Source organism: Stappia sp. 28M-7, from assembly GCF_014252955.1.
Taxonomy (GTDB): Bacteria; Pseudomonadota; Alphaproteobacteria; order Rhizobiales; family Stappiaceae; genus Stappia.
Window position 1 is genome coordinate 848,837 of the sequence record NZ_JACMIA010000001.1, and the last position, 112,882, is coordinate 961,718.

Annotated in this window: 105 protein-coding genes, 1 pseudogene and 1 riboswitch (2 of these 107 cut by a window edge); of the genes and pseudogenes, 57 read left to right on the forward strand and 49 right to left on the reverse strand. The window is 68.1% G+C overall.

The window, feature by feature from the left end:
• The 3 genes in view from H7H34_RS03855 to H7H34_RS03865 are tightly spaced (at most 41 nt apart) and all read left to right on the forward strand, a layout consistent with a single transcriptional unit that may run on beyond the window.
• Window positions 1-421 carry the 3' portion of a TRAP transporter small permease gene (locus H7H34_RS03855; RefSeq protein ID WP_185924310.1) on the forward strand. 86 nt of this gene lie to the left of the window's left edge, so only the last 421 of its 507 coding nucleotides appear in the window; the start codon falls outside the window, past its left edge; it ends in the stop codon at window positions 419-421.
• Entirely contained in the window at window positions 422-1,696 is a 1,275-nt protein-coding gene (locus H7H34_RS03860) for a TRAP transporter large permease (protein WP_120268619.1), read from the forward strand.
• A gap of 41 nt (window positions 1,697-1,737) precedes the next feature.
• A complete protein-coding gene (locus H7H34_RS03865) occupies window positions 1,738-2,607 on the forward strand; it encodes an isocitrate lyase/PEP mutase family protein (protein ID WP_185924311.1) in 870 nt (289 codons plus the stop codon).
• Between the two features lie 411 nt (window positions 2,608-3,018).
• Here the strand turns inward: H7H34_RS03865 and H7H34_RS03870 are convergent, their stop codons facing one another.
• The 5 genes from H7H34_RS03870 to H7H34_RS03890 form a co-directional block, all read right to left on the reverse strand.
• Complete coding sequence (locus tag H7H34_RS03870) at window positions 3,019-4,452, reverse strand: amidase (RefSeq protein ID WP_185924312.1); 1,434 nt, start codon at window positions 4,450-4,452, stop codon at window positions 3,019-3,021.
• 170 nt (window positions 4,453-4,622) lie between these two features.
• On the reverse strand, window positions 4,623-5,312 hold the full coding sequence (locus tag H7H34_RS03875) for a Crp/Fnr family transcriptional regulator (protein ID WP_120268622.1): 690 nt from the start codon (window positions 5,310-5,312) through the stop codon (window positions 4,623-4,625).
• Between the two features lie 319 nt (window positions 5,313-5,631).
• Window positions 5,632-6,420, reverse strand: coding sequence for a ChbG/HpnK family deacetylase (locus H7H34_RS03880; RefSeq protein ID WP_185924313.1), 789 nt, complete (start codon window positions 6,418-6,420; stop codon window positions 5,632-5,634).
• A gap of 84 nt (window positions 6,421-6,504) precedes the next feature.
• Window positions 6,505-8,052: a glycosyltransferase family 39 protein gene (locus H7H34_RS03885; protein ID WP_185924314.1), complete on the reverse strand. Its 1,548-nt coding sequence runs from the start codon at window positions 8,050-8,052 to the stop codon at window positions 6,505-6,507.
• Window positions 8,053-8,091: 39 nt separating this feature from the next.
• A complete protein-coding gene (locus H7H34_RS03890; RefSeq protein WP_185926427.1) occupies window positions 8,092-9,243 on the reverse strand; it encodes a glycosyltransferase family 2 protein in 1,152 nt (383 codons plus the stop codon).
• 272 nt (window positions 9,244-9,515) lie between these two features.
• Here H7H34_RS03890 and hisS point away from each other — a divergent pair, with 272 nt between their 5' ends.
• From hisS to hisG, 3 genes are read left to right on the forward strand one after another with little or no spacing between them, the layout of a single operon-like run.
• Window positions 9,516-11,123: a histidine--tRNA ligase gene (hisS, locus tag H7H34_RS03895; RefSeq protein ID WP_185926428.1), complete on the forward strand. Its 1,608-nt coding sequence runs from the start codon at window positions 9,516-9,518 to the stop codon at window positions 11,121-11,123.
• Complete coding sequence (locus H7H34_RS03900) at window positions 11,120-12,247, forward strand: ATP phosphoribosyltransferase regulatory subunit (protein ID WP_185924315.1); 1,128 nt, start codon at window positions 11,120-11,122, stop codon at window positions 12,245-12,247. Before hisS ends, H7H34_RS03900 begins: the two co-directional genes overlap by 4 nt.
• Window positions 12,248-12,258: 11 nt before the next feature.
• A complete protein-coding gene (hisG, locus tag H7H34_RS03905) occupies window positions 12,259-13,257 on the forward strand; it encodes an ATP phosphoribosyltransferase (protein ID WP_120268626.1) in 999 nt (332 codons plus the stop codon).
• Between the two features lie 22 nt (window positions 13,258-13,279).
• Here the strand turns inward: hisG and H7H34_RS03910 are convergent, their stop codons facing one another.
• The 3 genes from H7H34_RS03910 to groES all read right to left on the reverse strand — a co-directional run bounded on the left by H7H34_RS03910 (window position 13,280) and on the right by groES (window position 15,742).
• A complete protein-coding gene (locus H7H34_RS03910; RefSeq protein WP_120268627.1) occupies window positions 13,280-13,492 on the reverse strand; it encodes a SlyX family protein in 213 nt (70 codons plus the stop codon).
• A 221-nt stretch (window positions 13,493-13,713) separates the two neighbouring features.
• The gene (gene groL, locus H7H34_RS03915; protein WP_120268628.1) at window positions 13,714-15,351 is read right to left on the reverse strand and encodes a chaperonin GroEL; all 1,638 of its coding nucleotides are present in this window, start codon (window positions 15,349-15,351) and stop codon (window positions 13,714-13,716) included.
• 103 nt (window positions 15,352-15,454) lie between these two features.
• On the reverse strand, window positions 15,455-15,742 hold the full coding sequence (groES, locus tag H7H34_RS03920; protein ID WP_067220552.1) for a co-chaperone GroES: 288 nt from the start codon (window positions 15,740-15,742) through the stop codon (window positions 15,455-15,457).
• Between the two features lie 297 nt (window positions 15,743-16,039).
• Between groES and H7H34_RS03925 the strand changes: the two genes are divergently transcribed.
• Window positions 16,040-17,668 (forward strand): TadE/TadG family type IV pilus assembly protein, encoded by a 1,629-nt coding sequence (locus H7H34_RS03925; protein WP_120268629.1) that lies wholly within the window; start codon window positions 16,040-16,042, stop codon window positions 17,666-17,668.
• A 36-nt stretch (window positions 17,669-17,704) separates the two neighbouring features.
• Here the strand turns inward: H7H34_RS03925 and H7H34_RS03930 are convergent, their stop codons facing one another.
• The gene (locus tag H7H34_RS03930; protein WP_185924316.1) at window positions 17,705-18,283 is read right to left on the reverse strand and encodes a hypothetical protein; all 579 of its coding nucleotides are present in this window, start codon (window positions 18,281-18,283) and stop codon (window positions 17,705-17,707) included.
• Between the two features lie 127 nt (window positions 18,284-18,410).
• The gene (locus H7H34_RS03935; protein WP_245164966.1) at window positions 18,411-19,874 is read right to left on the reverse strand and encodes a sigma-54 dependent transcriptional regulator; all 1,464 of its coding nucleotides are present in this window, start codon (window positions 19,872-19,874) and stop codon (window positions 18,411-18,413) included.
• A 302-nt stretch (window positions 19,875-20,176) separates the two neighbouring features.
• Between H7H34_RS03935 and H7H34_RS03940 the strand changes: the two genes are divergently transcribed.
• Genes H7H34_RS03940 through H7H34_RS03950 form a run of 3 tightly spaced genes read left to right on the forward strand, consistent with a single transcriptional unit; the run spans window position 20,177 to window position 23,170 of the window.
• Window positions 20,177-21,196 carry an efflux RND transporter periplasmic adaptor subunit gene (locus H7H34_RS03940; RefSeq protein WP_185924317.1) on the forward strand — a complete coding sequence of 340 codons (1,020 nt, stop codon included), beginning with the start codon at window positions 20,177-20,179 and terminating at the stop codon, window positions 21,194-21,196.
• 4 nt (window positions 21,197-21,200) lie between these two features.
• Window positions 21,201-22,439, forward strand: a complete 1,239-nt coding sequence (locus tag H7H34_RS03945; RefSeq protein WP_185924318.1) for an ABC transporter permease — start codon at window positions 21,201-21,203, stop codon at window positions 22,437-22,439.
• A gap of 41 nt (window positions 22,440-22,480) precedes the next feature.
• Complete coding sequence (locus H7H34_RS03950; RefSeq protein WP_185926430.1) at window positions 22,481-23,170, forward strand: ABC transporter ATP-binding protein; 690 nt, start codon at window positions 22,481-22,483, stop codon at window positions 23,168-23,170.
• A gap of 8 nt (window positions 23,171-23,178) precedes the next feature.
• On the opposite strand, the gene H7H34_RS03955 is transcribed toward H7H34_RS03950, so the two are convergent.
• Window positions 23,179-23,376, reverse strand: coding sequence for a heavy-metal-associated domain-containing protein (locus tag H7H34_RS03955; protein ID WP_120268635.1), 198 nt, complete (start codon window positions 23,374-23,376; stop codon window positions 23,179-23,181).
• Window positions 23,377-23,619: 243 nt separating this feature from the next.
• On the opposite strand from H7H34_RS03955, the gene H7H34_RS03960 reads away from it, so the two are divergent.
• On the forward strand, window positions 23,620-25,107 hold the full coding sequence (locus H7H34_RS03960) for an EAL domain-containing protein (RefSeq protein WP_185924319.1): 1,488 nt from the start codon (window positions 23,620-23,622) through the stop codon (window positions 25,105-25,107).
• Between the two features lie 108 nt (window positions 25,108-25,215).
• Here H7H34_RS03960 and H7H34_RS03965 read toward each other — a convergent pair whose 3' ends face one another.
• From H7H34_RS03965 to H7H34_RS03995, 7 genes are all read right to left on the reverse strand, one after another.
• Entirely contained in the window at window positions 25,216-26,595 is a 1,380-nt protein-coding gene (locus H7H34_RS03965) for a M16 family metallopeptidase (RefSeq protein ID WP_245164968.1), read from the reverse strand.
• On the reverse strand, window positions 26,592-28,115 hold the full coding sequence (locus H7H34_RS03970; protein ID WP_245164970.1) for a M16 family metallopeptidase: 1,524 nt from the start codon (window positions 28,113-28,115) through the stop codon (window positions 26,592-26,594). The genes H7H34_RS03965 and H7H34_RS03970 overlap by 4 nt, the downstream gene beginning before the upstream one ends.
• 225 nt (window positions 28,116-28,340) lie before the next feature.
• On the reverse strand, window positions 28,341-29,060 hold the full coding sequence (locus tag H7H34_RS03975; RefSeq protein ID WP_185924320.1) for a hypothetical protein: 720 nt from the start codon (window positions 29,058-29,060) through the stop codon (window positions 28,341-28,343).
• A 187-nt stretch (window positions 29,061-29,247) separates the two neighbouring features.
• Window positions 29,248-29,763 carry a signal peptidase II gene (lspA, locus tag H7H34_RS03980; RefSeq protein WP_185924321.1) on the reverse strand — a complete coding sequence of 172 codons (516 nt, stop codon included), beginning with the start codon at window positions 29,761-29,763 and terminating at the stop codon, window positions 29,248-29,250.
• A gap of 16 nt (window positions 29,764-29,779) precedes the next feature.
• The gene (locus H7H34_RS03985; protein ID WP_199681151.1) at window positions 29,780-30,733 is read right to left on the reverse strand and encodes a DMT family transporter; all 954 of its coding nucleotides are present in this window, start codon (window positions 30,731-30,733) and stop codon (window positions 29,780-29,782) included.
• Window positions 30,730-31,731, reverse strand: coding sequence for a bifunctional riboflavin kinase/FAD synthetase (locus H7H34_RS03990; RefSeq protein WP_185924322.1), 1,002 nt, complete (start codon window positions 31,729-31,731; stop codon window positions 30,730-30,732). The genes H7H34_RS03985 and H7H34_RS03990 overlap by 4 nt, the downstream gene beginning before the upstream one ends.
• Before the next feature lie 170 nt (window positions 31,732-31,901).
• Complete coding sequence (locus tag H7H34_RS03995; RefSeq protein WP_120268640.1) at window positions 31,902-32,357, reverse strand: MaoC family dehydratase; 456 nt, start codon at window positions 32,355-32,357, stop codon at window positions 31,902-31,904.
• A 241-nt stretch (window positions 32,358-32,598) separates the two neighbouring features.
• Here H7H34_RS03995 and H7H34_RS04000 point away from each other — a divergent pair, with 241 nt between their 5' ends.
• Together H7H34_RS04000 and H7H34_RS04005 are read left to right on the forward strand one after the other, a co-directional pair.
• The gene (locus H7H34_RS04000) at window positions 32,599-32,982 is read left to right on the forward strand and encodes a response regulator (RefSeq protein ID WP_067220588.1); all 384 of its coding nucleotides are present in this window, start codon (window positions 32,599-32,601) and stop codon (window positions 32,980-32,982) included.
• 138 nt (window positions 32,983-33,120) lie between these two features.
• Complete coding sequence (locus tag H7H34_RS04005) at window positions 33,121-33,795, forward strand: protein phosphatase CheZ (RefSeq protein ID WP_208996687.1); 675 nt, start codon at window positions 33,121-33,123, stop codon at window positions 33,793-33,795.
• 209 nt (window positions 33,796-34,004) lie between these two features.
• Here the strand turns inward: H7H34_RS04005 and H7H34_RS04010 are convergent, their stop codons facing one another.
• From H7H34_RS04010 to H7H34_RS04020, 3 genes are all read right to left on the reverse strand, one after another.
• On the reverse strand, window positions 34,005-35,129 hold the full coding sequence (locus tag H7H34_RS04010; RefSeq protein WP_185924323.1) for a peptidoglycan-binding domain-containing protein: 1,125 nt from the start codon (window positions 35,127-35,129) through the stop codon (window positions 34,005-34,007).
• A complete protein-coding gene (locus tag H7H34_RS04015) occupies window positions 35,113-36,213 on the reverse strand; it encodes a hypothetical protein (RefSeq protein WP_185924324.1) in 1,101 nt (366 codons plus the stop codon). The genes H7H34_RS04010 and H7H34_RS04015 overlap by 17 nt, the downstream gene beginning before the upstream one ends.
• A 168-nt stretch (window positions 36,214-36,381) precedes the next feature.
• Window positions 36,382-37,254 (reverse strand): TIGR01459 family HAD-type hydrolase, encoded by an 873-nt coding sequence (locus H7H34_RS04020; RefSeq protein WP_120268644.1) that lies wholly within the window; start codon window positions 37,252-37,254, stop codon window positions 36,382-36,384.
• A 294-nt stretch (window positions 37,255-37,548) separates the two neighbouring features.
• On the opposite strand from H7H34_RS04020, the gene H7H34_RS04025 reads away from it, so the two are divergent.
• The 3 genes from H7H34_RS04025 (at window position 37,549) to H7H34_RS04035 (ending at window position 41,987) form a co-directional block, all read left to right on the forward strand.
• Window positions 37,549-39,495: a methyl-accepting chemotaxis protein gene (locus tag H7H34_RS04025; RefSeq protein ID WP_185924325.1), complete on the forward strand. Its 1,947-nt coding sequence runs from the start codon at window positions 37,549-37,551 to the stop codon at window positions 39,493-39,495.
• 157 nt (window positions 39,496-39,652) lie between these two features.
• Window positions 39,653-41,545 (forward strand): DNA mismatch repair endonuclease MutL, encoded by a 1,893-nt coding sequence (gene mutL / locus H7H34_RS04030; protein WP_185924326.1) that lies wholly within the window; start codon window positions 39,653-39,655, stop codon window positions 41,543-41,545.
• A 133-nt stretch (window positions 41,546-41,678) separates the two neighbouring features.
• The gene (locus tag H7H34_RS04035) at window positions 41,679-41,987 is read left to right on the forward strand and encodes a hypothetical protein (RefSeq protein ID WP_185924327.1); all 309 of its coding nucleotides are present in this window, start codon (window positions 41,679-41,681) and stop codon (window positions 41,985-41,987) included.
• Window positions 41,988-41,993: 6 nt separating this feature from the next.
• Here the strand turns inward: H7H34_RS04035 and rsmD are convergent, their stop codons facing one another.
• Complete coding sequence (gene rsmD, locus H7H34_RS04040; RefSeq protein ID WP_185924328.1) at window positions 41,994-42,548, reverse strand: 16S rRNA (guanine(966)-N(2))-methyltransferase RsmD; 555 nt, start codon at window positions 42,546-42,548, stop codon at window positions 41,994-41,996.
• Complete coding sequence (locus tag H7H34_RS04045; RefSeq protein WP_185924329.1) at window positions 42,545-44,605, reverse strand: pseudouridine synthase; 2,061 nt, start codon at window positions 44,603-44,605, stop codon at window positions 42,545-42,547. The genes rsmD and H7H34_RS04045 overlap by 4 nt, the downstream gene beginning before the upstream one ends.
• 138 nt (window positions 44,606-44,743) lie before the next feature.
• Between H7H34_RS04045 and H7H34_RS04050 the strand changes: the two genes are divergently transcribed.
• On the forward strand, window positions 44,744-45,217 hold the full coding sequence (locus tag H7H34_RS04050) for a nucleoside deaminase (protein ID WP_209006147.1): 474 nt from the start codon (window positions 44,744-44,746) through the stop codon (window positions 45,215-45,217).
• Window positions 45,218-45,277: 60 nt separating this feature from the next.
• Window positions 45,278-45,622 (forward strand): antibiotic biosynthesis monooxygenase family protein, encoded by a 345-nt coding sequence (locus H7H34_RS04055; RefSeq protein WP_185924330.1) that lies wholly within the window; start codon window positions 45,278-45,280, stop codon window positions 45,620-45,622.
• Window positions 45,623-45,649: 27 nt separating this feature from the next.
• Here the strand turns inward: H7H34_RS04055 and H7H34_RS04060 are convergent, their stop codons facing one another.
• The 3 genes from H7H34_RS04060 to H7H34_RS04070 form a co-directional block, all read right to left on the reverse strand.
• The gene (locus tag H7H34_RS04060; protein ID WP_185924331.1) at window positions 45,650-46,504 is read right to left on the reverse strand and encodes an MBL fold metallo-hydrolase; all 855 of its coding nucleotides are present in this window, start codon (window positions 46,502-46,504) and stop codon (window positions 45,650-45,652) included.
• Window positions 46,505-46,592: 88 nt separating this feature from the next.
• A complete protein-coding gene (locus H7H34_RS04065; RefSeq protein ID WP_185924332.1) occupies window positions 46,593-47,444 on the reverse strand; it encodes a patatin-like phospholipase family protein in 852 nt (283 codons plus the stop codon).
• Window positions 47,445-47,472: 28 nt separating this feature from the next.
• Window positions 47,473-47,973 carry an MOSC domain-containing protein gene (locus H7H34_RS04070; RefSeq protein ID WP_185924333.1) on the reverse strand — a complete coding sequence of 167 codons (501 nt, stop codon included), beginning with the start codon at window positions 47,971-47,973 and terminating at the stop codon, window positions 47,473-47,475.
• A gap of 117 nt (window positions 47,974-48,090) precedes the next feature.
• Here H7H34_RS04070 and H7H34_RS04075 point away from each other — a divergent pair, with 117 nt between their 5' ends.
• Both H7H34_RS04075 and H7H34_RS04080 read left to right on the forward strand, forming a co-directional pair.
• Window positions 48,091-49,896, forward strand: a complete 1,806-nt coding sequence (locus H7H34_RS04075; protein WP_185924334.1) for a monovalent cation:proton antiporter-2 (CPA2) family protein — start codon at window positions 48,091-48,093, stop codon at window positions 49,894-49,896.
• Between the two features lie 110 nt (window positions 49,897-50,006).
• On the forward strand, window positions 50,007-50,228 hold the full coding sequence (locus H7H34_RS04080; RefSeq protein ID WP_185924335.1) for a DUF2093 domain-containing protein: 222 nt from the start codon (window positions 50,007-50,009) through the stop codon (window positions 50,226-50,228).
• On the opposite strand, the gene lpxK is transcribed toward H7H34_RS04080, so the two are convergent.
• Genes lpxK through H7H34_RS04110 form a run of 6 tightly spaced genes read right to left on the reverse strand, consistent with a single transcriptional unit; the run spans window position 50,204 to window position 55,765 of the window.
• A complete protein-coding gene (lpxK, locus tag H7H34_RS04085; RefSeq protein ID WP_185924336.1) occupies window positions 50,204-51,241 on the reverse strand; it encodes a tetraacyldisaccharide 4'-kinase in 1,038 nt (345 codons plus the stop codon). The genes H7H34_RS04080 and lpxK overlap by 25 nt on opposite strands.
• Window positions 51,238-52,593 (reverse strand): 3-deoxy-D-manno-octulosonic acid transferase, encoded by a 1,356-nt coding sequence (locus H7H34_RS04090; protein ID WP_185924337.1) that lies wholly within the window; start codon window positions 52,591-52,593, stop codon window positions 51,238-51,240. The genes lpxK and H7H34_RS04090 overlap by 4 nt, the downstream gene beginning before the upstream one ends.
• Window positions 52,590-53,279: a lysophospholipid acyltransferase family protein gene (locus H7H34_RS04095; protein ID WP_067341040.1), complete on the reverse strand. Its 690-nt coding sequence runs from the start codon at window positions 53,277-53,279 to the stop codon at window positions 52,590-52,592. The genes H7H34_RS04090 and H7H34_RS04095 overlap by 4 nt, the downstream gene beginning before the upstream one ends.
• A gap of 50 nt (window positions 53,280-53,329) precedes the next feature.
• Window positions 53,330-53,572 carry a DUF4170 domain-containing protein gene (locus tag H7H34_RS04100; protein WP_067220627.1) on the reverse strand — a complete coding sequence of 81 codons (243 nt, stop codon included), beginning with the start codon at window positions 53,570-53,572 and terminating at the stop codon, window positions 53,330-53,332.
• Between the two features lie 56 nt (window positions 53,573-53,628).
• The gene (locus H7H34_RS04105; protein WP_209006148.1) at window positions 53,629-54,435 is read right to left on the reverse strand and encodes a 3'(2'),5'-bisphosphate nucleotidase CysQ; all 807 of its coding nucleotides are present in this window, start codon (window positions 54,433-54,435) and stop codon (window positions 53,629-53,631) included.
• On the reverse strand, window positions 54,422-55,765 hold the full coding sequence (locus H7H34_RS04110) for a TldD/PmbA family protein (protein WP_185924338.1): 1,344 nt from the start codon (window positions 55,763-55,765) through the stop codon (window positions 54,422-54,424). Before H7H34_RS04110 ends, H7H34_RS04105 begins: the two co-directional genes overlap by 14 nt.
• A gap of 248 nt (window positions 55,766-56,013) precedes the next feature.
• On the opposite strand from H7H34_RS04110, the gene H7H34_RS04115 reads away from it, so the two are divergent.
• On the forward strand, window positions 56,014-56,598 hold the full coding sequence (locus H7H34_RS04115) for a DUF6101 family protein (protein WP_209006149.1): 585 nt from the start codon (window positions 56,014-56,016) through the stop codon (window positions 56,596-56,598).
• A 22-nt stretch (window positions 56,599-56,620) separates the two neighbouring features.
• On the opposite strand, the gene ubiA is transcribed toward H7H34_RS04115, so the two are convergent.
• The gene (ubiA, locus tag H7H34_RS04120; RefSeq protein WP_185924339.1) at window positions 56,621-57,565 is read right to left on the reverse strand and encodes a 4-hydroxybenzoate octaprenyltransferase; all 945 of its coding nucleotides are present in this window, start codon (window positions 57,563-57,565) and stop codon (window positions 56,621-56,623) included.
• A 150-nt stretch (window positions 57,566-57,715) separates the two neighbouring features.
• On the opposite strand from ubiA, the gene purD reads away from it, so the two are divergent.
• Window positions 57,716-59,002: a phosphoribosylamine--glycine ligase gene (gene purD, locus H7H34_RS04125; RefSeq protein WP_185924340.1), complete on the forward strand. Its 1,287-nt coding sequence runs from the start codon at window positions 57,716-57,718 to the stop codon at window positions 59,000-59,002.
• Between the two features lie 182 nt (window positions 59,003-59,184).
• Window positions 59,185-60,093, forward strand: a complete 909-nt coding sequence (locus H7H34_RS04130; protein WP_185924341.1) for an alpha/beta fold hydrolase — start codon at window positions 59,185-59,187, stop codon at window positions 60,091-60,093.
• Window positions 60,094-60,645: 552 nt separating this feature from the next.
• Here H7H34_RS04130 and tldD read toward each other — a convergent pair.
• Both tldD and H7H34_RS04140 read right to left on the reverse strand, forming a co-directional pair.
• Window positions 60,646-62,070, reverse strand: coding sequence for a metalloprotease TldD (tldD, locus tag H7H34_RS04135; RefSeq protein WP_185924342.1), 1,425 nt, complete (start codon window positions 62,068-62,070; stop codon window positions 60,646-60,648).
• A gap of 183 nt (window positions 62,071-62,253) precedes the next feature.
• Window positions 62,254-62,784 carry an invasion associated locus B family protein gene (locus tag H7H34_RS04140; RefSeq protein WP_185924343.1) on the reverse strand — a complete coding sequence of 177 codons (531 nt, stop codon included), beginning with the start codon at window positions 62,782-62,784 and terminating at the stop codon, window positions 62,254-62,256.
• A 639-nt stretch (window positions 62,785-63,423) separates the two neighbouring features.
• On the opposite strand from H7H34_RS04140, the gene coxB reads away from it, so the two are divergent.
• From coxB to H7H34_RS04185, 9 genes are all read left to right on the forward strand, one after another.
• A complete protein-coding gene (coxB, locus tag H7H34_RS04145; RefSeq protein WP_371811354.1) occupies window positions 63,424-64,347 on the forward strand; it encodes a cytochrome c oxidase subunit II in 924 nt (307 codons plus the stop codon).
• Between the two features lie 124 nt (window positions 64,348-64,471).
• On the forward strand, window positions 64,472-66,070 hold the full coding sequence (ctaD, locus tag H7H34_RS04150) for a cytochrome c oxidase subunit I (protein WP_120268666.1): 1,599 nt from the start codon (window positions 64,472-64,474) through the stop codon (window positions 66,068-66,070).
• A gap of 239 nt (window positions 66,071-66,309) precedes the next feature.
• Entirely contained in the window at window positions 66,310-67,257 is a 948-nt protein-coding gene (locus tag H7H34_RS04155) for a heme o synthase (RefSeq protein ID WP_120268667.1), read from the forward strand.
• A complete protein-coding gene (locus H7H34_RS04160; protein ID WP_158592669.1) occupies window positions 67,254-67,409 on the forward strand; it encodes a hypothetical protein in 156 nt (51 codons plus the stop codon). The genes H7H34_RS04155 and H7H34_RS04160 overlap by 4 nt, the downstream gene beginning before the upstream one ends.
• Before the next feature lie 26 nt (window positions 67,410-67,435).
• On the forward strand, window positions 67,436-68,092 hold the full coding sequence (locus tag H7H34_RS04165; protein ID WP_120268668.1) for a cytochrome c oxidase assembly protein: 657 nt from the start codon (window positions 67,436-67,438) through the stop codon (window positions 68,090-68,092).
• Window positions 68,093-68,143: 51 nt separating this feature from the next.
• Complete coding sequence (locus H7H34_RS04170; RefSeq protein WP_120268669.1) at window positions 68,144-69,004, forward strand: cytochrome c oxidase subunit 3; 861 nt, start codon at window positions 68,144-68,146, stop codon at window positions 69,002-69,004.
• Window positions 69,005-69,020: 16 nt separating this feature from the next.
• Complete coding sequence (locus H7H34_RS04175) at window positions 69,021-69,569, forward strand: L,D-transpeptidase family protein (RefSeq protein WP_185924344.1); 549 nt, start codon at window positions 69,021-69,023, stop codon at window positions 69,567-69,569.
• Between the two features lie 54 nt (window positions 69,570-69,623).
• On the forward strand, window positions 69,624-70,013 hold the full coding sequence (locus H7H34_RS04180; protein WP_120268671.1) for a DUF983 domain-containing protein: 390 nt from the start codon (window positions 69,624-69,626) through the stop codon (window positions 70,011-70,013).
• A complete protein-coding gene (locus H7H34_RS04185; protein ID WP_209006150.1) occupies window positions 70,003-70,785 on the forward strand; it encodes an SURF1 family protein in 783 nt (260 codons plus the stop codon). Before H7H34_RS04180 ends, H7H34_RS04185 begins: the two co-directional genes overlap by 11 nt.
• A 773-nt stretch (window positions 70,786-71,558) precedes the next feature.
• Here H7H34_RS04185 and H7H34_RS04190 read toward each other — a convergent pair.
• Window positions 71,559-72,041 carry a peroxiredoxin gene (locus tag H7H34_RS04190; protein ID WP_120268672.1) on the reverse strand — a complete coding sequence of 161 codons (483 nt, stop codon included), beginning with the start codon at window positions 72,039-72,041 and terminating at the stop codon, window positions 71,559-71,561.
• Between the two features lie 118 nt (window positions 72,042-72,159).
• Window positions 72,160-73,179, reverse strand: coding sequence for a protein-disulfide reductase DsbD domain-containing protein (locus H7H34_RS04195; protein ID WP_185924345.1), 1,020 nt, complete (start codon window positions 73,177-73,179; stop codon window positions 72,160-72,162).
• A 198-nt stretch (window positions 73,180-73,377) separates the two neighbouring features.
• Here H7H34_RS04195 and H7H34_RS04200 point away from each other — a divergent pair, with 198 nt between their 5' ends.
• The 7 genes and pseudogenes from H7H34_RS04200 (at window position 73,378) to H7H34_RS04230 (ending at window position 81,563) form a co-directional block, all read left to right on the forward strand.
• A complete protein-coding gene (locus H7H34_RS04200) occupies window positions 73,378-73,977 on the forward strand; it encodes a YqgE/AlgH family protein (RefSeq protein WP_120268674.1) in 600 nt (199 codons plus the stop codon).
• A gap of 229 nt (window positions 73,978-74,206) precedes the next feature.
• Window positions 74,207-75,631: pseudogene (gene thrC, locus H7H34_RS04205) on the forward strand (threonine synthase); the annotation flags it as partial.
• A gap of 152 nt (window positions 75,632-75,783) precedes the next feature.
• On the forward strand, window positions 75,784-77,028 hold the full coding sequence (locus tag H7H34_RS04210; protein ID WP_371811448.1) for a M16 family metallopeptidase: 1,245 nt from the start codon (window positions 75,784-75,786) through the stop codon (window positions 77,026-77,028).
• A gap of 19 nt (window positions 77,029-77,047) precedes the next feature.
• Window positions 77,048-77,752, forward strand: coding sequence for a GNAT family N-acetyltransferase (locus H7H34_RS04215; RefSeq protein ID WP_120268677.1), 705 nt, complete (start codon window positions 77,048-77,050; stop codon window positions 77,750-77,752).
• A 10-nt stretch (window positions 77,753-77,762) separates the two neighbouring features.
• A complete protein-coding gene (locus H7H34_RS04220) occupies window positions 77,763-80,690 on the forward strand; it encodes an EAL domain-containing protein (protein ID WP_185924348.1) in 2,928 nt (975 codons plus the stop codon).
• A 107-nt stretch (window positions 80,691-80,797) separates the two neighbouring features.
• The gene (locus H7H34_RS04225) at window positions 80,798-81,250 is read left to right on the forward strand and encodes an SRPBCC family protein (RefSeq protein ID WP_185924349.1); all 453 of its coding nucleotides are present in this window, start codon (window positions 80,798-80,800) and stop codon (window positions 81,248-81,250) included.
• Window positions 81,231-81,563: an ArsR/SmtB family transcription factor gene (locus tag H7H34_RS04230; protein ID WP_185924350.1), complete on the forward strand. Its 333-nt coding sequence runs from the start codon at window positions 81,231-81,233 to the stop codon at window positions 81,561-81,563. The genes H7H34_RS04225 and H7H34_RS04230 overlap by 20 nt, the downstream gene beginning before the upstream one ends.
• A 31-nt stretch (window positions 81,564-81,594) precedes the next feature.
• Here the strand turns inward: H7H34_RS04230 and rnhA are convergent, their stop codons facing one another.
• The 4 genes from rnhA to ispH are packed head-to-tail and all read right to left on the reverse strand — an operon-like array spanning window position 81,595 to window position 84,692.
• Complete coding sequence (rnhA, locus tag H7H34_RS04235; protein ID WP_120268680.1) at window positions 81,595-82,053, reverse strand: ribonuclease HI; 459 nt, start codon at window positions 82,051-82,053, stop codon at window positions 81,595-81,597.
• Window positions 82,050-83,015: a homoserine kinase gene (thrB, locus tag H7H34_RS04240; RefSeq protein ID WP_120268681.1), complete on the reverse strand. Its 966-nt coding sequence runs from the start codon at window positions 83,013-83,015 to the stop codon at window positions 82,050-82,052. The genes rnhA and thrB overlap by 4 nt, the downstream gene beginning before the upstream one ends.
• A 33-nt stretch (window positions 83,016-83,048) precedes the next feature.
• Window positions 83,049-83,681 (reverse strand): LysE family translocator, encoded by a 633-nt coding sequence (locus H7H34_RS04245; protein ID WP_185924351.1) that lies wholly within the window; start codon window positions 83,679-83,681, stop codon window positions 83,049-83,051.
• 27 nt (window positions 83,682-83,708) lie between these two features.
• The gene (gene ispH, locus H7H34_RS04250) at window positions 83,709-84,692 is read right to left on the reverse strand and encodes a 4-hydroxy-3-methylbut-2-enyl diphosphate reductase (protein ID WP_185924352.1); all 984 of its coding nucleotides are present in this window, start codon (window positions 84,690-84,692) and stop codon (window positions 83,709-83,711) included.
• Window positions 84,693-84,907: 215 nt separating this feature from the next.
• On the opposite strand from ispH, the gene H7H34_RS04255 reads away from it, so the two are divergent.
• The 7 genes from H7H34_RS04255 (at window position 84,908) to H7H34_RS04285 (ending at window position 91,950) form a co-directional block, all read left to right on the forward strand.
• A complete protein-coding gene (locus H7H34_RS04255) occupies window positions 84,908-85,510 on the forward strand; it encodes a hypothetical protein (protein WP_120268683.1) in 603 nt (200 codons plus the stop codon).
• 114 nt (window positions 85,511-85,624) lie between these two features.
• Window positions 85,625-85,717: riboswitch (glycine riboswitch) on the forward strand.
• A gap of 194 nt (window positions 85,718-85,911) precedes the next feature.
• On the forward strand, window positions 85,912-87,060 hold the full coding sequence (gene gcvT / locus H7H34_RS04260; RefSeq protein WP_185924353.1) for a glycine cleavage system aminomethyltransferase GcvT: 1,149 nt from the start codon (window positions 85,912-85,914) through the stop codon (window positions 87,058-87,060).
• A gap of 65 nt (window positions 87,061-87,125) precedes the next feature.
• On the forward strand, window positions 87,126-87,497 hold the full coding sequence (gcvH, locus tag H7H34_RS04265; RefSeq protein WP_067339736.1) for a glycine cleavage system protein GcvH: 372 nt from the start codon (window positions 87,126-87,128) through the stop codon (window positions 87,495-87,497).
• A gap of 3 nt (window positions 87,498-87,500) precedes the next feature.
• Window positions 87,501-87,998: an OsmC family protein gene (locus tag H7H34_RS04270; protein ID WP_185924354.1), complete on the forward strand. Its 498-nt coding sequence runs from the start codon at window positions 87,501-87,503 to the stop codon at window positions 87,996-87,998.
• A gap of 1 nt (window position 87,999) precedes the next feature.
• Complete coding sequence (gcvPA, locus tag H7H34_RS04275; protein WP_185924355.1) at window positions 88,000-89,346, forward strand: aminomethyl-transferring glycine dehydrogenase subunit GcvPA; 1,347 nt, start codon at window positions 88,000-88,002, stop codon at window positions 89,344-89,346.
• On the forward strand, window positions 89,343-90,935 hold the full coding sequence (gcvPB, locus tag H7H34_RS04280; protein ID WP_185924356.1) for an aminomethyl-transferring glycine dehydrogenase subunit GcvPB: 1,593 nt from the start codon (window positions 89,343-89,345) through the stop codon (window positions 90,933-90,935). Before gcvPA ends, gcvPB begins: the two co-directional genes overlap by 4 nt.
• 436 nt (window positions 90,936-91,371) lie before the next feature.
• Window positions 91,372-91,950 (forward strand): hemerythrin domain-containing protein, encoded by a 579-nt coding sequence (locus H7H34_RS04285; RefSeq protein WP_185924357.1) that lies wholly within the window; start codon window positions 91,372-91,374, stop codon window positions 91,948-91,950.
• Between the two features lie 106 nt (window positions 91,951-92,056).
• Here H7H34_RS04285 and H7H34_RS04290 read toward each other — a convergent pair whose 3' ends face one another.
• Complete coding sequence (locus tag H7H34_RS04290) at window positions 92,057-93,121, reverse strand: site-specific DNA-methyltransferase (protein ID WP_245165234.1); 1,065 nt, start codon at window positions 93,119-93,121, stop codon at window positions 92,057-92,059.
• Window positions 93,122-93,594: 473 nt separating this feature from the next.
• Between H7H34_RS04290 and H7H34_RS04295 the strand changes: the two genes are divergently transcribed.
• Entirely contained in the window at window positions 93,595-95,097 is a 1,503-nt protein-coding gene (locus H7H34_RS04295) for an AMP nucleosidase (RefSeq protein WP_185924359.1), read from the forward strand.
• A gap of 29 nt (window positions 95,098-95,126) precedes the next feature.
• Here H7H34_RS04295 and H7H34_RS04300 read toward each other — a convergent pair whose 3' ends face one another.
• Both H7H34_RS04300 and mutY read right to left on the reverse strand, forming a co-directional pair.
• Window positions 95,127-95,675 carry a 2OG-Fe(II) oxygenase gene (locus H7H34_RS04300; protein WP_185924360.1) on the reverse strand — a complete coding sequence of 183 codons (549 nt, stop codon included), beginning with the start codon at window positions 95,673-95,675 and terminating at the stop codon, window positions 95,127-95,129.
• 86 nt (window positions 95,676-95,761) lie between these two features.
• Window positions 95,762-96,871, reverse strand: coding sequence for an A/G-specific adenine glycosylase (gene mutY, locus H7H34_RS04305; RefSeq protein WP_185924361.1), 1,110 nt, complete (start codon window positions 96,869-96,871; stop codon window positions 95,762-95,764).
• A gap of 181 nt (window positions 96,872-97,052) precedes the next feature.
• Here mutY and H7H34_RS04310 point away from each other — a divergent pair, with 181 nt between their 5' ends.
• The 8 genes from H7H34_RS04310 (at window position 97,053) to H7H34_RS04345 (ending at window position 104,924) form a co-directional block, all read left to right on the forward strand.
• The gene (locus H7H34_RS04310) at window positions 97,053-97,625 is read left to right on the forward strand and encodes a DUF721 domain-containing protein (protein WP_209006152.1); all 573 of its coding nucleotides are present in this window, start codon (window positions 97,053-97,055) and stop codon (window positions 97,623-97,625) included.
• 178 nt (window positions 97,626-97,803) lie between these two features.
• A complete protein-coding gene (locus H7H34_RS04315; protein ID WP_120268693.1) occupies window positions 97,804-98,442 on the forward strand; it encodes a DsbA family protein in 639 nt (212 codons plus the stop codon).
• Window positions 98,443-98,555: 113 nt separating this feature from the next.
• Complete coding sequence (smc, locus tag H7H34_RS04320; RefSeq protein ID WP_185924363.1) at window positions 98,556-102,026, forward strand: chromosome segregation protein SMC; 3,471 nt, start codon at window positions 98,556-98,558, stop codon at window positions 102,024-102,026.
• A gap of 217 nt (window positions 102,027-102,243) precedes the next feature.
• Window positions 102,244-102,606, forward strand: a complete 363-nt coding sequence (locus tag H7H34_RS04325) for an AtpZ/AtpI family protein (protein WP_120268695.1) — start codon at window positions 102,244-102,246, stop codon at window positions 102,604-102,606.
• A gap of 82 nt (window positions 102,607-102,688) precedes the next feature.
• The gene (locus tag H7H34_RS04330) at window positions 102,689-103,447 is read left to right on the forward strand and encodes a F0F1 ATP synthase subunit A (RefSeq protein WP_120268696.1); all 759 of its coding nucleotides are present in this window, start codon (window positions 102,689-102,691) and stop codon (window positions 103,445-103,447) included.
• Between the two features lie 78 nt (window positions 103,448-103,525).
• Window positions 103,526-103,753: a F0F1 ATP synthase subunit C gene (locus H7H34_RS04335; protein ID WP_067220716.1), complete on the forward strand. Its 228-nt coding sequence runs from the start codon at window positions 103,526-103,528 to the stop codon at window positions 103,751-103,753.
• A gap of 114 nt (window positions 103,754-103,867) precedes the next feature.
• Complete coding sequence (locus tag H7H34_RS04340) at window positions 103,868-104,434, forward strand: F0F1 ATP synthase subunit B (protein ID WP_120268697.1); 567 nt, start codon at window positions 103,868-103,870, stop codon at window positions 104,432-104,434.
• A gap of 10 nt (window positions 104,435-104,444) precedes the next feature.
• The gene (locus H7H34_RS04345; protein ID WP_185924364.1) at window positions 104,445-104,924 is read left to right on the forward strand and encodes a F0F1 ATP synthase subunit B; all 480 of its coding nucleotides are present in this window, start codon (window positions 104,445-104,447) and stop codon (window positions 104,922-104,924) included.
• A 687-nt stretch (window positions 104,925-105,611) separates the two neighbouring features.
• Here the strand turns inward: H7H34_RS04345 and H7H34_RS04350 are convergent.
• The 5 genes from H7H34_RS04350 to moaB all read right to left on the reverse strand — a co-directional run bounded on the left by H7H34_RS04350 (window position 105,612) and on the right by moaB (window position 109,860).
• Window positions 105,612-106,274, reverse strand: coding sequence for a ribonuclease HII (locus H7H34_RS04350; RefSeq protein ID WP_185924365.1), 663 nt, complete (start codon window positions 106,272-106,274; stop codon window positions 105,612-105,614).
• A gap of 78 nt (window positions 106,275-106,352) precedes the next feature.
• Complete coding sequence (locus tag H7H34_RS04355; protein WP_371811449.1) at window positions 106,353-107,522, reverse strand: PA0069 family radical SAM protein; 1,170 nt, start codon at window positions 107,520-107,522, stop codon at window positions 106,353-106,355.
• A gap of 129 nt (window positions 107,523-107,651) precedes the next feature.
• On the reverse strand, window positions 107,652-107,885 hold the full coding sequence (locus H7H34_RS04360; RefSeq protein WP_185924367.1) for an EF-hand domain-containing protein: 234 nt from the start codon (window positions 107,883-107,885) through the stop codon (window positions 107,652-107,654).
• A 330-nt stretch (window positions 107,886-108,215) separates the two neighbouring features.
• Window positions 108,216-109,184, reverse strand: coding sequence for an MBL fold metallo-hydrolase (locus H7H34_RS04365; RefSeq protein WP_185924368.1), 969 nt, complete (start codon window positions 109,182-109,184; stop codon window positions 108,216-108,218).
• A 118-nt stretch (window positions 109,185-109,302) separates the two neighbouring features.
• A complete protein-coding gene (gene moaB, locus H7H34_RS04370; RefSeq protein ID WP_185924369.1) occupies window positions 109,303-109,860 on the reverse strand; it encodes a molybdenum cofactor biosynthesis protein B in 558 nt (185 codons plus the stop codon).
• Between the two features lie 132 nt (window positions 109,861-109,992).
• Between moaB and H7H34_RS04375 the strand changes: the two genes are divergently transcribed.
• Entirely contained in the window at window positions 109,993-110,673 is a 681-nt protein-coding gene (locus H7H34_RS04375; RefSeq protein ID WP_185924370.1) for a ceramidase domain-containing protein, read from the forward strand.
• A gap of 61 nt (window positions 110,674-110,734) precedes the next feature.
• Window positions 110,735-112,882 carry the 5' portion of an NADP-dependent malic enzyme gene (locus H7H34_RS04380; protein WP_185924371.1) on the forward strand. Its footprint extends 156 nt past the window's final position, so 2,148 of the gene's 2,304 nt are visible here — the first part of the coding sequence; its start codon is at window positions 110,735-110,737; its stop codon lies beyond the right edge, outside the window.

The following is a 112,882-nucleotide window of genomic DNA, read 5'->3' on the forward strand; positions in this document are numbered from 1 at the left end:
CGAGGTGGTGATGCGTTATGTCTTCATCGCCCCGACCATATGGGCCGAGGAACTGGCGCGCATGCTGCTCGTCTGGGCTACCTTCGGCGGTGCGGCGATCCTGCTGCACCGGCGTCAGCACATCACCATCACCCTCTTGACCGATCACCTTTCGCCCCGCCTGCGGCAGGTGCAGGAAGTGTTCGTCCTGCTCTTCATTGCAGGTCTTGCCGCGCTCATCGTCTATGATGGTGCCGGCATTGCCTACGATTCCTTCCATCGCGGCCGCACCACCGGCTCCATGCTCGACCTGCCGGCCTGGTGGTCGCAGGCCTCGCTTCCGGTCTGCTTCGCGCTGCTTGGTCTTCAGGCGCTGGCGGAGGCGCTGCGCGTCGCCATCGGCGGGGCCGACAATCTTCCCCGCGGTTCGGTGGAGCACTAGATGACCACCATCATCATTCTTCTGGCGCTGTTCGCCCTGCTGCTGGTCGGCGTGCCGGTGGCCTTCACCATGGCCGGCCTCGGCTTCGGTCTGCTCTATTTCGGCGGTTTCTCGCCGCTGATGGTGCCGCAGGGGCTGCTGTCTGCGGCTGACAGCTTCGTGCTGATCGCCGTGCCGCTGTTCCTCCTGATGTCCAACGTGCTGCTGAAGGGCGGCGTCGGGCGGGATCTCTTCGCTGCCGTGCAGGCCTGGGTCGGCCATTGGCCGGGCGGTCTTGCCATCGCCACCATCCTGTCCTGCGGCATCTTCGCGGCGATCTCCGGTTCCTCCGTCGCCACGGCCGCAACCATCGGCACCGTGGCGATCCCGGAGATGACCTCGCGCGGCTATCCGCGCCGCTTCGTGCTCGGCCTGTTGGCCGCCGGCGGCACGCTCGGCATTCTCATTCCGCCCTCGATCCCGATGATCGTCTACGGCGTCATCACCGAGGAATCGATCATCGCCCTGTTCCTGGCCGGCGTCGGCCCGGGCCTGCTGCTGATGGTGCTGTTCATCGCCTGGTCGGTGCTCTATGCGAGCTTCGCCGCCGACTACCAGCCGAGCCCACGCGCCACCTGGGACGAGCGCCGACGCACCGCCATCCGCGCCTTCCCGACCGTGCTGCTCGCCGCCTTCGTCATTTCCGGCATTTACATGGGCATCTTCACGCCCACCGAGGCGGCGGCCATCGGCTTTCTCGGCTCGCTGATCGTCGTCGGGCCGGTGCTGCGTACCCTCGACTGGCCGAAGTTCCGCGACGCGGTCGCCGAGGCCATGACCACGACGGTGGCGATCCTGCTGATCGTCGCCGGTGCCAAGGTCTTCGGCAAGGCGATCACCCTCTACCGCATTCCCCAGGACATCTCGCTGTTCCTGTCCGAACATATCGCGACCGCCGGCATGTTCGTGCTGGTCGTCGCCCTCGTCCTGCTGGTGATGGGCCTGTTCCTGGAATCGCTGTCGATGATCCTGATCATGGTGCCGGTGCTGTCCGGCGCGCTGATGGCGCTCGGCATCGACCCGATCTGGTTCGGCGTGTTCTTCGTCATCATGATCGAATGCGCCCTGATCACCCCGCCTGTCGGTCTCAATCTCTATGTGATACAGGCAGTCGGAAAGGCGAGCATGGGCGAGGTCGCAACCGGCGTCCTGCCGTTCCTCGTGATCATGCTGGCCAGCGCCGCCATCATCTTCTGGTGGCCCGCCGTCGCGCTCTACATCCCCTTCCGGCTGTAGGCGCGCGCCGGGCGCCCGGTTTCCAGCGAAAAGGCAAGTCCATGTCCTCTCCCGCCGCGCGTCTTCGCGCCCATCTCGTCGCGACCCCGCTCACGGTCATGCCCTGCTGCTTCGACGGCCTGTCGGCCAAGCTGATCGGCGATGCCGGCTTTCCGGTCACCTTCATGTCGGGCTTTGCCGTCTCGGCCGCTCGCATCGGCGCGCCCGACACCGGCCTCATCTCCTATGGCGAGATGGTCGACACCGGCCGCAATGTCTGCGCGGCGACCGGCGCGCTGGTCATCGGCGACGGCGACACCGGCTACGGCAATGCCCTCAACGTCAAGCGCACCGTGCGCGGCTACGCCCAGGCCGGCTTTGCCGCGATCATGATCGAGGACCAGGTGGCGCCCAAGCGCTGCGGCCACACCCGCGGCAAGCTGGTCGTCGACCGCACGGAAGCCGTCAACCGTATCAAGGCGGCGGTCGATGCCCGCGAGGAGGGCGCCGACATTCTCATCCTCGCCCGCACCGATGCCCGCCACGGCCACGGGCTCGACGAGGCGCTGGAGCGTGCGGCCGCCTTCCGCGATGCCGGTGCCGACCTGCTCTTCGTCGAGGCGCCGCAGTCCGTCGAGGAGATGGAGCGGATCTGCCGCGAGGTGCCCGGCGTCCACATGGCCAATCTCGTCGAGGGCGGCGCCACGCCGCTCCTGTCGCATGCCGAGCTGCAGCGCATCGGCTACCGGCTCGCCGCCTATCCCCTGACGCTGCTCTCGGCCGTGACGCGCGCCATGCAGGAGGCGCTGCAGGTGATCAAGGCCGGCCAGCATCCCGATGCGGCGCTGCTCGACTTCCCCTCCCTGCGCAAGGCCGTCGGCTTCGACGCCTATTACGAGGAAGAGGCGAACTACGCCGACCGTCGCGATTGAGAGTATTGCATGCGGGGCGGCAGGCGGGGATAAGCCCGTTTGCCGTCCGCGCCGCGCTGCGGGGATAAGTCGAGGCTGAAGGCCGGAGTGTGCGCCGTGCGCCGATTTCGGGAAAATTGAGACGCGGGAGGGGCCTGCGTCGCATAATTTCTCGAAATTTTGCAAAATCCGTCTCGAAAATTCTCGAAATTGATTTCTTTTTATAATCAGTAGCTTGTTCTGAATCGTACAGCGAAGTCGGTCCGCTGTGATCCGCTTTCCGGCGGCCCGCGTAAATTTGCCGAGATCCGAAGTGCGACGGCTTTCCCGATCCGCCGCTCGACCCACGCTTACGGGTCTCAGCCGGAATGCCTACCCGATCGGCTACCCGGCCAGGAGGCCGCTCTCCCCCGGAGCGGCCTCCTTTTTCGTTTAAAGCACCGGTTTGCGCGACAGCCAGTCGGTCGCCTGCTCATAGGCTTTCGCGGCCTGCAGGACGCCAAGATCGTCGCGCGGCCGGCCGATGATCTGGATGCCGGCCGGCAGGCCTTCTGCCGAAAATCCGGCCGGGACCGCCACCACCGGCAGGCCCAGAAGGCTTGCCGGAACAACGACTTCCATCCAGCGATGGTAGGTGTCCATCGCCCGTCCGCCGACCTCCTTGGGCCAGTCCAGCGTGACGTCGAACGGAAACACCTGCGCCGTCGGCAGGATCAGCACGTCGACTTTTTCGAACAGCCGCAGCACCGCCCGGTAGAAGGCGCTGCGCACCACGCTCGCCTCTTCCAGCCGTGCCGGCGTCAGCACGCGGCCGCGCTCAATTTCCCAGATTGCCGCCGGTTTCAGCTTGTCGCGGGTCGCCGCAGCTTCGTAGAGACCGCCGAGCTTTCCGGCAACCCGCCAGCTCCGCAGATCCGCCCAGGCCTGGAACACCCGCTCCGCATCGAAGCCCGGCGCCGGCTCCTCGACCCGGCAGCCGAGACCGGCGAAGACGTCGACCGCCGCCCGGCACAGCTCCAGCATCTCCGGCTCGAACGGCAGATGGCCGCCCAGATCGCCGAGCCAGCCGACCCGGAGACCGGCAATGTCGGAGCGGATCGGCGGCACGAATTCGGTCCCGTCGCCCGGCAGCGACTGCGGCGCGCGCGCATCGTATCCGGCCTGTACCGACAGCAGCAGCGCCAGATCGTCGACGCTGCGCGCCATCGGCCCTTCCGTCGCCATCCCGTCGAAGAAGCTTTCCGGGCCGGGGCCCGACGGCACCCGGCCATAGCTCGGCCGCATGCCCAGCACGTTGCAGAAACCGGCCGGATTGCGCAGCGATCCCATCATGTCGCTGCCGTCGGCGACGGTCAGCATGCGCGCGGCCAAGGCCGCCGCGGCACCGCCGCTGGAGCCGCCGGCGCTGCGCGTCGTGTCGTAGGGGTTACGCGTCGGCCCGAACAGCGGGTTGTAGGTATGCGACCCGAGGCCGAATTCCGGCACGTTGGTCTTGCCGATGAACAGGCCTCCGGCAGCCCGGATGCGCGCCACCTGGATGCCGTCTTCCTCCGGCACCTGGCGGGCGAAGACCGGCGAGCCCATGGTCGTCGGGATGCCGGCGGTCATGGCGAGGTCCTTGATCGCCTGCGGAATTCCGTGCAGCGGCCCGCGCGAGCGTCCCTCGGCCAGCTCGACGTCCGCCGCATTGGCCTCGGCCAGCAGCGCATCGCCGTCGCGCAGCGAGACGATGGCGTTGATCTGCGGATTGACGGCGGCGATGCGGGCGAGCGTCGCCTCCATCACTTCGCGGGCCGACACCTCGCGGGCGTGGATCTTGCGGGAAAGCTCGACGGCGGAAAGCTCGAGAAGCTCTTGTGACGGCATCGGCGGGACCCTTCGGGCTGGAAAGGCCGGCTGTGCGGACGCGGTGGCCGACAGCGGCAAACGGGCGGGTGGCGAGGCGGGAGGCAACAGCCTCCCGAGCGCCAGGGACTTGAAATGTCACATGTTCCGCAGCGAATGCCAAGGGCGGCGAACTGGAAAGAGACGCCCTCCTACAGCGCCGAGGCGCGGCGCAGCCATTCCGGGTTTTCCAGGCAGTAGTAGCCGGAAATGCGGCTGATCGTGCCTGCACGCTTCCAGTCGTTGAGGACGCGGCTGACATTCTCGCGCGCCGCACCCGCCATGTTGGCGATGTCGGCCTGCGACAGCTTGTAGTGGATCAGGATGCGATCCTTGTCGACCGGCTTGCCGAAGGTGTCGGCCAGCTGCAGCAACGTCTGGGCAACGCGGCCGGGCAGGGGCAGGAAGGAGCGCGCGGCCAGCACGTCGTTGGCCTGGCGCAGCCGCTGGCCGACGATCGACAGCATGTGGCGGTAGAGCGCCGGGTTCTCGTCGGCGAAGCGCTCGAAGGCGTGCTTCTCGATGAAGGCGAGGCGGGTCGGCTTCAGCGCCGTGACGGTGGCCGAACGCGCCCGCCCGTCCAGCAGCGCGAGTTCGCCGACGATGGCGCCGGGGCCGAGCACGGCCAGCAGCTGCTCGTCGCCCTCGACGCTGACGATGGAGACCTTCAGCGAGCCCTCGAGGATCGCGTAGCAGCCGTTGCCCGGATCTCCTGCCTCGAACAGGATGGCGCCGGGCTTCACCGACATCGGCCGGGCCAGTGCGGCAAGGCCGGCGGCAAGGCTGCAGTCCAGCCCTTCCATGGAAAAGCTGTTCTCGAGGAAGTTCCTCAGTTCAACCATCTATCCTGCCTCGATTCTTCGTCCCCTGGGACGCGCATTCTCGGGGCCGGCGCATGAATGCCGCATGAATTGGAGGAATGCGCCGACGCGACTGCCCCGTCGCGCCGGGCCGAACTGGCCCCGTCCGGCCATATTACGGCGGTTTCGCCTGCAGCAAAGCGGATTGTGTGACTGTCGTCACTGTAACAGGGCGCAGTCCACCCTATATCAGACATAACAGGCGCTGCTCTCCTGACCTCGCAGTGCCCCTCCCGAAAAACCGGTCCCCCATCCCCGCGGGGGGCCGGTTTTCGCGTTTTCGGGCCTCGCGCACCGTGGCTCAGTACAGGAAGATGTCCTTCTCCATCAGCAGCAGCGGAAACGTATCGCCCTTGAAAAAGGCGAACTGGGCGCTGCGCGTGTCGAGGCGCGCACGCGGCTCCACCCGCCGCAGCCGGTCGTCGACTTCGCCCGGTCGGCAGAAGACGACGGTGCGGTCGGCGAGCCCGTTGAGCCCGCGCCGCAGGTGCTGGACATGGGGAGCCTCGTCGATGGCATCGGGAAAGTCGGGCCCGCGCTCCAGCACCTTGAGCCCCGCGTCCCGCACCGTGCGGGTGAAGCGCGCGGCGGCACGCGGGGTGAGCTGCGGCATCACGATGCGCGGCGGCCAGCGGCGCACGGTCACCTGCTTCAACACGACCCGCGCGACGGCGGGCACGGCAAGCAGCTCGTCGGCCACATGCAGGAAGTCGGCCGGGCGCTGGTAGAACTCCTCGAAACAGGTGATCTGCGCTTCCACCTCCTCGGCCAGCATCTCGTCGGGAAGCAGGCGCAGCGCGCCCCGCAGGCGCCACCAGCGCGCCTTTGGAAAGCCGTTGCCGAACTGGCTGCGCGCCCGCACGGAGAGCGGCGCGAAGGGGCGGGTCAGCGTCAGCGTCAACCCGACCAGGGTGCGATGGCGGACATTGTCGACCGTATCGCGCAGCGGCAGGTACTCGCGCGACCACAGGTCGGAGACGACGAGACATCCCACGGCAGAGAGCGCGCCGGCCGAGATCAGCTCGCGCAAGGCCCGGTCGACACCGAAGGCCAGGCCGTAATCTGCTGACGTGAGGAGGATCCGTTTCATGGTGAAATTCTATGCAAGGACCGGCGCGCCGACGCCAGTCCCAATTTTATTCTGCCGATTATATGCGGCCCGACCGTGTGCCGATCACGGCAGCGGGTAGACGGGATCCAAAGGCCCGCCCGCGAGCGGTTCGGCGACCCGGTAGACGATCAGGTTCTCGATGGGCGTGCCGCGCGAGCTGCGGGTGAGCACGGCGACGCGCTCCACCTCGGCAAAGCGGGCCGAGAGGCGCTCAAGGCCGGGATCCCGCCGTTCCTCGGCAACGAACAGCGCCGGCTGTGCCAACGTGCCGGCGTCCGGATCGGGCCGCATCGCGTAACGGATGCGCTGGTCGACCTGTTCCACCGGCATTTCCTTGTCGAGCTGCCAGGAGAGCTGGGCATTGAGGCTGTAGGCGTTGGTGGCGATCCATGCCGCGCCCTGTTCGCTCGCAAGGGTCTTCAGCGCCGACCCGATCTCGTTCCAGCCGCGGGTCTGGTGCGTCGGGTCCTTGCGCGCGAAGGCGCCGGTCAACGGTGCCACCGCATGGACATAGACGACCAGCGACACGGCAAGCCCGAGCACCACGGCAACAGCGGAGAAGCGCTGCCAGAACCTTGTGCCCGGCCGCGGCGGCGGGTTTGCCGCGACCAGCGCGGCGGCAAGGGCGATGGCCGGAAACAGCGGCGCGGGCCAGTTGCCCTGCACGCGCGAATGCAGCGAATGCGCCAGCAGATAGACCAGGAAAGGCAGGCTGGTCCACAGCAGCAGGCCGCCGGCCGCCTCGCCCCGCAGGGCGGCGCGGACGATGCGCACGACGCCGATGCCGGCAAGCACGGCGACGAGCGGATTGGCAAGGCCGATGAGCGCGCCCAGGAATTCCGGCAGGTAGCGCGAGCTCCAGCCCTCCGGTACGGCACGGCCGAACTGCTTGGTGAAGGAGGCCCATTCATGCGCCGCGTTCCAGCCGACCACCGGTGCTACCAGGAGGGCGGCGAGCAGCCCGCCGGCCCAGAGTTGCCAGGCGCCCCACCAGCGGCGCGCCTGCGGCACGAAGACGAGATAGAGCACGATGCCGGCGCCGAGAAACAGCACCGAATACTTGGCGTTGAGGCCCAGCCCGGCGAAGACGCCTACCGCCAGCCACCACCAGGGGTTCTCGCTCGCCGTCAGCTCCGCCAGCGCCCAGATGGCAAGGCCCCAGAACAGCACGGACGGTGCATCGGGCGTTGCCAGCAGGCTGCCGACGCCGATCAGCGGGCTGGCGTTGAGGAACAGGACCGCAAGGCCGGCAACGCGCGCGCCATAGAGCAGCTGCCCGGTGCGCCACAGCGCGGCCGAGCCGATGGCGGCCGACAGGACCGACATGAAACGCAGGCCGAGCGCGGTGTCGCCGAACAGCGATTGTCCGAGGAAGGCGAACCAGGCGACCATCGGCGGATGGTCGTAATAGCCGGTGGCGGGAAAAAGACCCCAGAGCCTGTAATAGGCCTCGTCTTCGGCAAGGCCGGCATCGGCGGCGACCAGCAGTCGCAGCACGGTGAGGCCCGCCACGAGAAGGGCGAGGGGCAGGGGGCGCAGCCACAGGGGCAGCGTGTCCGTTGCCGTGCCGCCCGGCTTTTGCGCCGCTTTGTTGGGGGCCAGTCCCGCCATCTCGTTGTCCTTGTCGCGCCGCGAAGGCCTGCTAAGGCCTCAGGCCTTGCGCCAGGTCAGCACCGAGCTTGCGGCATAGTTCCACACCGCGCCCATGACCGCGCCGGCCAGGCCCGCAAGCCCGATCAGGATGCGTCCTGCGTCTTCCTGATAGACCAGCGAGGCGACGCCGACATTGGCGACGACGCCGACGCTGCACACCACGTAGAAGGTGAAGAGGCCGCGCAGGGCCGCAAAGCCCCGCAGCCGGCGGTCGCGATAGGTCAGGCGGTTGTTGAGCCAGAAGTTCGTGGTCATGGCGACGAAGGTCGCCGCCGTCTGCGCCACCGGGAAGGACAGGCCGCCCAGCTCCATCATGGCGAACAGCGCCGCCATGTGGACCAGGACGCCGGACGCGCCGACCAGCATGAACATCAGGAAGCGGATCGAGACCAGGTCTCCGACGAGCTTGGACAAGATGAGCCCCAGGAAGTCGAGCGCCACCAGCGTGTCGAGCTTGCTCTCGCCATGCAGGCGCTCGCGAAAGACGAAGGGAAGCTCGACGATGCGCAAGGAGCCGCGCGCGGTGGCGACGATGTCGAGCAGGATCTTGAATCCCTGCGACGAAAGGCCGGGCGCCAGTCGCTCGACCTCGGACCGGCGGATCATGAAGAAGCCGCTCATCGGGTCGGACAAGGTCACCTTCAGCAGCACCCGCGCCAGCCGGTTGGCAAGGCCCGAGCCGGAGGCGCGCACGCCCGAAAGGCCGGTGCCCACGTCGCCGCCTTCCACATGGCGGCTGGCCACCGCAAGGTCGGCCGCACCGTTGGACAGGGCCGCCTGCATCTTCGGCAGCAAGGTCTCGTCGTGCTGCAGGTCGGCATCCATCACCGCCACATAGTCGGCGGAGGAGGCCAGCATGCCCTCGACGCAGGCGCCCGACAGGCCGCGCCGCCCGACACGGCGGATGACGCGCACCCGCGGGTCGCGCGCGGCGATGGCGCGGGCGACGTCTGCGGTGCCGTCCGGCGAATTGTCATCGACGACGATCGCCTCCCAGGCGATGCCGGCAAGCGCGGCGTCGAGCCGGTCGATCAGGACGGGCAGGTTGTCGCGTTCGTTGTAGGTCGGCAGCACGACCGAAAGCCGTGCTGCGGCTAGCGGCGCCGTAGCGTCGGCCTCGCCCGTGTGCTGAATGCCGTCGCCCGGCATGGGAACTCCGAACATCAAGGGGATCCGGTCTGTCTTGACCGCCCGCGACCCGATGGCCTGCAAGGCGGAACCGCGCGGGACCATAGTCGGAACGCCCCCGATTGCAAGCGCCGATCCGCCGCAGCGTCCCGCGCGCCCCGGCGGCACCTCTCCCCGGCGTCCTTGCCCGCGCGGGCCGTTTCGTCTAGGAAACCGGCAACTGCAAGAACGCGCGCGTCTTTTGAGCCATGAGCAAAAAAGGATGCGCGCCCGCGATGGATTCCGATACGCCGATGGCCAAGAACAAACCGTCCAAGCTGAAGGCCCGCCTGCCGCGGGGCTTCGTCGACCGCTCGGCCGCCGACATCCGCGCCACAGAGGCGATGCTGGCGAAGATCCGCGAGGTCTACGAGCGCTACGGCTTCGATCCGGTCGAGACGCCGGCCTTCGAATATACCGATTGCCTCGGCAAGTTCCTGCCCGACACCGACCGGCCGAATGCCGGTGTCTTTTCGGTGCAGGACGACGACGAGCAGTGGATGAGCCTGCGCTACGATCTCACCGCGCCGCTCGCCCGCCATGTGGCGGAGAACATCAACGAGATCCAGCTTCCGTTCCGCAGCTACCGCGCCGGCTGGGTGTTCCGCAACGAGAAGCCGGGACCGGGCCGCTTCCGCCAGTTCATGCAGTTCGATGCCGACAGCGTCGGCGCGCCGGGCGTCCAGGCGGATGCCGAGATGTGCATGATGATGGCCGACACGATGGAGGCCCTCGGCATTCCGCGCGGCTCCTATGTCATCCGCGTCAACAACCGCAAGGTGCTCGACGGCGTGATGGAGGCTATCGGCCTCGGCGGCGAGGAGAATGCCGAGCGCCGGCTGACCGTGCTGCGCGCCATCGACAAGCTCGACAAGTTCGGCATCGAGGGCGTGCGCCTGCTGCTGGGCGAGGGCCGCAAGGACGAGAGCGGCGACTTCACCAAGGGCGCCGGGCTAAGCAACGAGCAGATCGACCGACTGTTGCCCGTAATCATGGGCTTCAGGGTTGCTGTGCCCAAGGCGGAGGGGTCCGAACTCCCCTTTGATGACATGATCCTGAACGAGGACACGGGCAACTTCTCTGACAATGTCGCTACTTGCGAAAGGCTGGTCGCCGAGGCGACCAACGACATTGAACGGGAAGGAGCAGAGGAACTGCTCGCAATCAGCCGGCTTGTCTCGGCGGCTGGCTATGGCACCAAACGCATTTTGGTTGATACCTCCGTCGTTCGCGGTCTCGAATACTATACCGGCCCGGTCTACGAGGCCGAGCTGCTGTTCGACGTCACCAACGAGAAGGGCGAGGTCGTGCAGTTCGGCTCCGTCGGCGGCGGCGGGCGCTATGACGGGCTCATCAAACGCTTCACCGGTCGCGACGTGCCGGCGACCGGCTTTTCCATCGGCGTCTCGCGCCTGATGACGGCGCTGAAGAACCTCAAGAAGCTTCAGGCCGACGAGGTCGTGGCTCCCGTGCTGGTCACGGTGATGGACGGCGATACGGCAAGCCTTGCCCGCTACCAGAAGATGACGCAGGACCTGCGCGCCGCCGGCATCCGCGCCGAGATGTACCAGGGCAACTGGAAGAAGTTCGGCAACCAGCTGAAATATGCCGACCGCCGCGGCTGCCCGCTTGCGATCATCCAGGGCGGCGACGAGCGCGCCGAAGGCACTGTCCAGATCAAGGACCTGATCGAGGGCGCCCGCCTTGCTGGCGAGATCGAGGACAATGTGACCTGGCGCGAAAGCCGCCCGGCGCAGGTCAGCATCCCCGAGGCCGACATCGTCGCCACCGTGCGGCGGATGCTGGCCGAGCAGGCCGAGGACCGCGCCCGGCAGAATGGCGACGCGGGGGCGGCCCAGTGAGCCCCGCCAAGAGCCCCACCGGGCCGCAGGCCGCGCGCTACGCGGCCCTGACCGCCCTGTTCGAGACCGCCGGCTTTCCCGCTGTTGAGCCGGCGATCCTGCAGCCGACCAGTCTGTTTCTCGACCTGATCGGCGAAGACATCCGCGGCCGCATGTACCTGACCTCGGATGCGGCCGGCGAGGAGCTGTGCCTGCGTCCGGACTACACGATCCCGGTCTGCCGTGCCCATCTCGACGGCCCCGGCGCGACCACCCCGGCGCGCTACTCCTATTGCGGCCCGGTGTTCCGCCAGCGCCGTGAGGGCGCGGGCGAGTTCATGCAGGCCGGCGTCGAGTGCTTCGGCCGGCCGGACGAGGCCGAGGCCGATGCGCATGTGCTGGCGCTGGCGCTGGAGAGCCTTGTAACGCTCGGCGTCAATGATGCGACGATCCAGATCGGCGACGAGGCGCTGTTCCGCGCTGTGCTCGACGGGCTGGGCCTTGCGCCCGTGTGGCATCGCCGTCTCGGTGAGCTGTTCGGCGAGCGCGACCGGCTGGACGCGGCCATCGCCGCCATGACGGGCGGCGTGCCGGATGGCGCCATGCCGGCGCCCGCCCTGATGCGCGCGCTCGATGGTGTCGATCCTGCGACGGCGCAGGAGGCCGTTGCCGAGCTGCTGCGGCTTTCAGGCCTGCGCCCGGTCGCCGGCCGCAGTGCCGCCGACATTGCCGGCCGGCTGCTGGAACAGGCGGCGCTCGCCACTCATGACAGCGGCACCGACCGGGCAGCCGAGCTGCTCTCCGCGTTCCTGTCGATCCGCGGGCGTCCGCGCGAGGCGGTGACGGCGCTGGAAGGCTTCGCAGCCCGCTCGGGGCTGGATCTGGCCCCGGCACTTGCCGGCTTCACGGCCCGGCTGGATGCGCTCGAGACGGCCGGCGTCGATGTGGCGAACCTCGAGTTCTCCGCCGATTTCGGCCGTCGGCTCGACTACTACACGGGCTTCGTCTTCGAGATCCATTCGGCCTCGCGCAAGGACGCTGGCCAGATCGTCGGCGGCGGCCGCTACGACCGCCTGCTCGCCCTGCTCGGCGCCGAGACCCACATCCCGGCGACCGGCTTTTCCATCTGGCTCGACCGGATCTGAGGCGCATTGTCATGACCCATTCGCCGGAAACCGCTGCCCAGCCGCTGATCATCGCGGTGCCCTCCAAGGGACGGCTGCAGGACAACACCCACGACTTCTTTGCTCGCGCCGGCCTGCCGGTCGGCCGTCCGGGCGGGGCGCGCAACTATCGCGGCCGGCTCGGCCGCTTTGCCGCCTCCGAGGTCGAGATCGCCTTCCTGTCGGCCTCCGAGATCGCCCGCGAGCTCAGCACCGGGCAGGCGCATCTGGGCGTCACCGGCCTCGATCTCGTGCACGAGACGATCTCGCAGCCCGAGGAGCTGGTGCATGTGGTGACGCCGCTCGGCTTCGGCTTCGCCGATGTGGTCGTGGCTGCGCCCGATGCCTGGATCGACGTGTCGACCATGGCCGATCTTGTCGATGTCGCCTCGCATTTCCGCGCGCGCAATGGCGGGCGGCTGCGCGTTGCCACCAAGTATGTGGCGCTGACACGGGCCTTCTTCGCGCAGCACGGCCTGTCCGATTACCGGATCGTGGAAAGCGCGGGCGCGACCGAGGGCGCACCGGCCGCCGGCACGGCGGAGCTGGTCGTCGACATCACCACCACCGGCTCGACGCTTGCCGCCAACAATCTCAAGGTGCTGGACGACGGCGTCATCCTGAAGAGCCAGGCGCATCTCGTCGCCTCGCTGAAGGCCGAGTGGACGCCGGCGCAGCTCGCCGCCGCGCGGGTCATCCTCGACCGGATCGCGGCCGAGGAGCGGGCCCGGTCGCATCGCGAGATCCGCGCGCTGGTGCAGGCGCCGGAACTGACCGCCCGCACGGCGGCCGAGCAGTTCGGCGCGGTCGCGCCCTTCGGCACGCAGGTCGGCCAGCCCCTGCTGCTGCACTGCCCGGCGGATCGCGCCGCCGACTGCGCGACGTTGCTGCGCGACCACGGCGCGCCGCATGTCAGCGTCACGACGCTCGACTACGTGTTCGGCACCCACAATCCGCTCTACGACCCTCTGGCGGCCCGCGTCGGCGCGTGAGCCGGCGCGGCCCGCCCGCGGCTCAGTAGTGCGGCGGCTTGGTCACCGGCACATTGCCGGCGGCCGCGTCCTCCAGCTCCTCGACATGCTCGACCACGGCCGTCAGGCGGCGGTTCAACGCGTCGATCTGGTCGGCCTGGCGGGTCACCACCTCGTTCAGCTCCTCGACGGTGCGCGTCTGGAAGGCGAGCTGCTCTTCCAGCCGCTCGATACGGGCTAGCGTTTCGCGGTCCATTGCACTCTTCCTCAGATCTTCTGCGGGTTTTGGGGGCCGGCCTTTGCGAGCGGCTCTCCGGCCCCGCCATACTCCTTGCGCGCGCGCCTGTCCATGCGCAGGGGAGGGGCGAGACAACGCCGCCAACCCGCTCCGTCGCGCGGCCCAGGGCGACACTACCTTCAAACGCAAATGGGCGGCCCGAGGGCCGCCCATCCGTATCTTTTCGGGGACAGGACTTCTTAGAAGTCCATGCCGCCCATGCCGCCACCCGGCATGGCCGGAGCCGGAGCGTCCTTCTTCGGAAGCTCGGCGACCATCGCCTCGGTGGTGATCAGCAGGCCGGCGATCGAAGCCGCGTCCTGGAGGGCCGTGCGCACGACCTTGGTCGGGTCGATGATGCCGGTCTCCACCATGTTGACGTACTTCTCCGTCTGGGCGTTGAAGCCGAACGTCTCGTCGTTGTTCTCCAGGATCTTGCCGACCACGATCGAACCTTCGACGCCAGCGTTCGTGGCGATCTGGCGGATCGGAGCCTCAAGAGCGCGCAGGACGATCTTGATGCCGGCCATGATGTCCGGATTGTCGGAGGTCAGCGCCTCGACGGCCTTCTTGGCACGCAGCAGGGCAACACCGCCACCCGGGACGATGCCTTCCTCGACGGCCGCGCGGGTCGCGTTGAGGGCGTCGTCGACGCGGTCCTTCTTTTCCTTCACCTCGACCTCGGTCGCACCGCCGACGCGGATCACGGCGACGCCGCCGGCGAGCTTGGCAAGACGCTCCTGCAGCTTCTCGCGGTCGTAGTCGGAGGTGGTCTCCTCGATCTGCGCCTTGATCTGCGCAACGCGGCCCTCGATGTCGGCCTTGTCGCCAGCGCCGTCGACGATGGTGGTGTTCTCCTTGGTGATGGAGACCTTCTCGGCGGTGCCGAGCATGTCGAGCGTGACGTTCTCGAGCTTGATGCCGAGATCCTCGGAGATCACCGTGCCGCCGGTCAGGACGGCGATGTCCTCGAGCATGGCCTTGCGGCGGTCACCGAAGCCCGGAGCCTTGACGGCGGCGATCTTCAGGCCACCACGCAGCTTGTTGACCACGAGCGTGGCGAGAGCCTCGCCCTCGACGTCCTCGGCGATGATCAGCAGCGGACGGCTGGACTGGACGACGGCCTCGAGGATCGGCAGCATGGCCTGCAGGTTCGAGAGCTTCTTCTCGTGCAGCAGGATGTACGGCTTCTCCAGCTCGGCGACCATCTTCTCGGCGTTGGTCACGAAGTAGGGCGACAGGTAGCCGCGGTCGAACTGCATGCCCTCGACGACCTCGAGCTCGGTCTCGAGCGACTTGGCTTCCTCGACGGTGATCACGCCCTCGTTGCCGACGCGCTGCATCGCGCTGGCGATGTCCTCACCGATCTGGGTGTCGCCGTTGGCCGAGATCGTGCCGACCTGCGCCACTTCGGCGGAGGTGGAGATCTTCTTGGAGCGGGCCTCGAGGTCCTTGACGGCGGTCTGGGCAGCCAGGTCGACGCCGCGCTTCAGGTCCATCGGGTTCATGCCGGCGGCAACGGCCTTGACGCCCTCACGGACGATGGCCTGGGCCAGGACGGTCGCGGTGGTCGTGCCGTCGCCGGCGATGTCGTTGGTCTTCGACGCGACTTCGCGGACCATCTGCGCGCCCATGTTCTCGAACTTGTCCTCAAGCTCGATTTCCTTGGCGACGGAGACGCCGTCCTTGGTGATGCGCGGGGCGCCGAAGGCCTTGTCGATGACAACGTTGCGGCCCTTCGGGCCGAGCGTCACCTTGACGGCGTTGGCGAGGATGTCCACGCCGCGCAGCATGCGGTCGCGGGCGTCGGAAGAGAACTTGACGTCTTTGGCAGCCATTTTCAGGTCTCCATGTGGTTTGGGTCATCGCGGTATCGCGCCTGCGGCCTGAAGAGGCCTGCGGCTGGCGACCGCGAAAAGGACAGGAAAAGCGCGGTGCGGCTTAGCCGACCACGCCCATGATGTCGCTTTCCTTCATGATCAGAAGGTCTTCGCCGTCGATCTTGACTTCGGTGCCCGACCACTTGCCGAACAGCACGCGATCGCCAGCCTTGACGTCCAGGGCGATCAGATCGCCATTGTCCTTGCGGCCACCTGGGCCGACGGCGACGACTTCGCCTTCCTGCGGCTTTTCCTTGGCGGTGTCCGGGATGATGATGCCACCGGCGGTCTTCGCTTCGGAGTCGACGCGGCGAACGACGACGCGATCATGCAGAGGACGGAACTTCATGTCGTGCTCTTTCCTTTTGGGGCCAGCGTGGTACTTGTCGCGCCTGCGCCCCTCCGTCGGGGTCGCCCGGTCGCCGACCACGTTGGCACTCTGTGAATGAGAGTGCTAACAGCGAGCTTGATGTAGGCGCCTCTCCCCCACCTGTCAATGGTCTGCCAAAGCGCTTTTTTCACGTGGCGGCGGTCGCCCTGAGGAATGGTGGGGCGGGTCTGGCCGGCCCGGTAGAAAGTTAAGGTTTCTGCTGCGTTAACGATCTTCGAAAAGATTTTGGCAATGGCTCGCCGCTAGGGTGCGACCATGATCAAGATCCATCAGCTTGCACGACGTTTCGTATCCGACCGCCGCGGCAGCATCGTGGTGCCACTCGCCGTGTGTACCGGCGTGTGCCTGATGGTGACGGGCGCTGCGATCGACTACACGCGCGCCTACAACGTCAAGGTGGACCTGCAGGCGGCGGTCGATGCGACCGCGCTGGCGGCCAACTACGGCAGCCAGGGCCTGTCCGAGGCCAAGGTGAAGACCAATGCCGAGGAGTATTTCAGGGCGATCTACCCTGGCGACATCGACGATGTCGAGCTGAAGGTCTCGGTGGTCAAGGGGACGGTGACGGTGACCGCCGGAAAGCCGGTCAAGACCATGCTCGGCAGCCTGATGAACAAGCCGCGGATCGACGTGCTCGTCATGTCGCAGACGGTGGTCGGCAAGGCGACCTTCGACGTGGTGATGGTGCTCGACAATTCCGGCTCGATGGCCGGCAGCCGCATGTCGACCCTGAAGAAGGCCGCGAAGGATCTCACCGAGACGCTGTTCAAGATCAACGAGGACGGCGACAAGAAGGACCGGGTGCAGATCGGCCTCGTGCCGTTCACCTCCTTCGTCAATGTCGGCGCCGACAAGGCGACGGCCTCCTGGATGGATCAGGAAGGCGCCTCGCCGATCCACTGGAAGAATTTCGAGACCCGCTCGAACGGCACGCCGGATCCGGCGGAGTTCGACAGCAAGCTTTTGACCAACGGCAAGCCGAGCCGTTTCACCCTGTTCAAGCAGCTGAAGCACACGGACTGGATGGGATGCGTCGAGGCGCGGCCGATGCCGTACGATGTCGACGACACGCCGCCGTCGAGCTCCAATCCGGCAACGCTCTTCGTGCCGCAATTCGCCCCTGACGAGCCGTCGAACGCCAACAAGAAGTGGGGCGACAGCTACTACAACAACTATCTGGACGATGACCGCGGCGCCTGCACGCAGACGGCGAAAAAGGCTTACGGCTCTTCGGGAATGGATCGCTGGGAATATGCCCAGAAGCGCCTGTGCAAGTACAAGGACCAGCCGCGGGCGCTCGGCAACACGACCGTCAACGGGCCGAACTACTGGTGCAAGACCCAGCCGATCACCGACCTGACCAACGACAAGTCGCAGGTGCTGCGCGACATCCAGACGATGAAGGCAGACGGCCACACCAACATTCACCAGGGTGCGGTCTGGGGGTGGCGGGTCCTGTCGCCCTCCGAGCCGTTCACCAAGGGGCGCGAGCCGAAGAAGGACGAGGAAGAAGAGCACGTGCGGGTGATGATCGTCATGACCGATGGCGAGAACACCTACCAGGGGCAGAACTCGTTCAACAAGACGCGCATCAACGCCTATGGCTACGGTACCGAGGAGCGCCTGGGCCGTGGCGTCGACAGTTACTGGGCAATCCAGGACAAGATGGACGACCGGCTGCTGCAGACCTGCGCCAACGCCAAGAAGGGCGGCGTGCAGGTCTACACGGTGGCCTTCCAGATCTCGAGCAGCAGCACCATCAACATGATGAAGAACTGCGCGACGACGCCGGCCATGGCGTTCGACGCGAAGTCCAACAGCGCACTGGTGGAGGCGTTCGAGCGGATCGCCGAGGAGATCACCAAGCTGCGGCTGCAGATGTAGGGCCAGGCCCTTTCAGCAACCATCAGCCGGCGAGTGTCACTCCGTCGCGCGGATGGTGAAGGGAAGCTCGCCCGAGGCCGTCTTGCCGCTCACCGTGTCGGTGAGCTTGGTCACCAGCCGATACTCGCCGGGCCTCAGGCCCTCGAAGGCGAAGCTGAGCGTTGCGTGGAATTCGCGCAGGCGATTGCGGCTGTCGGCGCGCAGGTCTGCAAAGCCCGTCTGCTCGGCCAGCACCTGGCCGGACGTGTTCAGCAGCTCGAACCCGGCAGTCAGCCGGACCCCGTACCCTTCCGCCGTCTGTTCGTAGCCGAAGCCGACCGGCTCGGCATAGACGGTGAGCGTGTCGCCGGCGGCAAACACCGCGTCCGCTCGCGGCGTGTAGCGTCCGTAGCCGCTCGCAGGGCCGTCTGTGAAGGTGAGGGCGGCGAAGGTCAGCGGTGCCTGCTGCCAGGCGGCATCCAGCGCCTCATAGGCGCTGGCGAGACCTTGCGGGAGCGAAGGGGAGGCCTGCTGGGCAAGGCTGGCTGCGGGAAGCAGCGCAAGACCTGCGGCGAGCGACACAGCCCTTGCAAGGGAAGCAGGCCGCGCCGCGCCCGCCCGCTTGCCCATTGTCATTGCTTCCCCGACATCCCTGCCGAAGCGACCCGACTTGCCCCTGATCATCCAAGCCCCGCCCTTTTGAAGCCCCGCAATGCGTATTTTGCGGCGCACCGTATAGAACGGGGCGCGGAAAACAACAAGATTATCCGGCAAAACCGGTGAACAGGGCGGTGTCGCCGCCCTCGATCCGGTCGCTCCAGGACTGGCGCTTGCGGTAGATTGTCGAGGGGCTGATTTCCAGCGCCGCCGCCGCCTTGGCGATGTTGCCGTCGAACGCGTCGAGCGCGTCCTCGATGATCCGCTTTTCCTGCGCCCACAAGGGCTCGATCTCGCCGCCGCGGCGACGGGCGGCGAAGGGAGCGGCGGCACCGCGCACCTGCTCGTGACGATGGGACAGGCCGCCCTCACCAAGCAGGAAGGCCGGCAGCATCTGTGCCGTCAGCGCGTCTCCCTCGTGCAGGACCACGGCCTGGCGGACCGCGTTCTCCAGCTGGCGCACATTGCCCGGCCAGTCATAGGTCAGCAGCTTTTCGCCTGCGCAAGGGGCGACGCCGGAAAAGGCACGGCCTTCCTCGCGCGCATAGCGCGCCAGAAAGGCCTGGGCCAGCGGCAGGATGTCCTCGCGGCGGTCGCGCAGGGCCGGCAGGCGGATCGGCAGCACATGCAGGCGGTAGAACAGATCCTCGCGGAAACGCCCGGCGGCGATCTCCGCATGCGGATCGCGGTTGGTGGCGCACAGGATCCGCACGTCGACCGGCCGCGGGCGGGTGTCGCCGATACGCTGCACCGTGCCGGTCTGCACGAAGCGCAGCAGCTTCGATTGCAGGGCGAGGTCCATCTCGCCGATCTCGTCGAGGAACAGCGTGCCTCCGTCGGCAGCCTCAGCTGCGCCCGGCCGGCTTTCCGAAGCGCCGGTGAAGGCGCCGCGCACATGGCCGAAGATCTCGCTCTCCATCAACTCGCCCGGAATGGCGGCGCAGTTGATGGCGATGAAGGGGGCCCCGGTACGGGGGGAGCGGGCGTGGATCGCGGCAGCCGCCAATTCCTTGCCGCTGCCGGATTCGCCGGTGATGAAAACCGGTGCCGAGGATGGCGCGATGCGGCGGATCTGGTCGTAGACCTCGCGCATGCGGGCCGAACCGCCGACAAAGCCCTCGAAACGGAAGGGCTCGCGCGTTGCGGTGAGGTCGCGGGGCTCGGCGGGATTTTGCGCGGACTGCCGGCGCAGGCTTTCGCCGCGCGGGGAACGGGTGTTCTGGATCAGGAAGCGGTCGATGCGCTCGGCAACCGCAACAGGGTCGATCGGCAGGCTGATCACGTCATGGGCGCCCGCCTCCATCGCCGCGAGGCTGCGGCTCAGGGATTCCCTGGGGCTGATGGCCATCAGCATAGCCTGCGGCTGCGCAGCTGCCAGCCGGGACAGGTGCCCATCCTGGCCGAGGGTCTCCAGGTCGACGATCATCACGTCGGGGCGCACCTGGGTGCTCGCGGCGTAAAACGGCTCGAAACTGTGATAGGCGACCGGCGTCGCGCAGGGATGATCCATCGCTTGAGCGATCGAACCGGCTAGCTCGCGGGTCGTTCCGTCTCCGTCGAGAACGGCCAACCGAATTTTCCCCGCAGCGCCATGCATGGACTCCATGCTTTGGCGACCCCCTTCTTGCTTCCGCCCGACTGGCGGCATCGATTTGATTTGCCGTCAGATTCTGATCGGACATGGTAAACAAAATGTTTCCGATCAGGGCCCGTGAAACAGCTGGTGCGCCCACCCGCCCGGTATCCACAGTCGGAAAGGCGTTCTTGGGCTGTCTGACCCACGAATTTCTGCGGATAGGTTGTGCCCGGTGCGGATGCTAGGGTCGCCCCGAAGCGGTCGCCGACCGCACGAGGCCGGCAAGGGCGAGCCGCATGAAACGTATTGTGATCCTGCTTGTTGTCCTGGCGGCCGGCGCGGCCGCCTGGGGCGCCTTTATGTGGTGGCGCGACAGGCCCGTGCCGGTCGCCGTGGTGACGCCGCATACGGGCCGTGCGGCCGACGTGGTCTATGCCACGGGCGTTGTCGAGCCGGTTCGCTGGGCCAAGGTCACCAGCGTTCTGCGCGAGCGCATCGTCGAGTTGTGCAGCTGCGAGGGCGAGACCGTGGAGGCGGGGCAGGTGATCGGCCGGCTGGATTCCACCGCCGCCCGCGCGACGCTTGCCGAGTTGGAGGCCCGTGCCCGTCTGTCGGAACAGGAGCTGGAGCGCGCCGCCGGGCTGCTGGAGCGGCGCGTTGTCTCGCAGCAGGCCTTCGAGAAGGCCGAGAACGATCATTCCCGCAATGTCGCCCTGGTTGCCGCGCAGGCCGCAAGGCTCGGCGACTATGAGCTGCGCGCGCCCATGGACGGCCAGGTGCTGCGCCGCGACGGCGAGGTCGGCGAGGTCGCAGAACCGGGAGCGGTTCTCTTCTGGGTCGGCCAGGAGCGCCCGTTGCAGATCGTTGCCGACGTCAACGAGGAGGACATTCCGCTGGTGCGCCGCGGCCAGAAGGCGGTGGTGCGCGCCGATGCGTTTCCCGACAGCAGTTTCGAGGCGGAGGTCGAGCGGATCACGCCCAAGGGCGATCCGGTGCTGAAGACCTACCGGGTCTATCTGGCCTTCCCGCAGGCGACCCCGCTGATGATCGGCATGACCAGCGACGTCAACATCGTCGTGCGCGAGGTCGAGAACGCCATGCTGATCCCGCTGGCCGCCCTCGACGGGGAGCGGGTGCTGGTGCTGGAGGACGACGGCCGTCTGGCAGAGCGCCGGATCTCCGTCGGCATTCGCGGCATCGAGGACGTGCAGGTGCTGGAGGGACTGGACGCCGGCGAGCGCGTCGTCTCGCCCTGGGCGGAAGGGCTCGCCGCCGGCATGGCGGCAACACCGGCAGCCGCTGCAAGCGGAGATTGAGGCCGTGCCGCTCATCCTCTCCATCGCCCTGACCCATGTGAGGGGGCGCCTGCGCCAGAGCGTCGTCTCGGTGCTCGGCGTGATGCTGGGCGTCGGCTTTTCCATCGCCATGGCGGCCCTGATGCAGGGCTCGCAGGAAGACTTCATCGCCACGCTCGTCGACGCCATGCCGCATGTGGAGGTCAGCGACGAGACCCGCGATCCTGCCCCGCCGCCGGCCGCCCGCTTCTATGGCGCGGTGAACGTGATCGGCGCGCGGCCCGACGACGACACCCGGGGGCTGCGCAATCCGGCGCGGCTGCGGGCGATGCTCGACAGCTGGCTGCCGGGCCGGATGACGATGACGCTGGCCGGCCAGGCGGTGCTGCGCTACGGCGGGCGCGACGTCGCGGTGTCGCTGACGGGGGTAGAGCCGACCAGCTATCTGAAGGTCTCGACCATCGGCGAGGACATGCGTGGGGGCTCCTTCGAGGAGCTTGCCGCCAATCTCAACGGCATCGTCGTGGGCGACGGGGTGGCCGAAAAGCTCAGTGCCGGGCTCGGCGACACGATTGCCGCCTCCACCTCTTCCGGCGGGGTGCGGCGGCTAAAGATCGTCGGCCTCTACCACACCGGCGTCACCCAGGCGGACGATGCCACCGCCTATGCGATGCTGAAGACCGCGCAGGTGCTCTTCGCCCGGCCCGAGGTCGTCAACCGCATCGCGATAAAGCTGGACGACGTCAACGCGGCGCGCGCCGTCGCCGCCCGCATCGAGCGCATGACCGGCTACCGTGCTACCTCCTGGCAGGAGGCGAACGAGAGCCTGATGGAGGTGCTCGTGGTGCGCAACGTCATCATGTACACGGTGGTCGGGGCGATCCTGCTGGTCGCCGGCTTCGGTATCTTCACGATCGTCTCGACCATCGTCCACGAAAAGGCCCGCGACATCGCCATCCTGAAGTCGCTCGGCTTCGGACAGGGCGACATCCGCCGCATCTTCCTGATCGAGGGGCTGGTGATCGGCGCTGCCGGCTCGCTGCTCGGCTCCGTGCTCGGCTATCTGATCACGCTGGGGCTGGATTCGGTCGCGTTCGAGGTGCGGACGAATGTCGAGATGACCTCGCTGCCGCTGACCTACAGCCCGCTGCACTATCTGATCGCAAGCGGGTTCGCGCTGCTTTCGGCCGGCATCGCCGGCTACCTGCCGGCGCGGCGCGCGGCAAAGCTCAATCCGGTCGAGATCATCCGGGGGGCATCATGAGCGCGGGGGAGGTAAGGCGCGACCCGGCGGCGGGCGCTGCTATGGTGCCCGCGAGCGCCCCGCTCATCGAGGCGCGCAAGTTGACGCGGGTGCTTCCAGGGGCGGTGCCGGTGACGCTGGTCCGCGACATCGACCTGACGATCGGGGAGGGCGAGTTCGTGGCGATCACCGGCCCGTCTGGGTCCGGCAAGTCGTCGCTTCTCTACCTCCTGGGGCTGCTCGATTTCCCGACGACGGGCGAGGTCCTGATCGGGGGCGAGCCGACGCATCTTCTTTCGGAGCGCCGGCGCGCGGCGATCCGCCTGTCGACGCTGGGCTTCGTGTTCCAGTTCCACTTTCTGCTGCCGGAATTCACCGTCACCGACAACGTGATGATCCCCATGCGCAAGCTTGGCCGGCTTCCCGCGCGCCAGATGCGCGAGCGGGCACGCGGCCTGCTGGCCGATCTCGGTCTCGGCGATCACCTGGACAAGCGCCCGGACCAGCTGTCGGGTGGCCAGCGGCAAAGGGTGGCGGTGGCGCGGGCGCTCGCCAACGAGCCGCCCGCGATCCTGGCCGACGAACCGACCGGCAGCCTCGACAGCCGGTCGTCTGAACAGGTGTTCGAGATCCTGCGCGGCCTTGTCGACGATCACCGCAAGACGGTGATCGCCGTGACCCATGATCTCGACATGGCGGCGCGCATGGATCGCCGCCTGCATCTGGTCGACGGTATGCTCGCCGATCCGTAGCGGCGATGTCAGCCGGCGACGACGTCGTAGCCGGCTGCCTCGATCGTCTCCACGACCTTCTCGCGCGGCAACTGCGTCTCGATGCGCGCGGTGCCGCTGGCAAGGTCGATCTCGGCGCTGGACGCAGGGTCTGCGGCCGTCAGCGCCTTCTTCACCGAGGAGACGCAGCCGTTGCAGGTCATGCCGTCGATCTTCACTTCGATCATGGTCGTTCTCTTTCCTGGTTGCCGCCGATGGCGGGCGTGAGTGCCATTCGCAGAGAGAATGCGGCTTCCAGCAAGGGGAAGGTCAAGAGGCGGTTTGCCGGCGGAAGTGGCGGCAGTCACGGCGCTTTCCCGCCTCCATTGGGGGCTTGGGGGCTGGAGACTCGGAAGAATCGTCGTATTCAATAGCTATTCGAGGTAGGTTTGATTCGGCTTCGGCGGAAGCATGGACTTGGCCGGACGAGCATGGCACGCGCGACAAGCATCTTCATTTTCCTCTGCATGGGGGTGATCGCGGCATCTGTTGCTGCGATCATGATGTTCCAGTTCGCCCGCCCCGTGGGCGAGGCGATGACGCTCGGCCTGACTCTGCTGTGCACCATGATCGTCGTGCATCTGGTCTTCGCCCGCCAGCGCGACCGCGGCGACATCGCCGAGAAGGTCGCCGCGCTCGAGGAGCGCGTGCTCGAGGTCGACGAGGACGTCAGCAATATCGAGGGCCGGCTGTCCGGCATGGAGACCAACCTGCCGCGCCGCACCCGCGAGGAGATCGACCCGCTCTTCGCCGAGGTGGAGGTGCTGGGCAGTCTCATCAAGCAGATGGCCGAGGCCATGGCCGGCATGGAAGACCGCATCGACGAGCAGGATGCGCGCCAGATCGCGCCGCCCCCGCCGCAAGAGCGCTTCGCTGCCTATGAGGAGCCGCGCGCTCTCGGCTACAGCCAGCCTTCGGCACCCCAGCAGCCGCATCCGGCACAGCAGGGCGCAGGCTATGCTCCCCAGGCCCAGATGGCACAGGGCTATGGCCAGCAGCCTTATGGCGGCGACGCTCCGGCTGTGCGTGGTCCGGCGCCCGGCGACGGGCCGCTCGGCGGCCGCACCCAGGAGGCCGCCAATGCGTCCCGCTCCCCGGCCATGGCCCGGGCACGGGAGGACGCAAGGCCTGATCCCGAGCTGCGCCGGGTCATCCAGGACGCGCTCGACAACAACCGGGTCGATCTGTTCCTGCAGCCCATCGTGACCCTGCCGCAGCGCCAGGTCCGCGACTACGAGGCCCTGACCCGCATTCGCGACGCGCAGAACAATTATCTCGAACCGGTCGACTTCATCGCCGAGGCGACGCGTGCGCGCATGATGCCGGCCATCGACAACCTGATGCTGTTCCGCGCCATCCAGGTGCTGCGCCGGCTGTCGAGCCGGAACCGGCGCTCGGGCCTCTTCGTCAATCTGTCGATCCAGACGCTGGTGGACGAGCGCTTCTTCCCGGGCTTTCTGGATTTCCTGCGCGCCAACGAGGGCTTCTCAGGCCTGTTGACCTTCGAGTTCACCCAGAGCGACGTCAATGAGATGGGCGCGCTGGAGCTGGAGAGCCTCGCCGCCCTGCACGAGCTCGGCTATCGCTTCTCGATGGACCGGGTGCGCGACCTGAAGATGGACTTCAAGGTCCTGTCGGATCGCGGCTTCCGCTACATGAAGCTGCATGCCAGCCGCCTCATCGGCAACGAGCACATGCCGGCCAGCCATATCCATCCGGCCGATCTCGGCGATCTTCTGCGTCGCTATGCGATGGAGTTGATCGTCGATCACGTCGAGACCGAGGCGCAGGTGCTCGAGGTCCTCGACTACGACGCCCGCATCGGCCAGGGCTACCTGTTCTCGCCGCCGCGCCCCGTGCGCCCGGAAGTGCTGCAGGCGCGCCCGCCGCAGCGCAACCTTCGCCGCGCCGCCGAATAGGCTTTCTCTCTCTTCGAGGTCTCAACGAAAAGGCCCCGCCGGATGGGATCCGGCGGGGCCTTTTGGCAATTTTTCTTTGGGAAGGAGAGGGCGGAGACCTGACCGGCCTCAGCTCTTCTCCGGTCCCACGGTGACGACCAAGGGGTCGACCCCCTTGAGCAGGCGTGCGGCGACGGCGCGCACCTGCTCCAGCGTCACCGCCTCGATCATGGCGTTGCGATTGTCGATATAGTCACGGCCGAGGCCCTCGACCTGCAGGCCCAGCAACTGGTCGGCGATCTTGTCCGACGTGTCGAAGCGCAGCGCGTAGGAGCCGGTGAGATAGGCTTTGGCCTTGGCCAGTTCCTCGTCGCTCGGCCCCTTGTCGGCCATGCGCGCCATCTGCGCGCGGATCACCTCGATGGACTCGTCGGAACGGTCGGAACGCGTACCGGTGACCGCCATCCACATGCCCGAGTGCTGGTAGGGCACCAGGTAGGAGCCGACGGAATAGGCAAGGCCGCGCTTCTCGCGCACTTCCTCGAACAGCCAGGACGAGAACACGCCGCCACCAAGGATGTGGTTCATCACGAAGGCGGGAATGAAGTCCGGGTCGTCGCGCTTCAGCCCCGGCAGGCCGATGCGAATGGCGGTCTGCGGCACGTCGAGGGCCACATGCTCCATCTTGCCGGTTGCCATGGTGACGTCGGACACGGATGTGAGCGAGCCGGCTTCCGGCAGGGTGCCGAAGACGCTGTCGAGGAGCGGGGCCAGACGCTCGGCGTTGATGGCGCCGACGACGGTGATCTTCAGTCCCTTGCGGGCGAAGATATTGCCATGCAGCTGCTTAAGGTCCTGCGGCGAGAGGGCTGCGACCGTCTCCTCGGTGCCGCGCGAAGGGCGTCCGTAGGTGTGCTCGGGATAGGCGAGCTCGGTCCAGCGACGGCCGGCGATGGCATCCGGATCCTTCGCCTCGCTGCGCAGCCCGGCGATGATCTGCCGCTTCATCCGCGCAACCGGCTCCTCGTCGAAGCGCGGCGAGGTGACAGCCAGGCGCAGCAGCTCGAACGCGTCGTCGACATTCGGCGTTAGCGTGCGCATCGATCCGTAGAAATTGTCGCGCCCGGCATCGAAGCCGATATGCACGGACAGGTCCTCCAGGCGGGTCTGGAAGGCCTGTGAATCGAGGTCGCCGGCACCCTCGTCGAGGGTCGTCGAGAGCAGGTTCGCAAGGCCTTCCTGCCCTTTCGGGTCCTGCGAGGCGCCGCCTTCGAAGGCGAACTTGATGGCGACGATCGGTACCGTGTTGTCTTCCACCAGCCAGGCGTTCAGCCCGCCGGGCGTGGTGATCTCCTGAATCTCCATGGCGGCGAGCGGGCGCGGGGTGGCGGCAACGGCGGAAACGACGAGGGCGAAGGCAAGAAGCCCGCGGCCCAGGGCGGTGAGCAGGGTCATCGGTGAGGTGGTCCCGTGCGAGGAAGCGGACGTGGCGGGGCGGCGGCGGCTCATTGCTGCACCTCCTGCGCGGCTGCCGGCTCCTGCGGTGCGGCATCGGCCGGGGCGGCCACTGCCTGCTCGGGCCCGCGCAGATAGGCGGTCACGGGCAGGGAGGCGAGGTGTGCGGCAGCTGCCGCCTTGACGTCGTCCGCGGTGACCGACGAGATGGTCGACGGCCAGTTGCGGATTTCCTCGATGGTGCCGCCGGTGGTCAGGGAAGCGCCGAAGATCCGGGCCAGCGTCGACTGGCTGTCCTGGGCATAGAGCGCGGAGGACAGGAGGCTTTTCTTCGCCCGTTCCAGCTCCTCGGCGGTGATGCCCTCGCGTGCCACCTGCTTCAGCACGTCGAGCGAGGCTGCACCCAGATCCTGCAGGCCGGTGCCGTCCGCCGGCACCGCGTAGATCATGAAAGTGCTGTCGTCGAGCGCGCCGGAATTGTACCAGCTGCCCGCCGAGGAGGCGACGCCCTTGTCGATCACCAGCTCCCGGTAAAGGCGGCTGGTGCTGCCGCCGCCGAGCACTTCGGACAGGACCTGGAGCGCGGCGGCCTCGTTGCCGTCGGCGGTGTTGTAGCTGGGCACGACCCAGGCCTTGCGCATGTTCGGCTGGTTCACGCGCGGGTCGGAATAGGTGACCTCGCGCGTTCCGGGCAGCACTTGCGCCTTGGCCCGCTCGCGCGCGCCCGGCTCGGCGCGACGCGGCACCTTGCCGTAGGTCTCCGCGGCCAGCTTGCGCACTTCGTCGGCGGTCACATCGCCGGCAACGACCAGGATGGCGTTGTTCGGCGTGTAGAAACGGTCGTAGAAGGCGATGGCGTCCTGGCGGTCGAGGGCGGAAATCTCGTCCGGCCAGCCGATCACCGGCGTCCCGTAGGGATGGTTGACGAACAGCATGCTGTCCAGCGTCTCGCTGAGCATCGAGCCGGGATCGCTGTCGACGCGCTGGCGGCGCTCCTCCAGCACGACGTCGCGCTCCGGCAAAACCACCTCGTCGCTGAGCATGAGGTTCTGCATGCGGTCGGCTTCCATCTCCATCATCTCGCCGAGATGCTCGCGCGCCACGCGCTGGAAATAGGCGGTGTAGTCCTGCGAGGTGAAGGCGTTTTCCTGTCCGCCGATCGCTGCGATGCGCTGGGAGAACGTGTTGCCCGGATAGGCCTTGGTTCCCTTGAACATCAGATGCTCGAGGAAATGGGCGATGCCCGACATGCCTTCCGGCTCATCGGCTGCGCCCACCTTGTACCAGACCATGTGGGTGACCACCGGCGCGCGGCGGTCGGGAATGACCACGACTTCCAGCCCGTTGTCGAGGGTGAAGGCGCTCATGTCGCCGCCGATCCGGATGTCGGCGAAGGCGGCGGCATCGGCGGCCTGCGTGGCCTCGGCCCGGGCGCTGCCACCGGCAGGCGGGCTGACAGCGAGGACGGCGGCGATGGCAAGCGTACCCGCGCACAGCGAGACGCCGCGCAGCAGGCGACGGGCCAGCGGGGTGTCTTGCAGGATCTGGCGGGTTTGTCCTGAGAGAGGCGACAAGGTTCGATCTCCGGAAATGTTTGTCCCTGCCGATGACTTATAGGCAGGCTGACCGCAAAGGACCCGTGAACTTTTCGTAAGGTCCGCTGCAGGTGATGGCGCGTGAGATAGCGCATGTGCGTGCGGCGACAACAAGGCCGCGCCGCGACGCGCGCGCAGCAAAAACAAAAAGGCCGGAGCGGGGCTCCGGCCTTGGAAAAACGTGTCGCCGTCGCGACCGGCTGATCAGCGCAGGGTACGCGCCGACTGGCCGCTCATCAGGCGCTCCATGTCGGTGACTTTCGGCTGGTCGTCGACCTTGCCAACTTCCGGCAGCGGCGCGCCTGCGGCCGGGGTCGAATAGGCGACCGGCGGCTCGATCAGGTAGCGGCGCACCGGATTTCCGTTCTCGTCGAGAACGGCTGTCTCCTTGCGGGCGACGCCGACGCGCTGGTTCAGCTCGTTCGGCTTCATGCGCGCGTCCTCCAGCCGGTTCTCCAGCTGGATTTCCTGCTGGATATTGCGGTTCTGGCTGCCGGTGGCGAGCTCTTTGATGCCGCGCGACTGGTAGATGTCGCTGCGGCCGCGCTCGTCGATGTCGCGGGTCTCGCGATAGGCCTGCTGGATGCGCTGGAGATCGGTCTCGCCCTGCTCGGGCCAGTTGGCGACCTCCTTCTTCTCCTCCGGCTGCGGCAGCTCGGTCATCTTGGTCGGCATGGCCAGCGGCGCGCGGGGAGCGTATTCGATCTTCTGCTCGGAACGGGCATCGACGGCGCCGAGGCCCTCCATGAGCTTGCGGACCATCGCGACGTCCGGCGCCTCGTCGTTGCTCGAGCCGTCGTTGAACCCGTCGGCGCCGTGCTGGCAACCGGCGAGCACGAGCGCAGCGGCGCTGGCGAGCAGCAGGGCACGGCCGCGCCGGCCGGCATGACGAAGGGTGGTTGCGGTCCAGGGTCGACGCGACACGTCAGCTATCCTTCAAGGCTCTTGCGCGGAAAACCCGCGGCCCGGGGGCGAAAACGCCTCTCCGGCAGTTCGGACCCGGACTGTCCGGGTGGGACTGGCCGGGTCGGGCGGTCTTGCCGGTGCGGTCGTCCTTGGGACAACCTGCGTCGGCTTGGGTCCGGGCACGCCGGCGCATCAGATGCTGCGGCTACTCAGACGAGGTTTTTGCGGCATCATTAGGGCCGCCAGCGAAACTGTCATACAGCAGAGCCGCCACCCCGGCAACGATCCAGACATCGGCGAGGTTGAAGACGTACCAGGAGAAGTCGCCGACATGGAAATGGAAGAAGTCGGCAACCGCGCCATAGGCGATCCGGTCGATGCCGTTTCCGAGCGCTCCGGCGATGACCAGCGCAAAGCCCGCGGCCTGCAGCCGGCGCGTCGCCTGGGCGCCCCAGATCCAGAACAGGACGGTGATCACCACGGTCAATCCGACCAGCAGCCAGCGGCCGAAGCCTTCCTCCTGCTGCAGCAGGCCGTAGGAAATGCCGTAGTTCCACACCATAACCAGATCGAAGAACGGGGTGAGGGCGACACGGCCGCGCGCGGCAATGTCGAAGCCGAAGAGCATCCACAGCTTGAAACCCTGGTCGATCGCCATGCCGAGCGCGGCAACGGTCAGGATCAGGGCGCTGGAGGGCCCCCACAGGCGGCGTTTGATCATCTGGTTCTCGTCTCGCTCAGTCGGGCGGGCCGGTGCGGTTGATGAGGGCGGCCAGTTCCTCCTGGCTGCGGCGGTTCTCGCGATGGGCGATATAGATGCCGCTGCCGACGATCAGGGCAATGCCGATCCAGGTCGGTCCATCGGGAAAATCCCCGAAGACCAGATAGCCGAACACGGTCGCGCTGACGATCTCAAGATAATTGAACGGTGCCAGCACGGAGGCGGGAGCGGCCGCGAAGGCCTTCACGATCAGCCCGTGCGCGAAGAAGGACAGCGCGCCGACGAGGGCCAGAAGCCCCCAGCCGGGCAGGTCGGGCATCACCGCCGCGGCCGGCTCGTAACCGGCGATATTGGCGGAAACGAACAGCACGCCGAGCAGCATCACGCCGCCAAGGCCCGCAGTGAACTGCACGCACAGCATGCCGCCTTCGCCCGACAGCTTGCGGGTGATCAGCAGGTAGAGCGCGAAGAGAAGGGCGGCACACAGGGGCAGCAACGCGGTCAGACCGAAGGTTGCAAAGCCCGGGCGCATGATGATGGCGACACCGGCAAGGCCGACCAGCACGGCGGCCCAGCGGCGCGGGCCGACCTGTTCCTTGAGCACCAGCGCCGACAGGACGGTGAGGATCATCGGCTCGACGAAGAAGATGGCGATGGCGTCGGTCACCGGCATTGTCGCCACGGCGGTGAAGAAGCAGACCGTGGCCCCCGACAGGAAGAAGCCGCGCAAAAGGTGCGGCCACAGGCGGGGCGCGCGCAGCACCGACAGGCCGGGGCCGATGGCCGCGGTCAGCAGCGCGAACACCATCTGGAAGCCGAAGCGGGCCAGCGCGATCTGCAGCGGCGGCTGGGTCGTCGTCAGGTATTTGGCCGTGACGTCCATCATCGGCACGAGCAGCATGGCAACGCTCATCAGGGCGATGCCGCGCATGACCTCGGCGGCAGGCACGCTGCCCGCGCTGTCGCTCATCTGGGCGGGCCGTTCACGGCAAGGTCGATGGCGCCGAGCGGGGCAAGGCTCGCCAGCACGGCGCGCGCCTCGGCGCTGTCCTGGTCCATCTGTGCGATCAGCGCCTCGATGCTGTCGAACCGCTCTTCCGCGCGCAGCCGGGCGGCCAGCATGACCTGGAGCTTTTGCCCGTAAAGATCGCCGGAAAAGTCGAAGAGGAAGACCTCAAGCAGCGGCGCGCCATTGTCGAAGGTCGGCCGCCGGCCGAAGCTGGCGACGCCGTCGATCCATTCTCCGCCATTGGCGCGGGCCCGCACCGCATAGATGCCGTGGGCCAGCTCGGTCTCGGCCGGCAGCGCCAGGTTGGCGGTCGGGTAGCCGAGGCCGCGGCCGCGCTTCTCGCCGTGGCGCACCTCCGCCTCAACCGACCAGCGATAGCCGAGCAGCGCATTGGCCAGCACAATGTCGCCGGCGGAAAGAGCTGCGCGCACCCGGCTGGAGGAGACGGCCTCGCCCGCTTCGTCCGTTGCCGCCGTGACGATGGTGACGCCGAAACCGTCGGAGCGGCCGGCAGCACGCAGGAAGTCCGGCGTGCCGCGCCGGCCCCGGCCGAAATGGAAGTCGTATCCGGTCACCGCGTGGCGGATATGCAGCTTGTCCCGCAGGATCTCGTGGACGAAGGCTTCCGCCTCCAGTCCGGCAAAGGCGCGGGTGAAGGGCAGGCTCACCATGCCGTCGAGCCCGGTCGCTGCCATCACGCGCGCCTTCATCGGCTCCGGCGTCAGGCGAAAGACCGGCTTGTCGGGATTGAACACGGTGCGCGGATGCGGCTCGAAGGTCAGCGCGAAGGCCGGCACCGACTGGGCGCGGGCGATCTCCAGCGCCTCGCCGAGCACGGCCTGGTGACCGCGATGCACGCCGTCGAAATTGCCGATCGCCACCACGCCGTCGGCAAGGGCGGCCGGAAAGTCCGCCAGATCGCTGACGACGGGAAAGGCTTCGGAAACGAGATCTGTCATCGGCGTCGAGGGCTTGCCGGACACGCTGGATGGCGCGCGGCCTGAGGCTGAACGGGCGCGCCGCCCTCAAGGCGGCACGAAACTGCCGGCGGACCCTGCCCATTCGCCCGAAAAAGGTCAAGCGCCGCGAGCGTTCCGCAAGGTCCCGGCACGGTGGTCGGCGCGCCGGTTCAGCCGCGCGGGTCGCCCGCCTCCTGCTCGGCCCGGCTCGGCACCTTGACCACCGCCTCGCCCTCCAGGACCACCGTGTCGCCGACGGCGCAGCGGCAGTCGAGCCGGGCCCGGTTGCCCTTCTCCATCAGCTCGCTGACGGTGACCGTCACGGTCACCTCGTCGCCGATTCGCACCGGAGCGCGGAAATTCAGCGTCTGAGACAGGTAGATCGCCCCCGGCCCGGGCAGCCGTGTTCCCAGCACCGCGGAGATCAGGCTGGCGGTGTACAAGCCATGGGCGATGCGGGTGCGGAACGGCGTGCGCGCGGCGAAGTGCTCCGACAGGTGGATCGGATTTCGGTCGCCGGAAACCTCCGCGAAGCCAATGACATCGGAAGAACTGACAGTCTTCGTCAGGGTCTCGCTGAGTCCCGGTGCGAGATCTTCGTAATAGAGCGTCTGCAACGCCAGCATCGGTCCCCTCCGTCCTTGCTCCCTCGGCAGGAGGGGACGCTAGACGCTCGCGGCGGGCTCGGCAATTAAGCTTTCGTGTCAGATATGGCAGGCCGCATTAACGGAGTTTTCAGGGGAGCCGGGTAGTGTGGCAAGGCGTGGGGAGGCGGGGACACAGCCAAGTGTCTTCCTCCTGGACACTTGAAGAAGCATCAGACGCCCGCTCAAGCGGGTCGGGCAGATTGACAGTATGGAGTAGACAATGGCCCTGGATGTTCAGATGCCGGTCCTCGTGGTGGACGACTACAAGACCATGATCCGCATCATCCGCAACCTGCTCAAGCAGCTCGGCTTCGAAGATATCGATGACGCCGCCGACGGCACCGAAGCGCTGGAGAAGATGAAGCAGCGTCGTTACGGACTGGTGATCTCCGACTGGAACATGGAGCCGATGACCGGCTACGAGCTGCTGAAGCAGGTCCGCGCCGATGCCGGCCTCTGCAAGACGCCGTTCATCATGGTCACGGCCGAATCCAAGACCGAGAACGTCATCGCGGCCAAGAAGGCCGGCGTGAACAACTACATCGTCAAGCCGTTCAACGCACAGACGCTGAAGGGCAAGATCGAGGCGGTCTTCTCCGACTGATCCGGACGGTTCCGGAAAGCAAGACTCTGCAGGGAGACGGCGGCACAGCCGCCTGAGGGCAGGAGAGCTGCGTCCATGTGCCGGGCGCGGATGGATGATGCGCGGCCGGACAAGGCCGCGCCAAAAGGAAAAGAATCCATGGGCGCTATGGAAAAGAAGGATCTCGCGCAGCTCATCGCGTTCCTGGAGCAGAACCGAGACCGTCAGGGCGATGTGACGCTGAACGATGTGATCGACCTTGCCGAGGTCATGACCGGCTCGATGCGCGAGTTTCTCCACTCCGTGCAGCCGACGATCACGGCGGAGCTGACGTCGATCGCGGACGAGATCTCCCGGCTGAAAGTCGAGATCGTCAACCTGCGCCCGAACGACATGAAGAACAACCAGATCCCGGAAGCAGGCCGGGAGTTGGATGCCATCGTCGAATCGACCGAGTCCGCCACCCACACGATCATGGAGGCGGCCGAGACCATCATGGCCGCCGGCGACATGGAACCCGACGCCTACCAGGCGCTGGTCAACGACAAGATGATCGAGATTTTCGAGGCCTGCGCCTTCCAGGACATCACCGGTCAGCGCATCTCCAAGGTCGTCAACGCGTTGAATGCCATCGACAGCCGCGTGTCGGCCTTCGTCGAGCGCTTGCGCATTGCCGAGAGCGATGACGCGCCGCAGGAAGAGACCGAGGAAGAGCGCCGCCGCCGCGACCTGATCCTGCACGGCCCCCAGCATGCGGGCGAGGGCGTGTCGCAGGCCGATGTCGACAGCATGCTGTCGGATGCGCAGGACGAGATCGACCGCCTGTTCGGCTGAGGTCGGACAGGGCGAGAAGAGACACGGCAAAACGGGAGGGGAATACCCGTTCCGCGCGTCCACCAAGAGACGCGAGCCAGCCTGGCCGGCGCCCCCCGCGAGTGGCCAGAAACTGAAAGAAAGGCCGGATCGGTTGATCCGGCCTTTTTTCATGTCCGCCTTTTCACGCAACTCGGCTTTTCATGCCGGACGGCTTTCCGTGCCGCCGGTTACTGCTGCGGCTGCGTGCCGGTCTCGGCTGTTACGACCACGGCTGCCGGCGACGTGGCGGTGGGAGCTGCGGGCGCTGCCGGAGCCGCGTTCATGTAGAAGCGCTGGCCATTGATCTCGACGAACTGGTTGCCGCTTGCGTCCGTCTGGATGATCGGCTGGGCCTGCGAGGGAGCAGACGGGGCTGCCTGCTGGGCGGGCGCCGTCGCCGGCATCGCTGCCTGCTGGGTGGGCACTGCCGCAGGCTCCGGCTGTTGCATCTGGGCCGGGGCTGTTGCCGGGACCGCGCCCTGGCTGCCGGGAGCAGCGAGGGGCGGGAAACCGCCAGCCGGCTGGGTGCCGGCTCCCGAGACCGCACCGTTCACCAGCGGGAACGTTGCCGAACCGGTCGCGGCCGTGCCGGTCTGCTGTGCCGGCGCGGGGAAGGCCGCCTGCTGGCCCTGCTGCGGAAAACCGCCTTGCTGCGGGGCCGGGAAGGCAGCCTGCTGGCCCTGCTGCGGGAAACCGCCCTGTTGCGGAGCCGGGAAGGCCGCCTGCTGTTGCTGTCCCCCCTGCGGGACGGGCTGCTGCATGGGTGGAAAGCCCTGCTGCGCGGGGTAGCCGCCGACCGGCATGCCGTAGGCTGGCTGCTGCTGCTGATAGGCCGGCTGCTGCTGGTAGGCCGGCATCGTGCCCGGCTGCATGTAGGGGGCGGGCTGGGCCGGCGCCGTCGCCATGCTGTTGCCGGGATTGACGCGCGCGAACAGCACGCTGGCCTGCTCGGATGTCAGCTTGCCGTTCGGCACCGCATTGATGCTCATCTGGAACTGGGTCACCGCGGAGCGCGTCTTGCGGCCCGGCGCGCCGTCCACCGGCCCGGCATCGAAGCCCAGGCTGTTGAGCGAGGCCTGCACGTTCATCCAGTATTCGCGCTCGGCCGCGCTTCGGCGCGGGCGCTGCGGCGCCGTGCGGTAGACGCGCCGTTCGCGCGGGCGGTTCATCTGGCTGCCGATGATGGCGCCGGCGGCAAATCCGATGATGCCGGCGGCAACGCCTTCTCCGCCCGCATGGGCCGGCTCGGGCGTTGCGACGGGAATGAGGGCGAGGCTGGCCGCGGCGACGAGGAGACTAGTTTTTCTGAACATTGCTCTGCAGGGCTCCTTGCTTGAGATTGACGAGCCATTGGGCGGTCGACATGTCCTGCTCGGCTGCGAACAGGCTGATCATGCGGTCGAGTTCGGAACTGCTGAGAGCCATCGCCCCGATCATCGAAACACAGCTTTGCGGAAAGACTTCATAGTAAAACGTGCCGAAGCGGCGGCTGCTGGCCTTTTCGGTGCTGCCGATATTGGTGCCGCGAAACTCCCGAACATTGCGCAGCAGGAAGGAAAAATGGTCGAAGGTCGGAGGCATCTGGCCCGCGACGAACATGATGTAGCGGCACAGGAAATCCTGGTTGGCGCTGCGCTCGTGACCGTTCTGCCGCCGGCTGGTCAGGGTCATCGACAGTGCGTCGAGAAAGTTGAAGGGCTGGCTGTCGAGCCGCGCTTCGGGGATCTTGTAGGCGTCGTCGAGGTTGAGTTCGTAATAGGCCTGAAGCCTGGTGAAATGAGACAGCGGGAAGGTCTCGGAGCCGAGCTGCAGCCCGTTCTGGGAAAACCAGTTGAGGTCCTCCATCGAATAGCGGCTGCCGAGATTGGCGATCAGCGCCAGTGCCGGGGAGGCGACCTCCTCGGGCCGTGCGGAAAGGTCGAGGCCGCGCTGCAGGTAGAAGGAGATGACCTGCGGCGAGACGCCCTGCGCCAGCATCGTTGTCGCCAGACCGCACCAGCGTTCGGTGATGCGCGTGTTGTTATTCCAGCACCGCTCGCGCCCGTTCATGTCGACCGGTGCCAGGGCTGAGAGATAGTCGTGCAGGCGCGCCACCTGTTCGACATTGGAGAAGTCGAGCGGGCGCGTGCTCGAGGCGCGGGAGTTGTTGGCAAAGAGCGCCTTGAGGAAGAGGGCGCCCGTGTCGATATCCGCGGCGGTGACCAGCCCGTTCTGCAGGAAGAACTGCGCGTTGGTCAGGTCGTTGTTGATGACATAGGTCTGGAAGGTCTGTAGCGGCGTCGTGCCGTCCTGGGCGGCAGCCGGGCCGGAAAGGCCGAAGCCGCCGGCGGCGACCAGCACCATCCACCGGGTCGCTGCACGTTTGATGAATGGCAGACAGTCTGCAAGAAACCGCATGAAGCCCCCCAGCCTCGCGTCTCGGCAAAATTCTGTAGGGGGCCGGTAAAACCCTTCCCCACCGTCAGCATATCCCGCCGGTTGCGGCATGCAAACAGAAGATGTGCCGGAAATGGCGGTTTTTCGCGATCCGGAAAGGGCGCAGCAGAGGAAGGGCGCGGGTAGGGGCTACCAGCGCAGGTGAGGCACCGCCGCGCGCGCAGTCAGCCCTTCCTCGGCCAGCCGCCGGCGGACCAGCCCCTCGTCGGGGGCCTCGACCGGGCCGAAGTCGGCGCCGTGGATGCCGCCGGTGATGAACAGCACGTCGATCTCGTTGGCGACGGCGCCGCGGATGTCGGTCGGCAGCCCGTCGCCGATGGCGAGGATCTGCTCGCGGGCCACCTGTTCCCCGGCGATCTTCGCAACGCGCGCCATGGCCTCCTCGTAGATCGGCGCGTGCGGCTTGCCGAGAATGGTCACGGTGCCGCCGATATCCTCGTAGAGGCGGGCGATGGCACCCGCGCACCAGACCAGCCGGTTGCCGCGCTCCACCACGATATCCGGGTTGGCGCACAGGAAGGGCAGGCCCCGCGCCGCCAGGCGCTCCAGCAGGGGACGATAGTCTTCCGGCGTCTCGTTCTCGTCGTCGTGGAAGCCGGTGCACACCACCTGCTCGGCCTCGTCCTCGCCGACGAGGCGGATGTCGAGCCCCTCGAACAGGGTAAGGTCGCGGGCCGGGCCGATATGGAACGCCGGCTGCTCGCGGGTGGCGGCCAGCAGGCCGCGCGTCACGTCGCCCGAGGTCACCACATCGTCGAACACGTCGAGCGGCACGCCGAGCCCTTCCAGCTGCTTCAGAACGGAGCTTGTCGGGCGCGGTGCATTGGTGATCAGCACGGCGATCCCGCCGGCATCCCGGCGGAAGCGCGCCAGCGCCTCGCAGGCCTCGGGAAACGCCGCGACACCGTTGTGCAGCACGCCCCAAACATCGCACAGGACGGCACGGTAGGACGGCGCCAGGGCGGAAAGACCGGGAACGAGAAGCGGTGCGGGCTGGGTCATCAGTGTCTCTTTTCGGCAGGCGGAACGGGCGCGGCGCAGGGCGGCGTGCCGGCGGACCATAGGCGATCCCCGGCAAAAAGGACAAGACGCCAGCGCCGCCGGCCCGCCCTGCGTGAGAAAAGTCGCTCTGCCTTGCGTGTTGCCGCGGCGTCAAACGTTTGCGCTTAAGAGATTGTTCAGCATGTGTTGCTCAACCTCAGGTGAAGACTCGGTCACCTATGAATATTCAAATTTGTGCAAATAAAAATTCTTTCCTTCCAGCTCTCCGCCGACCGGTCGCCCAAAGGATCACGCATGAAGACGATACGAGCACGCATGATGCTGGTGACGATTGCACTGGCATTGCTTGGCGCGGTTTCCGCTTTCGCCATCTCGCAATGGGTGGCCGGAACCCTGACGGAGACGGCCTTGCAGCGCGAGGTGGCCGGCGCCAAGCGCCAGTTGCAGGCGCAGATCGAGGCGGAAAGCCGCCAGGCCCTGCTGCTGGCGAAGGTGGTGGCCGGGCAGGCATCGGTGCAGCAGCGCTTCGCCGCCGGCGACCGCGAGGGGCTGGCGGGCGAGTTCGTCCCGGCCTTCAAGGCGCTCAAGGAACAGTTCGGCATCCGGCAGTTCCAGTTCCACCTGCCGCCCGCAACGTCGTTCCTGCGGGTCCACAAGCCGGAAAAGTTCGGCGATGACCTGTCGTCCTTCCGGGCCACGGTGGTGGAGACCAACGGCGGCGTGAAGGACATTTCCGGCCTGGAGAAGGGCGTCGCCGGTATCGGCAACCGCGGCGTCGTGCCCATCGTCGTCGAGGGCCAGCACAAGGGCTCGGTCGAGTTCGGCCTCGAGTTCCACGAAATGTTCGTTGCCGACTTCACCGAAAAGACCGGCTATCCGCTTGCGGTGCTGCGGTTCGGTGCCGAGGGCGGTGATGCGCTGGAGGTGATCGGCAACCGCTTGCCGGCCGACATGGATCCGCTGTCGCTGGCCGCCCGGACCGCCAGCGGCGGCATCGTCTCGGCATCCGGCGATTTCTACGTCGATCAGGTCAATGTCGGCGACTATTCGGGCAATCCCATCGCCGTTGCGGTGATCGCGGTCGACCGTACCGCCTATGTCGGCATCGCGGACATGGCGCGCGCGGCCGGCATCGGCGTCGGCCTGCTGCTCCTGGCGATTGCCGGCGGCGCGGTCGTCTTCGCCGTGCGCTCGATCTGCAATCCGCTGCGCACCGTCAGCAGCCAGATCATGGAGCTGGCGGCGGGCGATACCGCTTTCCAGGTCGTGGGCCGCGACCGCTCGGACGAGATCGGCGACATCGCCCGTGCCATCGAGGTCTGCCGCGACAACCGCATCGAGCAGGAGCGGCTGGAGCGCGAGCAACATGGCGACCGGCAGGCGCGCGATGCGCGCCAGCGGCAGGTCGATGCGTTGATCAAGGGGTTCCAGTCGACCGCACAGGAGGTGCTGGCAGCGGTCGACCACGCAAATGCGAGCCTGGAGACGACCGCCCGCACGCTGGAAACGGTCGCCGCCTCCAGCGCCGAGCAGGCGGATGGGGCGTCCTCGGCCTCGCGCGAGGCGTCCGGCAATGTGCAGTCCGTCGCGGGGGCTGCCGAAGAGCTGTCCTCCTCGATCCGCGAGATCTCCGATCAGGTCGAGCGCACCACGACCGTCGTCACCCGCGCCACCGACAGCACCCGGGCGACCAACCAGAAGGTCGCCGGCCTTGCCGCTTCCGCCGCCAAGATCGGCGAGGTGGTCACCCTGATCCAGGCGATTGCCGAGCAGACGAACCTCCTGGCGCTCAATGCCACCATCGAGGCGGCGCGCGCCGGCGAGGCCGGAAAGGGCTTTGCGGTCGTCGCGGCGGAGGTGAAGCAGCTCGCCGACCAGACCTCGCGCGCGACCGGCGAGATTTCGGGGCAGATCGTGGCGATCCAGGCGGCGACGACCGAGACGGCCAAGGCCATCGCCGAGATCGCCACCACAATGGACGAGGTCAACGACCACACCAGCGCCATTGCCACGGCGGTGGTGCAGCAGGGGGCCGCGACGACGGAGATCAGCTCCAACATCCAGCTCGCCGCGGTGCGCACGCGCTCGGTTGTCGACAGCATCGGCGAGCTCGACACGGCGGTAGAGGAAACGAACCGATCGGCCCAGCAGGTGCTGGGGGCAACCGGCGAGGCGGCGCACCACACTGCGCGTTTCCGCCAGGAGATCGAGCGTTTCCTCAAGGACGTGGTCGCCGCCTGAGGGCGACGAACCGCGACTTGGAAGATGGTGATGAAAGGGGCGCGAGAGCGCCCCTTTCACGTTTTGGGGGAAGCCGCGCGGGCGGCTGGCCCCGCGCGTCCAAACGGGCGATGCTGGCGCCGGGCGAGGGGACGATTCGCAAGGTGAAGGTCCGGGAATGACGATCCGGCAGTTGAGCGACCACGCGATCAATCAGATCGCGGCAGGCGAAGTGATCGAACGGCCGGCCAGTGTGGTCAAGGAGCTGGTCGAGAACGCGCTGGACGCAGGCGCGGCGCGCATCGGCGTGTCGACGGCGGCCGGGGGCAAGACCCTGATCCGCGTCGATGACGACGGCTGCGGTATTCCCGGCGAGCAGCTGGCGCTGGCGGTCGAGCGCCATTGCACGTCCAAGCTCTCCGAGGACGATCTGTTCGACATCCGCAGCCTCGGCTTTCGCGGCGAGGCGCTGCCTTCCATCGGCGCCATCGCGCGCCTTGCCATGACCTCGCGCCACGTGTCCGAGGCCCATGCCTGGACCATCCGGGTCGAGGGGGGGCGCAAGGACGGGCCGGCTCCGGCCAGCCATGCGGGCGGAACCCAGGTCGAGGTGCGCGACCTCTTCTTCGCAACGCCGGCCCGGCTCAAGTTCCTGAAGTCCGACCGGGCGGAAGGGGCCGCGGTCACCGACGTGGTGCGCCGGCTGGCGCTGGCCAATCCGTCGGTGCGCTTCGAGCTGTCGGGCAGCGATCGCCAGACCACGACTTATGCGGCGGCCAGCGGCGAGCGGGCGCTGGAGGCGCGCATCGCCCAGGTAATGGGCACCGATTTCGTCGAGAACGCCCGGCCGGTGGACGCAGTGCGCGAGGGCGTGCGGCTGCATGGGCTTGCCGGCCTGCCGACCTTCCACAAGGCCAATTCGCTCTCGCAGTTCTTCTTCGTCAACGGCCGGCCGGTCCGCGACAAGCTGTTGATGTCGGCCCTGCGCGGGGCCTATGCCGACGTGCTCGCCCGCGACCGGCATCCGGTTTCCGTCCTGTTCATCGAGCTCGATCCCCGACAGGTCGACGTCAACGTCCATCCCGCCAAGGCGGATGTGCGCTTCCGCGACGCGCAGCTCGTGCGCGGGCTGATCGTCGGCGCGCTGCGCCAGGTCTTTGCCGAGGCCGGCCATCTTGCCTCCTCGCATACCGCACAGGCCGCAATGGCGTCCTTCTCGACCGGCTATGCCGCCGGCCCGTCTACCGGCTTGCGTCCCGCCTCGGGCAGTTCTTACGGCTACCAGCGGTCCGCAACATCGCCCGCCCCGGCCTCCTCCGACTGGCGCGCTTCGCCCTTCCGGCCGCTGGACGGCGCGGAGCAGGACGCGCCGCCAGCCCCCGCGAGCGGGTTTGGCGAGGCGGCGCAGGCCGGCTTCGAGACGCTGGACATGCCCTCGGCCGATGCCCGCGCTCACGCCCATGCGAGCGAAGCGACGGAGGAGCGACAGGCCCGCCCGCTCGGTGCGGCCCGGGCGCAGGTTCACGCCACCTACATCATCTCCCAGACCGAGGACGGTCTCGTCATCGTCGACCAGCACGCAGCGCATGAGCGGCTGGTCTACGAGCGGCTGAAGGCCGCGCTGGCGGAGCGCGGTGTCGCCCGGCAGGGCCTCCTGATCCCCGAGATCGTGGAACTGCCGCAGGAGGATGTGGCGCGTCTTGCCGAGCGCGCCGAGGAGCTGGAGGCCGTCGGTCTGGTGCTGGAGCCGTTCGGGCCCGGCGCGGTCGCTGTTCGCGAGACGCCGGCCATGCTCGGCCAGATCGACATTCGTGGCCTCGTTACGGACCTTGCCGACGATCTTGCCGAATGGGACAGCTCCACCCGCGTGCGCGAGCGGCTCGACCATGTCGCCGCGACCATGGCCTGCCACGGGTCGGTGCGCGCCGGCCGCCGCCTGCGGCCGGAGGAAATGGATGCCCTGCTGCGCGAGATGGAGGCAACGCCCAATTCGGGCCAGTGCAACCACGGCCGCCCGACCTGGATTTCGCTGAAGCTCTCGGACATCGAGCGCCTGTTCGGCCGCAAGTAGCCGAGCGGGCAGGGGGCGTCATACGCGCTCCGGCACGCGCCCTTGGTCATTCATCTGTCACGTCCCGCGTGTCATCTGGCTGCCGGTGGGAGTGCGCGTGCCGCGCCCCGTCTCGATGCGGAGCAGATCGCGCATGAAACTGTTCGTCTGGGCGGCGGCCGTGGTGATGATACTGCTCGGTCTTGCGACCGTGTGGACGCCGCTTCCCACGGGCGTGCCGCTCATCGCCGGCGGGCTGATCCTGATTCTCGGCAGCAGCCGCCAGGCAACGCGCTGGCTGCGCGCGCGTCGTCGCCGCCTGTTGCGGCTCGACGAGGCGTTCATCTGGCTCGAGGAAAAGGCCCCGAAGGGTCTGACAGCGGCGCTGAGGCGCACCCGCCCGCGTCGCAAGGCGCCGATTTCCAGTCAGCACCAGCCCCGATGCCCTGAAACGATGCCTTGATGGGCTTCAAGAGCGGCGGAAGATGACGAACTGGCTGTCGCCGACGGTGCGCCGGTCCAGCTCTTCCAGTCCGTCCACCGGCGCGATCTCGGTCTTGGCGTCTTCTTCCAGCACCACCAGTGCGCCCGGCACGAGCCAACCGCCGGCAAGACAGGCGGCCAGCGCCTGCTCGCCCAAGCCCTTGCGATAGGGCGGGTCGGCAAAGACGAGATCGAAGGGCGCAATGGTGCCGACCGGCCCGATGCGCGTTGCATCGCGGCGGAAGATCTTGGTCGCGCCGGTCAGGCCGAGCGCTTCGACATTGGAGCGGATCGCCGCACGTGCCGCACTTGCCTCCTCGACGAAGAGACAGTGGCGCGCGCCGCGGCTCAGCGCCTCCAGCCCCAGCGCACCGCTGCCGGCGAACAGGTCGAGGACCCGCGTGTCCTGCAGCGCCTCGCCATGGCCGTGGGTCAGCACGTTGAACAGCGTCTCGCGCAGCCGGTCGCTGGTCGGGCGCGTCGCGTCACCGCGCGGCGCCTCGATGGGAGAGCCCCGGAAGCGTCCGGCAACAATCCTCACGGACGCCAGCCTCCACCGGGACCTTTACCGCCCGGTCCCCGGCTGCCCGGACCTTTGCCGCCCGGTCCTTTGCCCGCGGGACGACCGCCACCCGGGCGGCCCGCGCCTGGACGTCCGCCACCCGGGCGATCGCCGCGCGGCCGGTCCCCGCCCGGCTTGCCGCCGAACGGCCTGTCGCCCCTCGGGCGATCCTCACGGGGACGGTCGCTTCTGGGCTTGTCGCCGAAGGGCCTGTCGCCTCGCGGACGATCCTCGCGGGGACGGTCGCTCCGCGGCTTATCGCCGAAGGGCCGATCACCACGGGGCCTGTCTTCACGAGGCCGATCCTCGCGCGGCCGATCCTCGCGCGGGCCGGAGCGGCGCTGGCGGTCATCGCCCGAGCGTGCTCCGAACGGCTTGCGTTCGGCCCTGTCCCCGAAGGACTTGCCGCCGCCAGCCTTGCCGCCAAAGGATTTGCCTCCGCCCGGCTTGCCGCGACCGGCACCGCGCGGTGCATCCTCGGACGGCGGGGCGGTGTCGACCACCAGCGAGCCGTCTTCGTCCCAGATCCGCCGACGCGCGCCGGACGACTGGCCATCGCCCTTGGGCGTGCGCGGCATCGTGTCCGGGGTGAAGCGGAAACGCGAGCGCGGCGAGACGTAGGCGGACGGCTCCGGCTCGTTGCGCGAGGGGCGTGCGGCCCGGCTGTCGTCCTTGCGGCGGGTGCGGGACGGTTTCTCGCGCGCCTCGCGGCCCTCGCGGGCGCTGAGATAGCGGTCCTCGGTCCTTGCGGCTCCCGGCTTGCCGCCGGCGGGCTTGCCGCGCTGCGGGCCGGCGGCAGGAGCGGACTTGCGCGCCGGCTGGGCGCCTTCGGCATCCGCCTCGCCGCCCGGCGTCAGGAGCGGGGCCTCGAAATCGGCATTGGCCTCGGCGGCCAGTCTCTCGCCGAGCTGGTCGCGCAGCACCCGGCCGCGGATCTCGCGCACCTCGCCCTCGGGCAGCTCGGCCAGCTGGAACGGGCCGAACGAGATGCGGATCAGCCGGTTCACGGCAAGGCCGAGGTGTTCCAGAACCTTCTTGATCTCGCGGTTCTTGCCTTCGCGCAGCGCGAGCGTCATCCAGACGTTGTCGCCCTGCTCCTTGTCGATCTGGGCCTCGATGGCACCGTAAAGCACGCCGTCGACCTCGATGCCGTCGGCCAGCTGGTCGAGCCGGTCCTGCGTGATCTCGCCATAGGCGCGCACGCGGTAGCGGCGCAGCCAGCCGGTCGCCGGCAGTTCCAGCACGCGCGACAGGCCGCCGTCGTTGGTCAGCAGAAGCAGGCCTTCGGTGTTGATGTCGAGGCGCCCGACGGTCAGCACGCGCGGCAGGGTCTTGGGCAGCCGCTCGAACACGGTCGGCCGGCCTTCCGGGTCGGAGTTGGTCGTCACCAGGCCGCGCGGCTTGTGGTAGAGCCACAGACGGGTGCGCTCGCGCTCCGGCAGCGGCTCGCCGTCCACGGTGATGCGGTCGGCCTCCGTCACGGTGACGGCGGGCGAGGTCAGGACGGTGCCGTTGACCGCGACGCGGCCGGCGACCACCCAGCTCTCGGCCGTACGGCGCGAGCACAGGCCGGCCCGCGCGATCACCTTGGCGACGCGCTCGGCATCCTCGGTCCGTGCGGCCAGGGGAGCAGCACCCGGAGGCGGCGTCTTGTCGCGCTTCGGGGCGCTCTTGCGCTCGCCGAAGCTCTTCTTGCCGGCAAAGCCCTTCTTGTCGCCGAAGCTCTTCTTTTCGCCGAAGCGCTTGCCGCCGGCATCCGGGCCGCCGCGCCGCTCGCCGAACTTGCGCTCGCCGCCGCGCTCTGCGCTCCGGTCCGCGCCCCGATCTGCGGACTTGTCGCCGAACTTGCGTTCGCCTGCGGCCTTCGGGCCGAAGCTCTTGCGTGGGCCGCGCGGCTCCGCTCCGTCCGCAGAGCGATGCGGGCCGTCATTGCCGCGCGCTGCGCGGGGCTTGCCGTTGCCGGGGCGTCCGCTGCCGGATTTCCCCGGCGCGGGGGCGCGGCGCGGAGGCCGCGAGGATCGATTGTCTTCGGTCATGGTGCCGCGTCATACCAGAGCCGCAGGGCTGCGGGAAGCGCGCTTTTTCAGGGCCTCGCCATGCGTTTTGCGCAAGGGGGCGCGGGAGGGCCGACTTGGCGATTCCAAACGCCTCGCCGGGGCTGTAGGGTCGCGGCCATGACGGGGAACGAAAGCCTTGGCCGGAGCACCGGCGGTTTCATGGATCTGGCGCTGGAAGAAGCGCGCGCGGCGGCCGGGCGCGGCGAGGTACCGGTCGGCGCCGTGCTGGTGCGCGGCGGCGAGGTTCTGGCCGCCGACGGCAACCGCACGCTGGAGCTGAGCGACCCCACCGCCCATGCAGAAATCCTGGTGATGCGCCGCGCCGCGGCGTCTCTCGGCAGCCAGCGGCTGCCCGATTGCGACCTTTACGTCACGCTCGAGCCCTGCCCGATGTGCGCGGCGGCGATTTCCTTCGCCCGCATCCGCCGGCTCTATTTCGGCGCGTCCGATCCCAAGGGCGGAGCGGTGGAAAACGGCGTGCGCTTTTATTCGCAGGCCACCTGCCACCATGCGCCGGAGGTCTATTCGGGTCTTGCCGAGCGCGATGCGGCGGATCTGCTGCGCGGCTTCTTCAAGGACCGGCGCGGCTGAGAAAGGTCCGGCGGATGGCAGGCACAAGGGGCCGATGCCGGGCGAGGGAGGGAGAGGAACATGATTGCGGTAATCTTCGAGGTCTGGCCGAAGGAAGGCCACACGGGGGCCTATCTCGATATCGCGGCGGGGCTGAAGCCGCTGCTCGCCGAGCAGGACGGCTTCATCTCCGTCGAGCGCTTCGAGAGCCTGACCGAGCCCGGCAAGCTGCTTTCGATCTCCTTCTGGCGCGATGAGGAAGCCCTGTCGAAGTGGCGGCACGAGGCGCGCCACCGCATGGCGCAGGCCGCCGGGCGAGGTACCCATTTCGCCGACTACCGGCTGCGGGTGGCCGCCGTCATCCGCGATTACGGCATGAGCGAGCGCGACGAGGCGCCGGAAGACAGTATCGCCTTGCACGGGTGAGGGGCCTGCATGGGGGCAGTGTGGCACTCACCCCTCGGGCAGCACCAGGACGGTCTGCTCGGCGGGCAGCGCGGCGCGGCTCGTCACATAGAGCGGGCTTTCCGACATTTCGACCCGGAACCCTTCGCTCGCCATGCGCACGGTGAAGCTCTCGCGCGAGCCGTAGGTATAGGCGTGCATCGGGATGACGATGCGCGGCGACACGGCGCGGATCACCTCCACCAAGCTGTCGAGCCGCAGCGTCGAGGCGTTGTCGACCGGGGCGAACACGATGTCGATCGTGCCGAGCCGCGCCAGGTCCTCCGCCGTCAGCCGGTGGTGCAGGTGGCCGAGATGGGCGATGCACAGGTCCGCCACCTCGAACACGAAGATCGAGTTGCCGAGCGGGCGGGTCTCGCCGTCCCAGCCGCGAATGTTGGTCTGCAGGTTGCGGATGCGCACGTCCTCGACGGTGAGGTCGTGGTCCATCGGCCCCCCGTTCGGGTTCCAGCCGAGCAGCACATGCTCGATCCCCGGATCCGGAGCGACGGTGAAATGGGTGGAATGGGCGCCGTTCATCGTGACGATGCGCGGCAGCCGCCCTGGCCGGTGCACGTTGTTGTAGTCGGTGGCGATGCGCACGCCCTTCGGCGTCTCGATCTCGAAGGTGGCATGGCCGATGAAGGTTATGGCGACCTGGTTCATCGCCAGTGCCGCCTGCCGCACGATGGACGGCGGTGCCTGTATCCATCCCTCGGCGAGAAGCTGGCAGGAGGCGGCGGCCGGGCCCGCGGCAAACCCCAGGACGCCGAGAGCCCCGGCAACCCGGAAGACGGCGGCGCGCGTCCTCTCCCTCCACGAACGGACGGACGGGCGGTGGGCGGAGAACGTCGTGAGGTCCATGGCGGGGCTCCGTGCTTGCGTGCCGCAAGGTAAGGATAGCGCCTCGCCGACGCGCTTCAAGGCGGAGAGAGCAGGCTGGAGGTGCCCCTCAGGCGATCTGGCGACCGGTTTCGTAGGCCTCGATGGCCGCCCCCACCCGCTGCTTGACCATCTCGCGCATCGGCTCTGCCGCTTCCAGGATGCTGGCGGTCTTCATGAAGTCGAGCACCCGGAAGCCGGAGATATCGGGTTTCACCAGCACGTCCGGCTGACGGTTCTTCAGCTTTTCCAGAACGATGGATTGCATCAGGATCTGCGTCGCGCCGAACACCGCGTCACCCGCGCCCGGCAGGTTGCGCCCCTTGCGCGGCATCGGCGAGCCGACCACGTCGCAGGCCACGACGATGTCGATGTCGGGCGGCAGCGCGTCGAAGGGCAGGGGATTGACCAGCCCGCCGTCGACCATGATCCGGCCGCCGACGGTCACCGGCTTGAACAGGGCGGGAATGGCGATGGAGGCCGCGACCGCATGGTGCAGCGAGCCCCGTTCCAGGCGCACCTCGCGGCATTGGTAGAAGTCCGTGGCGATCAGCGTCAGCGGCGTTTCCAGGTCGTCGAACGTCGCCGGGATGTGTTGGCCGACGAACTGCTCCAGCACCTTGAGTGCGTCGAACTGCATGATCCCCGGACTGCCGAACAGGTCGCCGAGCTTGCGCGGCCGCAGCTTCCAGAGCCGCGCCAGTACCGAATTCCGGTCGGCGAAGGTCGTCTGCGAGATCTCGCGCAGGGCCTTGCCGTCGAGACCGGCCGCATGGCCGGCGCCGAAGATCGCGCCGATGGAGGTGCCGGCGATGGCCGTTGGCCGGATGCCGAGATCGTCGAAGGCCTCGATCACCGGAACATGGGCGATGCCGCGAGCCCCGCCGCCGCCGAGCGCCAGTCCTATCCGAGCGGTTGTCATCGCTTCTCCTGCCGGCTGGCGCCGGTCGTCACGCGTTTTGGTCCGCCGTCTTGCGCGCCTCGGGCACGAAAGCGTCGCCGAGGGCGAAGCGGCCCGGCTCCAGCACCTCGGCATAGTAGCCGCCATGGCCGCGCATGGCATTGTAGCCGCCCGGGCCCAGTATGGTCTCCATCCGGCTACAGGGGGCGCAGGGGCCGGAAATCCGCACCAGTGCGGTGCCGAGACGCAAGGGGTGATGGCGAACGGCGGCGAGATTGAGGCCATGCACAACCACGTTGCGCCGCAGCTGGGCGGGGTGCACCTCGGGCAGGCCGGCCAGCGCCGCGATCACCGCCAGATGCTCTCCCTGCAACAGGGTGATGGCGCGCTTGCCGCCGCTGACATAGTGGTCGCCCGCAAGGCCGGCCAGTGTTGCCTCCGCGCTCTCGACCGCCACCAATGGCTGCAGCCGCGCCGGCCGCAGGCCGATCCACGCGACACGGCCGGGCCGGGCATGTCGTGCCATCAGCGCCTTGAGATCGCTGGCCATCGGTACGCGCTCCTGTTCGCTGGGAAGCAATTCAACTAGGATTTTCCGGCGGATTCGGGCAGAGGGGTCCGCCGCCTTCCATCCAATCCTCTGCCAACGGGCACATCAAGAGACATCATGGCAACTGAAGCCGCGCCTCCCTTTTTCTTCGAATCGCTCACGGTGCTGGCCGCCACGGTCGCGTCCGTGCCGATTGCCAGGAAGCTGGGTCTCGGTTCCGTGGTCGGCTATCTCGCCGCAGGCCTCGTCATCGGCCCGCACGGCTTCGATTTCATCCGCTCGGCGGTCGAGATCCGCAGCGTCGCCGAACTCGGCGTGGTTCTGCTGCTCTTCGTCATCGGGCTGGAGCTGGAGCCAGCGCGGCTCTGGCGGATGAAGGGCGACATCTTCGGCCTCGGCACGTCGCAGGTGCTGCTGTGCGGCGTGGCGCTGGTCGCCGTGGCGCTGCTCGGCGGGCTGTCGCTGGAGGTGGCACTGATCGCCGGTTTCGGCCTTGCGCTCTCCTCCACCGCCTTCGCCCTGCAGATCCTGCAGGAGCGCGGGCAATTGACCACGTCCTACGGACAGCGCGCCTTCGGCATCCTGCTCCTTCAGGACATGGCGATCGTGCCGCTGCTGGCGATGATCCCGGTCCTGTCGCCGCGCGGCGGGGAGATGCGCGGGGCGGACATCGCCATCGAGCTGGGCATCACCGTTGCCGCGGTCGCCGGCGTCGTTCTGGTCGGGCGGTACCTGCTCACACCCCTGTTCTCGCTGCTGGCGCGCGCCAGGGCGCGCGAGGTGATGCTTGCGGCCGCGCTGCTGGTGGCGCTGGGCAGCGGCGGCATCATGCACGCGGTTGGCCTGTCGATGGCGCTCGGCGCATTCCTTGCCGGCGTCATGCTGTCGGAATCCAGCTTCCGCCACACGCTGGAGGCCGATATCGAGCCGTTCCGCTCGTTGCTGATGGGCCTGTTCTTCATCTCCGTCGGCATGTCGCTGGACCTGCCGGTCGTCTTCGCACAGTGGTGGATGGTGCTCATCGGCGTTGCCGCCACCATGGTGCTCAAGGGCGTGTTGATCTGGGGCCTGTCGCGGCTGTTCGGCTCGACCAATTCCGACGCGCTGAGGATCGCGGTGACGCTGCCGCAGGGCGGCGAGTTTGCCTTCGTTCTGTTCACTGCCGCGGCGGTCGCCGGAATTTTCGGCCGCGACATGCTGACGATCCTGATCGCCGTCGTCGTGGTGTCCATGCTGCTGACGCCGGTCGCCTGCCTTGCCCACGACATGCTGGCCCGCCGGCTGCAACGGCACGGTGTCGTGACCGATGCCATCGAGACATTCGAGGATGCGATGCCGACCGTGCTTGTCATCGGCTTCGGCCGCTTCGGCATGATGGTCTCGCAGATGCTGACATCGGAGGGCGTGGAGGTGATCGCGCTCGACAACCGCCCGGAACGCGTCGCCTATGCGCGCAAGCTCGGCTACCGGGTCTATGTCGGCGATGCGACCCGGCCCGACGTGCTGGAGGCAGCCGGCGCGGGTCGGGCGGTCCTCGTCGCGCTGTGCATCGAGAACGACAAGGTGATGGCACAGGCCATCGACCTCATCCGGGCCCATTTCCCCGAAGCCAAGCTGTTCTGCCGCGCCACCGACCGGGTTCATGCCCTGGAGCTGACCCGGCGCGGCGTCGACTACCACATTCGCGAGACCTTTGAATCGAGCGTGCATTTCGGCCGGGCCGCGCTCGCCCAACTGGGCATCCCCTCCGACCGGATCGCGGAGATCGAGGAGGATGTGCGCCTGCGCGACCGTGAGCGGATGGAGCTGCAATTGCACGGTGGGCCAATGGCCGGGGCCGATACGTTGCATCGGGTGACGCCGCGCCGGGGCGGCGATGCCGGGCAGGGGCCGCAGGACACGCCGCCGGAGGAGCAGGGGTGAGGAGGGACCGCTCGGGCCGCGGTGGCGCTGCGGGGGGTGGTCAAGGCGCGAAGGGGCCTGTATTCAGGAGCCAAAGACGGCCTCGAGAGGCTGCGAAAGGCATCAGACGCATGAACCGATACGAGAACCCGCGCGTGCCGGGCGAGGCGCGCATCCGCTATCTGGACGCGGACTTCCAGATCCTGTCGCCGGGCACCTTCGTGCGCTGTGCCGTGACCGGCCAGTCGATTCCGCTCGACGAGCTGAAATACTGGAGCGTGGCGCGCCAGGAGGCCTATGTGGACGCGCAGGCCGCCCTTGCCCGCTATCAGGAGTGTGGCGAAACGCCCTGAGATAGGCGCGCTTCCAGGAACGCGGCCAGGCCTTGCGGGTCTTCCGCCTGCATCTCCACATCCAGGACCTTCGCTTGCTGCGCCAGCCGGGCAAGCGCGGTGTCGCCTTCGCTCATGCCGAGCCGCACCCGATCCTTTGCCGTGGTGACGAGGGCCAGACCGTCCCGCGCAGCCCCCTCGAGCAGCTCCTGCGCTTCGCGCTCGGTAAAGGCGTGGTGATCGCCGAAGAACCGCGTTTGCGCGACCTCTGCCCCCGCGGTCCGCAGGCTCTGCGCGAACCGTTCCGGCCGGCCGATGCCGGCAAAGGCCAGGACCCGGCTCCCCTTCAGCCACGGCGCTTGCCGCGCTGCCAGTCTTGCACGGAACGCTGGCAGGCCCCGTGACCGGGCGGCGGCCTCGACCGGGCCGGCCGCCACGCCGTCGCCGATCACTACCAGCGCATCGACATGGGCGAGCTGCCGCTCTACCGGCGCGCGCAAGGGGCCGGCCGGCAGGCAGAAGCCGTTGCCGGTGCCGGACGCGGCATCGACCAGCGCCAGCGACACGGTCTTGGCCAGCGCCGGGTTCTGCAATCCGTCATCCATCAGGATCACGCTGCCGAGCGTTTCGGCCAGCCTTGCGCCTCCCGCCCGGTCGGCGGTGATCACCACCGGGCCGCCAGCGGCGAGCAGCAGGGACTCGTCGCCTGCCTCGACCGGGCCATGTCGGTCGGGATCGAGCAGTACGGGCGGGCCGCCGGACAGCCTGCCGCCATAACCGCGGGTGAGAAAGACCGGTCGCTCTCCCCTGGCGCGCAGCAACCTGGCCAGCGCCAGCGCGAAGGGCGTCTTGCCGGTACCCCCGACCGTGAAATTGCCGACGCAGATCACCGGCACGGCGGCCGTGTACGCGGGGCTGCGGGCCATGCGGCCTGCGGTGATCGCGCCATAGAGCCAGCCGAGCGGGGCGAGTGCGATCGCGGCCGGGCCGGGCGGCCGCCACCAGAAGGACGGGGCTTCGAGCCCGCCGCTCACCGCGACGGTTCCCTTGCGGGCGGCAGCAGGGGCGCAAGCGCGGCCAGGCTGGCGTCCAGCGCGCCGCTTCCGGCTCTGGCGACATCGGCGGCGATGGCCGCTTGCCGGGTCGCCAGGGTCTGGTCGCCCAGCAGCCTGCGCACGGCTGCGGTCAGTTCGCCCGTGTCGTGCACGACCTCGGCGCCCTTCGCTGCAAGCAGCGGCGTGTAGATGTCGAGCAGGTTGAACACATGCGGGCCGGTGACGATGGCCGTGCCGAGGCGGGCGGCCTCCAGCGGGTTCTGCCCGCCCTCCGGTACCAGCGACTTGCCGATGAAGGCGACCGGCGCGATGCGATAGTAGAGGCCCATCTCGCCGATCGTGTCGCCGAGATAGATGTCGCAGTCCGCATCCGGCAGCAGGCCTTCCGAGCGCCGGGCGAGCCGCAGTCCGCGTGCGGCAAGGCTGGCGGCGATGGCGCCGCCCCGCTCCGGATGCCGGGGCACGATGACCGTGAGCAGGCCGGGCAACTCGCCGCGCAGTGCCTCGTGCACCTCGGCGACCATTGCTTCCTCGCCCTCATGCGTGCTGGCGGCCAGCCACACGGGGCGCGAGCCGAGCACCTGGCGGATGGCCTCGAGTGCCGCGGGGTCGACCGGCAGCTCGCCGCCGTCGAATTTCAGGTTGCCGCAGACCTCGACCCGAGGCGCACCGAATTCGCTGAGCCGTTCCGCGTCCTCCGCCGTCTGGGCGAGGCACAGCGAAATGCGCGAGAAGATCGCATGGGCGAAGGGCCGCATCCGCCGCCAGCCCTCGGCAGAGCGCGGCGACATGGTGGCGCTGGCGATGGCCAGTGGAATGCCGCGCCGGGCAAGGGTGGAGATGGTCGTCGGCCAGATCTCGGATTCCGCCGTGATGGCAAGGTCCGGGCGCCAGTGATCGAGAAACCGGCCGATGCCGGGGGGCGCGTCGTAGGGCACGAACTGGTGGATGACGCCCGGATCCGCTTCGGCAGCGGCGATCCGCGCCGAGGTCACCGTTCCGGTGGTCAGCAGCACGCCGAGCCCGCGCCGGCGCAGGGCCCGCACCAGCGGGCGCGAGGCGTTCATCTCGCCGACGCTGGCCGCATGCAGCCAGACCAGCGGGCCGTCCGGGCGCGGGTGCGAGGTGCGTCCGAAGCGCTCGCCGCGCCGTGCCTCGTCCTCCTTGCCGCGCCGTGCGCGGCGGGCGAAGAGCAACGGCAGCAGCGGCGCGATGGCGCGCCCGAACCCGCGATAGAGCCGCAAGAGGCATTCTCCGGCCAGGCGCGACAACACCCCGGCGCGGACGGTGCCGGCCGGCGGAGGTGTCGTCGTCGGACCGGGCGCGGTCATCCGGACTTGGCCAGCGCGTAGGCGCGCTCGGTGGTCTCGTTCATCGACGCCTCCACGGCCTTGCGCGCCTCTTCCAGTGCGGCATCGTCCGCGTCCGGGGCGACATGGATCGCCTCGCCGGACGCAACGACCATCCGGCCGAAGGGCAGGTTGATCGTCGCCCTGTCCCAGGTCGAAAGGTCGATATGCCGGCTGGTCGCCACCGCCATCGGCACGATCGGCCGCCCGGAATGGCGGGCGAGCTGGACGATGCCGAGCCCGGCGACGCGCGAGACCTTCGGCACATCCGCCGTCATCGCCACGCTGGCGCCTTCCTTCAGGCAGCGCATCGCCTCGATGAAGCCGCGCAGGCCTCCGCGCTTGCTCACCTGGTGGGCGTGATGGGCGCCGGAAGCGCGGATCAGGCCGAGGCCGAGCTTGCTCGCGGCGATGGCGTTGATCTCACCGTCGGCCGAGCGCGAGATCATCACCCTGACGTCATAGCTCGGCGGCCGGGCGAAGGGCATGACGAAGTGCTGCCCGTGCCACATGGCGACGATGGCCGGCAGGTCCACCTCGAGGCGCTCGTAGAGATCGGGCGGGTCGAGACGGAACGAGCTGGTCTTGCGGACGGCAAGCAGGTAGCCGGCCAGCGCATTGCCGACCAGCTTCTGCAGGAGCGGGCTGCGGCCCGCGCGCTTCAGCATGATCCGCCCGACAGCATGGCCGGGACCCAGGAAAGACGGCTTGCCAAGGGTTACTTGCCCTCGGTCTCGGGGTCGAGCAGCCGGTGCATGTGGACGATGAAGTAACGCATATGGGCGTTGTCCACCGACTGCTGCGCCTTCTGCTTCCACACCGCGTAGGCGCTGGCGTAATTCGGGTAGATACCGACGATGTCGAGGTCCTCGAGATCGCGGAAGGTCAGGCCGTCGACATGCTCGAGCTCGCCGCCGAAGACGAGGTGGAGCAGTTGCTTGCCGGGTTCGGTGGTCGTCATGAACGTCACTCCGCAAACAGGGTTCGCAAGGGTCGGGCCGGAAGATCCGGCCGGTATCACGGGTTCGTCAAGAGCCGCGCAAGGATCGGCCGCAGCGGTGCGGCAAGGGCTGGCGGACCGGCGACCAGTGCCGGATGCCGGACGCTCGCCCGGTTGTAGGCGAGCGGCTGCCCGTCGAGATCCTCGAGCCGGCCGCCCGCTTCCTGCACCAAAAGGTCCGCCGCCGCAAGGTCCCAGTCGCAGGCATTTTCCCGCACCACGGCGGCATCGATCCGGCCTTCCGCGACCAGCGCGAGCCGCAGGGCGAGGGAGGGCACGTAGCCGGCATGGGAAATGCCGGTGCGCATCATCGGTGCCTGGCCGGTGATCGACTTGGGACCCGCGACGCTGGCGCCGGCCAGCGCCGGCTGGCCGGAGACGGCGACCCCACGCCCGTTGAGCCAGGCGCCCTGGCCGAGGGTGGCGGTGTAAAGGTCGTTGCCGACCGGCCGGAAGAGCGCGGCAGCCACCGGCCGCCCGTCCTCCACGACGGCGATGGCCACGGTCCACTCGCCGGAGCCGGCGAGAAAGCCGCGCGTCCCGTCGATCGGGTCGACCACGAAGCTGCGCCGGGCCGCCAGCCGCGAGCTGTCGTCGGCGGTTTCCTCCGACAGCCAGCCGTAGTCGGGGCGCGCGGCCTGCAGCGCCTCGGCCAGATGCCGGTCGACGGCAAGGTCCGCCTCGGACACGGGAGAGTCGTTCTCCTTGGTCCAGCGGCGCGGATCCTTGCGGAAATAGGACAGGGCGATTTCCCCGCCCGCGCGCGCGGCACGGGCGATCAGCTCCATGTCGTCGCGATTGGCGCGCGTGTCACTCGCCGGCAATGGTGAGGCCCTTCAGCAGCAGGCTCGGCACCTGGTAGGCCGAGCGCGTGTCCAGGTCGCTGCCCGCCTCCAGCGAGGCGAACATCGGGATCAGGTTGCCGGCGATGGTGATCTCCGAGACCGGATAGGCGATGGCGCCATCCTCGATCCAGAATCCCGAAGCCCCGCGCGAGTAATCCCCGGTGACGCCGTTGACGCCGTGGCCGATGAGGTCGGTGACCAGCAGGCCGGTGCCGATCTCTGCCAGCATCTCCTCTTGAGAGCGCGTGCCGGGCGACAGGGTGAGGTTGGTGGTCGACGGGCTGGTGCCCGCGCCCCCGCGCGATGCCCGCCCGTTGGGCGCAAGGCCGAGTTCGCGCGCTGCCGGCGTGTCCAGCAGCCAGGTCTTCAGGACGCCGTCCTCCACCAGCACCAGCGGGGCGACGGGGCGGCCCTCGCCGTCGAAGGGCCGGCTCGCCGGGCCGCGCGGGCGGGTCGGATCGTCGGTAATGGAAATCCCCGCGCTGAAGATCCGCTCGCCCATCCGCTCCTTCAGGAAGCTGGTGCCCCGCGCGATGGCCGCGCCGTTGATGGCGCCGGCGAAATGGCCGAGCAGCGAGCGCGCCGCGCGCGGCTCGTAGACGATGTCGGCGGTGCGGGTGGAGAGCTTGCGCGGGTTGAGCCGGGCGACAGCCCGCTCGCCGGCACGCCGGCCGATCTCGCGCGGGTCGGCAAGATCGCCGAGAAAGCCGCGGCTGTCGAAGTCGTAGTCCCGCTCCATCGCCGTGCCTTCGCCGGCGACCGCGGTGGCCGAGACGCCGTGGCGCGAGACGAGATATCCCCCGCAAAAGCCCTCGCTGGTCGCCAGCACCATGCCGGCCAGACGGAACGAGGCGCTGGCGCCGCCCGAGCGGCTGACGCCCTTCACGGCAAGGGCGGCAGCCTCTGCCTCGCGGGCACGCTCGGTAAGCGCCTCGGCGTCCACCTGCACGTCGTCGAGCAGTTCGAGATCGGGAAACTCGCTGGCGAGCTCGCCCGCCGGCACGAGGCCTGCGAACGGGTCTTCCGGGGCGACGCGGGCCATGGCGACGGCGCGCTCGGCAAGGGTCGCGCCCTCGCGGAAGTCGTTAGAGGAAACGCTGGCGACCCGGCGGCCGCAGAACACGCGCAAGGTGACGTCGTCGGCCTCGGAGCGTTCGCTCTCCTCCAGCTTGCCCTCGCGCATCTCGACGCCGAGCGAGACGCCGGTGGCGGCCACCACGTCGGCCGCGTCGGCGCCTGCCTTGAGGGCGGCAGCGACGAGCGCGCGGGCCTCGTCCATCAGCCGTGTCTGGTCAATCGGGTGCTGCATCTCGTGATCCTTGCGGGGCGGGAGGCGGTCCGCTGAATGGTCGGTGGCGACCGTAGTGCCGGGGCCGCGCTTCGGCAAGCCGGTCGCGGAGGCGGTTCAGGTTTTGTTTGCCCTGTTCGGTGACCAATCCCTAACCCTGGTTGCAACGGAAAAGCGTTAACCGTGCTTGTTAAGCGGATCGGGACGGCTCGCTGCTAGTGTGAAGCCATCAGAGGCCAGACAAAAACATTGGCCCGATGGAGAGCGAATTGAGCCGTCAAACAGCACATCAGGACGCCACTGCAAAAGGATCGGGCCGCACCGCGCGGCTCGATCCCTCGCAGATGCCGCACCGCTTCGCGGCCCGCGGCACGGCCTGCGAGCCGACGCAACTCGACGTCTATATCGACCGCCAGCAGGTCATCGTCAAACGCCGGCTCGCAGGCCTGCCGCTGACCCTTGCCCAGCCGGTCGCCGTCTTCCTCGGCGTCTTCGCCGAGGTCACGCCGGGTGAGGCCCCGGGCACGCTGAAGGCCCGTATCGGCCTGATGCACCGGGATCCCGCAATGTCCATCGAGTTGGCGAGCGACGACCGTCTGGAAGACCTTGCCGAAGACTGGTGCGCCTGGGGCGAGGCCCTCGGTCTGCCGCTTCTCCTGGTCGAGCCGGACGGCAGTGTCAGCCGCATTGACGGATCCGGCCATCCCGGCCGCACGCCGATGGCGCCGACCCGCCGCCGTGTCGCGGCGCTGACCGCGCGCCGTCCGCGCTTCCTGCTGCGCCGCAAGCCGGGCAGCCGCTCGCAGGAAACCGCCGTCTATCGCGGCGAGCGCGAGCTGATCGCCCGCAACTGAACGCAAAAAAGGCAGGCGCTGTTTACAGGAGCGCCTGCACCATCGCTTCCAGCACGAGGCCGGCGAACAGGATCCAGCCATAGGTCGTGTTGGAGCGGAACAGCTTCAGGCACTGATCCGGGTCGTCGATGTCGAGCCGGATGATCTGCCAGACGAGATGGGCAAGGCCGATGGCCAGGCCCGCAAAGGCAGCCGGTCCCGCATCCGCCCCGAACAGCGCCAGCGCAAACAGCACCGTCGCCCCGCCGTAAAGGGCAGCGAGCGCCGGCTTGGTCCACTCGCCGAACAGGCGCGCGGTGGAGCGCACCCCGACCAGCGCGTCGTCTTCCTTGTCCTGATGCGCGTAGATCGTGTCGTAGCCGATCGTCCACAGGATGCCGCCGCAATAGAGCGCCACCGCCGGCCAGTCGAGCCGGCCGAACGCGGCCGCCCAGCCCATCAGCGCGCCCCAGGAAAAGGCAAGGCCCAGGAACAGCTGGGGCCAGCTCGTCACCCGCTTCATGAACGGATAGACCGCAACGACCGCCAGCGAGGCGACGCCGAGCAGGATGGCGAAGCCGTTGAACTGCACCAGAACCGCAAGCCCGACCAGCGCCTGCAGCACCAGGAAGGCCTTGGCCTGCATCCGCGTGACCTGGCCCGACGGCAGCGGGCGCGAACGCGTCCGCGCCACCTTGTCGTCAATGTCCTGATCAATCAGGTCGTTATAGGTGCAGCCGGCGCCGCGCATGGCGATGGCGCCGATCATGAAAAGCAGAAGGTGCCAGGGGTCGGGCAGGGCCCGGCCGCCGGCGACGGCGGCAAGCGCGGCCGACCACCAGCACGGCCAAAGCAGCAGCCACCAGCCGATGGGCCGCTCCCAGCGGGCCAGTCTTGCGTAGGGCCGCAGCCATTCCGGAGCCCGCGTGTCGACCCAGTGTCCCCGCACCGCATCCGCCACCCGGCCCGCGATCGTGTCGTTTTGCATCGCCTCACCTGTCGGCTATCCGCCCGCGCCGTGATACCGCCTTTGGGCTGCGGATGAAAGGCCGGCGGGCGCGTCAGGGCTTGTCTGCGATCCCGCCGCAGGCTAGGAGGCGGCAATTCCTCAAAACCATCGCGACGGGGTGTGCGACAGATGAATATCCTCCTGATCGGATCCGGCGGCCGCGAACACGCCCTTGCCTGGGCCATCGTCAACTCGCCGCTGACGGGCCGCCTCCACGTCGCTCCCGGCAATGCCGGCATCGCCGAGGAGGCCACCTGCGTCGCGCTCGACACATCCGACCCGGCCGCCGTCATCGCCTATTGCCGCGACCACGAGATCGGCCTCGTCGTCGTCGGGCCGGAAGGGCCGCTGGTCGCCGGCCTCGTCGATGAACTGATGGACGCCGGCATCAAGGCCTTCGGTCCGCGCAAGGCGCCGGCGAGCCTGGAGGGCTCGAAGGGCTTCACCAAGGACCTTTGTGCCCGCGCCGCGATCCCTACCGCCGCCTATGGCCGCTTCACCGATGCCGCCGCCGCCAAGGCCTATATCGCCAAGGTCGGCGCGCCCATCGTCGTCAAGGCGGACGGGCTTGCCGCCGGCAAGGGCGTCGTCGTGGCGATGACCGAGGCCGAGGCGCTTGCCGCGGTAGACGCCTGTTTCGACGGAGAATTCGGCGCTGCCGGCGCCGAGGTCGTGGTCGAGGAGTTCCTGGAAGGCGAGGAGGCGAGCCTCTTCGTGCTGTCCGACGGCCGCAACGTGCTGCCGCTCGCCAGCGCCCAGGACCACAAGCGCGTGGGCGAGGGCGACACCGGCCCGAACACCGGCGGCATGGGCGCCTATTCCCCGGCGCCGGTCATGACGCCGGAGCTGACCGAGCGCGCCATGCGCGAGATCGTCGAGCCGACCGTTGCAACGCTTGCAGCTGAGGGAACGCCCTTCGTCGGCGTGCTCTATGCCGGCCTGATGATGACCGCGGACGGCCCGAAGCTGATCGAATACAACGTCCGCTTCGGCGATCCGGAGTGCCAGGTGCTGATGATGCGGCTCAAGGACGACATCGTCACCTTGATGCTTGCCTGCATCGACGGGACGCTCGACAAGGTCGGCGCGCGCTGGCGCGACGAGGTGGCGCTGACCGTGGTCCTGGCCGCGAACGGCTATCCCGGCGTCTACGACAAGGGCACGGTTATCCACGGTCTCAAAGCGCTGGAGGGGGACCCCGCGCTCAAGGTGTTCCACGCCGGAACGCGGCTGGACGAGGAGGGCCGGGTGCTCGCAAACGGCGGGCGCGTGCTCAATGTCACGGCGCTCGGTCGCACCGTCGCGGAAGCCCGCGAGCGCGCCTACGCCGCCATCGAACGCATTGATTGGCCTGAAGGTTTTTGCCGCCGCGACATCGGCTGGCGGGCGGTCGCACGCGAGGACGGCACCGCCTGAGGCCCCTTTCGGGCCTTGCCGGATTTCGAGACGGATTTTGCAAAACTCCGTCTCGAACTCGGCAAATTTCGAGAATCGCTTCTCAAAATCGCCGATTGCGCCGGGCGGTCGCAGCCGCTTCAATCGCCCCCGTGCAGGTTCCGCGACGAGGGCCTGCCGACCAGACGGTTCGGGAGGCTTTGATGCAGGGCGGTGACGATCTCTTTCCAGGATTCACGACGGGGATATCTCGCGGCGAGGGTGTGGATATCTTCTGCCGCATCGGCGGGACGGGTCCTGCGCTCCTGCTCCTGCACGGCTACCCGCAGACCCATGCCATGTGGCACGGCATCGCCGGCGAGCTCGCCCGCCACTTTACCGTCGTCGTTGCGGACCTGCGCGGCTACGGCCGTTCGAGCGCGCCGGAGGGCGACGAGGCCCATCATCTCTATTCCAAACGCGCGATGGCGGCCGACATGGTCGCGGTCATGGCCGGGCTCGGTCACGACAGCTTCATGGTCGCTGGCCACGACCGCGGCGGGCGGGTCGGCTACCGGATGGCGCTCGACCACCCCGACAAGGTGCGGCGGCTCGCCGTGCTCGACATCCTGCCGACCTACGACTACTGGCAGAACATGGACTGGCGCTACGGCATGGCCATCTATCACTGGCTGTTCCTGGCCCAGCCGAAGCCGCTGCCCGAACGCCTGATCGCCGGTGCGTCCGACTACTATCTCGACCACACGCTGGCGAGCTGGACGGCGCACAAGGACCTGTCGGCCTTCGATCCCCGGGCGCTCGCCGACTACCGGGCCTCCTTCTCCCAGCCCGCCCGCCAGCACGCGGCCTGCGAAGACTACCGGGCCGGGGCGACCATCGACATGGAGCTCGACACAGCCGACCGCGAGGCGGGCCGCAAGATCGCCTGCCCGCTGCTGGCGCTCTACGGCAATGGCGGGTTGGCGCAAAAGACCGCAACGCCGGTCGAGACCTGGTCGCGCTGGGCGAGCGATGTACGCGGGCAGGGCGTCGATGCCGGCCATTTCCTGGTGGAGGAGGATCCGGCGGCAACGCTCGCCGCGCTCCTGCCGTTCTTCCTGGACGAGGCGTGATCTCCCTCTCTTAAAGAGGTAGCGCCTGGAACGACCCGCACGCGTCGTGGCTCGCCGGTCCCGGGTCGCGGCTGCGCCTTGCCCGGGATGACGCCAGAGAGGGCGGAGAGGGGCTGGGGAGGCTGCGAGAGGGTCTTCCGTCTCATCGCTGCCGTCTCGCGTCTCGCACTTGCTGAGGGTGCCAATGGGTCCCGGCTCTCCGGCTTCGCCTGCGGCCGGGATGACGTCCGAGGGGGAGGCTGGGGCCTCGTGTTCTCTCTGGCTGTGTGCGAACGACGTCGCGAGGAGCACGGCCTTACCGCTCTCACAGACTGTCACCCCGGCCAAGCGCAGCGCGGAGCCGGGGCCCATTGGTTGCCAGAGCGGCCGCGAGGACACGGAAACCTCTCCCCTCGTCATCCCGGCCGCAGAGCCGGGATCGGAGAGCCGGGGCCGTATGAGGCGCGCTCCGGGACCATGCCACGACCACCGTGGCTCGCCGGTCCCGGGTCGCGGCTGCGCCTTGCCCGGGATGACGTCCGAAGGGGAGGGAGGCGACAGGCGTCTCCCGCCTCAGACGGCGGTGCCGCCGATGGTCATCTTGTTGATGCGCAGGGTCGGCTGGCCGACGCCGACGGGCACGCCCTGGCCCTGCTTGCCGCAGGTGCCGATGCCCGGATCGAGCGCCATGTCGTTGCCGATGGCCTCGACCCGCGTCAGCGCGTCCGGCCCGTTGCCGATCAGCATGGCGCCCTTGATCGGCGCGCCGATGCGCCCGTTCTCGATCCGGTAGGCCTCGGTGCACGAGAACACGAACTTGCCGCTGGTGATGTCGACCTGGCCGCCACCGAAGGAGACGGCGTAGATGCCGTCCTTGACGCCTTCCAGGATCTCGCCCGGATCGCGGTCGCCGGCCAGCATCACCGTGTTGGTCATGCGCGGCATCGGAATATGGGCGAAGGACTGCCGCCGGCCGTTGCCGGTCGGGGCGACGCCCATCAGCCGGGCGTTCTGCCGGTCCTGCATGTAGCCGGTGAGAATGCCGTCCTCGATCAGCACGGTGCGCCCGGTCGGCGTGCCCTCGTCGTCGACGGTGAGCGAGCCGCGCCGCCCGCCGATGGTGCCGTCGTCGACGATGGTGACGCCCTTGGAGGCGACGCGCTGGCCCATCAGGCCGGCGAAGGCGGAGGTCTTCTTGCGATTGAAGTCGCCCTCGAGCCCATGGCCGACCGCCTCGTGCAGCAGGATGCCAGGCCAGCCAGGGCCAAGCACCACGTCGAAGCTGCCGGCGGGGGCCGGCACGGCCTCCAGGTTGACCAGCGCCTGGCGCAGCGCCTCGTCGACCGCATGCTTCCAGCTGTCCTCGGTCAGGAAGGCCTCGACCATGTCGCGCCCGCCGAACCCGTGCGAGCCGCTCTCCTGCCGGCTGCCGTCGCCGGCGACCACCGAGACGCCGAAACGCACCAAGGGGCGCACGTCGCGCACCCGGTGCCCGTCGGCGCGCAGGATCTCCACCACCTGCCAGGAACTGGCGAGCGAGACGCTGACCTGCCGCACCTTGGGATCGCGGGCCCGCGCGTAGGCATCGATCCGCTGCAACAGCGTGACCTTGTCGGCAAAGACCGGCGAGGCGATGGGGTTGCCGTCGCCATATAGCTTTGCGTTGGTGCGCGGCGGGGCCTCCGCATAGGTGCCCGAATGGCCGGAGGCGACGGCCGAGACCGCATCGGCCGCCCGCTCGAGCGCGGCGACGGAGACCTCGCCGGAATGGGCGTAGCCGGCCGCCTCGCCGGCAACGGCGCGCAGACCGAAGCCGCGGCTGGTGTCGTAATTGGCGCCCTTCAGCCGGCCATTGTCGAAGACGAGGCTCTCCGACTGCCGGTATTCGAGAAAGAGCTCGCCGTCGTCGGCGCCCTTGAGAGCGCGGGCGAGCACGCTGCGCGCCTGCTCCTCGCTCAAGCCGGCACCGGCAATCAGGTCGGTCGTCGCATCGCTCATCGGTCGGGTCCCGCGAAAGAGATCATCTGGGAGGGAAACTAGGGGCTCGGGCCGCGCTTGCACAGCCCCGCCGGAGACGGCGGGACGAAAACACCCGGCCCCGGACGCGAAAACGGCCGGGAAGACCCGGCCGCCGAAATCCGCGTCTCCGGCTTCAACGCGCCGGAAAAACCGAACGATCGCTTAGGGCAGGGCGGCAAAACCCTCGGAGAAGCCGTTCAGCGAGATCGGGATGCCGATGCCTTCTTCCGGGGTCTGGAAGATGACGAAGGTGGCGGCGCTGCCCTTCTGCATCTTTTCGATCAGGTCGTCCTGCATCACCACCTCGACGATGCAGCCGTTCGGCAGGCAGCGCACGAAGCCGGCGCGCCCGACATCGGCGTCGTCGACGCGCAGGCCGAGGCCCATCGGCAGCAGCACGCCGAGCGGCGCCAGAACGCGCAGCAGGCGCGACTGCTTGTCGGCGGTCTTCAGCACGATGACGGAGAGGCCGACATTCTCGCGGTCGTCCGCGGTGACGTTCTGGATCAGCGCGCATTGCTCTTCCTGCGCGCCGGCCGGCGTGTCGCAGCGCATCTGCCAGTCGCCGTGCACGGAGCGCACCGCGCCCTGGGCATGGGCCAGGGGAATGGCCGCGACATTGGCCAGGACGGCGGCCACAAGGGCAAGGACGGCCGCGAGGCGGAACGTGGTCGGCTTGGTCAAAACAGGCACGGGCGAGACTCCGTAGGTTCGCAGCGGTACAATTCCCTTGGCCGGTTTCCCGGTCTTCGTGAGGTGCGCAAGGCGCCGTGTGCGGTACGGACGGCGCCGTATCGCCCACCGGTGTTGCGCTCCGTCCCTGCAGATCGCGGCCAGCGGAGCGGCGCGGGCAGGAGAGAGCGGCAAAGGGGTCCCGGACGGGCGTGATCGTCGTCTGATTCGCACGAAACCGCGCGCATTCCGCTTTGTCGGCCCTCGAAAGGTCGATTTCAAGGCGAAACCGCCCGATCCCCGTCCTTTCCCGAAAAGTGCGGGGCGGAAGGGGTGTCCCCGCAGCCCGTGGCGAAAGGAAGGCGAGGATTCGGCCGGAATTTGGGCATTCACGAAACTACTGCATTGCGCAATGCGGCGGCTTATGGTTTTTCAGGCCGACTTTGATATCGGTCAAACTGCGGTCAAGTAACCCTTGCGGCGTTTTGACACCCCTTTCTGTCTTATCGACATGCGGTAAGCTAAGGGGTATCGGGCGTGGCGCGGGGTGGACCCGGAGACGGGCTTGGCGCGGCGCCGGGGCGGCGCAGTGCCTGAGAGACAAGTAATGGGATTCCGCCAGGTTCAGCTGGCCGGCGGGGTCAGGAAGGGAGCACGGACGTGACAGGATTGGTCAAGCGTCTGACGAAGTTTGCAGCGGTGGCGCTCGCCCCGCTCGCCTTTGCCGGTGCGGCGGTGGCCGCCCAGCCGATGCCGTGGCAGCTGGGTTTCCAGCCGGCCGCGACGGAAGTGATGGAAGACATCACCTGGTTCACCGATTTCACGCTGGTGATCGTCACGATCATCACGCTGTTCGTTCTGGCCCTGCTGGTGTGGTGCATCATGCGCTTCAACTCCAAGGCCAACCCGACGCCGTCGCGGACCTCCCACAACACCATGATCGAGGTGGTGTGGACGCTGGTCCCGATCCTCGTCCTGGTCATGATCTCGATCCCTTCGTTCCGCCTGCTCTACAAGCAGGTCGAGATCCCCGAATACGACATGACCATCAAGGTGACCGGCTACCAGTGGTACTGGGGCTACGAGTACACCGATGAGAGCCTGTCCGGCATTTCCTTCGAGTCGATCATGCTGCGCGAAGAGTCCGAGCGGGCCGAGCGCGCCGCCGAATACGGCCGCCCGATCGAGGAATATCCCCGCCTGCTGGCTGTCGACAACGAGGTCATCGTGCCGGTCGGCAAGACCGTGCGCCTGCAGATCACCGCTGCCGACGTGATGCACTCCTTCGCCATGCCGGCCTTCGGCGTGAAGATGGATGCGGTTCCGGGTCGTCTGAACGAGACCTGGTTCAACGCCAAGCAGACCGGCATCTTCTACGGCCAGTGCTCCGAGCTCTGCGGCAAGGACCATGCCTTCATGCCGATTGCCATCCGGGTGGTCGAGGAAGAGCAGTTCCAGGCCTGGGCGGAAGCCGCCAAGGACAGCGTCGAGGATGCGACCCGTCAGCTGATGGCGACCATCGAGAAGCCGGCCGGCACTGCCGCTGCCCCGGCTGCCGGCTCGCTGGACGTGGCCGCGCGCTGATCGACGTCTCGGCGTGCGAGGCCCGGCCCCGCACGCCGCAAGGTTCGGATCGGGCCAGGTTCGGATCGGGCTTGTCCCCGGTCGACTGGACCGAGGTAAAATTCTCTAACGAGGGAGCTGGAAGATGGCCACTGCGGCGCATGCCCACGGCGATCAGGACCGTCCTACGGGATGGACGCGCTGGGTCTATTCGACCAACCACAAGGACATCGGTGTCCTCTATCTGATCTTCGCGATCATCGCGGGTATCATCGGCGGCGCGCTCAGCGTCGGCATTCGCCTTGAGCTCCAGGAGCCGGGCATGCAGTACTTCTCCGATCCGCACACCTTCAACGTGTTCACCACGTCGCACGGCCTGATCATGATCTTCTTCATGGTGATGCCGGCGCTGATCGGCGGCTTCGCCAACTTCTTCGTGCCGATCATGATCGGTGCGCCGGACATGGCCTTCCCGCGGATGAACAACATCTCGTTCTGGCTGCTGCCGCCGGCATTCCTGCTGCTGCTGCTGTCGCTGTTCGTGGAAGGTCCTCCGGGCGCCAACGGCGTTGGCGGCGGCTGGACGATCTACCCGCCGCTGTCGACCTCCGGCCAGCCCGGACCGGCGATGGATCTGGCGATCCTGGCCCTGCACGTGGCCGGTGCCTCCTCGATCCTCGGCGCGATCAACTTCATCACCACCATCTTCAACATGCGCGCCCCGGGCATGACGCTGCACAAGATGCCGCTCTTCGCCTGGTCGGTGCTCGTGACCGCCTTCCTCCTGGTGCTGTCGCTGCCGGTCCTGGCCGGCGCCATCACCATGTTGCTGACGGACCGCAACTTCGGCACGACGTTCTTCGACCCGGCCGGCGGCGGTGACCCGATCCTGTTCCAGCACCTGTTCTGGTTCTTCGGTCACCCGGAGGTGTACATCCTGATCCTGCCGGCCTTCGGCATCGTCAGCCACATCATCTCCACCTTCGCCCGCAAGCCGATCTTCGGCTATCTCGGCATGGCGTACGCCATGGTCGCGATCGGCGTCGTCGGCTTCATCGTGTGGGCGCACCACATGTACACCGTCGGCCTGGACGTCGACACACAGGCCTACTTCGTCGCGGCGACCATGGTCATCGCGGTGCCGACCGGCGTGAAGATCTTCTCGTGGATCGCCACCATGTGGCAGGGATCGATCTCCTTCCGCACCCCGATGCTGTGGGCGGTCGGTTTCATCTTCCTGTTCACCGTGGGCGGCGTGACCGGCGTGCAGCTGGCCAATGCCGGCCTCGACCGCGCGATGCACGACACCTACTACGTGGTGGCGCACTTCCACTACGTGCTCTCGCTCGGTGCCGTGTTCGGCATCTTCGGCGCCTGGTACTACTGGTTCCCGAAGATGTTCGGCTACATGTACAACGAGACCATCGGCAAGGCCCATTTCTGGATCACCTTCGTCGGCGTGAACCTCGTGTTCTTCCCGCAGCACTTCCTGGGCATGGCCGGCATGCCGCGCCGCTACGTCGACTATCCGGACGCGATGGCCGGCTGGAACGCGGTGTCGTCCTACGGCTCGTACATCTCGGCCTTCGCGGTCCTGGTGTTCCTGTTCGGCATCTTCGAGGCCTTCGCCAAGAAGCGCCAGGCTGCGGACAACCCGTGGGGCGAGGGCGCGACGACACTGGAGTGGACCCTGTCCTCGCCGCCGCCGTACCACCAGTTCGAGACCCTGCCGCGGATCAAGTGATCCCGGCGTGACACGGACAGACCGCGCCGGCATCCCGGCGCGGTCCCCCGGCAGGGGCCTTCAACGGCCCCGCCTCCGGCAGGCGCCCTTCGGGGCGCCGCGCCATTGAAACCCCGCCCGCCTGCCGCATCGGCACGGGCAAGAGATTTCGCCCGCACCGGGCAGGAAACCGCGCAAGACGAATGCCCGGCGGCGACGCCGACGGGCCATCGGCACGCACGAAAGAGACCGGAACAGACATGTCGCTCGCAGACTACCAGGACCGCAGGCTGGACGCCGTCGCCCTTGGCGGGCAGGGCGATGTCGGCGACTACCTGGCGCTGCTCAAGCCGCGCGTGATGTCGCTCGTCATCTTCACCGCGCTGGTCGGCCTCCTGATCGCTCCTGGCAGCATCCACCCGGTGCTCGGCGCGGTCGCGATCCTGTGCATCGCCGTCGGTGCCGGCGCCTCGGGCGCGCTGAACATGTGGTACGACGCCGACATCGACGCGGTCATGTCGCGCACCGCGCGCCGCCCGATCCCGGCCGGCAAGGTCACCCCCGAGGAGGCGCTCGCCTTCGGCCTGACGCTCTCGGCCTTCTCGGTTCTGGTGCTCGGCCTTGCGGTCAACTGGCTGGCCGCCGGTCTGCTGGCCTTCACCATCTTCTTCTACGCTGTCGTCTACACGATGTGGCTGAAGCGCTCGACGCCGCAGAACATCGTCATCGGCGGCGCTGCCGGCGCCTTCCCCCCGATGATCGGCTGGGCCGCGGTGACCGGCACCGTGACGGTGGAAAGCATCGTCCTGTTCCTGATCATCTTCATGTGGACGCCGCCGCATTTCTGGGCGCTGTCGCTGTTCAAGCGCGGCGACTACGAGGCCGCCCGCGTGCCGATGCTGCCCGTCGTCGCCGGCGAGGACGCCACGCGTACGCAGATCCTCGTCTATTCGGTGCTGCTGGCCCCGATCGCCGTGGCGCCGACCCTGCTGGGCTTTGCCTCGCTGGTCTATGGCGTCGCAGCGGCTGTGCTGGGCGTTGCCTTCGTCTGGTACGCGGTCCGCGTCTATGCGCGGCGCGAGGGCGATGCGGCGCGCAAGGCGGCGGTGCGGCTCTTCGCCTTCTCGCTCGTCTACCTGTTCCTGATCTTCGCCCTGCTGCTCGCCGACAGCATCGTCGCCCGGCTGATCGCGGGAGGCTGGCTGTGAGCGAGGACGGCATGCGCCAGACGGAAGAGCAGAAGCGCCGCCAGCGCAAGCGCTCGGTCGCCATCGGCCTGGCGATCGCCGGGCTGGTGCTGCTGTTCTACGTGATCACGCTGGTCAAGATGGGACCCGGCGTGCTCAACCGGCCCCTGTAACGGACCCTGCGAGAGGAAGGCATCGCATGACGCGACAGACCGACACCCCCGACCAGGCATCCGCGACGCCGCGCGATGCAACCGCCGCGCAGAGCGACCGGCTCGCCCGCAAGAACCGGCGCATCGCCGTCGCCGTGCTCGGCGGCGTGATGACGATGGTCGGCGCGGCCTATGCCGCCGTGCCGCTCTACGAGCTGTTCTGCCAGGTCACCGGCTATGGCGGCACGACCCAGCGCGCCGACGCGCCGACCGGCACGATCATCGACCGCACGATCACCGTGCGCTTCGACGGCAACGTCAACTCGAACCTGCCCTGGGCGTTCGGTCCCAAGGAGCGGGCGATCACGTTGCGCATGGGCGAGAGCCGCCAGACCGCCTATACGGCGCACAACAATGGCGGCGATTCCAACATCGGCACGTCGGTGTTCAACGTCACGCCCTTCGAGGCCGGCGCCTATTTCAACAAGCTCGAGTGCTTCTGCTTCACCGAGCAGCCGCTTGCAGCAGGTGAATCCGTCGAGATGCCGGTGGTCTTCTTCATCGATCCGGCGATGGACGAGGACCCGCACCTGAAGCATATCAAGGAGATCACCCTCTCCTATACCTTCTTCCCTGCAAAGGGACCTGAAACGCCGGTGGCCGCGGCTCCTGCCGCGACATCGGATCCAAGCAACCGCATGTGAGTGCGACGGCCCGCTCGCCGGCGGCACGACTATAATCGGGGGAGTGTACCCATGGCGCATGCCAAGAACCACGACTACCACATCGTAGATCCGAGCCCGTGGCCGTTCCTCGGCGGCGTCGGCGCCTTCATCATGGCGCTCGGCGCGGTCGGCCTGTTCCGCCACACCCAGGGCAACGAGTTCCTTGTGTTCGGCTTCAACCTGGCCGGCTGGGGCATCTTCGCGGTCGGCACGCTGCTCGTGCTTTACGTGATGTTCGGCTGGTGGCGCGACACCGTTCGCGAGTCGCTGGCCGGCGACCACACCCCGGTGGTGCAGCTGCACCTGCGCTACGGCATGCTGCTGTTCATCGCCTCCGAGGTGATGTTCTTCGTTGCCTGGTTCTGGGCCTTCTTCGACGCCTCGCTGTTCACCGGCGAAGCCGCGCAGTATGCCCGCGTCGAGGCGACCGGCGGCGTGTGGCCGCCGGAGGGCATCGAGACCTTCGATCCCTGGCACCTGCCGCTGCTCAACACCTTGATCCTGCTGACCTCCGGCACCACGGTCACCTGGGCCCACCATGCCGTCGTTCACAACGACCGCGAGGGCCTGAAGTGGGGCCTGACGCTGACGGTCGTGCTCGGCGTGCTCTTCACGATCTGCCAGGTCTACGAGTACAGCCACGCGGCCTTCGCCTTCTCCGGCTCGATCTACGGCGCGACCTTCTTCATGGCGACCGGCTTCCACGGCTTCCACGTGTTCGTTGGCACCGTGTTCCTGCTGGTCTGCCTGATCCGCGCCAGCATGGGCCAGTTCACCCCGCAGAAGCACTTCGGCTTCGAGGCGGCGGCCTGGTACTGGCACTTCGTCGACGTGGTGTGGCTGTTCCTGTTCGTCACGATCTACGTTTGGGCGGCCGGCCCGGCCCACTGACGCAAGGCGCGAGACCATGCGGTACCGTCTGCTGAAGACGGCGTTTCTGATCCTGTCCGCGGCGGCATCTGTCGCCGCGGACTTTGCTTTTTCGCGGTCCGCCGCCGCCGATCAGGCCGCCGCGCAGATCGAAGAGCCTCGCGTCGAGAAGGTCCTGGTCGAAAAGGGCGAACGGCGCCTGCAGCTGCTCGATGCGAGCGGTGCGGTGCTGAAGAGCTACACGATCGCGCTCGGCGGCGACCCGCTCGGCCACAAGCAGCGCGAGGGCGACGGCCGCACCCCGGAGGGGCGCTACACGATCGACTGGCGCAACCCGCAAAGCGCCTACCACCTGTCGCTGCACATCTCCTATCCCGACCAGGACGACACGCGCCGCGCCAACGAACGCAGCGAGGACCCGGGCGGGATGATCATGATCCACGGCATGCGCAACGGGCTGGGCTGGCTCGGCTTCCTGCATCAATATGTCGACTGGACCGACGGCTGCATTGCCGTCACCAATGCGGAAATGGATGAGATCTGGCGGCTGGTTCCCAACGGTACGCCGATCGAGATCCGCCCCTGACCGCGCCCGCGGTCCGGTAGCCTGCAGGGCTCTAGCGCCAGGAGCGCAATGCACATGACTGAACCGACCGCCGACCGCGCGCATTATCCGCCGCAGGACCCGCTGCGCACCGGCCTTTCCGGACGCTGCCCGCGCTGCGGCCAGGGCCGTCTGTTCAAGGGCTATCTGGCGACCCGCCCGTCCTGCTCCAATTGCGGCCTGAGCTTCGATTTCGCCGACAGCGGCGACGGCCCGGCGGTGTTCATCATCATGATCGTCGGCTTTATCGTCGTCGGCCTGGTGCTGGCCGTGGAGATGTCGATCCGTCCGCCGATCTGGGTGCACATGGTTCTGTGGCTGCCGCTCACCCTCATTCTCGGCCTCGGCATGCTGCGGCCGCTCAAGGGCCTGATGATCGCCCAGCAATACAAGCACAGCGCCCAGGAGGGACGGGTTGACGAGTAACGCATCGCCCGCGCCGGCGCCCGCTCGCAAGCGCCGCCTGCTGCTGCCGGCACTGGTGGCCTTCATCGTGTTCTGCGCGCTGATGGCGCTCGGCACCTGGCAGGTGCTGCGCCTGCAGTGGAAGCTCGCGCTCATCGAGCGGGTCGAGGAGCGCATTGACCTTGCGCCCGTGGACCCGCCCGCCCCGGACGCGTGGGCCGGGATCGACGAGGACGCCTGGGACTACCGGCCCGTGCGCCTGACGGGCCGCTTCCTGGACGGCGAGGTCTATTACTATCTGGCGCTTACCGAGCCGCAGGGTACCTTCGGCGGCCCGGGCTATCTGGTCTATGCCCCGTTCCGCACCGAGGCCGGCCCGGTGGTGATGGTCAATCGCGGCTTCGTGCCGGAGTCCCGCCGCCTGCCCGAGAGCCGGCCGGGCAGCGAGCCGCCGGCAGGCGAGGTGGAGATCACCGGCCTGTGGCGGCGCGACGAACGCGGCAACATGTTCACGCTGGATGCCGATCCGAAGACGCAGGTCTGGTTCGTGCGCGAGGCGCCGAAGATGGCGGCCTCGCTCGGCGTCGACGATGCGCCGCTCGCGCCCTTCAGCGTGGACCTGCGCGCCGAGGCAACGCCGGCCGGCGGCTTGCCGCAGGCGGGCGAGACCCTCATCTCCTTCCGCAACAACCACCTGCAATACGCGGTCACCTGGTACGGCCTCGGCCTCGTGCTGATCGGCGTGTTCATCGCCTTCGCCCGCAGCGAGACCCGCCGCCCGTCCGGGGAGTAGGGGCGGGGCGTCTTCGGGGCCTGCCACCGACGCACCAGCCGCTCCCTGGCGTCTTCCCGGGCAAGCGCAGCGCGACCCGGGACCGGGGAGGCACGGCGGTGGTGGGAGCCTTCGGGAGTGCCTTCGAGAGGTTTTCGGCTCTCCGGCCCCGGCTCGGCGCTTGCGCGCCGTCCGGGGTGACGAAGGGAGGGACGGAGTGCCGGAAACCGTGGGGCAGCGATCAAGCGTCGTCACAGCCGCTCTGGCAACCAATAGGCCCCGGGTCGCGCTGCGCTTGCCCGGGGTGACGGCCTTGGGGATGCGGGCGGATGTGTCATTCTCGGGCCGTCAACCCGGTGCTGATCGCCATCTCGCCCTCTCGGTTGTCATCCCGGACGAGGCCGCAAGGCCGACGATCCGGGATCCAATGGCAACCCCGGCAGGGGCGAGGCGCGAGCGCATGGCCACCTCTATGGCTGTCACGCCTGCGCAGGCAGGCGTCCAGTATCCGCCTGGGCGGATGGTGGCGCACAGGCGTCTGCCGGCCATCGCGAAGGCCGCTAGCGGCACCGCCGAGGCCTCACTCGAACCGCACGGGGTTACTGGATCCCGGTCTTCGGCTGTGCCGAAACCGGGATGACATCCCGCGGGTGGGGCCGCGCAAGGTGCCGGGTCATGGCGGAGTTATGGCCTGCGCCATGAAAAAGCCGGACCGCGAGGCGGCCCGGCTTGAAAAGCACCGGCAAGCGGTGGCTCCGGCCGGTGCGCGAAGGCCCCGGCCGAAGGCGTCAGGATCAGAGCGCGGCGAGGATGCCGGCGGCGCCCGAAACCTCGGCCTTGCCCGGCATTTCCTCGATGTTGAGGGCCGTGACCTTGCCGTCCTTGACGATCATCGCATAGCGCTTGGAGCGGATGCCGAGGCCGGCGCCCGAGGCGTCGAGCTCCAGGCCGATCGCCTTGGCGAAGTCGGCGCTGCCGTCGGCCAGGAAGGTGATCTTCTCGGCGCCGGTGGCCTTGGCCCAGGCATTCATCACGAACACGTCGTTGACCGACACCACCGCGATCTCGTCGACGCCCTTGGACAGGATCGTGTCCGCGTGCTCGACGAAGCCCGGCAGGTGGTTGTTGTGGCAGGTCGGCGTGAAGGCGCCGGGAACCGCGAAGAGAACCACGGTGCGGCCAGCGAAGAGATCGGAACTGCTGCGCTCGGCCGGGCCGTCGGCAGTCATGATCTTGAACTTGGTCTCGGGCAGGGTGTCGCCAACCTTGATCGTCATGTTCGGAAGTCTCCTCAGAAAGGTGAGCCGGAGGGCGTCGCGATGCGGCAGGCCGCCGCATGGCGTCCGCCTCCTGACATAGGGTGTTCCGGCGCGTCCGTCGAGCGGCAGCGACAGACTAGTTCGCCGCCGGCGGCAATTCGCTGCGATGCTCGACCGCGGCCTTGCCCTCCACCAGGGTCAGGGCGAGGGGGCGGGTGCCGTCGTCGCTGCTCGCAAGGCCGCGCGCGGGCAGGGTGAAGCGGGCGGTGGTGCCGTCCCGCTCCAGCAGCACCGGCACGCCGTTGTAGGAGCCCTGCGCGCCTTCCGCGAACAGGTCGACGGGATCGGTCGGCGATGCCAGCTCGGCGGTGATGACGAGGGTTTCCTCGGGCGCCTTGCCCTCGGCCGGGGCGAGCTCTTCCCGCTCGATGGCGGCAATGCGCGGCGGCGCCTCGCCCTGCGGCCGCGGCAGGGCGGCCCTTGCGGCGGAAATCGCCTGGCGGGCGGCAAAGTCCGGTCCGCCTTCGGCCAGCGGCAGTTCCAGCTGGGCCTCGCCCGGCATGCAGATCTCGCGGCAGATGCCGAACGTCACATGCGCGCGAAGCACGGGCGCGGTCTCGCCCGGTGTCGGCTCCAGGTCGATCGGCAGCACGATGCGGTCGTGATAGATGATCGAGGTGGCGTAAGGATCGGAATAGCGCTCGGGCACGGGAAAGCGCAGGCGGGCCGAGCCAAGGCCCGAGGAGGCGCTGAAATCGGCGACGGTCGGGATGCCGGCCTCGCCCGGAAAGCGCCAATAGGTATGCCAGCCGTCCTCAAGGCGGATCTCCAGCGCCGCATCCCCGGCAGTCGGCGCCTCGCCAGGAGTGGTGGGGCCGGTGGAGTTGGGGCCGGTGGAGACGAGGCGGATGCTGGCCGCGCCCACGCGTGTCCACGGGCTTTCGCCGGCCTGGGCAGCACCGCCGAAGGGGCCGGCAAGCGCCAGGGACCCGAGCAGCAAGGCGGCTGCGGCAAGGCGCGCAAGGGCGCGTGAGTTACGGCGGGCAAAAAAGGTCCTGTTCTGCATGGCAATCCCGGCGAACTGCTCCATCTTGTCGGCCAAGCGACTGGCAGTGTTGGCGCAAATCGCCTTGCGGGTCCACAGGCGAAGCGCCACATCTGCGTGATCGCGGGTGCTGCGGCGGTTAACATGCTGCAAGGCCCGACGTAAGATGGAGCCCCGCTAGCGCGCCGCTTCGCGGCCGCAGGCCGGAGAAACATGCCGCAGGGTGTGCCGGCAGGATGGGCGGGCGATAGTGGCCGGGCGAGACGGGCCCGGCGAAATGGGCCGGGCGCAGGAGAGGAACCAGGGGCCATGAAAAGCGACGACCTCAGCCGGACCTCGCTCGCGGGGCAGCTGCTGATCGCGATGCCGCAAATGGCGGACGAGCGCTTCGCGCATTCCGTGATCTATCTGTGCGCCCATTCGGCGGAAGGGGCGATGGGCATCATCGTCAACCAGCGGGCGCCGAGCCTCAGCTTTCCCGAGCTGCTGCGCCAGCTCGACATCATCCCCGACGACGAGAGCATCCGCCTGCCGGCGCCTGCCGACCGCATGCAGGTGCATCGCGGCGGCCCGGTGGAGACCGGGCGCGGCTTCGTGCTGCATTCGCAGGACTTCGTCATCGCCAACTCGACCATGCCGGTGCAGGACGGCATCTGCCTGACCGCGACGCTCGACATCCTGCGCGCCATCGCCGAAGGGCGCGGGCCGGCACAGGCGATGCTGGCGCTCGGTTATGCCGGATGGGGCGCCGGGCAGCTGGAAGCCGAGATCCAGGAAAACGGCTGGATCACCGGACCGGCGGACGAGGCGATCGTCTTCGACACCGCGCTCGACAGCAAGTGGGACCGGGCGCTCGCCAAGATCGGCATCGCGCCGGCCATGCTGTCCAGCGAAGCCGGCCACGCCTGAACACCGCGCGGGCCCGGCGCCGGGCGCGGGTTTGCGGGCGGCGGGTCGTGTTACCCGGTGCGCGCATTGCTGCTGGCAAACCATCCGGCTTGCCCGGACCCGAGCCGAGAGATAGGGTGCGCCTGAGCATTGACCGCCAGCGCCCGACGGGCGCCTGGCCGGACGAGGCGGAGCTGCCGGGGCAGGCAGGCCGCCGGGCTTGCAAGGGCACACCGGACCGCAGACCGGGATGCGACCGAGGCCGGAACGCCAGGAACGGGGGGCCGCCCCGCCGGGCGAACTGGCGCGGCGGACGCATCCGCTCCCGGTTCGCAAGAAAGACTTTCTGGAGGATATCGCCGCCGTGAAATATGTCAGTACCAGGGGCGAGGCGCCGGTTCTCGGGTTTTCCGACGTTCTTTTGACCGGACTTGCCGCGGATGGCGGTCTCTACGTTCCCCAGACATGGCCGAAACTGTCGCGCGAGACCATCGCCGGCTTTGCCGGACGTCCCTATGCGGAAGTCGCCCAGGCGGTTATCGAGCCCTTCGTCGGCGACGACATTTCCCGGCAGGATCTCGCCGCGATGATCCGCGAGGCCTATGCGGGCTTTCGCCACCCGGCGGTGACGCCCCTGGTGCAGGTGGCGCCGAACCGCTTCGTGCTGGAGCTTTTCCACGGTCCCACGCTCGCCTTCAAGGATGTGGCGATGCAGCTGCTCGGCCGGCTGATGGACCATGTGCTGGCCGCCCGCGACCAGCGCGCCACCATCGTCGGCGCCACTTCGGGCGACACGGGCGGGGCGGCGATCGAGGCCTTCCGCGGCCGCGAGCGCACCGACATCTTCGTCCTGTTCCCGGACGGGCGCGTGTCCGACGTGCAGCGCCGGCAGATGACGACGCCGACCGAGGCCAATGTGCACTCGCTGGCGCTGGCCGGCACGTTCGACGACTGCCAGTCGATCCTCAAGGGCATGTTCACCCATGCCGCCTTCCGCGACCGGGTGCAGCTGGCCGGCGTCAACTCGATCAACTGGGCGCGCATCGTCGCGCAGGTGGTCTACTATTTCGTGGCCGGCGCCGCCCTCGGCGCGCCGCATCGCCCGGTGTCCTTCACCGTGCCGACCGGCAATTTCGGCGATATCCTCGCCGGCTATGTGGCGGCACAAATGGGCCTGCCGATCGAGCGGCTGGTGATCGCCACCAACGCCAACGACATTCTCGCCCGCACGCTGGAAAACGGCGCCTACGAGACCCGCGGCGTGGTGCCGACGATCTCGCCGTCGATGGACATCCAGATCTCGTCCAACTTCGAGCGGCTGCTGTTCGAGGTGCACGGGCGCGACGGCGCGCAAATCCGTTCGCTGATGGCACGGCTTTCGCAGTCCGGCCGTTTCGAGCTGGCGGACGGCCCGCTGGCGGCGATTCGCGAGGGCTTCGATGCCGGGCGCTGCGGCGAGGCGGAGACGGCGGCGACCATCGAGCGCACGCTGCGCGAGACCGGCTACCTGCTCGATCCGCACACGGCCATCGGCCTGCATGTGGCCGAGCAGCAGCCGGCAAGCGAGGCACCGATGGTGGTGCTGGCGACGGCGCATCCGGCGAAGTTCCCCGACGCGGTGGAGGCGGCCTGCGGCGTGCGCCCGGCGCTGCCGCCGGAGCTGGAGCCGATGATGAGCGCTCCGGAGCGCTTCACGAAGATGGCGGCCGAACGCGGCGAGATCGAACGCCACATCCTCGATACAGCCCGCGCCGCCACGATGGAGGTGTCCTGATGCAGGTGCGGGTGACGAGGCTGGCCAACGGCCTCAGGGTCGTGACCGACACCATGCCGCACCTGCGCACCGCCGCGCTCGGCGTGTGGGTGGGAGCGGGCTCCCGCTCCGAGACGCCGGACCAGAACGGCATCACTCATCTGCTCGAACACATGGCCTTCAAGGGCACGGCGACCCGCACGGCGCGGCAGATCGCCGAGGAGATCGAGGCGGTCGGCGGCGAGCTGAACGCCTCCACCAGCGTCGAGCACACCAACTACTATGCCCGCATCCTGGCCGAGGACGTGCCGCTGGCGGTCGAGCTGATCGCCGACATCCTGCAGAATTCCAGCTTCGATGCGGAGGAACTGGCGCGCGAGAAGCACGTGATCCTGCAGGAGATCGGTGCCGCGCACGACACGCCCGACGACAAGGTGTTCGACCAGTTCCAGGAAACCGCCTGGAGCGACCAGGCGATCGGCCGGCCGATCCTGGGCACCCGCGAGACGGTGATGTCCTTCACGCCGGAGGACCTGCGCGCCTATCTTTCCGAGCATTACCGGGCCGAGAACATGGTGCTGGCAGCCGCCGGCGCGGTGGACCACGACGCGGTGGTGAAGCTGGCCGAAGAGCATCTGGGCGGCCTGTCGGGCAAGCCGAGCATCGAGCCGGTCGCCGCCCACTATAACGGCGGCAGCACCTTGCTGGAGCGCGAGCTGATGGAGGTCCAGCTGGTGCTGGGCTTCGAGGGCGTGCCCTACCGCGCGCCCGACTACTACTCGGTGCAGGTGCTGGCCTCGGTGATGGGCGGGGGCATGTCCTCGCGCCTGTTCCAGGAAATCCGCGAGACCCGCGGCCTGTGCTACGCGATCTACTCCTTCCACTGGGCGTTCCAGGACACCGGCCTGTTCGGCGTCCATGCGGCGACAGGCGAGGAGGATATCGGCGAGCTCTTCCCCGTGCTGGTGGACGAACTCGGCCGCGCCTCGCAGGAGATCGTGCAGGCCGACCTCGACCGCTCGAAGGCGCAGATCCGCGCCGGACTGATGATGTCGCTGGAAAGCCCGGCCGCCCGCGCGGGCCAGATCGCCCGCCAGCTGATGATCCATGGCGAGGTACTGTCGCCGGAGGAGATCCAGAGCCGCATCGACGCGGTGACGCTGGACAGCGTGCGCGCTGCCGCCGCCAAGGTCTTCGCCGGGGTGCCGACGCTCTCCGTCGTCGGGCCGAAGACGGGCGGCCTGCCGCTGCCGCTCGACGCCGACGCGGTGGCCGAGCGGCTGGGTGGTGCCATGCCGGCGCGCGCCGTCGGCGCCTGAGACCTGCACGGAGGCGGACATGTCCTTGTTCCGGGCCTTCTCCGGCTCCGAGCCGGTCCGGACCCTGATTGCGGGGGAGGGGGACACTGCCCTGATGCTGCGCCAGCCGCAGCCGCAGGACCATGCCCAATGGGCGGCATTGCGAGAGGCGAGCCACGCCTTCCTGCAGCCCTGGGAGCCGCTATGGGCGGCGGACGAGCTGTCGCGCGCCTCCTATCGCCGGCGCCTGCGCCGCTATGCGCGCGAAATGCGCGAGGACCGGGCCTACCCCTTCTTCCTGTTCCGCCTCGCCGACGGGGTGCTGGTGGGCGGGGCGACGCTGTCCAACATCCGCCGCGGCGTGGCGCAGACCGCCTCGCTCGGCTACTGGATGGGCGCCCCGCATGCAGGACGGGGCCATATGAGCCGGGCGGTGCAGGCACTGCTCGCCTTCGCCTTTTCTGAACTGTCGCTGCACCGGGTCGAGGCGGCCTGCCTGCCGCACAATGTCGCCTCGCGTCGGCTCCTTGAAAAAGCCGGCTTTTGCCGCGAGGGCTACGCCCGCCGCTACCTGCGCATCGCCGGGGAATGGCAGGATCATCTGCTGTTCGCCCGTCTGGCCGGCGATACCGCCGCGCCGCAGGGCCTTGCCACCATCTCCGCCGCAAGCGTCGCCGTCTGGCAGGCGCAGGTCCCGGCGGACCCCGGCACGGACGCCGGTGCCGGAGAGAAAGAAATCTTGTGAGATGGGTTGGATGCCGATAAGTCTCCGGCAACGCGCGTTGCGCGACGTGAAACGGACGAACCGCTTGCCCCTTTTCAGGTTCCTTGTGCTCGCGCTGGCGGCGTGGCTGATCACCTATGCTCCGGCAGCAGCCATCGAGGCGGTCGAGGTTCGCTCCTCCACCGATGCGCTGGACCTGACCGGCGCCGTCGATCTCTATCCCAACGAGGGCGCCAGCCTGCAGGTCTCGACCGCGCCCGGCGCCGACGGCATCGTCCGCCGCATCGAGGTGAATTCGCGCGACGGCACCAACACCAGCTGGGCCGTCTTCGCCCTGTCCAATCCCGGCGACGAACAGATCGACCGGCTGATCGTCGCCCCGTTCTTCCAGCTCGTCGGCTCGCGGCTGATCTGGCCGGATCTCGGCGCCTCGCGCATCGCCTCGATCACGCCGAGCCAGGGCATCGCGCCCGAGCGGCAGTCGAGCCAGGAGGCGGACGTCTTCCTGATCACGCTCGATCCCGGCGCGGTGGTCACCTATGTGGTGGAGATGCGCACGCCCGGCCTGCCGCAGCTGCGCCTGTGGGAGCCGGACGTCTACAAGGACACGGTCAACGCCTACACGCTCTATCGCGGCATCATCCTCGGCATTTCCGGCCTTCTCGCCCTGTTCCTGACCATCCTCTTCGTGGTCAAGGGCACGATCATGTTCCCGGCGACGGCGGTTCTGGCCTGGTCGGTTCTGGCCTATCTGACCATCGACTTCGGGTTCTGGAACAAGGTCCTGCAGATCACGCCGGGTGAGGAACAGCTGTACCGCGCCTGCGCCGAGGTGGCGCTGGCGGCGAGCCTGATCATCTTCCTCTACGCCTATCTGAACCTCAACCGCTGGCACATCCGTTACAGCCACCTGGCGCTCGGCACCTTGATCCTGGTGCTCGGCCTGCTCGGCATCGCCGTCTGGGACCCCTCCGTCGCCGCCGGCATCGCCCGCGTCTCGCTCGGCATCATCGGCGTGCTGGGCTTTGCGGTGATCGCGGCGCTGGCGCTGCAGGGCTACGACCGGGCGATCATGCTGGTGCCGACCTGGGTGCTGCTGCTGTCCTGGCTGGTGGGCGCGGCGATGACCGTGACCGGATCGTTGGCCAACGACATCGTCCAGCCGGCGCTGGCCGGCGGCCTGGTGCTGATCGTGCTGCTGATCGGCTTCACGGTGATGCAGCACGCCTTCGCGGGCGGTGCCATCGCGCAAGGACTGATTTCCGACGTGGAGCGGCGGGCGCTGGCGCTGACCGGCTCCGGCGACATCATCTGGGACTGGGACGTCGACCGCGACCGCATCTCCACCGGCAACGAGGTGGAGGACCTGCTCGGCCTCAAGCAGGGCCTGCTGGAGGGGCCGGCGCGCGACTGGCTCGACGTGCTGCACCCGCAGGATCGCGACACGTTCCGCACCACGCTGGACGCGGTGATAGACCAGCGCCGCGGCCGCATCTCGCAGGCCTTCCGCCTGCGCGCCGACGACGGCCATTTCCGCTGGTTCCGCCTGCGCGCGCGGCCCATCGTCGGGTCCGACGGCGAGGTGATCCGCTGCGTCGGCACGCTGCTCGACATCACCGACCAGAAGGTGACCGAGGAGCGGCTGCTGCACGATGCGGTGCATGACAACCTGACCGGCCTGCCCAACCGCGAGCTGTTCATGGACCGGCTGCAGGCGGCCATCGCCCGCTCGCGCGCGGAAAAGCTCGGCCGTCCTTCCGTGCTGATCATCGATCTCGACCGCTTCAAGCAGGTCAACGATTCCATCGGCCTGTCCGCCGGCGACAGCATCCTGCTGACCATCGCGCGGCGCGTGTCGCGCCAGCTGAAGCCGCAGGATTCGCTCTCGCGCCTGTCCGGCGACACCTATGCGCTGCTGCTCCTGTCCGAACAGTCGGCCGACCGGATCGCCGCCTTCGCCGACGCGGTGCGCCGCGCGGTGCGCTCGCCCATCACCTTCGGCGAGCGGGAAGTGTTCCTGACCTCCTCCGTCGGCATCGCCATCTACGAGACCGAAGGGTCCTCGGCGGCCGAGCTGATGCGCGAGGCGGACATGGCGATGAACCATGCCAAGCGGCTCGGCGGCGACCGGGTGGAGGTGTTCCGCCCGACGCTGCAGACCGGCACGCGCAGCCGCGCCGAGCTGGAAGGCGATCTGCGCAAGGCGCTGAAGACCGACGGCATCACCGTGTTCTACCAGCCCATCGTGCGCCTGGTGGATCGCTCCATCGCCGGCTTCGAGGTTCTGGCCCGCTGGAACCACCCGACGCGCGGGGCGATCTCGCCGGCGGAATTCATCCCCATCGCCGAGCAGTCGGGCATCATCAACGAGCTGGGCCTGTTCGTGCTGGACAAGGGCGCGCGCCAGCTCGCCGACTGGCAGCAGAGCTTCCGCCTGCCGGTGCCGCTGTTCGCCAGCGTCAACATCTCCTCGCTGCAGCTGCTGCGCCACGACCTGATCAACGACGTGAAGTCGGTGCTGTCGCGCTCCTCCATCGCGCCGGGAACGCTCAAGCTGGAGCTGACGGAATCGGTGGTGATGGCCAATCCGGAATATTCGGCGCGGATGCTGGAGCGGCTGCGCGCGCTCGGCGCCGGCCTGTCGCTGGACGATTTCGGCACCGGCTATTCCAGCCTCAGCTACCTGCAGCGCTTCCGCTTCGACACGATCAAGGTCGACCAGTCCTTCGTGCGCCCGAACGGCCGCAGCGCCCGTCCGGTGATCCTGCGCTCGATCATCGCGCTCGGTCACGACCTCGGCATGCAGGTGGTGGCGGAAGGGGCGGAGACGGAGTCCGATTCGCTCGAGCTGCACCAGCTCGGCTGCGAATACGCGCAAGGCTTCCTGTTCGGCCAGCCGATGGAAGCCGCGCAAGCGACCAAGCTGCTGCAGTCGGAGATGGACGCGCTGCGGTCGTAAGACCGCGCGGGGAATTTGGATCCTTTTTCCCAATCCTTGAAATGCAGCCGGATGGTTGCGTTTTGATCCGTGCGCTGTAAGGTAAAAGGCAACCGGAGGGTTGCGTTATGAGCGACAGGATCGTCAAGAAGGTGGAGTTGAAGGCGCCGGTTTCGCGGGTCTGGCGGGCGCTGTCGGACCACGAGGAATTCGGCGCGTGGTTTCGGGTCAGGCTCGACGGGCCGTTCGTTCCCGGCAGCATCTCGACCGGCCGGATGACCTATCCCGGCTATGAACATTATCCCTGGCTCGCCACCGTGGAGAAGATGGAGCCGGAGCGGCTGCTCTCCTTCAGGTGGCACGATTTCGACGAGGCGTCCGGCCTCGCGGTTGGCGATCAGCCCACGACGCTGGTCGAGTTCCGGCTGGAGCCGGTGGAGGGGGGAACCTTGCTGACGATCACCGAAAGCGGCTTCGAGGCGCTGCCGGACGCGCGGCGGCTCGAGGTCCTGCGCGGCAACACGCAGGGCTGGAACATCCAGGCGGAGAACATTGCCAGGCATGTCGCACCCTCGAGCTGACACGTCCTCCGTCGCTTCGGTGTTCGCCGCGCTCGGCGACCCGACACGTCTGGCGCTGCTGTCCCGGCTGGCCGACGGGCCTGCGCAGTCGGTCGTCGAGCTGACGCGCGGCACCGGCCTGACCCGGCAGGGGATCAGCAAGCATCTGGCCGTTCTGGAGGAGGCGGGCGTCGTCTCCAGCACCCGGGTCGGCCGCGAGAGCCGCTTCGCCATCCAGCCGGCCGGACTGACCGAGGCGAGCCGCTATCTGGAGCGTGCCTCGCGGCAATGGGACGATGCGGCGGCGCGGCTGCGCGCGCTCGTCGAGGATTGACCCGTGAAGTCGGGCAGACCCCGCGATACGGCTACTTTTTCTTGAACGGCGCCATGCCCTTGCGGGCGAGCTCGTCGGCGCGCTCGTTCTCGTCGTGCCCGGCATGGCCCTTGACCCAGTGCCAGGTGACGTCGTGGCGGCCGCGTGCCGCATCAAGCGCCTGCCACAGCTCGGCATTCTTCACCGGCTTCTTGTCGGCCGTGCGCCAGGCGTTGCGCTTCCAGTTGTAAAGCCACTTGGTGATGCCGTCGCGCACATAGGTGCTGTCGGTGTGCAGGTCGACCTTGCACGAGCGCTTGAGGGCGTTCAGCGCCTCGATGGCCGCCGTCAGCTCCATGCGGTTGTTGGTGGTCTGGGCCTCGCCGCCGCACAGCTCGCGCTCATGCTCGCCGAAACGCAGGATCGCGCCCCAGCCGCCGGGACCCGGATTGCCCGAGCACGCCCCGTCCGTGTGGATGGTGACGCGCGTCTCCGCCGCTGCCTCGCTCATGGGGCGAGCCCGTAGTCGGAGGCGGTGGAAACGCCCTGATGGAAGCGCAGCTTGCGCAGGTATTCGCGCGGGTCCTTCGGAGTGACCAGCGCGCCCGGCGGCACGCGCAGCCAGTCGTGCAGGCGGGTCAGCAGGAAGCGCAGGGCCGAGCCGCGCGCCAGCAGCGGCAGGGCGGCGAACTCCGCATCCGTGAAGTCGCGCACCTGGCGATATCCGTTGAGCAGCGCCCGCGCCTTGGTGACGTTGAAGGAGAGGTCCGGCTCGAAGCACCAGGCATTGAGGCAGATCGCCACGTCATAGGCGAAGGCATCGTTGCAGGCGAAATAGAAGTCGATAAGCCCGGACAGGCGCTCGCCGATGAAGAAGACGTTGTCGGGAAAGAGATCCGCGTGGATGACGCCGGAGGGAAGACCGGTCGGCCAGCGGCTCTCCAGATGATCGAGCTCGGCGGTCAGCTCTGCGCCGAGACCCGGGACGACGGTGTCGGCCTGGTCGAGCGAGGCGCCCAGCAGCGGCCGCCAGCTGTCCACCGACAGGGTGTTGGGGCGCTGGCCGGCAAAGTCCGAACCGGCGAGATGGAAGCGGGCGAGCGCCTCGCCGAGCTCCGCGCAATGCTCGCGCTTGGGCCGGCGCACCCACATGCCGTCGAGGAACGAGATGATGGCGGCGGGCCGTCCGGCCAGCTCGCCCAGCATCGCGCCGGAGCGCGCGGCGATCGGCTGCGGGCAGGAAATGCCGCGCGCCGCCAGATGGCGCATCAGCTCCAGGAAGAACGGCAGGTCGGCCGGGTTCACCCGCTTCTCGTAGAGCGTAAGGATGAAATAGCCGCTCGTCGTGTGCAGCAGGAAGTTCGAGTTCTCGACGCCTTCGGCGATGCCCTTCAGGGCCAGCGTGTCGCCGATATCGTAAAGGGCGACGAAGGCCGCAAGGTCCTCGTCCGAGACGTCAGTGTAGACAGCCATGGGGTCGGGTTCGTTTTCCGGGCGTGAGAAGGGTCAGGGCGAGAGCGGATTGCGTGCATCGGCAAGGATGCGCCCGCCGATGGCGACGAAGCAGGCGCCGGCCACGCGCTCGATCCAGTGCTGCAGGCCGGAAAAGCGGCGCAGCACCGGCGCGGACGACATGAACAGGCTGACCAGCGTGTACCACAGCGCGGCCGAGACGACGACCAGGGCCACCATGGCGACGAGCACCCAGGCTGGCGTCGTCGCGCTGACCGAGGTGGCGAAGACACTGGCGAACAGCACGATGGCCTTCGGGTTGGTCATGGTGACGAGGAAGCCGAAGACCAGCGGATTGCGGCGCGGGGTGCGGGCGGCAGCATCAAGCTCCAGCTCCTGTGGCCGGGCAAAGAGCAGCCGGAGGCCGAGCCAGGCGAGATAGAGCCCGCCGGCAACGCGCAGCACCACGGCAAGCCACTGGTACTGCACGAGCAGGGCGGAGAGGCCGACGAGCGAGAGCGTCGCGTAGACGCCAAGGCCGAGCGAGACGCCGGCGGTGGTCAGCAGTCCGGCGCGGGCGCCATGCGCCATCGAGGAGCGCACGACGGCGATGAAATCCGGCCCCGGCAGCATCAGGGCCGGCAGGAAGATCGCGAAAACCGCGACGAAGACGCCAAGCCACTCCATCCGCTTTCCCCCCGTTGCTGCGCGACGTTACTCGGCCGCCTCGCGCAGGGCGCGCGGCAGGTTGAAGGAGATCGTCTCCTCAGCCGTGCGCACGCTGTCGACAGTGACCTCGTAGCGTTCGGCAAATGCGGCGATGATCTCCTCCACCAAGACCTCGGGCGCGGAGGCGCCGGCGGTGATGCCAAGGCTCGTCAGCGGCGGAAGCGTGTCCCAGGGAATGTCGGCGGCGCGCTGCACGAGGAGCGCGACCGGGCAGCCGGCACGCTCGGCGACCTCGCGCAGGCGCTGCGAGTTCGACGAGTTCGGCGCGCCGACGACGATCAGCGCCTCGACGTCCGGGGCAACGGCCTTCACCGCTTCCTGCCGGTTGGTGGTGGCGTAGCAGATGTCGTCCTTGTGCGGGGCGACGATGTCGGGGAAGCGGGCGGTCAGCACCTCGACGATCTGGGCGGTGTCGTCCACCGACAGCGTGGTCTGGGTGATCCAGGCCAGCGGCCGGTCGCCGGCCGGCTCGAACGCTCGCGCGTCCTCCACCGTCTCGACGAGGCGCACCGCGCCCTCGGGCAGCTGGCCCATCGTGCCGATGACTTCCGGATGGCCGGCATGGCCGATCAGCACGATCTCGCGGCCGCGGCGGAAGTGGATCTCCGCTTCCTTGTGGACCTTGGAGACCAGCGGGCAGGTGGCGTCGAGATAGAACATGTTGCGCGAGCGCGCGTCCTCGGGCACCGACTTCGGCACGCCATGGGCGGAGAACACCACCGGGCGGTCGTGATGGCCGTCCGGGATCTCGTCCAGCTCCTCGACGAAGACGGCGCCCTTGGTCTTCAGGCTCTCGACGACGAACTTGTTGTGCACGATCTCGTGACGCACGTAGACCGGCGCGCCGAAGCGCTCGAGCGCCAGCTCGACGATCTGGACGGCACGGTCGACGCCGGCGCAAAAGCCCCGCGGGGCGCAAAGCAGCACCTTGAGCGGCGGGCGGTTTCCGGCGGAAGGGTCTGAAGCCAAGAGGGCCTCCTTGCAGTCGGCGTCGGCGGGGAGCCGCGACGCACGGGCTTTGCTGGCAATAGAGGTATGGGGGCAGGGCGTGTCAAGGGTAGCCGGCCAAGTCGTGAGGCGGGAAATCGCCGCGCACCCGCAGCCGCTCGCCAAGCGCCGGTCCGCCTGATATAGACGTTCCCCTGAACGAGTATGCGTCCTTGAGCAGAATTGGGAAGATTGGCATGCAGCACGCCGACTGGATCCGTCGTACGGGCCCGCTCGCCTCGCTCGCACTCGGCCTTGCCGTTGCGGCCTGCGGTACGGATATCGCAGGGGTCAGCAACGATGTGGCCAAGACCGTGATCTCCGGCAACGCCGCCGGCAAGTCGGTGGTGGAGGACATCAACCCCGAGACCTTCCGCCAGGAGGTCCCCTGTCCGCCGCTGGGAGTGGAGCCCGACGGCTATTTGCTCATGACCTACGACCGGGGCAAGCAGGACGACCCGCAGGGCCTGCGCTATCAGGCGAATATCGAGAAGTGGGCGCGCAAGTGCCAGCGCGGCGCCGATGGCGGCGTGCTGATGACTGTCGGCGTGTCCGGACGCGTGACGCCGGGCCCGGCCTGGCCGGGCGGCGAGATCCTGCTGCCGCTGCGCATTTCCGTCTCGGATACCGACGCTGCCAAGGCCAAGCCGCAGGTTCGCCAGCTGTCCATCCCGGTGACGCTGGGCGCGGGCGCACCGGCCGAGCAGTGGGCGCTGGTGGAGGAGAATGTCTCTATTCCCCAGGGCGGTTCGGCAAAGGTGCAGATTGCGCTGGACGAGAAGGGAAAACGTCGGCAATAGGGAGGGCATGTTGACAGTGCGACAGGCGCTGTCGACAATGCGACACGAAAGGCGGCGTGGACGTTGTGCGCCGCCGGCAGGGACCTGAAGACGCACGTCTTCGCGATCCTGCTTCAAGGACTTGCGGGAGAGATCGGCATCACGGGTGCCGGCGCCGAAGGAGCAACCGCCCCGGAAACTCTCAGGCAAAAGGACCGCAGGTCGAGCAACGCTCTGGAAAGAAGTCCGGACCGCCCTTCGGGTCGGGGCCGGGCTCACCGAAGGAGTAACCGCCTCAATTACGGGCGCCGGTCACGGACCGGAAGCCGGGCGGGAAATCTCTCAGGTCGTCAGGACAGAGGGGGTGCGTGGATACGAAACCGTGTTCGCGTCACCAGACCCTCTAGCGCCAGGACGACCAAATGGCCGATCACGCCGACGGACCTCTGCTTTCGACGCCCCTGACGGACCTGCACCGCGAGCTCGGTGCGCGTCTCGTGCCGTTCGCCGGCTACGAGATGCCGGTCCAGTATCCCGCCGGCATCATCGCCGAGCACAGCCATACCCGCGAGAAGGCCGGCCTCTTCGACGTGTCGCATATGGGCCAGGCCTGGCTGGTCGGCCCGGACCATGAGACGACGGCCCGCGCGCTCGAGGCGATGGTTCCCTCCGACGTCGCCGTGCTGAAGCCCGGCCGCCAGCGCTACACCGTACTTCTGAATGCCGAAGGCGGCATCGTCGACGACCTGATGGTCGCGCGGCCGCAAGGGCCGGAAAACGAGGGCCGGCTGTTCCTGGTTGTCAACGCCTCGCGCAAGGCGGTCGACTACGCGCTGATCGCGGCGAACCTTCCCGATAACGTGAAGCTGGAGGTCATCGAGGACCGCGCGCTGATCGCGCTGCAGGGCCCGATGGCGGCCGAGGTGATGGCCGCCCATGCGCCGGCCGCCGCGGACATGGCCTTCATGGGCGTTGCGCAGATGGAATTTGACGGCATCGCCGTCTATGTGTCGCGCTCCGGCTATACCGGCGAGGACGGCTACGAGATCTCCGTGCCGGCCGGTGCTGCCGAGCCGCTGGCCCGGGCCCTGCTCGCCGACGAGCGCGTCGCCCCGATCGGGCTCGGCGCGCGCGATTCGCTGCGCCTCGAAGCCGGGCTTTGCCTCTACGGCCACGACCTCGACGAGACCACCTCGCCGGTCGAGGGCGCGATCACCTTCGTGCTGCAGAAGCGCCGCAAGGAAGAGGCCAATTTCCCGGGCGCGGCCCGCATCCTGTCCGAACTGGCGGACGGGCCGTCGCGCGTGCGCGTCGGCCTGACGCTCGCCGGCCGTGCCCCGGCCCGCGAGGGCGCGGAGATCCGCGCCGCCGATGGCAGCGTTATCGGCGTTCTCACCTCGGGCGGCTTCGCGCCGACGCTGGGTGCCCCGATTGCCATGGGCTATGTCGACCCGGCCCATGCGGGTGTCGGCACGCCGGTGAAGCTGGTGGTGCGCGGCCGCGAGCTCGAGGCGAGCATCGCCGACATGCCCTTCGTTCCCCAGCGCTACTATCGCAAGCCGTCCGCCTGACGGCCCTTTGCCTATCGTTCCAGACAACCTGAAGCGGCCTGAAGGCCTTCCGGAGGACAAGTGAAATGAGCACCCGCTACACCGAAGACCACGAGTGGATCACCGTCGAGGGCGACGTCGCCACGGTCGGCATCACCGACTATGCCCAGCAGCAGCTGGGCGACGTCGTGTTCGTCGAGCTGCCCGAGGTCGGCCGCAAGGTCTCCAAGGGCGACGAGGCGGCGGTCGTCGAAAGCGTCAAGGCAGCTTCCGAGGTCTATGCCCCGCTCGACGGCGAGATCGTCGAGGCCAACGGCGTGCTGGCCGACGAGCCGGGCAAGGTGAACGAGGATCCGGAAGGCGCGGCGTGGTTCGTCAAGATCCGCCTGGCCGACACCTCGCAGCTCGACAGTCTGATGGACGAGGCCGCCTACAAGGCGCATGTAGAGGGGCTCTGATCCATGGCACGGCACCTCTACCGGGCCGATGTGAGCTGGCGGCGGCAGGGCGACTTTGCCGCCAACGCCTACAGCCGCGGCCATGACTGGTCCTTCGACGGCGGTATCACCGTGCCGGCCTCGGCTTCGCCGAGTGTCGTGCCGCTGCCCAACTCCGTCGAGGCGGCAATCGACCCGGAAGAGGCCTTCGTGGCCGCGATCTCCAGCTGCCACATGCTGTGGTTCCTCGATCTTGCCCGCCGCGACGGGCTGGTGGTCGAGAGCTACCGCGACGCGGCCGAGGGCACCATGGAGCGGGTCGCGCCCGGAAAGATGGCCGTGACCCGCGTCGTGCTGCGCCCGCAGATCGTGCTGGCCGGCGACACGCTGCCCGAGCCTGGCCGGATCGACGCCCTGCATCACCAGGCTCACGAGGCCTGCTTCATCGCCAATTCCGTGAAAAGCGAGATCGTGGTCGAGGCCGTGCCCGCCACGCTTGCCGACAACTCCCAAGGAGCGTGACATGCGCTATCTGCCGCTGTCCGATACCGACCGTGCCGACATGCTGGCGCGTGTCGGCATTTCCGATGTGGACGAGATCTTCGTCGACATCCCCAAGAGCGCCCGCATCGACGGTCTGCTGGACCTGCCGCGCCGCCAGAGCGAATTCGCGGTCGAGCGCGACCTGTCGCGCATGGCCGGCAAGAATGTCGCCGCCTCCTCGGTGCCGTTCTTCGTCGGCGCCGGCGCCTACAAGCATCATGTGCCGGCCAGCGTCGACCACCTGATCCAGCGCTCCGAATTCCTCACCTCCTACACGCCGTACCAGCCGGAGGTGACGCAGGGCACGCTGCAGTATCTGTTCGAGTTCCAGACCCAGGTGGCCGCGCTCACCGGCATGGAGGTCGCCAACGCCTCCATGTATGACGGCTCGACCGGCACGGCCGAAGCCGTGCTGATGGCGCACCGGGTGACCCGCCGCAACAAGGCGGTGCTGTCCGGCGGGTTGCACCCGCAGTATCGACAGGTGGTCGAGGGCCTGAGCTCGATGGCCGGCGACCGGGTCGAGGCGCTGCCGGCCGATCCCGCAGGCACCGAGGACATTCTGGCCGCCATCGACGACGAGACCTCCTGCGTGGTGGTGCAGTCGCCGTCCTTCTACGGCCAGCTGATCGACCTGAAGCCGATCGCCGAGAAGGCGCATGCCCATGGCGCGCTGCTGATTGCCGTCTTCACCGAGGTGGTGTCGCTGGGCCTGATCGAGGCGCCGGGCGAGCAGGGCGCCGACATCGTCGTCGGCGAGGGCCAGTCCATCGGCAACGGCCTCAATTTCGGCGGGCCTTACGTCGGCCTCTTCGCGACGCGGCAGAAGTTCATCCGCCAGATGCCGGGGCGCCTGTGCGGCGAGACGGTCGATGCCAACGGCAAGCGCGGCTTCGTGTTGACGCTCTCGACCCGCGAGCAGCACATCCGCCGCGACAAGGCGACGTCGAACATCTGCACCAATTCGGGCCTCTGCTGTCTGGCCTTCACCATCCACATGACGCTGCTCGGCGGTAATGGTCTCGCCAAGCTCGCTCGCATCAACCACGCCAACGCGGTGAAGCTGAAGGGCGCGCTGGAAGGCGTTGCCGGCGTGAAGGTGCTCAACGACGCCTTCTTCAACGAGTTCACCGTCAAGCTGCCGAAGCCGGCGGCCGAGGTGGTCGAGGCGCTTGCCGAAAAGGGTGTGCTCGGCGGCGTGCCGGTGTCGCGGCTGGAGCCGGGCCAGGCCGAGCTTGCCGACCTGCTGCTCGTCGCATCGAGCGAAGTCAATTCCGACGAGGACCGCGCGGCCTTCGTCGCGGCACTGAAGGAGGTGCTGGCATGAGCATGAACAATCAGGGCCGTCCGTCCGCCCCTGCCGAGACGGCGATCACCAGCGAGCGTGCGACCTTCACCGGCAACAAGGCGCTGGCCATGGAAGAGCCGTTGCTCTTCGAGATCGGCCGCATGGATGTGTGCGGCGTCGACCTCGACGAGGCGGAGGACTTCGCACCGGCGCTGGGCAGCCATGCCCGCAAGGCGGTGCCGGACCTGCCGGCGCTGACCGAGCCGGAGACCATGCGCCACTATGTGCGCCTGTCGTCCAAGAACTACGCCATCGACGCCGGCCTCTATCCACTCGGCTCCTGCACGATGAAGCACAATCCGCGCCTCAACGAGAAGATGGCGCGCCTGCCGGGCTTCGGCGACGTGCATCCGCTGCAGCCGCTGTCGACGGTGACCGGCGCGGTCGAACTGATCGCAGAGCTGGCGCACTGGCTGGTCACCATGACCGGCATGAGCGCGGTGGCGATGAGCCCGAAGGCCGGCGCCCATGGCGAGTTGTGCGGCATGATGGCGATCAAGGCCGCGCATCAGGCGGCCGGCCGCGACCCGAAGATCGTCCTGGTGCCGGAATCGGCCCATGGCACCAACCCGGCGACGGCCGCGCTCCTCGGCTACAAGGTGGTCTCCATCGAGGCGCGCGAGGACGGCACGGTGGATCCGGCGGCGGTCAAGGCGCGCATCAAGGAGCATGAGGGCGACATCGCCGGCATCATGCTGACCAACCCCAACACCTGCGGCCTGTTCGAGCGCGACATTATCGCCATCGCCGAGGCGATCCACGCCGCGGACGGCTATTTCTACTGCGACGGCGCGAACTTCAACGCCATCGTCGGCAAGGCCCGTCCGGGCGATCTCGGCGTCGACGCCATGCACATCAACCTGCACAAGACCTTCTCCACCCCGCATGGCGGCGGCGGTCCCGGTGCAGGTCCCGTGGTGCTGTCGGAGCGCCTGGCGCCGTTCGCCCCGCTGCCCTTCCTGCGCAAGGGCGAGGGCGGCATCGAGTGGGTGGAAACGGATGCCGAGCTCAAGGACGGCGAGCAGCCCTTCGGCCGCATGACCGCCTTCCACGGCCAGATGGGCATGTATGTGCGCGCGCTCGCCTACATGAAGAGCCACGGCGCCGACGGGTTGAAGCAGGCGTCCGAGGACGCGGTGCTCAACGCCAACTACGTGCGCGTCGGCCTGCAGGACCTGATGAGCCTGCCCTTCGGCCAGCGCTGGTGCATGCATGAGGTGCTGTTCGACGACAGCTTCCTCAAGGATACCGGCGTCACCACGCTCGACTTCGCCAAGGCGATGATCGACGAGGGCTACCACCCGATGACCATGTATTTCCCGCTGGTCGTCCACGGCGCGATGCTGATCGAGCCGACGGAATCGGAGAGCCGCTCCTCGCTCGATCTGTTCATCGCCACCATGCGCGACCTCGTCCTGAGCGCGCAGAAGGGCGAGACGGACCGCTTCAAGGGGGCGCCGTTCCATGCCCCGCGCGGCCGTCTCGACGAGACGCGGGCGGCGCGCAACCCGGTGCTCAAGTGGGAGCGCCCGGCAGCCCAGGCGGTGCAGCCGCAGGCCGCGGAGTAATCCGGACGGCCTTGCCAGTACGACACGAACGCCCGGCCCCGTGCCGGGCGTTTTCGTTTGGGGGGGACTGCTCACCCCCCTCTGTCGGCTGCGCCGACATCTCCCCCTCAAGGGGGAGAGGGGAGCACGGGGGCTCGGCCAGCGTGTCGTCGCGGATGCCTCTGCCTTCGTCATTCCGGGCAAGCGCAGCGCGACCCGGAACCGGAGAGGCACAAGCGGTCGGAGTGTGCTCTGCGTGCCCCTCAAACGCCCTCGGCTCTCCGGTCCCGGCTCGGCGCTCACGCGCCGTCCGGGAGGACGCAGGGAGAGGGCGGGGCGAGTGGAGGGGATCCGAGGGCATCGCCGCCCAATCCGGCGTTGCCGCATTGACCTTGCGCCCCATCTTGCCGCATGAGGCGGGGCGGAGAACATCAGGAAAACGTCAGGAGCGGCGGCGGTGACAGACGATCTCGACTTGCGGCAGGGGCTTTCCGAGGAGCTGCTGTACCTTTTGCGCCGTCATCCGCGCGAGGGCTGGGACGGGAATGCGGAGCTCGGCGATCTCGCCCGCTTCTGGCTGACCCGCCATGACGGCTTCCGCCAGCTGGGCGGGGCGCTGACCGATGCGCTGACGCGGTTTCGCGAGGGAGAGGTCGAGGCGATGCAGTTCGGCGGCTATTTCGCGCCGCGCCTGCAGCACTTCCTGACCGAGCTGCACCATCACCACATGATCGAGGACCAGCATTATTTCCCGGTCTTCGCGGCGGCCGAGACGCGGCTCAAACGCGGCTTCGACATCCTGGAAAACGATCACGAGCTGATCCACGAGCGCATCGGCCGGGTGATCACCAGCGCCAATGGCTTGCTGGGCCTGCTGGAGGGCGGCGACATGGACCGCATCCGCCGGGCGGCCGATGTCTATGCCGCCGACAGCGACCTGCTGGTGAACGGCCTGCTGCGGCATCTCGACGACGAGGAAGACCTGATCGTGCCCCTGATGATCGAGCGCGGCGAGGGGCCTCTCGGCGTCGCCTGATGCGGGGGCCGCACGCGGAACCGCCCCCGCCGGAGTGTCCGGTCGGAGGCGGCCCTTCGCGCGGGGAAGCGCTTCTCAGGAACGGGCGGGCGCCGGACGGGGTGCGTCAGGCGGCCTTGGCGCCGCGCAGCGTCTCGCGCAGCGCGTCGATGGGTTTCAGCTTGCCGGCATCCTCGTAATGCCAGTAGGTCCAGCCGTTGCAGGCCTCCAGGCCCTGGACCAGCGCACCGACCTTGTGGATCGATCCGGCATGGGTGCCGCTGGTGAGCGAGCCGTCGGCACGCACGGTGGCGCGCTTGCGGCCCTTGGCGCAGGTCAGCTCGGCTCCCGGCGCCAGCAGGCCGGCCTCCAGCAGGTTTCCGAAGGGAATGCGCGGGGCGGCACGCTTGCCCTGGCTGATCGCCAGCGCGGCGTCTTCCGCCGGCGTGACCGCATCGATGCGGGCCCTGGCGGCGTCGATATAGTCCTGCTCGCGCTCGACGCCGACGAAGTGACGGCCGAGCCGCTTGGCGACCGCACCGGTGGTGCCGGTGCCGAAGAAGGGATCGAGCACCACGTCGCCCGGATTGCTCGAAGCAAGCAGCACCCGGTAGAGCAGGCTTTCCGGCTTCTGGGTTGGATGCACCTTCTGCCCCGAACCATCCTTCAGCCGCTCGCTGCCCGTGCAGATCGGCAGGTTCCAGTCGGACCGCATCTGCAGGTCGTCGTTGAACGTCTTCAGGGCTTCGTAGTTGAACGTGTACTTCGCGTCCTTCGACTTCGACGCCCAGATCATCGTCTCGTGGGCATTGGTGAAGCGCTTGCCGCGGAAGTTCGGCATCGGGTTCGACTTCAGCCACACGACATCGTTGAGGATCCAGAAGCCGAGATCCTGCAGGATCGTGCCGACCCGGAAGATGTTGTGATAGGACCCGATGACCCACAGGCCGCCATCCGGCTTCAGCACGCGCCGCACGGCCATCAGCCAGGCACGGGTGAAGGCGTCATAGGCCTCGAAGCTGTCGAACTGGTCCCAATGGTCGTCGCAGGCATCCACCCGCGACTGGTCCGGGCGATGCAGATCACCGCCCAGCTGGAGATTGTAAGGCGGGTCGGCGAAGACGAGATCCACCGACGCCTTCGGCAGGCGCTCGAGAGCCGCCACGCAGTCGCCCTTGATGATCGTGTCCATCCACTCGGCGCCGGGGGCGGCGCTGGGGGCGGTCGAACGGGCTCGGAAGGAGTGGGGTGCCACGGTGGGCACCCCGATACGCTGTACACTCATTGCGACGCAGAACCTCACGCAATTACGAGCATCATGGTTACCGGGCTTGGTAAATCGGGAGTTAAGGCGCCGGAGAAAAAACGCCTTTTGAATCAATCCTCTGTTTACCTTTCGCGGCCTTCGGGGGCGCACTGCTTCGCTTCGTTAACGGCTGGGGCAAGGGGGCCGGGGCGGCAAGTTCTGCCTAATGTCCTGCATGGCCTGCCGATTTTCGGAACAGGCCGGGAGGGGACTTGCGAAATGCAACGGCCGCGGCGCGGGAAGGTTAACGGGAGGGGCATGGCCGGCGGCGTGAAAACCGTCTGAGAAAAAACTTTTCGGCCCCCGCAAGAAATTTCATAATGGCTTGCCAGAATAACAAGAGAAAGAAAGGCACGCCCATGGGCAACGAGTTCACGAACACCGATCCCTCGCAGGAACTGGCGACCTGGGAGCCGCCGCACGCTCCCTACCAGGCCTTTACCGACGCGCAGGCCGCCGTCGACCGGCTGCGGGAGTTGTTCGAGACCAACGCCGCTTTCCTGCGCGATGCCTTTGCCGACTTCCTGGCGGGCCGCATTCCGCAAGGGCGGGTGCGCGCCTGCTATCCGGAAGTGCGGATCGCCACCGCCACCCATTCGCGCATCGACAGCCGGCTGGCCTATGGCTTCGTGTCGGGCCCCGGCGTCCATTCCGCGACGGTGACGCGCCCGGACCTGTTCGGCAACTATCTCAAGGAGCAGATCGAGCTGCTGCTGCGCAATCACGAGGTGCCGGTGGAGGTGGGAACGAGCTCCCTGCCGATCCCGCTGCATTTCGCCTTCTATGACGGCACCCATGTGGAAGGGGCGGCGGAGGTGCTGCAGCGCCCGCTGGCCGATGTCTTCGACCTGCCGGACCTGTCGATCCTGGACGATGCCATCGTCAACGGCACCTTCGAGGTGCCGGCGGGAGCCCCGCGGCCGCTGGCACCCTTCACCGCGCCGCGCGTCGACTATTCGCTGCACCGGCTGCAGCACTACACCGCGACGGCGGCCGAGCATTTCCAGAACTTCGTCATCCTGACCAACTACCAGTTCTATATCGACGAGTTCTGCCGGCTGGCGCAGGAGCTGATGAGCGATCCGGCAAGCGGCTACACCCGCTTCGTCGAGCCGGGCAACCTGGTGACGGAGGCGGGCCGCGAGCGGCAGGACGGGCAGTCGCAGCGGCTGCCGCAGATGCCGGCCTATCACCTGGTGCGTCCGGACGCCTCCGGCATCACCATGATCAATATCGGCGTCGGTCCGTCCAACGCCAAGACGATCACCGACCATGTGGCGGTGCTGCGCCCGCATGCGTGGCTGATGCTGGGTCACTGCGCCGGCCTGCGCAACAGCCAGAAGCTCGGCGACTATGTGCTGGCCCATGGCTATGTGCGCGAAGACCATGTGCTGGACGCGGACCTACCGACCTGGGTGCCGATCCCGCCGCTGGCCGAGGTGCAGGTGGCGCTGGAGCGGGCGGTGGAGGAAATCACCGGCCTTGCCGGCTACGAGCTGAAGCGGGTGATGCGCACGGGCACGGTCGCCTCCATCGACAACCGCAACTGGGAACTGCGCGATCACCGCGAGCCGGTGCAGCGCTTTTCCCAGTCGCGCGCCATCGCGCTCGACATGGAATCGGCGACGATCGCGGCCAATGGCTTCCGCTTCCGCGTGCCCTACGGCACGCTGCTGTGCGTGTCCGACAAGCCGCTGCACGGAGAACTCAAGCTGCCGGGCATGGCGACGGATTTCTACAAGCGGCAGGTGGCGCAGCATCTGCGCATCGGCATCCGCAGCATGGAGATCCTGCGGGCGATGCCGCGCGAGCGGCTGCACTCCAGAAAGCTGCGCTCCTTCGCCGAGACCGCTTTCCAGTAAAAGGGGGCCAGTAAAGGGGGCGCCCGGCTCTAGCGGAACTGCGGTCCGTGGCACCAGCAGGTGAGCGACTTGCGCCGGCCGGACGAGACCGGCGCCACCCGGTGCAGCATGAAGGAGGCGAACAGCGTGGCATCGCCGATGCCACGCTCGGCCGACAACACGGCGCTGCCGAGATTGATCTGCAATTCGCCGCCCTGATAATCGGCCGGCTCGGTGAGCTGCACCACGATGGTCAGCTTGCGCCGGCGCGCGATGGGGCCGTCGCCGATGTCGGAATGCCAGTCGTAGTGGCCGGCATTGCTCTCGTCATAGGTCGCGACCTGCAGCCGCTCGCCGAACTCGGTGATGGCGAAGTCGAACTGCTCGCGATTGGCGGTCGCCACGCCTGAGACGATCCGCTCCATGACCCAGGCGGCGCTGCCGGTGTCGTCGAGCCAGGCGATCTGCGCCCGGCGGATATCGTTGTGCTGGAGGCCGCCGACGAGACCGCCCGCAGCCGCCTGCGCGTCGTCCGCAAGGCGAACGATCTCGCGGGTTTCTTCCCTGGAAAACAATGCCGGAATGGAATGCGTGAACATCGGCCGAAGTCTCCGCAACGGCGAAAGGTGCGCGTCTATGCGGCAGTTCTTCGGAAAACGCAATCGAATTGCTGAGGAACTTTACGTCAGGCCTTGAGGCCCGCCTCGACCGCCTTGCGCATCACCGTCGGCAGCGCCTCGCTGCCGATGTCGGAAGGCGCCGACCACCAGCAGCCGTCCGGCGCGGCAAGGTCCATCGGTGCCGTGGCGTGCCAGACCGCAAGCTCCAGATGGAAATGGGTGAACGTGTGCCGCACGTCGCTGGCAACGCGCGTCCAGCGCAGCCGCGCGGCGGCCAGCTCCGGCGGCAGCAGGGTGAAGTCGCCGCCGTCGACATCTTCTCCCCAGGCGCTGACCGGCGGCTCGCTCATGCCGCCGAGCAGGCCCTTTGGCGGGCGCCTGCGCAGCAGCACCGCACCGTCCTCGCGTTTCACGACGAAGGCGAGGCCGTAGCGGGTGGGCTTTGCCGCCTTGCGCTGCTTGACCGGCAGGGTCTCGGCGATGCCGAGGCGCCGGGCCTCGCAAGGGGTGGACCATGGGCAGAGCGCGCATGCGGGCTTGCGTGGGCTGCACAGGCTGGCGCCGAGATCCATCATCGCCTGCGCGAAGTCGCCGGGCCGCTCGCGCGGCACCATCAGCGCGACGGCGGAGCGGATGTCCGGCTTGGACGCCGGCAGCGGCGTCTCGATGGCATGCAGGCGCGAGGTGACGCGTTCGACATTGCCGTCGACGACGGCGGCCGGCAGGTCATAGGCGATGGCGGCGATGGCCGCCGCCGTATAGGGGCCGATGCCGGGCAGGGCGCGCAGGCCCTCCTCCGTATCGGGGAAGGTGCCGCCATGATGGCGCACGACCGCCTCGGCGCAGGCCTTGAGATTGCGCGCCCGCGAATAGTAGCCGAGCCCCGCCCAGGCCTTCATGACGTCGGCCTCGTCCGCCGCGGCAAGATCCGCCACCGTCGGCCAGCGTTCGGTGAAGGCGGCGAAATAGGGCTTCACCGCCTGCACCGTCGTCTGCTGCAGCATGATCTCGGAGAGCCACACCCGGTAGGGATCGGGGACCTGCCCCTGCCCACGGTCGCGCGGCGACACGCGCCAGGGGAGCACGCGGGCATGCCGGTCGTACCAGGCGAGCAGCGCGGCGGCGAGATCGGGGGCGGAAGCGGTGTGGGTTGCGGTCGTGGGGGCTGCGGTCATGGGGCAAGAGGATCGGGCGGCACGGGGGGATTTCAAGTCTTCTGTGTTTCACGGCCCGCACGGCCTGTGGATGGAGGCGGCACGGACGAGGATGTGCGCACAACGTGGACAATGGTGACGGAGGCCCGGCCGCAGCCCCCGCGTCGCAAAAGGGTCGCAATTCACGCGTGAAACAGGGGACATGAGTGATTCGCGCCAATATCGACCCGGCGGCAGGTCGAACAGCAGGACCAATACGGGAGCGGCCACCGGCTACATGCGCCGGGTGACGCGCGCGCGTCCGCTTGCCGACCTGATCGGCAAGACGCTGGAGCCGGCCTGCCGCAAGCGCGGCTTTGCCGCCGCCGATCTCCTGTCCGACTGGCCGGAGATCGTCGGCGAGCGCTATGCCGGCCGGGTGCAGCCGATCCGGCTCGACTGGCCGCGCGGCAGCCGCGGCGGCGAGTTCGACGAGACCCCGCGCCCGGCGACGCTGGTGGTGCAGACGGACGGGGCGACCGCGCTGCTGCTGACCCACGAGATGCCGCAGCTGGTCGAGCGCATCAACGGCTTCTTCGGCTGGGCCGCGGTCGAGCGGATCCGCATCCTGCAGCGCCCGGTCACCGACCGTCGCCGCAAGCCGCCGCCGAAGCTGCGTCCGCTGACCGGCGAGGAGGAGGCGGAACTGCACGAGCGCCTCGCCCCTGTCGAGGGCACGCCGCTGGGTGCCGCCCTCGAGCGGCTGGGCCGGGCGGTGCTGGCCCGCACGCGCTGACGCGAGCCGTGCCTGCGATTGCCCGCCCGCTCTGCTCGCGATCTTGTGAAGTCGGCGGAACCGCGCCGTTTTTCGCGCTCCCAATGCCGCCACAATATCCGTGTCGTTTGAATTCCGCGCAAAAGGCGATAAACAGCGTTTACGCCGAAAGATGCCTTCATTCAGTGGGAAGATACTCGTGAGCCTGAACCGTCGACAGTTGATCCTGCGTTCCTCCGCCGGCCTGCTCCTGGCCGGGACCGTGCTGCCGGCCATGCCGGCCTTTGCCCAGTCGGTCGACGTCGAGGAACTGATGAAGCCGGGCGCGCTTCCCGACAAGGTGCTGGGCAGCGAGGACGCGCCGCTCACCATCGTGGAATACGCCTCGATGACCTGCGGCCACTGCGCCAACTTCCACAAGAACACCTATCCGCATCTCAAGAAGGAGTATGTGGAGACCGGCAAGGCGCGCTTCGTCTTCCGCGAGTTCCCGCTCGACCCCGTCGCCTCGGCCGCCTTCATGCTGGCGCGCTCGGTGCCGGAGGACAAATATTTCGAGGTGGTCGACTTCATGTTCGCCGAGCAGCGCGCGTGGGCCTTCACCCAGGATCCGTATAACTCGCTGCTGAATTTCGCCAAGCAGATCGGCTTCACCCAGGAGAGCTTCGAAAAGGTCCTGACCGATCAGGCTCTGCTTGACGGGATCAATGCGACGCGCGACCGTGCTTCGAGCCAGTTCGGGGTCGACTCGACGCCGACGTTCTTCTTCAACGGCAACAAGGTCAACGGTGCGATCTCGCCTGAGGAACTCGACAAGGAAGCTGCCAAGTATCTCTAGGTCCGGCCCCGCCGGTGCCCGGGCGCCGGCGGCTGCCCGTGCGCGGGCCATGGCGGGCGAGCGGACCCATGCGCGGGGCGTGATCGCCCCGCCGGCCTCCTGACGCTGCGCCCATGAAGTTCAACAAGCTCCGCGTCCTCGGTTTCAAATCCTTCGTCGAGCCGATGGAATTCATCATCGGCGACGGCCTGACGGGTGTCGTCGGGCCGAACGGCTGCGGCAAGTCCAATCTTGTCGAGGCCCTGCGCTGGGTGATGGGCGAGAACTCCTACAAGAACATGCGCGCGTCCGGCATGGACGACGTCATCTTCTCCGGCAGCCTCAACCGGCCGGCCCGCAACACCGCCGAAGTCACGCTCTTCCTCGACAATGCCGACCGCACCGCGCCGGCCGGCTTCAACGACAGCGATGCGCTGGAGGTGACGCGGCGGATCGAGCGCGAGGCGGGCTCCAACTACAAGATCAATTCCCGCGATGTGCGCGCCCGCGACGTCCAGCTGCTGTTCGCCGATGCCTCGACCGGCGCGCGCTCGCCCGCGCTCGTGCGTCAGGGCCAGATCGGCGAGCTGATCGCCGCCAAGCCGACCTCCCGCCGCCAGATCCTGGAAGAGGCCGCCGGCATTTCCGGCCTGCATTCGCGCCGTCACGAGGCGGAGCTGCGCCTGCGCGCGGCCGAGCAGAACCTGGAACGGCTGGAGGACGTGCTGGTCCAGATCGACGGCCAGCTGGACAGCCTGCGCCGCCAGGCCCGGCAGGCGAGCCGCTTCCGCAACCTGTCGGCCGAGATCCGCTCCGCCGAGGCCGGGCTCTATTATCTGCGCTGGATCGACTGCCGGGACAGGCTGGCGGCGGCGCAAGCCGAGTTCGCCGAAGCCGAGGAGGGCGTGCGGCTGGTGTCGCTGGCCCAGGCGGAAGCGGCGAAGAACCAGGCGATCTCCGCCCACAAGGTGCCGGAGATGCGCGAGGCGGCGGCCCGCGCGGGCGCGGCCGTGCAGCGGCTGGTCATCGCCCGCAACGAGCTGGACGGCGAGGAGCGTCGCATTCGCGAGCGCCTGTCGGACCTGACCGGCCGCCTGCAGCAGCTGCATCAGGACATCGCCCGCGAGCAGGCGCTGGTGTCCGAGAACGACGAGCACCTGTCGCTGCTCTCGGAGGAAGAGGAAGAGCTGCGCGGCGAGGACCTGTCGCAGGAGGAGCGCGCCGAGGAAGCGCGCCTTGCGGTGGAGGCGGCAAGCGAGGTCGTGGCCGCGGCCGAGGAACGGCTGTCGGCTCTGACCCAGGAACAGGCGGGCATCGTCGCCCGCCGGCGCCAGCTGGAGGAGGCGCATCGCGCGGCGGTGCAGCGGGCCGAGCGGCTGGTCGCCCAGCATGGCGAGGCGGCGGCGCAGGTCGCCGCGCTGGAAGCCGATATCGAAGGCGCACCGGCGCTGGAAATGGGACGCGAGGCGCTGCTCGACGCGGAAGGCCGGCTCGATCTCGCCGAAGAGCGCGTGCTGGAGGCCGAGGAGCGGACCCGCAGCCACCGCGCCGCCGTCGATGCCGCGCGCCGGCCCTTGAACGATGCGGAAGCCGCGCTGTCGCGCCTGGAGACGGAAGCGCTCACGCTGAAGGAGGTGCTGTCCGCCGGACAGGCCGGCGAATGGCCGGCCGTGGTCGAGGCGATGACGGTGGAGCCGGGCTTCGAGACGGCGCTGGGTGCAGCGCTCGGCGAGGATCTGGACGCCCCCGTCGGCGGCGATGCGCCGATGCGCTGGAGCGCGGATGCGGCGGACGGCGGGACGCTGGCCGGGGACCCCAAGCTTCCCGCCGGCTGCCGGCCTCTCTCCGAGGTGGTGCGGGGACCGGCGGCACTGGCCCGGCGCCTTGCCCAGATCGGCCTTGTCGAGGACGGAGCGGCAGCGGGCCTGATGCGCCAGCTGAAGCCGGGGCAGCGGCTCGTCAGCCGCGAGGGCGCGGTGTGGCGCTGGGACGGGTTCACCGTCTCCGCCGACGCGCCGACCGCGGCCGCGCAGCGGCTTGCCCGCAAGAACCGGCTGGCGGCGCTGGAGCTGGAAATCGACGCGGCGGGCGAGCAGCTGGAGGTCCTGCGCGAGGCTTTCGTTGCGGCCGAACAGGCGCTGGCCGGCGCCGGCGCGGCCGAGGAGACCGCACGCCAGGACGTGCGTGCGGCGCGCTCTGCCGCCGATGCGGCGCGCCAGGAGGTGCTGCGGCTGGAGCGCACCCATGCGGAGGCCGAGGCGCGCCTTGCGGGCTTGCGCGCCACCGTGGAGCGGCTGGCCGGCGACCTTGCCGAAGGGCGCGAGGCGGCGGAAATGACCGCCGCCGCGCTCGAGGAGATTTCCGGCAGCGAGGGATTGCAGGCCGCGATCGATGCCGCGCGGGCGGAAGCCGCGGAAGCGCGCGCCGCTCTGTCGCGCGAGCAGGCGGCGGCCGACGGCTTGGCGCGCGAGAGCGAACTCCGCCGCCGGCGGCTGGAGGCCATTGCCCGCGAGCGGGCCAGCTGGATCCAGCGGGCGGCCGGTGCGCGCCAGCAGATCGAGGTGCTGGGCGAGCGCATCGCCGCCGCCGAGGAAGAGCGCATGGAGCTGATGGAGGCGCCTGAGGATATCGAGCTCAAGCGCCGGTCGCTGCTGAGCGAGATTTCGGCCGCCGAGGAGGCGCGCCGCGTTGCCGACGATGCGCTGGCCACCGCCGAGGAAAAGCAGCGCGAAGCCGACCAGCAGGCGCATCAGGCGCTGTCGATGCTGGGCGAGGCGCGCGAGCGGCGCATCCGCGCCGAGGAGCGGCTGACCGCCGCAACGGGACGCAAGAGCGAGATCGAGGCGCGAATCGACGAGGCGCTGGAGGTCGCCGTCTCCGCCCTGCCCGGACTGGCGGGGCTGAAGGAGGGGGCGCCGCTTCCCGAGCCGGACGGCATCGAGCGCCGGGTGGAGCGGCTGAAGGCCGAGCGCGAGCGCCTTGGCGGCGTCAACCTTCGCGCCGAGGACGAACTGTCCGAGATCGAGGGGCAGCGCGGCTCGCTGGTGGGCGAGCGCGACGACCTGATCGAGGCGATCAAGCGGCTGCGCGGGGCGATCTCCAACATCAACCGCGAGGCGCGCGAGCGCCTGCTCTCCGCCTTCGAGACGGTGAACGGCCATTTCCAGCGCCTGTTCACCCATCTGTTCGGCGGCGGCACCGCCGAATTGCAGCTGGTCGACGCCGAGGACCCGCTGGACGCAGGCCTGGAGATCGTCGCCCGCCCGCCGGGCAAGAAGCCGCAGACCATGACGCTGCTGTCGGGCGGCGAGCAGGCGCTGACGGCGATGGCGCTGATCTTCGCCGTCTTCCTGACCAACCCAGCGCCGATCTGCGTGCTGGACGAGGTGGATGCGCCGCTCGACGATGCCAATGTCGAGCGCTACTGCGATCTCCTGGACGAAATGACCCGCAGCACCGCCACCCGCTTCGTGGTGATCACCCACAACCCGATCACCATGGCCCGGATGAACCGCCTGTTCGGCGTGACGATGGCCGAACGCGGCGTTTCGCAGCTGGTTTCGGTGGATCTGCAGACCGCCGAGCGGTTCCTCGAGGCGGTCTGAGGCGGCATCATCGCGGTGCGATGCAACACGGTCCTGTGAAGATGCGCCGGCGGACAGTTCGACGCAGCCCGGTTTCCACCCTGAAAGTGCATTTATAACAATGGTTTGGCTGTTTTCTGCGTGTTCTTGACAGGGGCAGGGGCGCCGACTATGGTGCGCCCGGCTTCCAGGGGTCGGCGGCGTACGCCGGAGCGTATCGGGAGAGGGGACCAAAGCAATGTCTCCGAACGAGAACGAACCGGACGTGCGGGGTGCACGGCCAACGGAAGCGGAACTGTCCGAGCGAAGAAACCGGCTTGCACGGGCGCTCGAGGAAAAGACGGCGCAGGCCGAAGGCCAGAAAAGCGTGTCGTCCTCGGGTACGGGGCAGGGCTTTGCCCAGGCCATGAAACTGTCGACGGAGTTCGTCGCAGGTGTTCTGGTCGGGGCGGCCATAGGCTGGATGATCGACAAGGGTTTCGGCACGAGTCCGTGGGGCTTGATCGTCTTTCTCTTGTTGGGATTCGTCGCGGGCGTGCTGAACGTCTTGCGCTCTGCCGGCTTGATCGCGGAGCAGCAAGACAGGACGCGCGACGGATAGTTCGAACCTGAATTCAGGCCGGTGAGCGAAAGGGATTCGCACGCCGGCGTGCCATGCGACCGCTAGACGAGGGGCTAACCCGGTGGCGAACGATCCGATCTCTCAGTTCAAGATCACCAAGCTCGTTCCGATTGAGGTCGGTGGCCTCGATCTTTCCTTCACCAATTCCTCGCTGTTCATGGTGGCGACCACGGCTGTCGTGGCGACGTTCCTGATCCTGTCCACGAGCGGACGCGGTCTGGTTCCGGGACGCTGGCAGTCGATCGCGGAAATGTCCTACGAGTTCGTGGCGAACACGCTGAGAAATGCCGCCGGCAACGAGGGAATGCGATTCTTCCCGCTGGTCTTCTCGCTGTTCATGTTCGTGCTGATCGCCAACCTGATCGGCATGGTTCCCTACTTCTTCACCGTCACCAGCCACCTGATCGTCACCTTCGCGCTGTCGATGCTGGTGATCGGTACGGTGATGATCTACGGCTTCGCCAAGCACGGCGCCAAGTTCCTCAAGCTGTTCATGCCGGACGGTGTGCCGCCGGTGCTGTACATCCTGGTGACGCCAATCGAGATCATCTCGTTCCTGTCGCGTCCGGTCAGCCTGTCCGTCCGTCTGTTCGCCAACATGCTGGCGGGCCACATCACGCTGAAGGTCTTCGCAGGCTTCGTCACCTCGCTGATCGCCGCCGAGGGTCTGGGCATCATGGGGCCGGCGCTGTCGATCCTGCCGCTCGCGATGACCGTCGCGATCACCGGGCTTGAATTCCTGGTGTCCTTCCTGCAGGCCTATGTTTTCACGGTTCTGACTTGCATGTACCTCAACGATGCCCTGCATCCGAGCCACTAAGAGTCAGTTTGGTTCGGCCCCGCAATAAGGCGGGGCCGTCGTTACGTCGCTGCAATCTCACCTCAAGGAGCTAGTGTCATGGAAGCTGAAGCAGCAAAGTACATTGGTGCGGGTCTCGCCTGCCTTGGCATGGCCGGTACCGCTCTCGGCCTCGGCAACATTTTCGGCAGCTACCTGTCGGGCGCCCTGCGCAACCCGTCTGCCGCTGATGGCCAGTTCGGCCGCCTCATTTTCGGCTTCGCCGTGACCGAGGCGCTCGGCATTTTCTCGCTTCTCGTCGCCCTTCTCCTGCTCTTCGCCGTCTGATAACGACGTCGGATTGCGTCAGCGACGCAAACTTTCCGGCCGGGCGCATGGCGCGCCCGGCCGGCGCTTCGCGCAAGGCGCGATGCGAGCATGGCTGCGGCATTGGAGATGATAATGGCCACGACCGGCGCCGAGACCCAACACGGCAGCACCAACGCTGTCATCGAGATCCCGGCCGACGAACATTCGGTCGGCACGTTCCCTCCTTTCGACGGGGCGACCTATCCTTCGCAGCTGCTCTGGCTCGCGATCACCTTCGGCCTGCTCTACTGGATCATGAGCAAGGTGGCTCTGCCGCGCCTGAGCGGCATCCTGGAGGATCGCCGCGACCGGATCGCCGGCGACATCGCCGAGGCGAACCGTCTGAACGAAGAGAGCAACGCCGCGATCGCTGCCTATGAGCAGGCGCTGGCGGAAGCTCGCAACAACGCTCACAAGATCGCCCAGGAAACCCGCGAGAAGCTGAAGGCCGACGTCGACCGTCGCCGCTCCGAGACCGAAAAGGGTCTCGCCGAGAAGCTGTCGCAGGCCGAGGCCCGCATCGCCGAGGTCAAGGCCGCCGCGCTGGGCAATGTCAGCGAGATTGCCACGGAGACCACCAGTGCGCTGGTCGAGGCTCTGATCGGCAAGGCGCCGACTGCGACCGAACTCAACAAGGCCGTCGATACGGCGATGAAGTGAGGACAGACTGATGGACGCTACTGCATGGTCTTTCGTCGGCCTCATCATCTTTCTGGCGATTATCGTCTATGTGAAGGTCCCCGGCATGATCGGGACCTCTCTGGACAAGCGCGCCGACACGATCCGCAAGGAACTTGAGGACGCCCGCCGTCTGCGCGAGGAAGCTCAGGCCCTGCTGGCCGACTATCAGCGCCGCCGCCAGGAGGCCGAAAGCGAAGCCGAAGGCATCGTCGCCGAAGCCAAGCGCGAGGCCGACCGCCTGACGCTCGAGGCCAACGCGGCCCTGGAAGACCTGATCGCCCGCCGCACGGCCGCTGCCGAGCGCAAGATCGCCCAGGCCGAATCCCAGGCGATCTCGGAAGTGCGTGCGCGCGCCGCCGATATCGCGGTGGCCGCCGCCGAGACGATCCTCGCCAAGAAGGTTGCCGGCAATGTCGGTGAAGAGCTTCTGGCCAAGAGCATCGAGGAAGTGAAGACGCGCCTCAACTGAGGCAGGCTTCATCTCCATACAGCTACAAGACGGCCCCGCTTGCGGGGCCGTTTTCGTTTGTGCGGCTGATGGGAAGATCGTCGCAGGCGCTGCCCCCCCTCTGTCGGCTGCGCCGACATTTCGCCCACAAGGGGGAGAGAGGAGCGTGACGCTCCGCCTGTGTGGCATGGCCTCCTCGCACCAGGCTCGCCGGTCGTCATTCCGGGCGAGCATCGCGAGCCGGAACCGGAGAGCCACGGCGGTTGCGGTGTCTTGCGGGAGCGCGGCCGAGAGGCCCTCGGCTCTCCGATCTCGGCTCGGCGCTGCGCTTGGCCGGGGTCAAGGCCGAGGAGGAGGTGAGACGTGCCACGTTTTCAAGCCGTCATCCCGGCCGCAGGCGAAGCCGGAGAGCCGGGAGCCATTGGCACCCTCGGCAGGTGTGAGGCGGGAGGCGGTCACCACATCCTCGGCTGTCATACCTGCGAAGGCGGGTATCCAGTATCCGCCGAAGCGGATGGTGGCGCCAAGCCAGCCGTCTCCGGCTGTCTGGCGGCAGCGCTAGGGCCTGAGCCGTTACCTTTCGGGGTTACTGGTTCCCGGTCTTCGGCTTCGCCGAAACCGGGATGACATCCTGCGCTTGGGGTTCATGTCCGGAGGATCGTTTCCGCCGCTCCTGCGCTCTGCCCTCTTCCGGCATCTCCGCCCCGCCTAGTCGTCGCGCAGGCCGAGGGCCACGGCGACCGGGCGGAAGCTGCGACGGTGCAGCGGACAGGCACCGATCTCGGCAAGCGCGGCGGCGTGGCGGGCCGTGCCATAGCCCTTGTGCCCGGCAAAGCCGTAGCCGGGAAAGACGCCGTCCATGCGGGTCATCAGCCGGTCGCGTGTCACCTTGGCGACGATGGAGGCCGCGGCAATGCACAGAAGGCGCCCGTCGCCCTTGATCGCGGCCTGTCCGGGGCAGGGTAGGTCCGGGGGCACGTCGCGCCCGTCGATCAGGCAGGCAAGCGGGGCGAGCGGCAGGGCGTTTGCAGCGCGGGCCATGGCGCGCAGGGTCGCCGCACGGATATTGCGCGCATCGATCTCGCGCGGCGAGGCGAGCGCCACCGCGACGTGGGAGGTCTCGAGGATTTCCTCATAAAGCTGCTCGCGGCGCGCCTCGGTGAGCTTCTTGGAATCGGCAAGCCCGTCCGGCACCGCCTGATGGTCGAGAATGACGGCGGCGACGGCGACGGGACCGGACCACGGACCCCGTCCGGCCTCGTCGATGCCGGCGAGCCGGCCCTCGAACCGGCGCGACAGCTTGCGCTCGGCAGAAGGGTCGAGATCGGCCGGAAGGGCCAGCTCAAGGGCGGTGGAAAGCGAAAGGCGCATGGTGCCCAAGGTTCCGCCAAGCCGGCACGCACGCAACCGCTATCTTTGCGAAATCCACCGGGTGCGGCGGTTATGAGGTCAAAACAGCTGCAACTGGACGCCGCCGGCGGTCGGGGGAATGAACAGGTCCGTGCTCAGGGTCTTGCGGCTGCGGTTGAGGCCGAGCCGCTTGCTGGCCAGCGCGAAGCGGTTGGCGAGCTGCTTGGCATAAGGCCCGTCGCCGCGCATCCGCTTGCCCCACTGGGCATCGTAATCCTTGCCCCCGCGCATGGAGCGGATGAGGTTCATGACATGGCGGAAGCTGTCCGGCCGATGCCGCAGCAGCCAGTCCCGGAACAACGGGCTGACCTCGATGGGCAGCCGAAGCAAAATGTAGCCGGCGCCCGTCGCGCCGTTCTCGCAGGCCGCTTCCAGGATCCGCTCCATCTCCGAATCGGTGAGCGCCGGGATCACCGGCGCGATCATCACCGAGGTCGGGATGCCGACCTGCGACAGGCCGCGGATCGCCTCCATCCGCTTGGCGGGCGTTGCCGCGCGGGGCTCCATGGTACGGGCGAGCTTTCGGTCCAGCGTCGTCACCGACAGGGCCACGCGCACCAGCCCGCGCTCGGCCATCGGGGCCAGAATGTCGAGGTCGCGCAGGACCAGGGCCGACTTGGTGACGATGCCGACCGGATGATTGCACCGGTCGAGCACCGACAGGATCTCGCGCATCAGCTTCCGCTCTCGCTCGATCGGCTGATAGGGATCGGTGTTGGTTCCGATGGCGATGGTGCGCGGGCTGTAGTTCGGGCTCGACAGCTCGCGCTCCAGCAACTCGGCCGCATTGGGTTTCACCGTCAGGCGCGTCTCGAAGTCGAGGCCGGGCGACAGGCCGATATAGGCGTGGCTGGGACGGGCAAAGCAGTAGATGCAGCCATGCTCGCAGCCGCGATAGGGATTGATCGAGCGGTCGAAGGAAATGTCGGGCGATTCGTTGCGCGTGATGATGGTTCGCGCGCGCTCTTCCTGCACATGGGTCTTGAGCGGGGGAAGATCGTCCAGCGTGCCCCAGCCGTCGTCGAAACTGTCACGGCTCTCTTTCTCGTAGCGGCCGGCCATGTTGAGACCGGCGGCCCGGCCGCGTCCGCGATGGGCATTGACGCTGGCCGACAGCGTCTCCTCGGACGCTTCAGGCGGATCGTTTTCGGTGGTGCGCGTGTGTGCCGGAATGGCCATGGGACTGCCCGGATGTTCCTGCTGAACTATGATCGGAACATAACAGGAACAAATGGCCGAGGGAAGCGGGCAAGCAGGGAGAGGGAAGGCGGCGGCAAAATGCAGATCGCCCCGTGTCCGAGGGGGACACGAGGCGATCGGGCAGGTAGCAGTGGCTGATTAGCCGCCGCTGCTCTGGAGCAGGGCCGTGTACTCGGCCTCGGAGAGCGTACCGTTGCCGTCGGTGTCGGCGGCGGTGAAGGCCTCCTCGGTGACGTTCGGCAGCACGGCGGTCACTTCGGTGAAGGTCAGGTCGCCGCTCTGGTCGGCGTCGGCGGTCGCGAAGGACGTGTCCTGAGCGAAAGCGGAGCCGGCAAAGGTGAGAGCCGCAAGGGCGATGATCGTTCTCTTCATGGTGTTGGCCTCCATGTGAGCCTGTATTCGGTACCGCAGGTCTGGGTCTGTGTGTACCGGTGGGGGCGTCGTGCCGTCCACGAGAGAAAAGGTGGCGTCCCATCTGGGCTCGTCCGCGTTGTTCAAGGGGTCTTTTCGGGGAGAAACAATGGCGTAACAAAGATGTGTCCGGATTGTGAAACCTGGTGACTTCAGGAAAACTGCGGGGTTCGGGCGCGTTGCTGGATATTCATAGGTAAAAAAGACAGGGGCTGAACCAAATGAAACAGCCCCGGAGATGCTCCGGGGCTGCAGGTGGTGCGCCGGCGCAATGCCGGAAAACCGAATCTCCTAAAGCGCGAACTGATAGGCCGCCGGGGTCCAGCGATAGCTTTCGCCGGCCGCCTGGATGTAGCCGAGGGCCGGGAAGGGCATGTGATAGCCCGTCACCGGCACCTTGTCGGTCGCCACCATGTCGAAGATGCGCTTGCGGGTCGCCGCCGCCTTCTCCTTGTCCATGTCGAAGCGGACATGCCAGTCCGGCCGCTGGATCGAGGCGACGAAGTGGTTGGCGACATCGCCCCAGATCAGCAGCCGCTTGCCGCCGCTCTCCACGTGGAACGACATGTGGCCCGGCGTGTGGCCGGACGTGTCGATGCCGGTGATGCCCGAGACCACCTCGCCGCCGTCGCCGATGAAGGTCATCTTCTCGGCCAGCGGCGTCACGTTGGAGCGCACAAGCGTGGCGACGCGCTCTGTCGGGCCGGACATGCGCTCCTCGGCCGACCAGAAGTCGTACTCGGCCTGGCCGGCGACATAGCGGGCGTTCGGATAGGTCGGCGCGCCGCCGCTCATCAGGCCGCCGATATGGTCCGGGTGCATGTGGGTCAGCACCACGATATCCACCTGGTCGGGCGTGTAGCCGGCGGCGGACAGCTGGCTCGCCAGCGTGCCGGCATCGCCGCCAAGGCCCGTGTCGAAGAGGACGAGCTGGGACCCGGTGTTGACGAGCACCGGCGTGAAGCCGTTGACCATCTTCTCGGACGGCAGGTTGTTGGCCTCCAGAAGCTCGGAGACCGCTCCGGCCTCCTGGTTCTCGCCGAAGATCGGGTGCGGCCCGTCCATCGCGCGCGCGGCGTCGAGAATGGTGGTGATCTCGAAGTCGCCGAACTTGATGCGGTTGAAGCTCGGGGTGGCGGTGCCGAGCATCGGCGCTTCCGCCCGCACCCGCGCCGCGCCGGAAACGATGGCCGGCGCGGCGAGAGCGCCGACGGCGGCGCCGGTCAGAAGCGTCCTGCGGTTGAGACTGAGTTCGATCATGTCCTGAAACCCTCCCGTTGGGATCAACAAAGCTCCGCTGCGGCACTTAGGCCCCGCCGGCATGGCGGAAAGCGGCAATCACGCATCCGTGAAGGTGAGGGGGAGGATTTCGGACGCGTCACGCCTCGCGCAGCTTGCCGCGCTTCAGGTGCTCGTCGAGCCGGGGCATGATCTCCACGAAGTTGCAGGGCATGTGCCGGTAGTCGAGCTGCCACTTGAGAATGCCGTCCCAGGCATCCTTGCAGGCGCCGGGGGAGCCGGGGAGGACGAAGACATAGGTCGCGGCGATGACGCCGCCGGTCGCGCGCGACTGGATCGTCGAGGTGCCGATCTTGTCGTAGGAGATCCGGTGGAAGACCTCGGAAAAGCCGTCCATCTTCTTCTCGAACAGCGGCTCGATGGCCTCCGGCGTGACATCGCGTCCGGTGAAGCCGGTGCCACCGGTGGTGATCACCACATCGACATCCGGCGAGGTGGTCCAGGCCTTTACCACCGCCCGGATCTTTTCCACGTCGTCGGTGACGATGGCGCGGTCGGCAAGGCGGTGGCCGGCCTCCTGCAGCCGGGCGACCAGCGTGCCACCGGAGCGGTCCTCCTCCAGCGAGCGGGTGTCCGACACGGTGAGGACGGCAATGTTGAGCGGAACGAAGGGGCGGCTGTCATCAATGCGATGCATCGGCGTGCTGATCCTCTTGGGGCCTGACGGTTGGGGCCTGACGGCGGGTAGCATTTGCCCGAGAGGATAGGGCGGGTCACACTCGGGCGCCAGCCATGGACGACAGGCGGGCGAGGGGGCAGGGAGCGGACGATGGACTGGACGACACCGATCGATGCCTATTGCGAACGGCTGGGACCGGAGTTCTGGTCCGAGCCGGTCAACGCCATCACGAACGGCGCCTTCCTGCTCGCGGCCGTCGCCGCCTGGATGCTGTGGTGCCGGCAGGCGGCGGGCGATGGCGGCACCTTGTTCCTGATCGTGGTGGTGGCCTGCGTCGGCATCGGCTCGTTCCTGTTCCACACCGTCGCCACCCGCTGGGCGGCACTGGCCGACGTGCTGCCGATCGCGGTGTTCATCTACGCCTATTTCTTCCTGGCGATGCGGCGGATCCTGCGGCTCGGGCTTGCCTGGTCGATCGGCCTGACGCTCGGCTTTCTTGCAGCCAGCTACGGCGTGGCGCCGCTCCTGTCGGGAGTGCTGGGATCCTCTGCCGGCTATGCGCCGGCCGCGCTCGCCATTTTCGCCGTGGCCGCGGTTGCGGCGCGGCGCTGCCCGCCCGCCAGCGCACCGCTGGCGCTGACCGGGGCGATCTTCGTTATTTCGCTTGCTTTCAGAACGAGTGATATCCCATTTTGCCCGTCTTTCCCTTTGGGGACGCATTTCGTATGGCATTGCCTGAACGCGCTGGTCCTGTACCTGCTGATTCGCATTCTCGTCCTGGTCGCGCCGGTTTACCGCGCTGTCGACAGGACGGACACGAACAGCCGGTGACCGCGCCGTCCCGGATGTGCCGACAGCCCTGCCGCCAGCCAGCATCGAGTAGTGGATCGCGATGACCGAGAAAAAAACAGACAATACGCCCGTCAACGATCTGGATGAGGCCGCGCTCTATTACCACCGGCATCCGCGCCCGGGTAAGCTGGAGATCCAGGCGACCAAGCCGCTCGGCAACCAGCGCGATCTGGCGCTCGCCTATTCGCCCGGCGTCGCAGCTCCCTGTCTCGAGATCGCCCGCGATCCCTCGCTTGCTGCCGAATACACCGCGCGCGCGAACCTTGTCGGCGTCGTTTCCAACGGCACGGCTGTGCTCGGGCTCGGCAATATCGGCCCGCTCGCATCCAAGCCTGTGATGGAAGGCAAGGCGGTCCTCTTCAAGAAGTTTGCCGGCATCGATGTCTTCGACATCGAGGTGGACGAGCTCGACGTCGACAAGTTCGTCGATGCGGTCGCCGTGCTCGAGCCGACCTTCGGCGGCATCAACCTGGAGGACATCAAGGCCCCCGAATGCTTCATGATCGAGCGCGCGCTGCGCGAGCGGATGAACATTCCCGTCTTCCATGACGACCAGCACGGCACGGCGATCATCGTCGCCGCCGCGGTGAAGAACGCGCTGGAACTGGCCGGCAAGGACATCGCGTCGGTGAAGATCGTCGCCTCCGGCGCGGGCGCGGCCGCGCTCGCCTGCCTCAACCTCCTGGTCGCCCTCGGCGCCTCGCGGGAGAACATCTTCGTCAGCGACATCGAAGGCGTCGTCTACAAGGGCCGCGAGACCCTGATGGACGAGTGGAAGTCGATCTTCGCCCAGGAGACCGATGCACGCACGCTGGCCGAGGTCATTCCCGGCGCGGACGTCTTCCTCGGCCTTTCGGCCGCCGGCGTGCTGAAGCCGGAGATGGTCGCGGCGATGGCGGAGAAGCCGCTGATCATGGCGCTGGCCAACCCCAAGCCGGAGATCATGCCGGAAGCGGCACTCGCCGTGCGCGACGACGTGATGATGTGCACCGGGCGGTCGGATTATCCGAACCAGGTGAACAACGTTCTGTGCTTCCCCTACATCTTCCGTGGCGCGCTGGACGTGGGTGCGACCACGATCAACGAGGAGATGAAGCTCGCCGCCGTGACCGCCATCGCGGAGCTGGCGCGCGAGGAGCCCTCGGAAGTGGCGGCGCGCGCCTATGGCGGCGTGACCGAGACCTTCGGCCCGAAATACCTGATCCCCTCGCCGTTCGACCAGCGCCTGATCCTGCGCATCGCCCCGGCCGTTGCCCGCGCGGCGATGGAGACCGGCGTCGCGATGCGGCCGATCGACGACTTCGACGCCTATCACGACCGGCTGAACCGCTTCGTCTTCCGCTCCGGCATGATCATGAAGCCGATCATTGCCGCCGCCCGCTCCAGCGAGACGCGGATCATCTATTCCAACGGCGAGGACGAGCGCGTGCTGCGCGCGGCGCAGGTGCTGCTGGAAGACCGGCTGGCACGCCCGATCCTGATCGGCCGTCCCTCGGTGATCGAGAGCCGCTGCGAGCGCTTCGGCCTCAAGATCCGTCCGGGTCGCGATATCGAATGTATCAACCCGGAAGACGATCCCCGCTACCGCGACTATGTCGACACGCTGTTCTCGCTGGTCGGCCGGCGCGGCGTGACGCCGGAGGCGGCCCGCACCATGGTGCGCTCGAACACCACTGTGATCGGCGCGCTGGCCCTGCACCGGGGCGAGGCGGACGCGCTGATCTGCGGTCTGGAAGGGCGCTATTCCAAGCACCTTGCCGACGTGCGCGGCATCATCGGCAATGCGCCGGGTGTGCAGGACTTCTCGGCGCTGTCGCTCCTGATCAACTCGAACGGCGCGACCTTCTTCACCGATACCTATGTCACCGTCGATCCTTCGGCGCGTGAGATCGCCGAGACGACGATGCTGGCGGCCGAGGAAATCCGCCGCTTCGGCATCACGCCGCGCGCCGCGCTGCTTTCCGCGTCGAACTTCGGTTCCCGCGACATGGCCTCGGCCGACAAGATGCGGGCGGCGCTGGATATCCTCAAGGACATGGCGCCGGACCTGGAAGTCGACGGCGAGATGCATGGCGACAGCGCGCTGTCGCTGGCCATGCGCGGCCGGGTGATGCCGGATTCGCGCCTGACCGGAGAAGCGAACCTTCTGGTCTTCCCCTCGCTCGACGCCGCCAACATCGCGCTCAAC

Coding starts and splice junctions, on each gene's coding strand:
- H7H34_RS03860 (WP_120268619.1), top strand. CDS start 422: ATGACCACCATCATCATTCTTCTGGCGCTGTTCGCCCTGCTGCTGGTC.
- H7H34_RS03865 (WP_185924311.1), top strand. CDS start 1,738: ATGTCCTCTCCCGCCGCGCGTCTTCGCGCCCATCTCGTCGCGACCCCG.
- H7H34_RS03870 (WP_185924312.1), bottom strand. CDS start 4,452: ATGCCGTCACAAGAGCTTCTCGAGCTTTCCGCCGTCGAGCTTTCCCGC.
- H7H34_RS03875 (WP_120268622.1), bottom strand. CDS start 5,312: ATGGTTGAACTGAGGAACTTCCTCGAGAACAGCTTTTCCATGGAAGGG.
- H7H34_RS03880 (WP_185924313.1), bottom strand. CDS start 6,420: ATGAAACGGATCCTCCTCACGTCAGCAGATTACGGCCTGGCCTTCGGT.
- H7H34_RS03885 (WP_185924314.1), bottom strand. CDS start 8,052: ATGGCGGGACTGGCCCCCAACAAAGCGGCGCAAAAGCCGGGCGGCACG.
- H7H34_RS03890 (WP_185926427.1), bottom strand. CDS start 9,243: ATGCCGGGCGACGGCATTCAGCACACGGGCGAGGCCGACGCTACGGCG.
- hisS (WP_185926428.1), top strand. CDS start 9,516: ATGGCCAAGAACAAACCGTCCAAGCTGAAGGCCCGCCTGCCGCGGGGC.
- hisG (WP_120268626.1), top strand. CDS start 12,259: ATGACCCATTCGCCGGAAACCGCTGCCCAGCCGCTGATCATCGCGGTG.
- H7H34_RS03910 (WP_120268627.1), bottom strand. CDS start 13,492: ATGGACCGCGAAACGCTAGCCCGTATCGAGCGGCTGGAAGAGCAGCTC.
- groL (WP_120268628.1), bottom strand. CDS start 15,351: ATGGCTGCCAAAGACGTCAAGTTCTCTTCCGACGCCCGCGACCGCATG.
- groES (WP_067220552.1), bottom strand. CDS start 15,742: ATGAAGTTCCGTCCTCTGCATGATCGCGTCGTCGTTCGCCGCGTCGAC.
- H7H34_RS03925 (WP_120268629.1), top strand. CDS start 16,040: ATGATCAAGATCCATCAGCTTGCACGACGTTTCGTATCCGACCGCCGC.
- H7H34_RS03930 (WP_185924316.1), bottom strand. CDS start 18,283: ATGACAATGGGCAAGCGGGCGGGCGCGGCGCGGCCTGCTTCCCTTGCA.
- H7H34_RS03940 (WP_185924317.1), top strand. CDS start 20,177: ATGAAACGTATTGTGATCCTGCTTGTTGTCCTGGCGGCCGGCGCGGCC.
- H7H34_RS03950 (WP_185926430.1), top strand. CDS start 22,481: ATGGTGCCCGCGAGCGCCCCGCTCATCGAGGCGCGCAAGTTGACGCGG.
- H7H34_RS03955 (WP_120268635.1), bottom strand. CDS start 23,376: ATGATCGAAGTGAAGATCGACGGCATGACCTGCAACGGCTGCGTCTCC.
- H7H34_RS03960 (WP_185924319.1), top strand. CDS start 23,620: ATGGCACGCGCGACAAGCATCTTCATTTTCCTCTGCATGGGGGTGATC.
- H7H34_RS03965 (WP_245164968.1), bottom strand. CDS start 26,595: ATGAGCCGCCGCCGCCCCGCCACGTCCGCTTCCTCGCACGGGACCACC.
- lspA (WP_185924321.1), bottom strand. CDS start 29,763: ATGATCAAACGCCGCCTGTGGGGGCCCTCCAGCGCCCTGATCCTGACC.
- H7H34_RS03985 (WP_199681151.1), bottom strand. CDS start 30,733: ATGAGCGACAGCGCGGGCAGCGTGCCTGCCGCCGAGGTCATGCGCGGC.
- H7H34_RS03990 (WP_185924322.1), bottom strand. CDS start 31,731: ATGACAGATCTCGTTTCCGAAGCCTTTCCCGTCGTCAGCGATCTGGCG.
- H7H34_RS03995 (WP_120268640.1), bottom strand. CDS start 32,357: ATGCTGGCGTTGCAGACGCTCTATTACGAAGATCTCGCACCGGGACTC.
- H7H34_RS04000 (WP_067220588.1), top strand. CDS start 32,599: ATGGCCCTGGATGTTCAGATGCCGGTCCTCGTGGTGGACGACTACAAG.
- H7H34_RS04005 (WP_208996687.1), top strand. CDS start 33,121: ATGGGCGCTATGGAAAAGAAGGATCTCGCGCAGCTCATCGCGTTCCTG.
- H7H34_RS04010 (WP_185924323.1), bottom strand. CDS start 35,129: ATGTTCAGAAAAACTAGTCTCCTCGTCGCCGCGGCCAGCCTCGCCCTC.
- H7H34_RS04015 (WP_185924324.1), bottom strand. CDS start 36,213: ATGCGGTTTCTTGCAGACTGTCTGCCATTCATCAAACGTGCAGCGACC.
- H7H34_RS04020 (WP_120268644.1), bottom strand. CDS start 37,254: ATGACCCAGCCCGCACCGCTTCTCGTTCCCGGTCTTTCCGCCCTGGCG.
- H7H34_RS04025 (WP_185924325.1), top strand. CDS start 37,549: ATGAAGACGATACGAGCACGCATGATGCTGGTGACGATTGCACTGGCA.
- mutL (WP_185924326.1), top strand. CDS start 39,653: ATGACGATCCGGCAGTTGAGCGACCACGCGATCAATCAGATCGCGGCA.
- H7H34_RS04035 (WP_185924327.1), top strand. CDS start 41,679: ATGAAACTGTTCGTCTGGGCGGCGGCCGTGGTGATGATACTGCTCGGT.
- H7H34_RS04045 (WP_185924329.1), bottom strand. CDS start 44,605: ATGACCGAAGACAATCGATCCTCGCGGCCTCCGCGCCGCGCCCCCGCG.
- H7H34_RS04050 (WP_209006147.1), top strand. CDS start 44,744: ATGACGGGGAACGAAAGCCTTGGCCGGAGCACCGGCGGTTTCATGGAT.
- H7H34_RS04055 (WP_185924330.1), top strand. CDS start 45,278: ATGATTGCGGTAATCTTCGAGGTCTGGCCGAAGGAAGGCCACACGGGG.
- H7H34_RS04060 (WP_185924331.1), bottom strand. CDS start 46,504: ATGGACCTCACGACGTTCTCCGCCCACCGCCCGTCCGTCCGTTCGTGG.
- H7H34_RS04065 (WP_185924332.1), bottom strand. CDS start 47,444: ATGACAACCGCTCGGATAGGACTGGCGCTCGGCGGCGGCGGGGCTCGC.
- H7H34_RS04070 (WP_185924333.1), bottom strand. CDS start 47,973: ATGGCCAGCGATCTCAAGGCGCTGATGGCACGACATGCCCGGCCCGGC.
- H7H34_RS04075 (WP_185924334.1), top strand. CDS start 48,091: ATGGCAACTGAAGCCGCGCCTCCCTTTTTCTTCGAATCGCTCACGGTG.
- H7H34_RS04080 (WP_185924335.1), top strand. CDS start 50,007: ATGAACCGATACGAGAACCCGCGCGTGCCGGGCGAGGCGCGCATCCGC.
- H7H34_RS04090 (WP_185924337.1), bottom strand. CDS start 52,593: ATGACCGCGCCCGGTCCGACGACGACACCTCCGCCGGCCGGCACCGTC.
- H7H34_RS04095 (WP_067341040.1), bottom strand. CDS start 53,279: ATGCTGAAGCGCGCGGGCCGCAGCCCGCTCCTGCAGAAGCTGGTCGGC.
- H7H34_RS04100 (WP_067220627.1), bottom strand. CDS start 53,572: ATGACGACCACCGAACCCGGCAAGCAACTGCTCCACCTCGTCTTCGGC.
- H7H34_RS04110 (WP_185924338.1), bottom strand. CDS start 55,765: ATGCAGCACCCGATTGACCAGACACGGCTGATGGACGAGGCCCGCGCG.
- ubiA (WP_185924339.1), bottom strand. CDS start 57,565: ATGCAAAACGACACGATCGCGGGCCGGGTGGCGGATGCGGTGCGGGGA.
- purD (WP_185924340.1), top strand. CDS start 57,716: ATGAATATCCTCCTGATCGGATCCGGCGGCCGCGAACACGCCCTTGCC.
- H7H34_RS04130 (WP_185924341.1), top strand. CDS start 59,185: ATGCAGGGCGGTGACGATCTCTTTCCAGGATTCACGACGGGGATATCT.
- tldD (WP_185924342.1), bottom strand. CDS start 62,070: ATGAGCGATGCGACGACCGACCTGATTGCCGGTGCCGGCTTGAGCGAG.
- ctaD (WP_120268666.1), top strand. CDS start 64,472: ATGGCCACTGCGGCGCATGCCCACGGCGATCAGGACCGTCCTACGGGA.
- H7H34_RS04155 (WP_120268667.1), top strand. CDS start 66,310: ATGTCGCTCGCAGACTACCAGGACCGCAGGCTGGACGCCGTCGCCCTT.
- H7H34_RS04165 (WP_120268668.1), top strand. CDS start 67,436: ATGACGCGACAGACCGACACCCCCGACCAGGCATCCGCGACGCCGCGC.
- H7H34_RS04170 (WP_120268669.1), top strand. CDS start 68,144: ATGGCGCATGCCAAGAACCACGACTACCACATCGTAGATCCGAGCCCG.
- H7H34_RS04175 (WP_185924344.1), top strand. CDS start 69,021: ATGCGGTACCGTCTGCTGAAGACGGCGTTTCTGATCCTGTCCGCGGCG.
- H7H34_RS04180 (WP_120268671.1), top strand. CDS start 69,624: ATGACTGAACCGACCGCCGACCGCGCGCATTATCCGCCGCAGGACCCG.
- H7H34_RS04190 (WP_120268672.1), bottom strand. CDS start 72,041: ATGACGATCAAGGTTGGCGACACCCTGCCCGAGACCAAGTTCAAGATC.
- H7H34_RS04200 (WP_120268674.1), top strand. CDS start 73,378: ATGAAAAGCGACGACCTCAGCCGGACCTCGCTCGCGGGGCAGCTGCTG.
- H7H34_RS04210 (WP_371811448.1), top strand. CDS start 75,784: ATGCCGCACCTGCGCACCGCCGCGCTCGGCGTGTGGGTGGGAGCGGGC.
- H7H34_RS04215 (WP_120268677.1), top strand. CDS start 77,048: ATGTCCTTGTTCCGGGCCTTCTCCGGCTCCGAGCCGGTCCGGACCCTG.
- H7H34_RS04220 (WP_185924348.1), top strand. CDS start 77,763: ATGCCGATAAGTCTCCGGCAACGCGCGTTGCGCGACGTGAAACGGACG.
- H7H34_RS04225 (WP_185924349.1), top strand. CDS start 80,798: ATGAGCGACAGGATCGTCAAGAAGGTGGAGTTGAAGGCGCCGGTTTCG.
- H7H34_RS04230 (WP_185924350.1), top strand. CDS start 81,231: ATGTCGCACCCTCGAGCTGACACGTCCTCCGTCGCTTCGGTGTTCGCC.
- rnhA (WP_120268680.1), bottom strand. CDS start 82,053: ATGAGCGAGGCAGCGGCGGAGACGCGCGTCACCATCCACACGGACGGG.
- thrB (WP_120268681.1), bottom strand. CDS start 83,015: ATGGCTGTCTACACTGACGTCTCGGACGAGGACCTTGCGGCCTTCGTC.
- H7H34_RS04245 (WP_185924351.1), bottom strand. CDS start 83,681: ATGGAGTGGCTTGGCGTCTTCGTCGCGGTTTTCGCGATCTTCCTGCCG.
- H7H34_RS04255 (WP_120268683.1), top strand. CDS start 84,908: ATGCAGCACGCCGACTGGATCCGTCGTACGGGCCCGCTCGCCTCGCTC.
- gcvT (WP_185924353.1), top strand. CDS start 85,912: ATGGCCGATCACGCCGACGGACCTCTGCTTTCGACGCCCCTGACGGAC.
- gcvH (WP_067339736.1), top strand. CDS start 87,126: ATGAGCACCCGCTACACCGAAGACCACGAGTGGATCACCGTCGAGGGC.
- H7H34_RS04270 (WP_185924354.1), top strand. CDS start 87,501: ATGGCACGGCACCTCTACCGGGCCGATGTGAGCTGGCGGCGGCAGGGC.
- gcvPA (WP_185924355.1), top strand. CDS start 88,000: ATGCGCTATCTGCCGCTGTCCGATACCGACCGTGCCGACATGCTGGCG.
- gcvPB (WP_185924356.1), top strand. CDS start 89,343: ATGAGCATGAACAATCAGGGCCGTCCGTCCGCCCCTGCCGAGACGGCG.
- H7H34_RS04290 (WP_245165234.1), bottom strand. CDS start 93,121: ATGGACACGATCATCAAGGGCGACTGCGTGGCGGCTCTCGAGCGCCTG.
- H7H34_RS04295 (WP_185924359.1), top strand. CDS start 93,595: ATGGGCAACGAGTTCACGAACACCGATCCCTCGCAGGAACTGGCGACC.
- H7H34_RS04300 (WP_185924360.1), bottom strand. CDS start 95,675: ATGTTCACGCATTCCATTCCGGCATTGTTTTCCAGGGAAGAAACCCGC.
- mutY (WP_185924361.1), bottom strand. CDS start 96,871: ATGACCGCAGCCCCCACGACCGCAACCCACACCGCTTCCGCCCCCGAT.
- H7H34_RS04310 (WP_209006152.1), top strand. CDS start 97,053: ATGAGTGATTCGCGCCAATATCGACCCGGCGGCAGGTCGAACAGCAGG.
- smc (WP_185924363.1), top strand. CDS start 98,556: ATGAAGTTCAACAAGCTCCGCGTCCTCGGTTTCAAATCCTTCGTCGAG.
- H7H34_RS04325 (WP_120268695.1), top strand. CDS start 102,244: ATGTCTCCGAACGAGAACGAACCGGACGTGCGGGGTGCACGGCCAACG.
- H7H34_RS04335 (WP_067220716.1), top strand. CDS start 103,526: ATGGAAGCTGAAGCAGCAAAGTACATTGGTGCGGGTCTCGCCTGCCTT.
- H7H34_RS04340 (WP_120268697.1), top strand. CDS start 103,868: ATGGCCACGACCGGCGCCGAGACCCAACACGGCAGCACCAACGCTGTC.
- H7H34_RS04345 (WP_185924364.1), top strand. CDS start 104,445: ATGGACGCTACTGCATGGTCTTTCGTCGGCCTCATCATCTTTCTGGCG.
- H7H34_RS04350 (WP_185924365.1), bottom strand. CDS start 106,274: ATGCGCCTTTCGCTTTCCACCGCCCTTGAGCTGGCCCTTCCGGCCGAT.
- H7H34_RS04360 (WP_185924367.1), bottom strand. CDS start 107,885: ATGAAGAGAACGATCATCGCCCTTGCGGCTCTCACCTTTGCCGGCTCC.
- H7H34_RS04365 (WP_185924368.1), bottom strand. CDS start 109,184: ATGATCGAACTCAGTCTCAACCGCAGGACGCTTCTGACCGGCGCCGCC.
- moaB (WP_185924369.1), bottom strand. CDS start 109,860: ATGCATCGCATTGATGACAGCCGCCCCTTCGTTCCGCTCAACATTGCC.
- H7H34_RS04375 (WP_185924370.1), top strand. CDS start 109,993: ATGGACTGGACGACACCGATCGATGCCTATTGCGAACGGCTGGGACCG.